The sequence below is a fragment of the Acinetobacter legionensis genome (assembly GCF_048551735.1).
In the GTDB taxonomy this organism is placed as follows: Bacteria; Pseudomonadota; Gammaproteobacteria; order Pseudomonadales; family Moraxellaceae; genus Acinetobacter.
This window is the reverse complement of sequence record NZ_JBIMBV010000014.1, coordinates 1-114,743: the sequence shown is the minus strand read 5'-3', so window position 1 is coordinate 114,743 and position 114,743 is coordinate 1. Positions and strand designations below refer to the sequence as shown.

Below are 114,743 nucleotides of genomic sequence, written 5' to 3'. Positions count from 1 at the left end.
GGATAGGATTTATACTCAATCTCGTGCAAGAAAAAACTACTTTTTTCTTGTTTAACACTGTAGTGGCGATACCAAATATCTTGGCGATTTGGAAAAATTTCATCATCATAATCGCCAGTTAAACCTTTCTTAACAACTTTTACGTATTGTTGTTTAAGGTGTTTAAGCTTATCCATATTTCTCTCATTAGGTAGTTAAAACCTAATAGAGAGTTTTCGGGTAATAATTCATATTTTATGTTCTTTTTGAATTTGCTTAATTTTATCACATGAATTTGCTAAAAATACACTGTGAAATTTGTTTTGCCCAAATTTGATAAATTTCCTGACTTGGGTGAAAACCATCACGTGCCATTTGTAAATTTAAAGTTTTAAAATGGGCTAAGTCAAAACGAATCAATTGATAATTGATTTTATTTTCGATGAATTGGGCTAACTTCTGATTCATTGCACTCGAATACTGCCCAAACAGCCATCCCAGTGGATTTGGTAATGCTGGAAACAGATTCATTGGGGGAACACCCGTGACTAAAATCATCTTTGGTAAAAACTTAGCTTCAATTTCTGTATAAAGCCCCTTTTGTTGCTGAATCCATTTTTGTGGTGAAATAAGTTTTGTGACATCGTTTACTCCAACCGATGTAATCACAACATCAAACTGCTGATTGTCTAATTGCTTGGTTCTTTGCAAAATTTCTAAGGTGCTATCTCCTGTTTTCGCTTCTAATTGATAAGTGACTTCAAAATTAGAGGTTAATTCATCGAGTAAACACCCCAATAAGGCTTCACGTTGATCTTCAACCCCCACACCTGCGGCAGCAGAGTCACCCAAAATTAAAATAGATAGTGCTTTTCCTTGTCCTATAACACCTTTTCGCAATCCTTGAGGTTCAGCTAATCGGGGTGTATTTTTCTTGACGCGATAACCTTGAAGGATTAATGCGGGAACGAGAACAATGGTAGAGATTTTTAAAAGCATATTTGAATACCAATCCAACAAAGCTATCTCAAAATCAGTCAGAGTCAGATATAGTTTGTCGCAATATTAAAATCATAAAGTTCAATGTCGATTTTACTTAATTGTATGGCCAAGTTGCTATTGGGCTAAATCAACAAAATTTAAGGCAAAAGCAAATATGAATGTACCAATAAATTCAAAAACTAAAACCGCATACTTTCTGCTTTTGCTCATCAAATAGGCATTATAGGTCCCGATTAAAATAATACCAAGATACATTAACTTTTGAATATCATCGATTTGCATCAGGCATTGTTGAATTTCACAGTGCTTTTCAAAAAAGAAGAGATACAAGATACGCGCAAGAAAAACTAAAAAGCTGGTTAGGAAAAAACCCACTACGATAAACATGTTAAAATTCTCATTATTTTTTATCCAGTTAGATTTTAAAGCTTTATCTATGCATTGCAATAAAAAAGACCCTTACTGGGTCTTTTAAAACTAAATAAAGCTCAACCGAGTTTATTCACAATTTTTAATGGCAATATTTTCATGGCTAGTCCTATCGGTAACCAAGGCCATTGTGGTACATAAGCTTTAACAGGTTGTTTTTCAATTGCTTTAACCAATAAATAAGAACCTGTTTCAACATCGACCTCAAACGGCAGTTTTTTTGCCCCTTCATTAATTTCAGTACGAATATAACCAGGGAAAATCGTAGAAACTTTAATTTTCGTGTCAATTAACTCAGCACGTATCCCCTCCGCTAAAGCAGCTACACCCGCTTTACTTGCGCCATACGCGGTCAAGTGTTTAGGCATACCACGAAGTGCACTCATAGAAGAAATCACAACCAGATGACCAAACTTTTGTTCACGAAATATTTCAACAGCAGCTTCACACTGTGCCAATGCAGAAATAAAATTGGTTTCTACAGTTGCACGGTTAATCTCAAATTTACCATTGCCAATACGACGACCATCACCAACACCTGCATTGACGATAATACGATCAAGCTTACCAAAGTCCTGCTTAAATGCTCGAAAGACTTGAAAAACTTGCTCATAGTTAGTCACATCTAAAGTTTTGGCAATCACTTTGATACCATATTTAGACTCCAACTCTTGTTTTAAGCTTTCTAAACGCTCTAAACGACGCGCACAGACGGCTAAGTTATAACCTTTTTGCGCAAATTCTCGTGCCATTCCTGCACCGATTCCAGAACTTGCGCCTGTGATTAAAATTGTTTTTGCCATGACAAATTCCTTAAACTGTTTTTATATTTCTAAAAGTGCGACTTTAAATCCACGTCAATAGTTGCGGATCTTCAGCCTTAATAAAATGATGTTCATTCAAGCTCAATAATTGCGGTTCATTTCCCACCAGTCGTAATGTGGTTAAACTGGTATTGGCAATTGCCCAATTCAATGCAAAGGTTTTATTGGCGCTTAACTCCAAGAGTTTTCCTGCAACAACTGAAATAACACCGCCAGAAGTAAATACAATTGCATAGCGAGGGTTGGTTTTTACCAGCTCATCACATAAATTCTGTAAGGCCGTTTCTACACGGTTTTTAAAATCTGGCCAAGATTCGTCATACTCATGGTGATATTCACCACCAGTCCAACGGTCAATTGCCCCTTCAAAAATTTTTGCCAAATAGGCACGTGGACTTTTTTCTTTGGCAACATCCTGTTTAAGTAGATGCGGTTGATTAAAACGCGGATCATATTGAGCAAAAACTTGTTGATGGTTAAATTCATTCCAATGATGGTCCGTCACAATTTGAGCATCAGAAAAACTTTCAGCCAAAGCAAAACTTGCTGTTTGCTGATGGCGTAACATTGAACCTGCAACCACATAAGGCTCTTCTTTCAAAATTTTATCGAGATATTGACCCAGTAGTTTGGCTTGTAACTCGCCATTGGGTGAAAGTTTGTCATAACTCTCTGCACCAAATGACGCTTGTCCATGACGAACGAGGTAGATTGTGGTCATTTTCCTAAAATTTCCTTAAATTTTTCAAGATATTTCTGTGCAACTTCATTGGCTTCAATTTTTTGTATACCGATGAGCTTTAAGGCACGAATATGTAAGGCATGAATCACAATCCAAAAATCTTTAAAAGCAGGATTATCTGTTTGTTTATGATAGTAACGATAATAAATTTGCTGTGCGATTACAGCTAAACGGAAAATACCAAATACTTCGTAGAATGCCCAATTATCTGGTTTTAATCCGGTTTTTTCTAAATAATATTCAACCACTTCTTTACGGGTAAGCATCCCTTTTAAATGTGTAGGCTGGCGACGGGTTGATTTAAAAATTTGATTGTCTGTATCTTCCACCCAATAGGCCAAAGCAGAACCTAAATCCATGAGAGGATCACCAATGGTTGCCATTTCCCAATCCAATACACCAATCACTTGGGTTGGGTTTTTAGGGTCAAGAATGACATTATCAAAACGCCAATCATTGTGAATCAAACACGTGTTTGAGTCAGCAGGAATATTTTCATTAAGCCATTTACGTACAAATTTAAAACTCGGCACATTGATGGTGTGCGCCTTTTCATAACGTGCATCCCAACCTTCAACCTGACGACGGCAATACCCATCACCTTTTCCAAGTTTTTCTAGTTCGGTGCCTTGATATGGAACTTGATGTAATTCAATCAGCTTGTCCAAGACATTAATACACAATTCATGCACTTGCTGTTGAGTAAAATTCAGTTCAGGGGGCAGTTTGGCACGTGGAATAATCCCTTCAATGCGTTTCATCACATAGAAGTCACAACCGATTACGGATTCATCCTGACACAGTGCGACCATTTCAGGAAGAACTGGGTAGTATGGTGCAAGCCATTTTTGTACATGATATTCACGCGCCATATCATGTGCAGATTTCGCCTTTGTCCCTTTGGGTGGACGACGTAAAATTAAATCAGCATTGTCATATTTTAACCGATAGGTCCAGTTTGAAGCTCCACCAGAATATTGAGTCACTTCTACATTGCCTGAAATTTCAGATCCATTTTCAATGAGCCAATTTCCGACAGCACGAATGTCCAACTCCTCTCCTTCACGTATATTTCCACCAATATCAATGACTGACATATTATTTCCCTGAATCTTATGTTTTAAACCATACATCTATAAAGAATGATACTTTTAACTAAAAACTTCATTTGCTCACTACTTTATATATAACACCTCTAACATAAAGCAGTTATTTTTTATCAGCAAATTGTTATTTTTTACGCGAGCCATAACCTCGTTTTTTTAATTCTAATTTTGCAATCATCCCTTTATGCACTTCATCTGGGCCATCCGCTAAACGTAAACTGCGGGCTTGAGCAAAGAATCCTGTTAAAGGTGTATCTCGTGATACGCCCATGCCACCATGAATTTGAATGGCCATATCAACTACTTTTTCAAGAACTGAAGGTGCAACAACTTTAATGGCTGAAATCTCGGTAAGCGCAGCCATAGTCCCTTGAGTATCCATTTTATACGCCGCATACAGGGTTAACAGTCGTGCTTGATCAATCGCAACACGAGCATCTGCCACACGTTCTAAATTTCCACCTAATTTAAGCACTTCTTTACCAAAAGCAGTTCGACTCATTCCTCGATCAATCATTAATTCTAATGCTTTTTCAGCAGCACCAATGCATCGCATACAATGATGAATACGACCCGGACCTAGACGCCCTTGTGCAATTTCAAACCCTTGTCCAGCACCACCAATAAAATTACTTACAGGTACACGAACTTGATTAAAACTAATTTCGCCGTGCCCATGTGGCGCATCATAATCACCAAACACGGGTAACATACGTTCAATGGTCACACCTTGAGTATCTACAGGCACTAAAACCATGGAATGTTGATGATGACGATCTTTGCTTTCATCAGGTGTATGCGCCATAAAGATAATAATTTTCGCATTTGGATCTCCCAAACCTGAAGACCACCATTTACGACCATTCAATACAATTTCATCACCATCTACCACTGCAGTTGCCTGCATATTGGTTGCGTCCGATGAAGCAACTGCTGGTTCAGTCATACAAAATACTGAACGGATTTTTCCTTCTAATAACGGCTTAAGCCATTGTTGTTTTTGTTGATCTGAACCATAACGCCATAGCACTTCCATATTGCCACTATCTGGAGCATTACAATTAAATACTGTGGGTGCGATTAAACTACGGCCTGACAGTTCTGCAATATGGGCATATTCCTGTACAGATAAACCTGCACCCAATACTGGATCTGGTAGAAACATGTTCCAAAGTCCAGCAGCTTTTGCTTTATTTTTCAGGACTTCAAGTTGTGCTGGCCATTGCCATTTTGTCCAATCACCACCTTGATTAAGATGATGGACTTCATTCCAAAAATCAGCTTCTACAGGTTCAATTTCATTTTTAATAAAGGCTTTGGTACGTTCTACAAATTCTTGCGCACGTGCTGAAAGTTCAAACATGCTTATCTTCCTGTAAATATATGGATAAATATTTGAATAGTGACTCTTTACTTTACCTTAGCTGAAAACCTATTATGAACCAAATGATTTAATTCAATACCTCACTATGAATATGATTCATAATAAAACCAATCTTGATATGTCGATTTTCAATCATATTGATATTAATTTATACCCACTTTTTATCACCATTTATGAGCAAAGAAATATTTCAAAAGCGGCAAAGATTTTATGCATTACTCAGTCTGCTGCGAGTCATGCTTTACAAAGACTTAGGCAGCATTTGCAAGATGATTTATTTGTTCGCGCTGGGAGTAAAATGCTGCCGACACCTTTTGCTGAACAGATTTATCCATCTGTACAAAATGCTTTATTTGCTTTTCAAAATATCTCCAAACAAAAACAACAGTTTGATCCCAGTTCAGTACAAACCTTACGCATTGCAATACATGATGAAATTGAACCGATTATTTTTCCCAAATTGATTCACCATTTCCAAAAATTGAATTTAACCATTCAGTTTCTAAGTACCAAGCTTGACCGCAAGAATGTAATTGCTGATTTAGCTGCTCAACAAGTCGATTTTGTCATTGATCTAGAACAAAATTATGGTGATAAAATTAATTATCAAAATTTGGTTCAAGATCATTTTGTGATTTGTTCTCAGCATACAAATATCAATTCTGAACTGTATTTTGCATCACCTCATATCGGTGTTTCTTCACGCCGTACTGGTTTGCTTTTAGAGGACATATATTTAAATCAAGCGCAATTTCGTCGTCAGATTTTTATGCGTTGTCAGCATTATTCAACTGCCCTGCAAGTTTTAGCACAATACCCTGATGCGATGTTAACCATCCCAAAGCAGATACTGGCACATTTACAAGTTGATCAAAGTATCAATATTTTTGAGCATCCTATTGATCTACCTGTATTAAATATGGGAATTTATTGGCACGGTGCGCTAAATGAAAATTCTAGGCATATTTATTTAAGAGAAGAAATTTCTAAAATTTTTGCTTAGGCTATTTTATAAACGATTGGATTTAGCATGCGGTTAAGCCGCACACGTACGATCATCCCTATTTCTAATGATTTTCTTCATTCTAGTAGGTGAAATTAAGCCACTTATCTATTCCATTCGACATTTCATACATTGAATTCAAATTATAAAAATAAGACATAAAATCCACCTTAACCATGATAATATACATTTTATGTCATGTTTTGGATGATGTTGCTATGAGAACTTCGGCGCATAATTTTATGCTTGATGGTGTGGAAGACATGTTGACTCAAATTGGGACGAATATCAAAAAAGCCCGACTTCGACGTAATATGACCATTCATGATTTGGCCAATCGCATTCATGTAGATAACCGAACAATCTCACGTATGGAAAAAGGTGATCCAAGTATCAGCCTAAAAAATGTGATTTCAGTTTTAGTAATCTTTGGCCTTGAACATACCCTAGGCTCACTTGCGAATCCTGAGTTGGATGAAGTTGGCTTAGCACTCGAAAATCGTAATAGTTCAGTACGTGCAAGATTAAAAAAACAGTCTGTGATTAGTGATGATTTCTGATAGGTAAATGAACATGGATGAAGTTAAAGGATGTTATGTTTTCATAGATACAGGCTCCCAGCCAACAATTGCTGCGCACTATTCTTATGAAAAGCCGATTTATCGCTTTCTTTATGGTCAATCATACTTACAACGTGTAGATGCCTTCCCTTTAGATCCACTTAATCTAAGCTTTCAGTCTGATAACAAACCATATGAAACTATTTCTAAAGATGGTTTTGGTGTACTTGCAGATGCAACACCAGACAATTGGGGTAAACGCTTAACCAATGCCTTACACCGTAGAACACCATTAAATCAATTGGAATGGTTACTCGCTTCACAAGGAAATTCAGTCGGCTGTATTGTTGGAAGCTTGTCTAAATCGCATATAAAAAACAATTCAAATATCATCCAATATGCAGAATTAGAAACCTTCATACAAATTACTGAACTTATCGAAAAAAAACGAGATCCGTTTGAGATGAAACTTGAGCAACTCGAATTAAATAAGCTGTTATATAACGGGGCTTCAATGGGCGGAGCCAGACCCAAAACCCTTGTGATGTATAAAAATAAAGAATGGATTGCTAAATTTAATAAAAGTGATGATTTGTTTGATACCTGTAAAGTTGAATATGCTTCGCTGAATATGGCACGAGACATGGGGCTCAATACATGTAATGCCGAACTAACAGAATGTGCGGGCCGCCCTATTCTCTTAGTTGAACGCTTTGATCGAAACTGCCCTGAACGTAAAAAACACTATATAAGTGCCAATAGTTTGCTCAATATTCAGAAAATTCGTATAGGAGATCCTAAAATGTCCTATATGAGTATTGCCAAAGTCTGTAGTCAGATTTGTTTTGATGCTATCAGCAATCAAAAAGAACTCTATAAGCGTATGGTGCTGAATGTCATGATTAGCAATACTGACGATCATTTAAAAAATCATGGTTTTTTAATGTATGACATGAAAAAGCAACATTATGCTTTAAGCCCGCTTTTTGATGTTTTACCTCATGGTATGCCAAGCTCATTTCCAAATGAACATGCTCTGGTTTTAGGCAATGATGGACGGTTTGGAAGCTATGACAATCTTATCAGTCGTAGCAATGCCTTTGGACTAAACCTGGATCAAGCTAGAGATTGTATTAAGGATGTCCGTGATGTTCTCGAAAATAGACAAAAATACCTTTTAGATGCAGGTCTTAAACCCACAGAAATTCGTCAATTAGAACCCTATTTCTATCTAGATATCCTCAAAAACTAAAGTTCAACAATGCCAGCCATTTATACTATGCATCATGAAAATCATTGGCTAGGGTGTGCCGGAGTTTAGTCATCAATCTTTGCCAGAAAATAATCCAAACATGACATAAAATCCAGTTTAAATTAGATAAAGTACTTTTTATGTCATTATAAAAGATAATATCAGATTGCATTCCTATAATTGTGCTTAGGCTATTTTATTATTTTACGATTATTGTCACTGTTGCCTTTACTGCGGTTTATATTTTTATTTCAGTCTATTATCTCAATAGTTAATGAAAAACAAAAAATGAGGAACATAGTTCCTCATTTTTTATTCAGTAAAACCTTAGTAGGCTAATTGAATTAACATTCTAAAAAAACCAGCAATAAGCGCCAATGTTAGAAATCCACCTAGCCATAACACGACAAACCATTGCATTTGAGATAGTTTCATACTTGCTTACCTCATTTAAACCTTTAAATTTTTACCATGTTGCATGTTTAATCTTGCTTAGGCTATTTTTCACTCAAGCCAAAAGACTAAACATGCTACGTTTAACCTTAGTGATACCCTTCATCACCAATTCGAACTTTGTCTCGAAACACCCAATACGAAAGCCCGGTATAAATCAAAATAATTGGAATTAAAATCAATGCACCAATTAAAGCAAACAATTGACTGCTCTGTGGCGCGGCAGCTTCCCAGATAGTCACTGATGGCGGAATCACATAAGGCCACAAACTGATGATAAACCCAGTATAAGCAAGGAAAACCAAAGCCAAGGTATAAAGGAATGGACTCAGTTCATAACGCTTTTTACATGCGCGAAGTACTAGGAAAGTAAACAGCACCACCACTATTGGTACAGGACTAAAATACATCAATTGTGGTTGGCTAAACCAGCGTGCTGCAATTTCAGGATGTGCCATCGGGGTATAAATACTGACTGCGCCAAAGATGACAAACAAAGCAACGATTAATTTAGGCATCAACTGATACATACGATCTTGTAAATCAAGTTCAGTTTTAAAAATTAACCATCCACAACCGAGTGCTGCGTAAAGTACAACAACACCAATACCTGTAAACACAGTAAACGGCGATAACCAGTCTAAACCACCACCTGCATACATATGGTTTTCTACTTTGATCCCTTGGATATATGCGCCAAGAATCATCCCTTGGAAAAAGCTGGCAAGAATTGATCCACCAATAAATGCTTTGTCCCATAAATGCTTGGTTCGATTGGCTTTAAAACGAAACTCAAAAGCCACACCACGGAAAATTAAAGCAATCACCATAAGGATAACTGGCATATATAACGCGGATAATACAGTCGCATAGACCATTGGAAATGCCGCATATAACGCTGCACCACCGAGTACCATCCAGGTTTCATTACCATCCCAAACAGGTGCAACAGTGTTCATCATCACATCACGTTCGTGTTGATCTTTAACAAAGGGAAATAAAATCCCAATACCTAAATCAAAACCATCTAGTACTACATAGATGAATACACCAATGGCGATAATGACAATCCAAATCAGAGATAAATCAATCATTATTTACGCTCCTGTTCATTGGAATCAACGCTATCTTCAACACTCGTCAATGGGCGTTTAGAGGCCAAAATAACCGCTTCTTCACTATGCGCTACACTTTCTGGTGTGGCGTAGATAAATTGTGGACCTTTGTGCATCAATTTCAACATATAGTAAATGCCGATGCCAAATACGATGCAATACACCACAACGAAAATAATTAAAGTGAGGCCGACTTGTTCCGCAGAAACAGGAGATAAAGCATCTTTGGTTCGCATCACTCCATATACCACCCACGGTTGACGACCAACCTCTGTGGTAAACCAACCTGCAAGCAAGGCAATAAATCCTGATGGTCCCATAGCAAAAGCAAAACGATGTAACCATTTATTTTCATAAAGCTTGCCACCTTTGCGTAGAAACAATGCCATCAAGGCGAGGAGAATCATCAACATGCCCATTCCAACCATGATTCTAAAACTCCAGAACACCACGGTAGAATTAGGACGATCTTCAGGGGCAAACTCTTTTAAGCCTTTTACCTCACCATCCAGCGTATGGGTCATGATTAAGCTACCAAGATTTGGAATACCAATAGCATATTTGGTTTCTTCTGCTTGCATATCTGGAATACCAAACAGATATAGCGGCATGCCCTCACCTTTGTTGGTTTCCCAATGCCCTTCAATCGCTGCAAGTTTAGCAGGCTGATGTTTTAAGGTATTTAAACCGTGATTATCGCCGATGAGAACCTGTAATGGTGCAAGGACCAGAATCATCCACAATGCCATTGAGAACGATTTTTTGATTAGCGCGTCACGGCGTCCTTTCAATAAATGCCACGCAGCAGTTGCAGCCACCAGCAAGGCTGAAACAAGGAATGCTGCAGCAGCCATATGGGCTAAACGATAAGGAAATGAGGGGTTAAACACAATTGCAAACCAATCTTGCGGTACGATAATTCCATTTTCGATGCTAAAGCCTTGTGGTGTTTGCATCCAACTGTTTGAAGATAAAATCCAGAACATTGAAATACAAGTACCAATTGCCACCATAGCAGTTGCAAAGAAATGCGCTCGAGGACCTACCCGCCCCCAACCAAACAGCATAATGCCTAGGAAACCAGCTTCTAAGAAAAATGCACTCAATACCTCATAAGCCAATAATGGGCCTGTCACAGAGCCTGCAACACGTGAAAATTCACTCCAGTTTGTTCCAAACTGATAACTCATCACCACACCAGAAACCACGCCCATACCAAAAGCGACAGCAAAAATTTTCACCCAAAATTTAAATAAATCTTGGTAAACAGGGTTTTGAGTTTTTAGCCAGCGCCATTCAAGCACAGCTAAAAAGCTTGCAAGTCCGATAGAAATTGAAGGAAAAATAATATGAAAAGAAACAGTAAAAGCAAACTGAATACGCGCCAATTCTAAAGCAGTTAATCCTAGATCCATGACATCACCTTATTCATTGGTAAAGTTGGTAAAGATTGAATTTTGAATACATTGATAAACATTTTTTGTTTTACAAACTCAGCATACGCCTGAACATTCAGTACAATCTGTTGTTTTCTTTTTGCTGTATTTTTAAACAATGCTAAAAATAGCATGCAAAGGCTGCTTTCCTGTAAATCGAGGAAATTTTGAAAAATCATGATCATTCTCTACACAATAAATTCGAAATACGATCGCATGGCTTTAAAGCCTTTATTTAAAAATGCTAAACCTATGGATCGGTGAATGTGTTATGCAAAGACTACAGGTGGGGCTCGCCCTTGAGGAATCAGAAACAGGCGTTGTAATTGAAAATAGACATGCTGAAAGTTTTCAACATAAGCCATTAAACGTACTTGAATACGCACTAGGATTTCTTTTACGCCAATTTCTGGTGGCATCACTAAATTGCCATATACCACACAATACTGACATTGATGGTTAATATCATGATGATCATGACTTGAACTGCTTGCTTGCTGGGCTTGATCTAAATGCAAATAGTGATGAATAAAACTAGATTCTTGCTCATGATGAAGATGTGCATGTGTTGGTCGCAATAAAGCTTGAGTGATGTCTTCACAGACCGGAGCAATTTGATACTGCTCAGGTAATAACGGCTGTAAAAAAACCGCAAGCTGTAAAAATACTGTCGCAAATGCCAGCAACAGACCACTGCTTCTTAACACAATTGATTGCTCATATTGAGAGAGATAGAAAAAAGTATAAGTTTGCTTTTAACTGTAGATCTTTAACTTGAAATAAAGAATCAACTGCATAAAAACCAAGCATATTACTCAACTTTTCTAGCTTTACTATAGTACATTTAAATTTTAAATCAAAGCCTCTTTAGCACTTTTTTGGAAATCGTTTTCTTTTTTAATGATTTGTTTGTTATATAGCAATGATCAATAAAACTTAAAAAAGCATCCATCGTCGCCTCAGCTTTTAGTGAGTAAATAGCACCAGCTCAACTTTCAAGCTAAATTCAATTGAAAAGCTTATACCCGACGACTGAATCTACAACGATATTCTAAGGGTGTTAAGCCGATTTTCTTTCTAAACAATCTGCGAATTGAAATTGGGTCCAGATAACCGACACTTTGTATAATTAGATCAATAGATTGATTAGCCTTTTCAATACCAAAGCTTCTTGGCTGAGCAAGCCAAGAAGCTAGAGAAAATAAAACAATTATTTAAACACTTTAAAACGCACAGCATCATCGATATAGGCCTTTTCAGCCGCCGCCGCTTCAATTGAACCAAATACCAACTGTGCACGAAGTTTCCAAGTTTTAGGTATATCCCATTCCGCATGAACTTGTTCATCGACAATTGGATTATAGTGCTGTAAGGATGCACCAATACCGTCACTATTTAAGGCTGTCCACGTTGAAAATTGTGCGATTGCTGTAGAGTGTTCAGCCCAAATCGGAAAGTTTTCTGCATAAGCTGGAAATTTTTCTTGTAAGTTTTGGATCACCTCTAAATCTTCAAAGAAAAGAACGGTACCAAAGCCTGCGATAAAGCTGTCCATTTTAGTCTCTGTTTTTAAGGCACTCGCTTCATCTTTGGCATAAGCTTTCAGTTGAACTTTTACAAAGTTCCAGAACTTCTCATGTTCAGCATTAAACAAGATCACTGCACGAGATGATTGCGAATTAAAAGAAGATGGACTTTGCTTGATCGCTTGCTGAATCAAATCAGTAAAATGCTCAGGAGATTGATTAACATTACGTCCAATCGCATAAATTGTACGGCGTTTATGAATTAAATCTAAAAAATTATTCGACATTGCTGAATATCCTTGGATATATCCCCGGGGAAATCCTATACTTTAAAAAAGATTATCAAGATATTTTAAAAAATCATAACAAGTATGAATTGATTAAAATCAAAAGTATTACAACATAAAAAAACTTGCTAGAAATATCTACTTTTGTCATATGTTTCTAAGCAAAAGTGAATTAGGAGAAATATAAGGGGCTGTTGACATTTCATAACTGGCTTGCGTTGTAGGTTAAAATTGAGCATGAGATGTATACATCGTAAAGCATGAAGGATAATAGCGAATCTATTTTCGACTTTCATAACGAAGACTGAGATAATTTTAGCCACAATCAGAAGTTTTATCGTACAAACGCGTAATAAAGAAGATTGAATAAGAAGTACCAACATTTAAAATCAAATCATAAAGACTTGCTAAATGAATGACCTCATTTAAATCATTGTCATCATGCTTAAACAACTGCCGAATAAAATCCAAGCATTAAAAATGTTTCCACTCAAAATTTAGATATCGCAATTGGTTAAAAAATGAAAGTTTTAAATATATTAAGTATCATCAGTTCAATATTTATTCTATTTTTTATGTTTTATACGCTTGGGCCTACAATTTAAAGAACTTAAACAGAGAATAAAAAATAAAAGGCAGTTTTAAACTGCCTTTTATGCATGAATTTGAGCATTTCAATCTATTGCTAATTTTTGACTAGAAATTAGCATTCAGCACTTTGGCGGGTACAGTGTTTTTCCAAATATCTCGCAAAGTAGGTAAATAGAATTTTTCACCTAACTCAACCAATTCAGCGTCAATCAATGCATGTGTTTCATGCATAAATAAGTAGTCCAGTTCAACCGTAGACAATTGTTGCTGCTTTTTTGCAAATTCTTTACGTTTGGCTTGAGCTTGTTTAAGCAATTGATCTGCAAAATTTTTATTTTTATATTGGCTAATCGCTTGTAAACGTAACTCAATCACGCCCCAACCTGTAAGGAGTTTCTTAAAAATCTCAAAATCTTCAGTTGTGGATTCCCAAGTCATTTTATCCAAGTCTTCATCATCAGGAAGTACTGGGAGTAAAATTTCCATTACACTTGGAAAAATCTTTTTGAAATTTAAAATAAATTTAACAGGGTGCTCACCAGGGTAATCTTTAAACTGCACATTTTCCTGAACATCTGTTAAATAAATTGATAACATTAAAAAATCCTTAATTAAAATACTGTTTATTATAACGTTATTGATCATCTTGCAGCCTAAATACAAAATAAAAACAACATGAAAACAGCGAAAGAAATGCATTTTAACAATTATGACAGTTTATTCAATGCCAATTGCAGTATTCACCTGTTGTCGATCAAAGATTCTGGTGGGCGAATAAAGCTGATTCTTGTAAAGAACTAAACCTGGTCAAACTCAGTGACCAAAAACTCGATTAAAGCTTTTACCGATGGTAATAGACCTCTTCTAGAAGTATAGGCCAAATGAATAAGCTCTGGCATCGGTTCCCACTCAGGAATCACTTTAACTAGCCTGCCCGCTTTTAAGTCTTCAGCAATAATTAATTCCGGTAGTTTTGCAATTCCCAAGCCATCTAAGGTCGCTAAATGCAATGCACTTAAATCAGTAGTGGTTAGCCTCGGCTCATCCTTAACCACATATAATTCATTATTAGAATTATAAAGATCCCAATGATATTCAAAGGACAAAGACTCCATCATTAAAATAGGCAATCTTGTTAATTCTCCTGGTGTTTTAATCAAGAAATTTTGATTCAACAAATCAGGGCTTGCGACAATAAATTGTTTTGAAATGGATAGGCTACGTACAATCAAATCACTATCTTTTAAAGGTAAGGGTCTGATTCGAATTGCAACGTCATAACGTTCATTAAACAAGTCTACCTTTCTATTTGTCGCTTCCACATGCAATTTAACTTTCGGATAACGTGCTAAAAATTTATTCAACATTTTACTGACATTAATATGCAATAAATTTGTAGGACAAGAAATTTTTACAATTCCAGTCGGCTCTGCGCTTAACAGTGCGATTGCCTCATCAGCTGATTCAGCTTCCACAAGCATTGCTTTACAGTGTTGTAAATATATGTTCCCGACATCTGTAATCGAAATTCTTTTCGTGGTTCGATTGAGTAGTTTTACTCCTAAACGGTTTTCCAATTCCGCAACTCTTCGACTTAACAATGATTTGGTCACGCCCAACGCATTACTTGCAGCTGAAAAGCCGCCATATTCAATCACTTTGGTAAAATAATACAGGTCATTTAAGTCTTTCATCATATCCCCTTAAATATCGCAACTGTTCTCTACATAAGACAATATGTCATATAAATAGCATAATTCAATGTTTGTCCTACTGTTAGTATTAAAAACAGCAAATGATTGCTTAACTAAGGATATATAAAATGTCTACTCCAGCTAATTTTAATGGCCAAGCCCCAGTGATTGATGTAAATGATTCCGTTATGCTGTTAATTGATCATCAAAGTGGTTTATTTCAAACCGTTGCTGATATGCCAATGACAGAACTACGCCAACGCGCAGCAGCCTTAGCGAAAATAGCATCATTATCAAACATTCCTGTCATTACCACGGCCTCAGTTCCTCAAGGCCCCAATGGCCCACTTATTCCTGAAATACACGCAAATGCGCCCCATGCAAAATATGTCGCACGTAAAGGTGAAATTAATGCTTGGCATAATCAAGAGTTCGTTGAAGCGGTTAAAGCAACAGGTAAAAAGACCCTGATTATTGCGGGTACGATTACCAGTGTGTGTATGGCTTTTCCAGCGATTAGTGCAATTGCTGATGGCTATAAAGTTTTTGTTGTGGTTGATGCATCAGGTACGTATAGCAAAATGGCACAAGAAATTACCTTAGCACGTGTGGTTCAAGCAGGTGCGGTACCGATGGATACAGCGGCGGTTGCTTCAGAAATTCAACAAACTTGGAACCGTGAAGATGCTGCTGAATGGGCTCAAGTGTACACTCAAATCTTCCCTGCTTATCAATTACTGATTGAAAGTTATTCAAAAGCACAAGAAGTTGTGACAAACAAAGAAGTACTTGATTCAGTACGTAAATAATTTTAAATAAATGATGATTTTAGACACCTTTCGAGGTGTCTAAATCTTTGTTATGACGCTGTAATTACTATTTTCATTTTATTGCTACTTCAGGTTTAGAGAATAAATCATGTCTTTAGATTAAAAAAATTAATGTACATGATCCGTCTCCTTTTCCGCTGCCTCAAGTGCGGCAGATTCATTGGCAACGTCATTGACCCATCCATAGCCATTTTTCATCAAAATGGTATAGGTTTTACCATCTGCTGTAATCGTGCCCATGGTAAAATTGTCTTTAATGGTTTGAGTAATATGAAACTTCTCATTATTTTGATCTCCTCCTTCTAGAGAGCCTGACCAACTAACAATATCTTCACCTGGATCTACTTCTATTCGTTCTATAACAGCCCGTCTGTTTAAACCATAGCCTGACACATTAAACACGATTTGATCGCCGACATTCTTCGCCTCTAAGGTATATAGATCATTCCTCAGAAATATTCGCCCATCTTTTTTTTGTGCATCTGTCAAAGGAACGGGATTATGCATAGACACCGTATCGACAGTACTCAAATTGAACATCTGTTGATTGAAAATCCCTGCACGTAATTTGTCCTCATCCAGCGTTACAAGTTTACGGCGAGCATGGCTGTCTTTTATACGTTGCAATACTTGTGTTTCAGTAAGATTTGCATTTAGTTTCGGTGAATTCACTTGATCGATTTGTTCATTTTGTTTAGACGCAATCGCTTTAGCTGTATCAGCTGTCTCCTGTTGACCTGAGATGAACCAAGCCAACAAAGAAACCACCAAAACAGTTAAAACAACGGAAATAATGAGATATATCCGTTTATTCATTATGGATTAACCGCAACTAAAAATTTTGAAATAGCTTCAACATTCTCATTAATTTTTCTTAAGCCATCAAATTTGTCAGTTTCACCTAAACGCACGCCATATTCAGGACTATAGATATCTGGGCTTGAATATAAGCCAATTTGATTTCCACCCATAATGGTACTGCCTAAAGGATGACCAAATCCCCAGTTATAACCTGTGGTTCGATCAAAACTATGTCCTAGCCCCATGTTATGCCCTAACTCATGCCGCATTGCAGTGATACCACAACCATAGTTATGTGATCCGATCATGTTGTACTTGCTAGGTGTGCTATTTACATAGGCGAGACCGCAACCAGAATGATCTGTAATGGTATATATCGCATCAGCACCTGTTCTGGTTCTTTCCGCTTGTACGGTGGCATCTGAACGTCCTAAATTAATCGCATCACCGAGTGTCGTTCCAGGGATTCGATAATCCAAGTATCCGACTTCTTTGTAGTAGGCTTTTGCTTGCGAGTTTTCAAGCGCTTCGTTGGTTAATCTAAGTGCTTCACGGGCTTGAATTTTTGCAGCAGTTGCACCGAGTTTGTCATTGACTACCGGGCTATTCACAAGCAATAGATCAATCTGATAGCTATCGGTGTTCCAAACCCCATTGTTGAATATCAAACGGATTTTATCGCCTTTTTTCAAACTTGCACTAATGTTGCTACCTGAAACTGTAAACGCTGTATCCGCAGAATTAGATACGATGACCTTGTCACCCGACTGAGCCGCTGGCAAATTTACAACAGGTGCCCATTGTGCATTATCAGCGGTTATTTCAACAACAGGGGTTTTAAATGTAAAACCTTGTGCAGCGGTGTTTGCAGTGAATACAGTTTTAGGAGACGAAGCCAACACCCAATACGATTTATCTGCAATATAAATGAACTCATAACGATTGCCCTTGTTGATTTTTAGGGTTGCGGTGGTATTGGTATTTTCATTTTCAATCACTGATTGCCAGCTTGCAGTTGAGCTAACAATGATACGATCTCGGTCGTTTGCTGTTTGCGGTAATTTTAATGAAGACACCCACGCCCCATCAGCAAAACGAATTTCTGTTTTAGGTGCAGTTAAATTTTGCAAAGCGGTATTTAATGCCGCAGTATTACCATTGATCACGTTGATAATACGTGTCGGAACAGACAGTGGAACCCATTTACTCAGTTCTTGATTATATTGAAAGATATATGCATCATTTTTATTGACAACCAATGTACTCGGAAATAAAGCATTTTGTGAATTAATTTTTGAGGATTTAAGCGCATTGGACTTAACCACAAGAATCTGGCCATTCTGACCTGTTTGCGGTAAATGAATTATATCAGTCCAAGCAGCATCACTTACAACATATTGAGCCTGTGATTGTTGAAATACTGGAATAGTATTGCCATTTTTTTCAGGCGTAAAATTGGCAGTTTCAGGCGCATAAAACTCCCATTTTCCATTACTAAATTTAAAACGATAACTGTTTCCAGACTTTAGCGTGAGAACGCCTTTTTTTTCAATATTTACATTACTTAAATCAATATCACTGTCATAACCCGCAGTTGATTGAATTGTAATTAAGGCACCTTCTTTTGCTACATTCGGTAAGGAAATATTCTTCACCCAATTGCCATTAGATACACTAAATATCAGATCATCATAGCCTGTTGGGATGATTCCACTCTGGTTATTCTGGTTTGGTGATAGTGTGGTTGCGGCTATGGCAAAAGTGACCATGCCACTTGTAATGAAGACTGTAATAACTTTTCTTTTATTCATGTTATACCTGAGTCAATATTATAAAGTTGAGCTGACACTATAAATTAATTTTTATTGAAAAATAAAATTAAAAATTGTTAATAAAATCTATAAAACCAATAACAACCCCAAGCGCTATAAAATTGCAAATATTTGATATATATAAAAAAATTAAAAATAACATCCAAAAAATGCAGTGATTTAAAAATAAAATTTAGTAAAATCATCAATATAAATCAATCAATAATTCGTGAACTATCATTCTTTTTATTGAATAATCAATGTGGTTAAATCTCAGTGTTAGAAGATAGACATTTGATATTTTTATAGCTGATTCAACCCATTAAAATTATTTTATATCATTTCATCCACATTAATTATCACATCTTAACTCTCTAGATTTACAAGTTAAAAAATAATAATATCAATGATTTAAAATATAAAATTAAACCCTTAAATTAATATTTCCTACTCAAAAGAATAAAAACCATAAAAAAAGTGTCCCTAAAGGATATGGTCGCTAATTATTCTAAATGGTAAAACTTTTAATCGTTTAACAGTTTCATGTTGGATAACCACAATGATCACGGAAAGTCATCAAATTAAAGCAAGAAAAGTATATTTCGATTTTTCTGAGTCTTCTGTATGTTGGATGCCAGATGATCCATTATGTTCACATATCGCCAATGGTATCAATATGCTTTTGCCTGCCGGTGAATTTTGGTTCTGTAGAGTATTTAATAAAACCCTCCCACATATTACAGATGAAAAATTAAAACAAGAAGTTATTGGCTTTGTCCGTCAAGAAGCTGCACATGCACGCGCACATGAAAAAGTACAAGACTTTTTAAGAGAAAATGGCTATGACATACAAGAACCATTAAATCGTGCCCATCTTGTTTTCAACATTTTATTAGGTGACAAACCATTAGGAATTCCTTTTTTAAAAGGGAAAAAATTTGACGAATATTGGTTAATCTTTCGTGTAGGTGTTATTGCAGCGATCGAGCACTTTACAGGTACAATTGGGCAATGGACGCTTGATAGCAAATCTTGGGATAAAGCAGATCCAGCTATGGCAGATTTATTCCGCTGGCATCTTGCGGAAGAAGTTGAACATCGTTGTGTCGCTTATGATTTGTTTGAGCATTTATTACAACAAAAGCTAGGTTTTTATGTTTCCAGACAAATCATTATGATGGGAATTTTTCCGCTTTTTATTTACTTCCTCGTTGATTTTGCTCGTAGTCTGGGCCAACAAGATACTGAACATCAACAAATCCAAAAATTAATGCGCCGTGGATTCTTTGCTTTTATTCGAGAGTTTGAAAAAACTGCAACCAAAACAGATCACCTACCGACCATTAAATACCTATGGAAAGCCACTCTACGTTGGACCTCTCCAAAGTTTAATCCGCTTCATGAAGGTGATACAGAACAGGCTTTAGCCTATATGTCACGTTCACCTGCTGTTCAGTATTTTGAGAAAACGGCGCTCAATTAGAGGGTCATCACATAATAAAAGTGACCATAAAGCTCGGAAGAAACATGGTTAATGCGAGTCCTATAACTCCTCCAAATTCAAAATAAAAAAGCACCTTAAGGTGCTTTTTTAAACGACTGATGCTTTCTCAATAAATCATCAATAGTATAGTCGCTTACAACTCATTATTTCGCGTTTGGACGTACCATTTTTTCAGGTTGTACCACTTCATCAAACTGTTCAGCGGTGACAAAGCCAAGTTCTATCGCGACTTCTTTTAAAGTCTTATCTTCTTTATAAGCCGTTTTGGCAACTTTAGCGGCATTTTCATAACCAATCACTGGATTCAGTGCTGTTACCAACATCAATGAATTATGTAAGAAGTAATCAATTTTTTCACGATTTGGTTCAATACCTACAGCACAGTGTTCATCGAAGCTGTTACATGCATCGCCAAGCAATTGAATCGACTGAACAAGATTATATGCAATCACAGGCATATAAACATTCAGTTCAAAATTCCCCGCTGCACCTGCAAAGTTAATCGTGGTGTCATTCCCCATCACTTGCGCAACCAACATGGTCATTGCTTCACATTGGGTTGGGTTGACTTTACCAGGCATGATGCTTGAACCAGGTTCATTCTCAGGAATACGCAACTCGCCCAAGCCACAACGTGGTCCACTTGCTAACCAACGTATATCATTGGCAATTTTATTTAAACTTGCAGCTAAGGTTTTCAATGAACCAGAAGCAAATACAGCAGCATCACGACCAGCAAGTGCTTCAAACTTATTGGGATTACTTATAAATGGTAACCCCGTCAGTTTGGCTAATTCTTCCGCTGCTTTGTCTGCATATTCAGGATGCGCATTTAAACCTGTACCAACAGCTGTACCACCAAGTGGTAACTCATAGAGCCACACCAAAGCCTGTTGTAAACGTTTTAGTCCATGATCCAGCTGTGAAACATAGCCACTGAATTCCTGACCTAATGTAAGCGGTGTTGCATCCTGTAAATGAGTCCGACCAATCTTAACAATATCGTCAAACGCTTCAGATTTGCGATGTAAAGTGTCTCGTAAACGTTTTACTGCTGGAATAAGCAACTCATTGATTTGTACCGCAGCAGCCACATGAATCGCTGTTGGAAATGAATCATTGGTAGATTGCGCACGATTGACATGATCATTCGGATGCACCGGCTTTTGCGAACCTAATGGATTACCTAATTTTTGATTGGCAATATTGGCAATGACTTCATTACAGTTCATATTACTTTGCGTACCTGAACCTGTTTGCCAAACCACCAAAGGAAATTGTGAATCCCATTTGCCTGAAATTACTTCATCGGCAGCATCGACAATATACTGTGACAGATCATGCGGAATTTGGTTTAAGCTGGCATTGGTTATTGCCGCTGCTTTTTTAACCAGACCCATCGCTCGAATCATCGGGCGTGGCATATGTTCTGTACCAATTTTAAAATTTTCTACGCTTCGCTGAGTTTGTGCGCCCCACATTGCTTCGCTTGGGACTTCAACATCGCCCATTGTGTCATGTTCAATACGTGTTTGCATTTTCAACCTCTTCTTTATCCATATCTTATTTTCAAGTTAAAGCTTGTTTTGACAACATCTGCGTAAAAACACCAGCTTCAGCGAAGCGATTATGCTAAACAAATCAACCAAACATGTAAATGATAATTATTTACAATAATCATCTATTCTGGATTTTTATCGGTTGTTTAAGGTATTTTGATAAAAACGCCATTCATCTTCAATCATTTGTTTAAGCGAGCGCTGTGCTTTCCATTTTAAAAGCTCAAATGCTTTTTGGCTGGTAGATGCAACCTGATCCAGTTCATCTAATTTATACACCGCATCAATTTGATGGATTTGACTCGCCGTAACCTCTTCGATCAAGTGGATCAGGTTTTGTATCGAACAGACAGGACCTGCAATATCAAAACTTTGATAAACATTACCCTGCTCATGTAGCCAAAGAATAGTTGATTTAATTGCTTCACATACGTCAAGAACATGCACAAAGCTACGCTCAGTCGTTTTATCCTCAGTCTCTGAATTACGTTGTACTTCAATTAGATCACGTTGTTGAGCCGCAACTTGTAAAGCCAAAGGAACAACATTTTTAGGTAGTGGTGCAACAAACTCACCCAAGACACCATGCTCAAATGCACCGACGACATTTGAAACCCTTAAAATGGCAATTTTCCATTCTTCATCAGTTTTGAATGTGTCTTTAATGATTTCTTCAATCATTTGCTGAGATTTTATATAAGGATTAGGGTAACTATAATTAAATGCGGTTTGTTCATTCAGCTCTAAACTTGATTGCGCATAAACCATAAGGCTAGAAAGATGTACCAAATTTCTGACACCGGTACGCTGCATCGCGCGTAATAAACTCATAATACAACTGAGATTGTCATTATAATATTCAAGTGGTTTTAGATTTGACTCTTCAATGGACTTAAATCCCGCACAATGCACAACGGTATCTATTGAATATTGTTCAAATACTTTATTTAAAGCGGGAGTATTACGAATATCAATTTTGACAAAGGGAATATACATTCCTGTAATAAATTCTAAGCGCTCTAAGCATTGCAGATTGGCATTGGCTAGATTATCCACAATGACGACCGCTTGCCCTTGAGCTAGCAAACTTAAAACCACATGCGAGCCTATAAAGCCTAAACCACCAGTCACTAAAATCATTGTATACTACCTATCATTATCAAGTTTGAATGTTGCAAACTGTCCATTCTCCAAGTGAATCGCCATCAAATGAGTACTTTATTACTAATCACCGCAGCACCGACTTCAATTCATGCATGGCATGCATTGGGTTTAGCGCAGGCACTGCAAGCTGAAGATCAAGAATTTCGTGTTTTCTTTTATCAAGATGGTGTACAAGTTGCGAACAACTTGCAATGGGTTCCTGACGATCAACGTAATTTATCTGTAGAATGGCAAAAACTCTCCATTCGACTTCCTGTCTGTGTGAGTGCTGCATTAGCGCGGGGGATAACAGATCAAGAGAATGCCAAACGTCACCAAATTCCAGCCGATAATCTTGCAAAAGGTTTTGAGCTTGTGGGTTTAGGCGAACTTGCAGATGCTGTTCAATCTACAGATCGTATCATTCAATTCTAAGTTGATCATCCCATTAGCGTGTTGCATTTAAAAGGTAATTTGTGTGAATACTGTGCTCGTTGTGATAACTCAAGCAAATTTAAATACATTGCAGATACATGAAAGCTTGTCAGCAACCATGGTGCTTGCAACTTTTGGCTGTAAAATCAAAGTGTTACTTAAAGACGCTGGATTAAGCCTACTTAAATCAGAAATGGCTTTTGACCAATTAAATCACGTATTTAAGCTTGCTTCGAATCTAGTCGATAGCTTTGAATTCTATGATTTAACACCAGTTTTAGTAGAAAATATGAATAAATCCTCGAATTTTGTTACTCAATCACAACAAGAGTTGAAATTTGTAGAACTGAATGCTGAATTTATTCAGTCTTTTGATCATGTGTTGTATTGGTAAGCTGTAGATGGAAAGTTCAAATGTCAGATAAAACACTTTATTTAATTCAATCTTCTTTTATACATACAGACCATATATTGAATCAGTTGGATCAACTGTATGGTTCTCATGATCACATTGTTTTAATGGGTGATGCGGTACTGTTTGCAGCAGATCAGCGCTTAACAAACAAACAGAATCTTTATCTTCTTGAAAATGATGCTGAGATTTTATCTGAATCCATTCCTGAAAATTTTAAATCAATTTCTTACCCACAATTTGCACAGCTAGTTTTAGACTTTAGCCGTTGTATCAGTTTAAAATAGTGGGCTAGGTTGTCAATTATCTTCGATTTTTTAAAAATCAATCTTTTATGTTTTGTCGATCAAAAGTTAGATTGTTTAGATTATTTTTGTTTAGGTTGTTTTATGAGCTTTGAGTTAGACCAAGATGGTCATTTAGTAGATTACACCATTTGGAATGAACAGGTTGCCCAAGAGTTGGCACAAAGTTTAGATCTACAACTGACCTCATGGCATTTTGAAGTGTTGCATGCAGTACGTCAATTTTATACCCAGTTTGGCCACTCTCCTGCGACTCGTCCACTGATTAAATTTTTAATGAAAACGATCAATCCAGCAATTGATAATGCTGTTCTACAAGACAAGTTTAATACAGGACTGGTTGCCCGCCATTTAAGCCGTTTGGCAGGTATCCCTAAACCTGCAAATTGTTTGTGATCACTCCATAAAAATTGATTCGTTTAATTCAATATGAGATCAAACCCATCAATATAGCGAGTAAATATCTAAACTGGCAATAGCATAAATTATTTCACTTTCTTCCTGAGCAAATCCCATTGGTATTTGAAAAAATATTTTAGTGTTTGATTTGGATTGACTGCAGTTTTATTTTTTAAATTTACGCCATCCGAATGATCATAATCTAAAAAATTAGCTGTAGTACCCTGTATAAATTGAAAGCTCGATCCTTTGGCTGTAATTTTCTGTGATTCAAACAAATGATCTAATCCAAAACGATGCCCTAATTCATGTACCACGACTTGATTAAATATATTTTGAGGACAGTTAAATAAAGTAACGCTGTCACCACCAGCACCAACTGCATTCTTTATTTCTACAGTTGTGACGAAAACATAATTTTTAGTCGCTAAGTTTTTATCTTGATATTTTTTATAAAACTTAGTTAAGTCACTTAAAAAATAACCCGTGTCATTTATATTTAATTTATTCAAAGATATATTAACATCATCGTCTTTGCTACGATATTTGTTTAAATCAAATGTTGGGGCATTTTTTATTTCTACATTAATTAAAGCTTGGTTAAATGAGTTATGCTTTAAAAAATTTTCATAATCATGTGAACGGCTTGGTTTTTTTCCATCAGTTATAACGTCTACAAAGATAACTGATATAGTAGGAATCACAGCATTATGATAAAGCATTAGCTTCCCAACTTTCTCTTGGGTCTCTCCTTTTATTGCTGTTACAATGATTTCTTCATGTTTTTGCAAAGCACCTGTGCACTTAATATTCACTATTTCTGAAGCTAAATAATAAATCTCTTCTTCTCTTTTAGTATCTTCGCCTAAATCTCGCGTCATTTTTTTGGCGTAAATAAAATCTTCGACACTGAACTCTGCTGGTTCAATAATAATATTCGGATTTGAAACTTCAAACTTAATCTTTGTTCCATCATTTTTTAATGAAAAATTATTTTCTGAATCTAATAGTCTCAACTCTAAATTAAGCCTAACCCCTTGATTGACAGGGTTAGAACTATTGTTATCCTCCTGTGAGCTTGGGTACATTGCTAACCATCCAGGGATATATTCTGTGCCAAATGGGCTAATTTTGGTAATTTGGTCTTGAGTATATGTCGCTTTTAATGATTGTATCGAACCACTGACTAAAGCAACTTTGTTTCCAAATTTTGTTGCTGCATTCGGTCTATAGTTGGTTAATTTTTTAAAGTATTCAGGTCTGTACCAATCAAAACCATAACTTCCATCATATATGTTATCTTCACATCTTCGAAAATGAATCGTAAACTTCTGTAGGCACGTATCACAAGTACTTCCGACTGTTGGGCTTGAACCAATTCCCATTCGATTACTCCATATTAAATATTTTATAAATTATTAAAATTTTGCATCAGTTAAATAAGTATATAAAAGTGAATGACTTGATCAAAATTATCTGTTTAAAAAATCGCTCTATTCTTTATCAAGCAATAATCCTTATTTTCTAAACTAAGATTACAGTTACTGTTTTTCATACTTTTACTTATTAATTTAAATTATATATTTTTTAAATTGAACAATCACATATTTTATATCTTGTTAACAAAAATCAAAAAACAATATAAGTAATTAAAAGTTCAAATTACTTGCAACGCTTCATCTAAACATTCTCACAAACACTTAAGATAATGAGTGCACCTGCTTTTAGATTTTTATGATATTTACCAACAACTTAATCTAAAATTAATTCATGATAAATATTAAAAATCATCTAAGGAATAGCAATCAAGCTAATTTTTTCTGCGCTAAGTATTGGAAAAACGCAGACGTAACGATTGGCTTCACCTGTCTCGCATTCACAGCCTGCTGACATTCTGAACATACCAATATCGGAGTAAACTCATGTCCACAGACGCTATGTTGATACACCATAGGCGCACCCAGCCCCTCATCCATCCATTTATCCGCCCATGCCACCATGGTTAATAAAATAGGATATAGATCTAAACCCTTATCAGTTAAGCGATATTCATAACGCTCTTGTCGATCTACATAAGCCACTTTAACCAATATTTCATGCTCAACCAAACGTTTTAGGCGTTCAGACAATACATGTCTTGTCACACCTAAATTTTCTTGAAAATCATCAAAACGACGTAAACCCATAAAAGCATTACGTAAAATAAGCATGGTCCATCGATCACCCAATACAGATAATGTACGCGCAATTGAACACGGTTGATTGCCTATTTCTTCCCATTTCATACGAAGTTCCAAATTACATTTGTAAATTTAAAATACCATTAATGAATACTATGAAATAAACAGAAAAAGAAAGATAGTATTTCAGGGATTTTTTTTACATTCATTGAAATTGAGTTACAAGTGCTTATGCTTTAACAAGGATGACTCACAACTAAAAGTAGCGTTAGTCAACATTTAAAATGCTGGGATATTTTTTAATGCTCAAAAACAATAAAAGCCCAATTCTGGGCTTTTATCTTAAAATTAAATTTTATTTATTCAACAATTTGTCCACGACCCCAAATTTTTTGAAAATGTTTGCTCGGCGTTTTGGATAAATACTGGCCTTATTTAAATCACCCTTGTAATGATCAAATACCCGCTTATCCATGATTTTAAACCACCACGACGGGATCATCGCTGGCAACAGCATACTTGCATAACCGCTTGGCAATTCAGGTGCTTCATCAAAGTGACGTAACGCTTGGAATGGGCGTGTCGGAAAGGCATGATGGTCTGAATGACGTTGTAACTGATACAAGAATAAATTCGTTACGATGTTGTTATTGTTCCAACTATGCTCAGGCATTGTGCGTTCATATTTGCCATTTTCATCTTTTTGGCGCAACAAACCATAATGCTCAATATAATTAATGATCTCAAACAACGTAATACTATAAGCTGATTGAGTTACCAAATAAGGCAAAATACCTTTACCGAATAACCCAACCATAGATGAATGGAATGCTGCGGTCATTGTCCAGCCTTGCAATAACTCATTATCTTTAGACCAAAATCCAAGGCCCTTACGTTTAAGACGATTGGTTTCAATTTCAATCGCTGATTTAAATGAACCAATGACGGTACGTGGTAAAAACTCATAAAGCGTTTCACCCATTTGCGATGAAGCTGGATCTTCAGGTGTAGCAGCGCGTTTATGGTGTCCATAAGGATGTTCGATACGGAAATGGTTATAACCTGATGGAACCAATGCTAAATGCGATAAAATATGATCCATACGGTCATGCTTATGGCTTAACTCATGTGCTGTGTTAATAGCAATACCATTAATTGCACCCATTGAGACACCAAGCAAAATCTTATCTAAAAGAGATGTTTGTTTACGTCCAACCAAATAACATGCATAAACATTGGCGACATATTGGATCGGAATAAAGGATTTGACCAAACGTGAATAATACGGATCTTGCTCAAGTAATTTTACATCTTCACTGGTCGGATTGTTTTTATCCTTACCAATCAATGAATCTATGGCTGGAATAATCACATGCAGTACAAGTGGCCCACCCAATGCAAAAACTTTTTTCAGTGGCTTAGGTGCAACATGATATCCCGCTAAAATTCCTAACCCAATCACGGGAAGTGATGGGCTAATCATCCAAAGATAACGCTTTTTATCAAGTGCCAAACCTGACTTTGGTTTTAATTCTTGCAATTGCTGCTCTGTCAGTTGAACTGGTGCATTCATGGCTATATCTTCCCTATCTTTCTACTTAGTTATATATTTATGTAAAATTCAACTTAAAGACAGTTGTAAGCGTCCATAAAACCTATGAAAAAGTCTTTGGCATCTTCAACATAGAGTTTGTCCTTTGCGCACATGTTTTAATAGCATGAAACATTTTTATTATTTGAGAACAGGAAATTTGAACTGAATCTATGGATGCTTTAAGTAAAATTTTTGATGATATTCATCTCAACCATTCAGAATATATTTACCTTCAAGCTCAAGGTGATTGGTCATTTCAGAGCCCAAAACAAGATGCCGTGATCGCGCATATTGTTCTGTATGGAAATGCTTATTTAGAATTTTCACCCAAAATGAATGTTGCACTACAAACCGGTGATATGTTTTTAATTCCAGCAGGTTTAGCACATACTGTAAAAAATCACTTAGACACGCAGTTGGTTAAAAGCCTAAATATAGAATCACTCTTTGATGGATTAAGACAAGACGCAATTGAATTTGGTCAAGGAAGTTCTGAGAAGACATTAATCCTCTCTGTACGTTGCCATATGAATGCAATCATGGCTCGCCCATTGATCAATGCACTCCCACCATATTTGCATATTCAAAATGCCTTGAGTGATGAGGCGCCTGAATGGCTTAAAATTGGATTATATTTTGTTTCTGCTGAAACGCGTAGAACTATAGCGGGAAAAAATAAAATTATGGATCATGTCGTCAGTATTTTGATGATTGAGTGTGTGCGTGACTATATTGAGCAAATGCAAGATCACAATAACTGGTTAAATGCCCTCGTACATCCAGAACTTTCAAATGCACTAGCAGCCATCCACAGTCGCCCAGAACAGAGTTGGACCGTAGAAAGCTTAGCTGAAACTTGTTGTATGTCACGTTCTAAATTTGCCAGCTTATTTAATCAAATTATTGGTGAAACACCTTTAGCTTATTTGCAACAGCATCGCTTACGTCTTGCCAGTCAGTTGATCAAACAAGGACAACTGCCTATTCAACAGATTGCCCACCAAGTGGGATATTCATCTGAAACTGCATTTAGCCAGGCGTTTAAGAAACAATTTGAACTTAGCCCAAGCCAATATCGCAATCAGATCTAAAAAAGATTAAAGACATACGCTAATCAGATCTGACTGATATAGCTCCTGTACTAATTTTATATTTAATTTCACATAAAAAAAGCGCCGAGGCGCTTTTTTTATCCAAGAAGATCAATTATTTAATTTTTGCTTGTGATTTTAAATAACGCGAATAATCATCTAATAATTGTTCACCACGGAACTTCTGATACATTTGCGTAAGTTGTTGAATTTCAGCTGGATCCATCTGAGCAGTGTCTACTTTTTTCACATTCGCTACAGCCACAACAACTAACTCATTTGGTAGCTTGGCAGTGCTGACAGACCACATGCCTGCTTTAGGTACTGGCTGGCTAAAGGCAACACGCTCGATCTCACGCTTAAGGCCTTGTGAACGCGTAAATGTTCCCGCATGGACAAAATTAGATTGGTATTTCGCAGTAACTTCTTGAGCTGGTAATTTTTTGAAATCCGCAATCATGGCATTTAATTTTGCATGGGCAGCATCGAACGCTTTTTGTTCAATCAATTGTGCTTTTACACGTGCAGTTGCTTGCGCTAGAGGTTGTATACCTGCTGGGTGATACTTACGAACTTTAACCCATACCACATCGCCGTTGGCAGTTTGGATGTTACTTGAAGCCGTCGTATTTCCGCTTTTCACATCTTCATTAAATAATTTAGATTTAACAGCAGGATCAGCAAGAACTGGATTGGTTGTCGTTAAATTCACATTATTCGCAGATTGAATTTGAACTGTCTTAACTGCTTGTGAAACTACATCCAATGCATCACTGTTAACCACTTGCTCATTTAAACTATTTACAGTGTCAGAGAAATAGTTAGCAGATTTATTCTTTAAAACCTCAGCAGTCAATTCAGCTTTTTTTGAATCAAACGATGGTACTGAATCTACGGGTGTATTCACTTCAATCAAGTGATAACCGAATTGAGTTTTAACAGGCTTAGAGACTTGACCATTGCTTGTTGAATTCACAGCTTTATCAAAATCATCACCAAAGGCACCTGGCGCATAGGCAGCAAGTGCACCACCTTTCGCCTTAGAATCAGGATCTTCTGAATATTGCGCAGCAGCTTGAGCAAATGACATACCTGCCTGAATTTTTGCATACACTTCATTTGCAAGTGTCGCAGCTTGCTCAGGCGTACGAGAATCAGTTGTAATCAGGATATGTTTAACATCTCGTTTCAAACCTTGCTTATATTTTTCTGTAAACTGTGAATATGCCTGTTGTAATTCAGCATCAGTCACTGCAGCATTTGGCTGTGTCAATGCCGCAGGGCTTAACACCACATAATCCACATCCACTGAAGCAACTTGTTTGAACTTATTTTGATGCTTGTTGTAATAATCAGTAATTTCCTGATTGGTCACATTAACGTTGGTTTTATAGTCATCAAGTTTAACGCTTGATAAAAATAATTCACGTTGTTCAGATTGCAGATTGGCAATTTGTTGGATATCTAATTTACTAATCAATGCATTATCTGAAATTGTAGAACTTAGAATGCTTAAAGCAAAATCTTGGCGAATATTTTGGATAAATGCTTGGCTTGTTAAACCCTGTGAACGTAAATAGTTTGCATACAATGTATTGGAAAACTTACCATTTTCCTGAAAGGCAGGAATTTGCGCAATTTTCTGTTCAATTTGAGCATCGCTCAAAGTCACACCCAATTTATCAGCTTGCTGTCTTAAAAGACTTTGACTAATCAGATAATCAAGTGCTTTATTTGCAATAAATTCTTTATTCAATAATGATTCATCCCCATGAACAGCAGGATTTGCCAATAATTGATCTGTATAGCCTTTTGTAACCGTTTCTAACTCTTTTTTAGAAATATCTTGACCATTAACAGTTTTAGCTACGTCTGCTTTTTGCCCACCGCTGAAATAGCCTTCAATACCAACCACAGCAAATGGCGCTAAAAATAACACAAGGAGAACTTTACCAAACCAGCCCCTTATGAGAGTGCGAAACGATTCCATGAGTATTCCAATATTATATTTCGTAAGGATTCTAACTGAAATTGTGAAATGAATGAACGAGCAATCACTGATAATTTAATATATTTCATAAAAAACGCGCCACGAAGGCGCGCTTTCAATAAGCTCAGATTAAGCTACTGAGTCTTTTAAGCCTTTACCAGCTTTAAAGCTAGGTACTTTGCTTGCTTTAATCTGAAGCTCTTCACCAGTTTTAGGGTTACGGCCAGTACGAGCAGCACGGTCTTTAACACTGAATGTGCCAAAGCCGACTAAAGTCACTGTATCGCCTTTTTTAAGCGCTTCACCAATTGAAGCAATAGTCGCATCTAATGCTTTACCAGCATCGGATTTTGACAATCCCCCTTTTTCTGCAATCGCATCGATTAATTCTGATTTATTCATGAAGATTACGTCCTCTTATATCGTTTGTTTAAGTTCCAAGGCTGTAGATCAAAGGCCATGACGACTTTATAGCAATGCTTTGGGGGGAAACGCAAGACTCCAAACCCGCTTTTCACAAAAATTACGACTAAAATTTACGATTTTTTTGGATTAAAGGTAATTATTTCATTTTTTTTAGCAATTGTTCACGTAAGTTTTGGTTATCTTCTGCTAGCGCATCAACCTTATTGTGGAGTTCCAGTATCAAACTTTCCAAATGCTGAAGATCTTTCGCAGTTACCAAACCGATTCTATTTAATGAATGATTTACACTCTGATCTAAAAGCTTTTCAACCTTATCTTTGGTTTCTGCAACAGATTCTTTGGTTTTTTCAGTTACTTTATTGACTGTTTGATCAGTGACTTCAACTGTCTTGGACTCCAGCTCCTCCCCCACTTTGACTAAGGAATCGAATAGTTTGTTGCCCTCTTCTTCCGCTCTTGAGAACGCTCCCAATCCAGCCAACCAGATTTGTTTTGTATATTTTCTGAAATCTAATGCTGACTTTTTATGATTTCTAGGCTTTATTTGAGATTCATTAAATTCATTTTGATCTTGGTAAAGATCAGGTTGTTCCTTGTTACTCTTTTTCATATCTTGCTCCATTTACCCCAAACTCCAGCGTGTAATGACCCATATGACCAAATTAGGTAGAAAATATTGCTATATTATCAAATAAAACTATTGAACCTTTTGCTAAACTGTTCTACAAAGCAAAGTAATTGTTTTTAATGTTAAGGAACACTTGGCAATTCGACAATGCTTATTAAGATAATTTTTATATCATTGTTGAAATATTGTGTTTCATGTCATGGATGAGATTGTTTTATTTTTTAGAGATCGGACTCTCTGTTTTTGCTATAGGAATTTTTTATGAATGAATCGCAACAAAAGCAAGGTCATTCTCGTTTGTTGCTAAACATTGTCATGATTATATTGGAAACCATTTATTCTTTTGTATTAAAGCATGATCGTGTTGTTCGCTTACAGGCAAAAAAATTCGTCGAACAGCAGATTACAATTAAAATGAATAGCTATATTCCTTATTTTGACTTTTATGTTCAATTTACAGATCGTGGTATTCTTTTTGATTTACAGCCTCCAGAAAAAGCCATTGACCTTTCTGTGAGTAGTACACTTATCGATTTCATCCAAATATTTGTCTTTGCTAATCGTCGTAGCATGAAAAAAATGCGCCTGGATGGCGATAACCTCCTCAAGGAACAGTTTCGTGATCTCGTTGTACACTTAACTGCACCTAAATTGCTTTCAGACTGGAAGCAATGGCTAACCAATCCAGATGATGATAGCCAGACAAAAGCATCAAAAAAACGCATTGCCCCTTTGCTTGAAAAGATTGATCAGCAACGTTCTAAGATCAATACACTTCAAGTTGAAGTAAAACAATATCAAAATCGTGTTAAACGCTTGCAGCGCAACCAACAAAGTTTATATACGGCTTTAGGCGTATTGGGCTTTCTATTTATAGCATTAGTCGTGTATAATCTTTGGCAAATATTTTCATAAAACTTGAACAAAAATTGAAATTTACCCGCATTTTTTGTTCAAGTAATAAATTCTGACTAAATTAGTCAGAATTAAAATTAAAAATACTTGACTATTTTAGTCAGGATTCATAAAATTCATACATCTAGTCTAAAACATGTGTATCGAATCATGCGCCTAACTACTCGCGGTCGCTATGCAGTGACTGCACTACTTGACTTAGCACTGCAGCCACCTGAACAAACGATTACGCTTGCAGAAATTGCAAACCGCCAAACGATATCTGTCGCTTATCTTGAACAATTGTTCGCTAAGCTTAAGCGTCACGGCTTAGTTTCAAGTGTTCGTGGAGCAAATGGCGGTTATCACTTAGCGCGCCATGCTGAAGAAATTACTGTCTTAGAAATTATTGAAGCTGTAAATGAAACTGTCGATGCGACACGTTGTGACCACAAAGGCAATTGCCAAAATGGTGCAATGTGTTTAACTCACGATTTATGGCAAGAACTCTCTCTCCATATTGCCGATTATTTAGCTAAAATCACCCTTGCGGATTTAGTCGCTCGTGACAATGTACAAACCGTTGCGGTCCGTCAAAATTCAGCACCTCTTGATTCAGCCCTTTTATCGGTTACAGGTATTTGACATGAAACGTCCGATTTATCTTGACTATGCAGCAACTACGCCTGTTGATCCTCAAGTAGCAGAACGCATGATGGAGTGTTTAACCTTTGATGGTACATTCGGTAATCCTGCTTCTCGCTCACATGCTTATGGATGGCAAGCTGAAGAAAAAGTTGAATATGCACGTGAACAAGTCGCAAATTTAGTAAAAGCTGATCCACGCGAAATTGTATGGACTTCAGGTGCTACTGAATCTGATAACCTTGCCCTTAAAGGTGTTGCTCAGTTTTATGGTTCTAAACGCAAACACATCATCACAAGTAAAATTGAACATAAAGCAATTTTAGATACTTGTCGTGAATTAGAAGAAGAAGGTTTTGAGATTACTTATCTTGAACCTGAACCTAAAACCGGTTTAATTACACCAGAAATGGTTCAAGCTGAACTTCGTCCAGATACGCTACTTGTTTCATTGATGATGGTGAACAATGAAATTGGTACTGTGACAGATGTTGCTGCAATTGGTGAGTTAACACGTGCCAATAAAACTTATTTCCATGTAGATGCAGCACAAGCTGCGGGTAAAGTTGAAATCGATCTTTCTACCATGAAAGTTGATTTGATGAGCTTCTCAGGTCATAAGGTTTATGGACCTAAAGGCATTGGTGCTTTATTTGTACGCCGTAGCCCACGTGTTCGTATCAAAGCACAAATTCATGGTGGTGGCCATGAACGAGGTATGCGCTCAGGTACACTTGCAACCCATCAAATCGTCGGTATGGGTGAAGCATTTGAACTTGCTGGAAAATCTTTACAAGCTGAACAAACACGTTTACGTGTACTGCGTGACAAACTTTGGAACGGTTTACAGGATTTAGAACAAGTCTTCTTAAATGGCCACCCTGTATACAATGTTGCAAACTACTTAAATGTTAGTTTCAACTTTGTTGAAGGTGAATCATTGATGATGGCGTTAAAAGATGCTGCTGTATCTTCTGGTTCAGCATGTACATCTGCAACACTTGAACCTTCTTACGTACTTCGTGCCCTCGGCCTTTCTGACGAGTTAGCACATAGTTCAATTCGTTTTAGCTTTGGTCACTATACGACTGAAGAAGACATTGATCATGTAATTAAGATTACTAAAGCTGCTGTTGAGAAATTGCGTGAGCTTTCTCCGCTTTGGGATATGTACAAAGAAGGGATCGACTTAAGTTCAGTTGAATGGGCTGAACATTAAGTTCCTTGAAATCAAAACGCGGCATTTTATTGAAAATCAGTAAAATGCCACCAAATTAGATTGTAGAAATACATATTATCAACGCTGACCCCGAGGTTTGGAGAAGCAACATGGCTTATAGCGAAAAAGTAATAGATCATTACGAAAATCCTCGTAATGTAGGTGTTTTGGATAAAAATGCAGAAAATGTTGGTACAGGCATGGTGGGTGCACCTGCATGTGGTGATGTAATGCGTTTACAAATCCAAGTGAATGACAGTGGTGTAATTGAAGAAGCTCGCTTTAAAACTTATGGCTGTGGCTCAGCAATTGCGTCTAGTTCACTCGTAACTGAATGGTTAAAAGGTAAAACGCTTGACGAAGCACAGGCGATTAAGAACATCGATATCGCAACTGAACTTGCACTTCCTCCTGTAAAAGTACACTGTTCTGTGCTTGCAGAAGACGCAATTAAAGCTGCTGTTGAAGATTACCGTAGCAAGAAAACTAAAGCCTAGTATCTGTTCGTCAAATTTAGCAGATGATTTTTTAACGGAGTTTTCATGATCAATCTAACTGAAAATGCTGCAACTCATATCAGCAATTACTTAAAGAATCGCGGTAAGGGTGAAGGTATTCGTCTTGGTGTGAAAACTTCAGGCTGTTCTGGCTTAGCTTATGTACTTGAGTTTGTTGATAATATCGATACGCATGATCAAATGTTCGAACAGTTTGGTGTAAAAGTTTTTGTAGATCCAAAAAGTTTGGTTTATCTCGATGGTATGGAAATGGACTATGTTAAAAATGGTCTAAATGAAGGCTTCGAGTTTAACAACCCAAATAAAAAAGGTGAATGTGGCTGTGGTGAATCTTTCACTGTATAATCCGCCCTGCTTTTTCTCATGTTAAAACAGTGTCTTGCACTGTTTTAATCACATTTAATTACACCGTTTTCCTGTAAAACATCGTGGATGAGTATCCCCAATGAGTCATTTTGAGTTGTTCGATCTCCCAGAAGCACTCGATATTGATTTAGCGATATTAAAAGCTAATTTCCTAAAACTACAACAGCAATATCATCCTGATAAAGCTGAAAATAAAGACAAAGCTTTGATTAAATCAAGTGAAATTAATCAGGCATATAAAACTTTATCCAATGTAGACAGTCGTGCTGCTTATCTACTTTCACTCAAAAAGCAAGATCATCACTTAGATCAATCGATTAGTGATTTTGAGTTCCTTCAGTCTGCTTTAGAAATTCGTGAGCAGCTTGATGAAGCAACTAATACCGAACAGTTGCATTCTTTAAAAAAAGAAGTGCGACAATGGATTGATGGCTTAGTTCGTGAATTCAAAATTGATTTTGAGGATGAAGATTGGGCTGAAGCGCGTGACACTGTGCGAAAGTTACGCTTTTTTCAAAAAGTCATGAATGATATCGATAAAGCTGAAGATCAGCTTTTAGATGATGAAGATTTTAATTTAGATGATGATTTCTAAATTTTAGCTTTGAATATATGTTTTAACCGAATTTGTTTTTAGTATTTATTTTAAGGATGTGACAAATGGCACTCTTGCAAATTGCTGAACCAGGACAATCAAGTGCGCCACACGAACACCGTATTGCAATTGGTATCGACTTAGGGACAACCCATTCTCTAGTTGCTACGGTATTATCAGGCAAAGCCAAAGTGCTGAACGATGAGCAAGGTCGTGTGTTACTTCCTTCTATTGTACATTATTCTAAAAATTCAACCGAATACGGCGATGCAGCAAAACCATTCATCACTGCTGACCCTAAAAATACCATTGTTTCTGTTAAGCGCTTTATGGGCCGTTCCAAAGCGGATGTTAAATTTCAACATCCATACACACTTGTTGGTGCTGAAAATGAAATGCCAGCTTTTGAAACAGCTAAGGGGCGTAAAACACCAGTAGAAATCTCCGCAGAAATTTTAAAACAACTTAAAGACCGCGCTGAACAAAGCTTAAGCAACCCTGTAAATGGGGCTGTTATTACTGTTCCAGCTTACTTTGATGAAGCACAACGTCAAGCTACAAGAGATGCAGCTGAGCTTGCTGGTTTAAATATATTACGCCTACTCAATGAACCAACAGCTGCGGCTGTTGCATATGGCTTGGATCAAGAGAGTAACCTAACAACAGATCGTAACTATGTCATTTATGATTTAGGTGGCGGTACATTTGATGTGTCTATTTTACGCTTTTCTCAAGGTGTGTTTGAAGTTTTAGCCACAGGCGGTCATACAGCACTGGGCGGCGATGACTTAGATCGTCTTATTGTTAAGTGGGCAAAAAAACAACTCAATATTGAAGTTTTAGATGATGCAGAATATGCGCACTTTATTGTTTCTGCGCGCAAAGCCAAAGAAGCATTAAGTGATGCAACATCGGTTGATATTAAAGTTCTGACACATCACCTCACTTTAGATCGCACAACATTTGAAGAAATCATTCAAGTGGCATTAGATAAAACGATCAATGTATGTAAACGTGTCATGCGTGATGCAAAACTTGAACTCGATGATATTCAAAATGTAGTTCTTGTTGGTGGATCAACTCGCTCTTATGCTGTACAGAAAGTCGTGCGTGAAGTATTTAAGCAAGAGCCACTTTGTACTATTAATCCTGATGAAGTTGTAGCGATTGGCGCTGCCATCACTGCAAATCAGCTCATTGGGAACTCTAAAGATGGCTCATTACTTTTAGATGTTACTCCGCTGTCATTAGGTTTAGAAACCATGGGTGGTTTGATTGAACGTTTAATTTCACGTAATACAGCAATTCCTGTTGCACGTCGTCAAGAATTCACCACATATCAAGATGGTCAAACTGCGATGTTAATCCATGTCTTGCAAGGTGAACGTGACTTAGTTGAACATTGCCGAAGCTTAGGCCGTTTTGTATTGCATGGTATTCCACCAATGACTGCGGGTCAGGCACGTATTGAAGTTACTTTTCAAGTCGATGCTGATGGTTTACTTACTGTTTCGGCCAAAGAAACTACATCAGGGGTCAATGCTCAAATCGACATTAAACCTTCTTATGGTTTATCTGAGACAGATACTGAACGTTTACTTTTAGACGGTTATAAATTTGCTGAAGAAGATAAAAATCTTCGCCATCTCAATGAAACCAAAGTCGAAGCTCAACGTGAACTTGAAGCTTTAACACAAGCGTTAAAGGTGGATTCTAAACTTCTCAGCACTGAACAACTGACTGCGCTCACTCAAGCGGCTGAAGCCTTAAAAACTGAGCTTGAAACGAACGATATCAAATTAATTGAACATGCTGTTGAACAGTTAAAAACTTATAGCGATGCCTTTGCAGCAGAACGTATGAATCAACACATTGATCATGCACTCAAAGGCACCAAACTTGATGATTGGTCTAACTCAAACTAATTTAAGGTAACGACTATGCCACGTATTAAAGTACTACCTCATGCAACGATTTGTCCAAACGGTGCTGAGTTTGAAGTTAAACCAAATGCCAATCTATGTCAAAGCCTGCTTGATAATGGTATTAAAATCGAACATGCCTGTGACATGTCTAAAGCATGTACCACTTGCCATGTAATCGTACGCAAAGGCTTTGATGAGCTTGAAGAAATGGATGATATTGAAGCCGATTTACTCGATCGCGCTTGGGGCTTAGAACCCGATTCGCGTCTGTCTTGCCAAGTTAAAATTACTGATGAAGATATGGAAGTTGAAATTCCAAAGTATACGATTAACCATGCTTCTGAAAACCACTAAGTTGCTTTTCATATAGACATAAAAAACCACTCTTTATGAGTGGTTTTTTATGTCTAAGCAATTTTTAATGGCTTAGGCATTTCATTTAATATTTAATAATTTTACAAATAATTTGAGTTCACTTCATCTTCAATATTAAGCTTTGCAACGCCTTGAGAGTTGGTAAGTTTTTGCTGAACCTTAATCCGTTCTACCATTTTTTCTAATACTTCAACCAGCTCAGGATATTCAAAGTTTTGTACTTCTTCTAAATTCAGCACTAGGTGGAAGCCTTTATACTCATAATCAAACCATTGCTGATTTTCATTCTTGGTTGCAGAGTATTTTTCCATCACTTGCCAAGTGCGCACCTTACCTTGAATCCCTTTCAGCTCAATCGGAGTTTTTGGTGCACAAAGATAATCATTTTTAATCAGCTTATAGGTTTCGTCTGAAACCAAAATTTCATCTATATCCGCAGCATATTGCAAACGCGCTGCTAAATTAGCATCTCGACCAACAATGGTATAGGCCATGCGATGTACAGCACCATAGTTTCCGACGTGACAATAACCTGTACTTACCCCCATTCGAATATGTAAAGCTGCATAGCCCATTTTCACCCAACGTTCACGAAGAAATTTCATCTGCTGACGCATTGCAATTGCCATATCAATACAGTTTTTCGCATCCTGCTCTACCCCTTGTGAATCAGGATCGCCAAAGAAAATCAGGATTGCATCCCCCATAAACTTATCAATGGTTGCACCATATTGCTTGGCAATTTCAGTCATATGACTTAAATAATCATTTAATACAAAGGCCAAATCATCTGGAATCAAAGTTTCTGATAGCTCAGTAAATCCTTGAATATCAGAAAAGAAAACTGTAATTTTTTTACGTTTATATTCAATTTTTGCTTCAGTATCGCCGCGCATAATCGCTTGCCAAAGCTGTAATGGCGCATAACGACTGAGTTGATTTGACAACTCAATATAGCGATTCATTTCATTAAAATAGGTGTTTTTCTTTGTTTCTACACTTTTGATACGACGATTTTGATAATAATTTCCAATATTTACAAACAAGATGATACTAATAAAAGAAAGAACGGATAGTTCAGGGCTAGTTTGCTGAAAATAATCATAAAAACCAAAGATAAAAATAATATTGGTATAAAACACAACAAAGGCAATTAAAATTGCCAGAGAGCCCATCATAAAAGAAATTTTATTATTAATCGCAGTATAAATCAGGGCAAATAACAATACAAAAGTCACCACCAGACTTAAATGAACAGCAGCCAATGCTGTAGAAACAACAATGATATCAATTAAAAAATAGACATTTTTTCGAATTTTAGAACCATATGAATATTCCAGCCAGCGTGATAACTTAGGACTGATAATAAAAATAAAGCCAATGAAAAAAGGCACGTAAAATTGATAACTTGCAATTGGGGAAGTGAAATAATAAACCATAACCAACAAAGCAATGATTAAGTACCCCATAAATCGCTGGAATATTTCAAATTGCTTTGGTTCTTTATCTAACATACGTTCAAATGGCAAAATATTTTACCTCGAATGTCATTTTATTAAACACTTCCTTGTGCTGTTTACACTTAATCCATACGCCAATCGAATGGCATATCACCTTGGCCACGTAACGCCAACATTAACGTTTGACGCATATGTGCTAACACTTCATTGCTATAAGGAACTGCTTGCAGACCAAATACAGGCTTAGGCCAAGCTACATCATTCTGATAACGAACTACATGATGAAAATGTAATTGTGGCACCATATTTCCAAGTGCTGCGACATTCATTTTATCTGCACGAAAAACACGAGACAACTGGCTAGATAACCAGCTAGATTCTCGTAAAAACTGCTCTTGGTCAGCTTGACTTAGTTCATATAACTCAGTGATACCAGGAACACGTGGAATAAGAATTAGCCACGGAAATTGCATATCATTCATTAAACGACATGTTGAAAGCGGAAAATCGCCTACAAAAAAAGTATCTTGAGCAAGTTGTGGATGCAAACTAAACATATCTTTATAAATGACGCAAAATTAAAAGGATGGCTAATACTAACACATCGGTTTTCGTGTGAATATTGGTTATCTTGTGTTTTGGTACAAATAAACACAGTTTGTTTTGAACCTGATCACAATTACACTTTAAAGAATCACAGAATTTTTTCAAGTGATTTACCAGAAAAAATTCATAAGCACTTTCAATCTCATACTGAGCATTATTTAAGCTCAAATTCCAGATAAATTAACGCTTTAATTCTGTCAGTAAATTGTTTAACAAATCCTGAATAAACTGAATTCTTTTGTCATTCTCTTCAAGCATCACCATCACTTTTAAGCGTTGCCCACCGTCCATACGAAACCAAGTTGGATGCTTTTGCATGAGTTGAATAATACTGATCGCTTGCACCGGAGTATCAGGTGAAAATTCGATCACTCCACCGTTAGCTCCTATATCAATTTTAGTAATTTCCAACGCCTCAGCCTTAATCCGAATTTGATGGACACTAAACAGCTGTTTTACTGGCAATGGCGGTACACCAAACCGGTCAATCAACTCCATACGTATATTGTCAAGTTTATCTTGAGTATCGGTATTACTAATACGTTTATAGAACATAAGACGCTGATGTACATCTCCCAAATATTCATCTGGGATCAAAGCAGGCATATGTAGTGTAATTTCTGAAGTGAGTGAAAGTGGTGTATCAAAATTAGGGGTCTTACCCTGTTGAATTGCTTTGGTCGCTTTGGCCAACATTTCCATATATAAGCTATAACCAATTGCATTCATTGAACCACTTTGTTGTTCACCGAGTAGCTCACCAGCACCACGAATCTCCAAGTCTTCCGTAGCCAGCATAAAGCCAGCGCCAAGATTTGAAGCTCTCTGAATGGCATCTAAACGTTTTTCTGCATCACCTTTAAGGCCTTTAATCGATGGCACCATCAAATATGCATAGGCTTGATGATGTGAACGTCCAACACGACCACGCAATTGATGTAATTGAGCTAGGCCAAGTTTGTCTGCACGTTCAATAATAATCGTATTGGCATTAGGAACATCAATCCCCGTTTCAATAATCGTTGAACAGACCAGCACGTTAAATTCTTTGTGATAGAACTGTTGCATGATTTGCTCAAGTTCACGTTCACGCATTTGACCATGTGCAACAGCGACACGAGCCTCTGGTACAAGTTGACGAATATTTTCCGCAGCACGCTCTATGGTATCCACTTCATTGTGCAATATATAAACCTGCCCACCACGTAACAATTCCCTTAGAATTGCCTCTTTCATGGTTTCATTGGTTTGTTCATTGACAAAAGTTTTAACGGCTAAACGACGTGCTGGTGGTGTAGCAATAATCGAGAGATCACGCATCCCACCAAAAGCCATATTCAATGTACGAGGAATTGGTGTTGCAGTTAACGTTAACATATCAACATCTGCGCGCATGGCTTTAATACGCTCTTTATCACGTACCCCAAAACGATGTTCTTCATCAACAATCATTAAACCTAAGTTTTTAAACTGCACATTTTCCTGAAGAATTTTATGCGTACCGATAACAATATCGACTTTACCATCGATTAAGTCATCAATGATTTTGGTATGACTTTTATTAGTTCCAAAACGAGAAAGTACCTCTATACGAATTGGCCAATCGGCAAAGCGATCTTTAAATGATTCAAAATGTTGTTGCGCCAATAAGGTGGTAGGTACCAAGACAGCCACTTGCCTATTATTTTGAACAGCAACAAATGCCGCCCGCATCGCCACTTCCGTTTTACCAAAGCCAACATCACCACAAACCAGTCGATCCATTGGTTTGGCTTGTTGCATATCATATAAGGTCGCTTCGATGGCATTGGCCTGATCCAGTGTTTCCTCATAAGCAAAACCACTGGAAAATTGCATATATGCACTTTGATCCAACTCGAAACTAATCCCAGGTTTAGACTGACGACGTGCTTGGATATGCAACAATTCAGCTGCCACATCATGAATCTGTTCAAGTGCTTTACGTTTTGCTTTATTCCATGCATCTGTACCCAATTTATGTAAAGGCGCTAAATCAGGATCACCTCCACTAAAACGGCTAATCAGGTGTAAATTGGTCACAGGAACATACACTTTTGCATCATCTGCATAGTTTAATTGCAGAAACTCATAGTCTTGTTCATCAATATTTAAGGTAACTAAACCTGCATAACGCCCAACACCATGATCAATATGCACCACTGGCGCACCAATATTAAGTTCCGTCAGACTTCGAATAAGAAACTCTTCTGAAACCTCTTGTTGACGTTTTCTACGGCGCTGTACTACACGGTGTTCATATAGTTGGTTTTCAGAAATAACCGATAGATCATTGCTGATGACCAACCCACGATCCAAAGGTGCATTGGTGATCGCCACAGAGAAATTAGATTGTTGAAATACAGCAAAACTTTCGACAACTGGAATTTCACCTAAACTTGCACGTAAAGCATCTTTTAATGTTTCACGACGTCCAGCACTTTCAGCCACCAACAACACTGGATGATTGGCCTCATCCACGTACTGTTTAACGGCTTTAAATGGCTGCTCTTGTTTAGGGTCTACAGGCAATCTTGGCGGTAATTCAACCGACAAATTGATACAACCTGCTTTTAATTCAATGGCTTCTGTTGAGGCAATAATTCTTGAAAATTGATTTAAATATTCGAATAGTTGATTCGGTTGTATAAAAATTTCTTCAGGTGGTAATAACGGCTGATCAGCATTATGGCGTCGGTCTTCGTAACGACGAATTACATCTGTCCAAAAACTCAACAATCCTTCATCAATGTGCTTATCTGTAATGACAATAGAATTACTTGGGAAGTACGAAACCAAACAACTTTGTGTTTGCATGGCTTGCTTTGAGAAGAATAATGGGAAGTAGAAATCTAATCCCGGAGAAGCAATACCTTCTAACACATCTTGATAAATTGGATTTTTTTTAGGATTTGCTGTTGGAAAACTTTCGGCATAGCGATCACGAAATGTTGAACGCGCTTCTTTCAACGGAAATTCTTTTGCAGGAAGTACAGTAAAACGTTCTAACTTTGTCGTTGTTCTTTGCGTTTCAGGATCAAAGAATTTTAAACTGTCTATTTCATCATCAAATAAGTCAATACGAATGGGTGCATTCTGCCCAGAGGCATAAATATCCATAATACTACCACGTACCGCAAACTCACCATGGTCATAAACAGTATCAACCAAATGATAACCCGCTTGAACTAATTTTAATTTTTGTTGTTCTAAAGCAAATTTCTGACCAACACGGATATCAAAATGCTCACCCAATACCCATGATGTAGGCGCAACACGTTGTGCCAAAGTGGTTGCTGATACCAATAAAATACCTTTTTGTGGCATATTGGAAAGTATCGACAGTCTTTCAGAGACAATATCTTGGTGTGGAGATAAACGATCGTATGGCAATATCTCCCAATCTGGAAATATTGTTGGTTTTACCCCATAGAATTCTAATTCACTTTCCAACTGCCCTAAGTGCTGATTATTTTTCGCAACCAAAACAAAGAGCTGATCCGATTTCTCTGCAATCTCCTTAAACAATAAGGCAGCAGATGAACCGAGCATTGTGCCGATCCAGCGTTTTTCGCCTGCTTTCAGTTGTTTTAAATTGAGGTCAGAGATTTCTTGTTTAAACATAATCGCATAGGGTCTAAAAGACATGAGCAATAGTTTAACATGATGACTTTATTCAGTTGAGTGATTTTATTTATTCTATTTGTCTAAGTAATGACTCAACTACAGTATTTTTCCCATCAGAACAAAATCCACGCTTACTATAAGACAAACTAGCAGGATCACGAACCTGTGGAAGCTCTTGCCAAATGAGTTGCGAATAACCATTTAATAACAATTAAAAATCTAAGCAACATCACATATGATTCTTTGATGAAATATTCTGATTCCATCAAATATTATCCATGCCTTAAGTTGATTTATTTTTCTCGTTTAAATTGTTTATAATAATCATTGAGTTTTTGAATAATTTTTTTGAATTGTTTTAAATTTTCTTCTGTATTGCCAAGCCTTTGCACATAGTTGTTTGTTGCGATTTCTAAATCAATCTTTTCATTGATCAAAATTGTTTTATAAAACAAGGCCTTTAAATCATCAAAATTATTGAGTTTTCGGTTAGAAAAGTATTCCAGCCTTTCAGATAACTCACGATTTAAAACAATACCATCTACAATAAAACCGTGCTCAGCATCAATTTGAATATTATTTTCTTGTAGAAAAACTTGCTCAGGACCGTTTTTACTACCCTTAAATAAGGTTGCAATTTTATCAAACATCATTAAAACCCAATTAAATCAATGATTCACCATAACAAACATGACTCAAGTTCGCAGTAAAAGGCCACTTTAAAGCGACCATTTACCTAAACATAAACCATCAGCGTTATTCGTCACCCAAATCATCTAAGAAATCGACAGTAGGCACAAAGAATAAAGTTCCTGTCACTGCTGTACTAAAATCTAATAAACGATCTAAATTACCCTCTTCATCACCTTGAAACATGTGCTCTAACATTTGTCGAGTCACACTAAATTTGCGTGCATAACCAATAAAGAAAGTACCATACTCATTTTTAGATGGATTTGAAAACGGCATATTTGCACGCATGATTTTAATTTCATTACCATCCGCATCATGTGCCTTACTTACTACATTGTGTGCTGTTTTAGGTTTTACATCATCACTCAACTCAAGATCATTAAACTTTTTTCGTCCGATGACTTTTTCTTGTTCTTCATCACTTAGCGCGCGCCACTTGTCCATATCATGCATATATTTTTGAATAAATGCATAACTGCCACCTTTAAAGTCTGGATCTTCATCACCCACTAGTGCATATTCAGCCGCAATTTCAGGCTCTGGGTTTTCGGTCCCATCGACAAAGCCAATAATCGCTCTACCGTCAAAATATCGAAAACCATTCACTTCATCTACTGGGTAACTTACAGCTTTTAATTCAGTATTGATCATATCTGCCATTTCAAAACACAACGCTTGGCGATCAGCGCGAATATGGAAAAACAAATCACCTTCCGTTGAAACAGCCGTATATTTTGGCCCTTTAATTTCTTTAAACTGTTCTAATTCTTGTGGTTTAGCCTGATCAGGAAATAAACGCTCCCACGCATTTGCCCCAAATCCCATGACCGCACTAAATTGTGCATCTGGATAACGGTTGGTTAAACTACGCGTCAATGCAGAAAAATTTGCCGCAAAATCAATTACTGTATCAATTACTTCAGCCCCAAGCCTTAATCCTAAAACAATAAATAAGGCATTTTCCCCTGGACGATTCATAACAGGTTGAATTCGAGTTGAAGTCATAATATATCTCAAAATATTCTATTGGTTACAATCTAACATAGGCTGTTTTAAAGCTTAAGTTTTTATCGTTAACAATCCACTAATTCACAATATTTATATCGATATAAATGTTATGGAAAATAATTAAAGCAATAAGTTTTGACTTATTTTGTTTAGGCACATCGATTGTAAGTATTTTTAAAACTACTTTAGGTGATAAGCATAAATTTTAAAATAACAGTCTTTCTGATCAAACACGATATTCAAATGCTGCAACAAAGTACGAAGTTGATCTGTTTGATCTAAAATCAAATCACTGATCAATCTCCCCCTCGACTTGCTCAGCATAGGCTTTACAATTAAATATTCAATTCCAATAAATACAGGCATAGCATCGTGATAGAAAGGATGCCAATCACCTATATACCACGGAATTTTCTTCACAAATTTATCTTCAGCTTGTTGATCTTTATTTTCAGTCACCAATTTGACAATAAATGCAGGTGGAAAATCCAAGTCTTTCATTGCATGTAGAAGTTTGAGCCATTTTGAATCACTCATACAAGATACCAACTGCCGTTGATGCACGACCTGTTGAATTTTCAAAATATACTTTAAATAGGCTTGTTCAGTCTTTAAAGCATTTATATGATTTCGATATTCAAGATAATTTTCTTGTAAACCCATATTTATCCTTCAATTAAAAGCACCTGTTTAGATGCTTTTAACACATAGAGTTAACCATATTGTTTCTGTAAATAACGTACGATTACTGCTGACTCAAAGAGTTTTTCACCTGTATTTGGATCTTCTAAATAAGGCACTTGAATATCTTGCTTTGCACGCCCCATAACAGGAATAATTTTTTCACGTTTTCCGCCCACCAAAGCAAAATATTTACCAGGTTTTAAACGTAAAACTGCTGGTCCTAGATCTTGCCAACACTCTTTAGCCACATTATGAAAGATAAATGGAATTTCTAATTCAGTTAACTCAGCACGCACAACACGTGTATAGGGACTTGCTTCAAACCCCCATAACTCCAATAATTGCGCTGGGCTTATACGATCAACAATTTTTTTATTTACCCAAACCCCTCGCGCACCATTAATAATAGTTCCCACCATGGCGACCGTTGGATATTTAGGATAATGAGAATATTTCTTTGGCGTTTTGCCGGTTTTACCATAGTGCTTAAATAAGTAATCAACAATCTTTTTTGATTCATACATTGCTGTTCCCGTGTTTTCATCAACGAAATACGGAAAACGCAATTTCCCCCCTTTTTCTTTTACAACCTGACGATATTTAGTCCCACCTTTAGGGCATGGATAGACTTCATAATCCAAATTGAGCAAGGTCATTACTTCTCGTACACGGCGGCAAAATGGTGAACCTTCAAACTCATATAACTTTAAGGCCTTTTCTGGCTGGTTTGGAAATGGTGTTCCAGTTACACCACGGCCTCCCTCAGTCAGTGATGAAGCCAAAGCTTGTACAACTTTAATTTGATGATGTACCATTTTATACCCCCTAGATGATTGTTTTCGCTTAAATAAAGCTTTTTATAAATCCACTAATTTTTCTTTTGAAACCACAATTCCATTGTTATCTACATAGATAAATTCACCAGAATTGAAAGTGACACTACCAAAATACACAGGAATATCGACCTCACCTATGCCTTTACGATTGCTTTTTTGTGGAATTGTAGCCAATGCATGAACGCCTAGATCAAGTTCAACTAGTGCATCTACATCACGTACACAGCCATAAATCACTACACCATTCCAGTGATGCTTAACCGCTGATTCAGCAATCATGTCACCCATCAAGGCACAACGCATGGATGCTCCACCATCGACAACCAAAACCTTGCCTGTTCCATCTGTAGCAAGTAACTCTTTCACTCGTGAGTTATCTTCAAAACACTTGACTGTCACGATTTGACCACCAAAGGTTTTACGAGCTCCATAACTTTTAAAAAATTTGCCATCGAGAGATGGAATCAGGGTTTGGATGTCTTGGTCTGGGTGATCATCTAATAAATCACAAGTTACAAAAGGTACTTTAGTCACGTTATCACTCCATTATTTGCTATTTTGTATACGTAAATTATCATAAATTTCAATTTTTTGAGTTTGTGTTTGAGCAGCCTCGATCATAGTATGAGCCACTTGTTGTGCTGTCACTGGCTTATATTTAAAAGAATTGGGTACCAAATGCGAAAATTTACCATATAACTTTTGCGCTACATCTTCCAAGAATCGCTTTTCATTCCGATCACCAAGGAGTAATGATGGGCGAATAATAGAAAAACGATATAAGTTCAACTTTTGTATATAGTCCTCAAGTTCACCTTTGACTTGATTATAAAAAATTGGCGAGCTGGCTTTTGCCCCCATCGCACTGACTAAAAGTAAATGAGTTTCAGTCATTTCAAATAAATCTGCAAAATGTGCATTGATCTCAAAATCAATATTATAGAAAGCTTCTTTAGAACCTGCCTTTTTAATGGTCGTTCCCAAACAACTGAATGCATGAGTGTAACCGCTGACATCTTGATCATTGAGTAGAAGTAAGTCATCCAATACAAATTGTTCAACTTTTTTAAATTTTGAAAAGTCTGGATTTTCTCGTCGCACAACAACTGTAATTTTTTCACAATTAGCCAATAAATTGAGCTGCTCAATGAGACGCTGTCCCACTAAACCTGTTGCTCCAATCACAATCGCATTTTTTATCGAATTAGTCATTTTTTAAACAATCTCCTAGATTTATTACTAATCTAACGTTTTATTTCAAATTTTTCTTCAACAAAAATGTTGTCAAAGCATGTCAACACTTGACTTTACTGGCCTCTTTAATCACAATATGGCACTTGTTTACGGGCTGGTGATAATCCTCTGATGTGGTTTTCAGATGTGGTTTCAGCCCGCCCAGACCCATCTAATTCAAGGAGTGCACGAGTGGCAAACTCTGCTCAAGCAAAAAAACGTGCTCGTCAAAACGTTAAAGCACGTAAACACAACGCAAGCTTGCGTTCAATGGTACGTACTTATATCAAACGCACAATCGCTGCTATCGCTACTGGTGAATATGCTGCCGCAACTGAAGCTTATAAAGCTGCAGTTCCAGTTATTGACCGTATGGCGGATAAAGGTATCATCCATAAAAACAAAGCTGCTCGTCACAAGAGCCGCTTGAATGCACAAGTTAAAGCGTTAGCTAACTAATTTTTGCATGTAAAAAGAGCCCTTTAAAGGGCTTTTTTTGTATGTAAAATTTGACTATAACGCTTTAAAATTAGAAAACATCAAAACTTATCTACCACTTCATCATTATTTCTCAGCAGATAGATAAGTAAGAGTTCTAAACTGTAAAAATAATTACTTTGCTAAATGTGAAATTAAGACTGTTGCAGTGGATAAAATACCTTCCTGACGACCAGTAAAACCCAATTTCTCTGTGGTTGTTGCTTTAACGCTAATTTGAGTCACATCAACATCTAACACATCTGCAATACTTTGACGCATTTCCAAATTGTGTTTGGCTAATTTAGGCCGTTCACATGCCACAGTAATATCGGCATTATTTAATTTATAACCACGGTCTAAAATTAATTGATAAACATGTTTTAAAAGTTTACGGCTATCCGCACCTTTAAATTCAGCATCTGTGTCTGGGAAATGCTGTCCAATATCCCCTAAAGCCAATGCACCCAATAAAGCATCACATAATGCGTGTAACACAACATCACCATCAGAATGTGCTTTTAAACCATGCGTATGTGGAATTTGAACGCCTGCCAAAGTTACAAAATCACCTTCTTCAAAAGCATGTACATCCATTCCCTGCCCAATACGAATCGGTATGATCATTCTTAGCTCCTTTTGCAGTTTTTAAAATTTAAAAATCTTGTATTCGTACTTTCTCTTTCGCTATAGTACGTATGCAAACATTGTGAAAGTATAAGCGATCATGCTGTTGAATACAGAATTTAATCAAATTAAAACACTCTTGTCTGGTCTCATTTTGAGCTGTATCAGTACATCAGCTGTTTATGCCCTGCCTCTTGACTGTAAGCATCAAGATTCATCACTTTTAAAAAAGTTATGTGGTTCACAGTATAGTGAACTACGCGCTCAATTGAATGAGAGCTATCTCACTGCATATCTGGTCACAGACGCACCAATACGCTTAATCAATGATACGCATCGTTTGTGGCTCAACCGTTTAAGCCAATGTAAAAGCAACGATTGTTTTAAACAACAGTTCGATATTCGCCTAGAAGACTTAAATTTTTACACCTCAATGAATCAAAGTTTAACCCAACATTTCATCAAATATGAACATGGTAAAATTTCGAAGCAACCCGCCCATTTACAAATCCATCAACTGACTAAAGATCGGATTAAAGTTGAAGGCATCGCCTATCGAAATCCCAATAACCGTAAAGATAGTCAAATCGTCTCATTGTTGGCTTACACCACGCCTGAAAAAAAGAATCAAATTTTGGACAATGAACATGACTGTAAATATGTGCTTAATTTCCAAAAAGCAATTTTGTCTGTGACAACAACACAAAAAGGCTGTGAGCGCTTTACTGGAATTTACCGTTTATATGATTAAGATTTATAATTAAATTTGGCAAAACCATGAGTACAAAACTAGCGTTAAGTGAAGAAAGATTAAAAATATTATCTGAATGTATGCAGAATTATGATGTGGGTGCTGATACAGATGAATGGCCTAACAATATTATTTCGCGCTTTACTAGCGTTTATAATGATGGTTCTATCTCAAAGCACAATATCCCATTGCAGCATGAAATTGATCCCGATGAATTAAAAATTTGTCAAAAACTACGCGCTGAAATCGCCAATATCATGACAAATGTTGAAGTTGGTATGGGTTCAAACTCGGGTGATTATTTTCAAGATTTTTATATCATGCATTCACAAAACTCAGCTAGCCAAAAAATTACGCCTCAGCTGATTCAACAATACTTTGCCAATACTATTTTTCCTTTGGCGAACATTACGACTGAACCGCTTACAACAAATACACAGTGGTGGAAAGAAGTTGAACAAGATGGTGAAGAATCTCCAGCAGAATATTTTCAACCTTGGCACAAGATGATAAATTGGTTTGCAGCACAACACGATTTTATCGACTGTGCATTTGTTCGGATTGGAGACTCAGCACTTTTAGAACAAATCGATTCTGATGATTACCCGAAAGGAACAATCATTACAGGTTGTGTCTTGCCTCGACTTGCATTGGGCTTAACCCAGAATAGCAATTTGGTTGGAATCTTTGGATATGTTGTACACAGTTAAGATCTAACTAGCTTAATTAAAATATAAATAAAATAGGGAATAACAATGACTCAACTTTTAATTTTAGACCAAGTCTCACAACACCTTGATCAAACCTCTTTTGGTGGTCTTCCTGTTAAAACAATTGGCTTACAGGTTGAATGGCCTTGCTGCACAAATTGTGATGGTGCAATGCAATACCTTGGCAAAGTAAAAACTGATCTCGGTTTAGAATTGATCTTTATGTGTAGCCAAGATCCGGGGATGTGTGATGACTGGGATGCAGATGGTGGTGGTAATAAAGTGATTGTCATTACAGAGATTCATGCTCTTGAAAAATTCCAACCTTTAGAACCTGAAAATACCTTACGTGAAACGGAATATGGCGCCAAGATTTTCCAAGATTCGCAAGAAGAATATTCACAATCACGTGAACTTTGGCAAGGACCCAAGAGAGAAATTTTAGGTCAGCTTTCTGGCTCAGCTGAGTGGCTGCAAAATGATGAAACACCTGAATGTGATTGCTGCCAAAAGCCTATGCGCTTTGTTGCTCAACTAGAGACCGGACCTGATCATAGAACTGAGATGAATTTTGGTGGAGGAGGTTCCGCCTACCTATTTGATTGCCCTCAGGGTAAAACTGCTAAATTTCTATGGCAATGCTAGCCTCTACCATGGATATATCGAATGGATAAAAAAGTCATTTCCAAACTATTACAAAGCCAGTTTTATCCCATTTTAAAAGCACAGGGCTTTATAAAAAAAGGCGATGTATTTAGACAGGTTGAGGGGGAAGTTATTCGAATCGTCGATATACAACACTCCATTAAAAGACATTGTTTTCAAGTTAATCTCTGTATTCACCTCATCACATTAGGTGAATATGTTATGCGATGTACAGGTAACGCTTTAGATATTGAAAAAATGCGTGATTTCGATTGTGCATGGCGTAGTTCGATCCTGCCTTATTTGATCAATGATCATGACAACGACTGGTCATATACCTCAAATGAACAAGATGCCAACGAAATGGTGCAATTTCTAATATCTGAGTGGAATCGTCAAAGCCAAAATTTCTTTAATCAATTAGCACATTGGCCTGAAGATTTTCTCAAGAAAGCGCATCAGGCCTGTATAAATCCCTTACATCCCGCACACATGTGTACCCTCTGCTATGTGGCTGCTGCAGCTGGTGATTTACAATTGGTCAAGAGGCTCGCTGAGATTGCAATTGATGCTGTTCCTGAACGAGCCACCTCATTAAAAGAACGATTAGCATCATTTATCCAAAATCCAAGTTTAGCGATTCCGCAAATTATCGATTAATGACGAAATGAAGCAGTCAAATGCGCTATTCACCAAATTGAAATATTTGTTATATTTTCTAACAACTTTCACGATCCGATTTAAAGTTTTACGCTTTATTTCCTGACTTAATTAACTTATAAATAACTATATATAAATAGTCTGATGACATATTTGTTGTAAATACCGAACACCAAACAATAGAGGATCAAAGGTGTTGCTATGGATTTGAACATGTATCTCACCAATAAATTTAAGAATTTTAATGAGTTTCTAGAAACGCATTGGCATGACTACCCCAAGAAATACAAAGAAATCCAAACCCTGCTGTTTTTTCAAGCTTATACCACTAAGCCACTTTCTGAGAAATTTGAAATCAATATTGATCAGGCCTTAAAGTATCCAACCTTAAGATATTATTTCCAACAGATTGAAAAATATATCCATATACCGCCCAAGCAACTGTTTCCTAACTCATTTCATCGCCCTTATGAACATATTTTAAATGAGTTTAAATATTTAAGCTTTTACCAAGAAGCTTTTGAATTTCACAAAAATTTAGAAAAAATTAGAAATACTTTTAATAAAATTTCCATTCCAATTGCCAGTCATGCTATTTACACAGAAATTTTACAATATCTCAATTTGAGCTTTGAATACCTTGCTGATCCAAACTTAACAAACGATCTAAAGATTAAATTAATTTACCAATGGCAAGATATTCATAATTTAGAAACTGTTGCCGCATATAAATCATTAGAGAAAATTAAAACCACACTCAATCATTATCGGCAAAATTCCTGTTCAGAGTACTATTTTAATTTAATTCAACTGGGTGAAAATCAACGGATTGAATTTAAAGAACGTACCACAGACCTATTAACCAACCGCAAATCAGATAAATGGGTCAAAGCCTGCTTTGCATTTATGAATACCCGCAATGGCTATGTCTTTATAGGTATTGCTGATGATTTAACCATTGTAGGGATTGAAAATGAACTTGCGGAACACTTTAATAATTCACTCGACTTAATGAAGCGGAGTTTGATTGATAAACTGGCACACGAAAGTAACAAAATTTCAAATATTTATACCACACTAGAAGAAATACAGATTCAAGGAAAAACCATATTGGTCTTTAAATGTAATAAATCGGACCGTCCGTTGTATTACAAAGGCGAATTGTTTATGCGTACCAATGGACAAACAACACGCGTTCCACCTGAACTGATTGAAAGTTTTCGTGTAGAATTTTATTGTTAGCATTCAATACTTAAAAATCTTTACCTAGAAGAATCAAAAATATGGATTATCCTCAGTTTAAATATCATCCCAACGCATACACACTTGATCTGTTTAAAAAAGAAGACGGTATTTGTTCGATTTGCAATCAACAACGTGATTTAAAGTACGTAAGTTCTTTTTATAGTGTAGATGAACCCGAGTATATCTGTCCGTGGTGTATTGCCAATGGTGCAGCAGCGCAAAAATACGATGGAGAATACAATGACTATTGTGGCATTGAAGGTATTTCTTCAAACCCAAATGTTCCATCCGAAAAAATCAACCCTGAATTTTTAGATGAAATCTGCTTCAAAACGCCAAGTTATCATAGTTGGCAACAAGAAGTTTGGCTCGTGCATTGCAATGAACCATGTCAGTTTATCGCTTATGCGGATAGTGAAAGGCTTAAACCAATTTGGGATGAGGTTAAAGCCGATATCGAAGAAAATGGTTATCCAGTAGAGCTTATCCAAGATCACCTCAGTATCGACGGTGATTTAACAGGCTATCTGTTTCAATGCATTCATTGCCAACAACATCGCTTACATATAGATTGTAGTTAAATACATAATTAAACCTTATAAGTTAAAGCTTATAGCTTTGGCTAAGTAACTGGCTTAAATGCTGTTTAATGCCCTGCCATTTATCTTTGATTATGCTGTATATAACAGTATCTCGAACAGTTCCATCTTTTCGTAGCTCATCTTGATGTTGCACATCATCATAATGCGCACCTAGACGCTCAATGGCGCCTTGACTTTTAACATTGCGAATATCCGTCCTTAATACAACCGAGTTGGCTGGTAGTTTTTCAAATGCTTACTAAAGTAATAATAACTTACAACGGGTATTGATATGACTGCACTGTGCTGATTCTGCATACCATATATAGCCAATCTGACCACGGCGCACCTCCCAAATCAAATCGCGAAAACTGGTGGTTCTTACAATACGACCATTCCGCTGATTTAAAACAACAAAAGGTACGTGTATTCCCAAAGATTTTTGTTCAAGTGCCTTGGCAATATAATCCTTGATCTGAGAATAATGTGGAACTAATGTATATTCTAATTCCCACAATCGGCCATCTTTACATACCTCAATTAAAGCATTTTCATGTTCTATTTGTAGTGGTGAAAGCTGCACTTGATGGGTTTGTAATGATGTATGCGTTGAAAAGATATCTTGATTCATAGCAATTACACCATTGTAAAGAATGCTCCTCCATTGTCCGCTATGTTTGAAAGTTTTATGATCAAAATATGAAATCACCATGACGATCTTTCAAATGATTTCAAGGGCATTTGCATGCCCTTGAATCGAATAAAATTCAATAAAATAGTTATTTTTTATAGTGTGCCAACATGTCTTGTAAATGTGCTTTTACATTGTTCCACTCACCTTGAGCAATACTGTACAACACTGTATCTCGAATCGTGCCATCTTTACGCATTTGATCGCCCCGAATAATGCCATCTTTTTTAGCACCTAAACGTTCAATGGCTTTTTGGCTTTTAAAATTAAATTGGTCAGTCCGCAACGCCACGGTATTGGCTTGAAGTTGTTCAAAAGCGAAACCTAATAGTAATAGTTTACAAGTTGTATTGACATGAGTCCTCTGTACAGATTGTGCATACCATGTATAGCCGATTTCAAAACGTTTTACGTTTAATAAAATATCGTGATAACTAGTCGTTCCCAAGACTTTCCCTGAGCTTTGCTCTATGACAACAAAGGGATAACGACTACCTTGTGCTTTTTGTATTAATGCTTTTTCAATATAATTTTTAACTTCTGTGTAATGTGGTGTTGAGGTAATTCGTAGATTCCACAATTCACCATCACGACACGCTTCAGCAAGTCCTTGCTCATGTTCAAGAGATAATGGTACTAAGCGAATATTATTTAGTTGTAAATCTAAATGAATAAATAATTGTTCAAATGCATCCATCTCATATCCACCAATTTAATCAATAAAGTTACCGTTTAATTTTATTGTAAAGTGATCAACATCAATATATATCACACTTTAATTTTACATCTGATAATGGTTTTATATTCTTAATAAAAGCACTCCCAGATGATGAACTGCTTAAATCATTTCTAGAAACGAAAACATCATCAAGAAAAATCTCTGCCTGAGCTTGATAAAAGCATCCATGTTTTAACGGAACACTGGGTAATTTTAATAATTTAACGTATTTTTTTGACTCATCATCAACTAAAAAACGTGTATGACCTAAATATGTTCCTTGAGTATCTTGATCTAAAAATTGAATTTTTAAATTATTCTCACCATAATCTGCATCATATCCATATAAATACTCAACAACTAAAGGAGATATTGCTTTATAGGTATAAGTCGTCATGGAAGGATTATCGCGATCTCCTTTTTCTTGTTCAGTCTTCACCAATGTTAAATTAGCTGCAAAAACATCTATCATGATAAATGTACCCAGTATTATGAATAGTATTCTTATCATTTTAATCTTTCATTCTCTTAAATCATTATATTGCCAAGGCTAAACATACCACTCCAGCCAAACCTAAAACCAGTCCTAGAGCTGTAATCACTTTAAGCTTTTCTTTAAAAATTAACAGCCCTGCAATTACTCCAAATAACACCACAAGGATATTCATCCCTGCAAAAACAATCGCTGGAGAATCTTTTAATAAAATATGCGCTTTGACATATAAAGCAATATTGGCAAAATTTAAAATCCCCAACGCCAAACCAGCAAAAAAGTTCTGAAGCTTCCACTGAGTTTTTCGAATCAGTAAATAACCTACAGATAATAGGAATGAACAGATAAACATCAAGGTTAATGTAACAGGAAACTGTAAACCAAGGCTGGTTGTATATTTTAATAAAACATCAACCAAAGCATAACCCACCCAAACACTGAGTAAAGAAAGGATACCTTTCTGATTGAGTAATGAATTTGATGGACTCGACTGAGAAAGTACAATACATAAAACTGCCACGATACCCAAACCGATACCAAGCATTTTTAATTGGTTAAATTGTTCTTGGAATAAAAAATATGCAGCCAATAATGATAAAACCACAGATAATCGCTGTGCAATTTCAGTTTTTAAAATTCCTGCACTATGTAATGATTTTGCTAAGCATAAAAAAATACTGGGTAATACAACACCTAAACCAAGAATCAACCACCACGGTGTATTTGAGATTGAAATATGAGCCAAATCAGGCTTAAACCAAATATAGCTCAATACACTGGCGATTGCATAATTCCAAGCAATCATTTGCAATGCATCAAAACCTTTTTGTTTGGCCCATTTTAAAAGCATTGAAACCAGCACACTACAAAGTGCTGCTAAAAATATGAGTTCCATAATTTACTTCTTATCTCACCAATCATTGCAAAATTTATGCGAAACCGAGTTCCTATGATTCAAGAAAAAGCCCACTAGCATGAGTGGGCTTTTGGGTGATCAACAACCATCAAAGATTATTTATAACGATCAACCATTTTTTCTAAAGAAATTGGGCGAATCTTGTCTGCATTACCCGCAGTACCAAATGCTGTATAACGATCTACACAGATTTGTTTCATTGCTTCAACCGTTTCACCGAAGAATTTACGTGGGTCGAATTCACTTGGTTTTTCAGCCATCATACGGCGCATTGCACCTGTAGATGCTAAACGTAAATCTGTATCAATATTGATTTTACGTACACCATGCTTAATTGCTTCAACCAACTGTTCAACTGGAACACCATAAGTCTCTTTGATGTCACCACCATATTGGTTAATGATCGCTAACCATTCTTGTGGTACTGAGCTTGAACCATGCATAACAAGGTGAGTATTTGGAAGCGCCGCATGAATTTCTTTAATACGGTCAATTGCCAAAATATCGCCTGTAGGTGGACGAGTAAACTTGTACGCACCATGAGAAGTACCGACTGCAATTGCTAAAGCATCTACATTGGTATCTGCAACGAATTGACGAGCTTCTTCAACAGAAGTGAGAAGTTGAGAATGATCAAGTACACCTTCTGCACCAACACCATCTTCTTCACCAGCCAAACCTGTTTCAAGACTACCCAAACAGCCAATTTCGCCTTCTACAGAAACACCACATGCATGTGCCATTTCAACAGTACGACGTGTTACATCAACGTTATACTCATAAGACGTTGGTGTTTTACCGTCTGCACCTAAAGAACCATCCATCATTACAGATGAAAATCCAAGCTGGATCGAACGTTGACAAACATCTGGGCTTGTACCGTGGTCTTGATGCATTACCACTGGAATATGTGGCCATTCTTCAATTGCAGCTAAAATTAAATGACGTAAAAATGGAGCACCTGCATATTTTCGTGCACCAGCAGAAGCTTGCACAATTACAGGTGAATTTGTTGCGTCAGCGGCTAACATAATTGCGCGCATTTGTTCTAAGTTGTTCACATTAAACGCTGGAACGCCGTAACTATGTTCACCGGCATGATCCAAGAGTTGGCGCAATGAGATAAGAGCCATAATATCCTCCCAAGTAATGCCCCATATTCTACATGTTGCTTTATTTCAATTCAGCAACAATATTGACTATTTCATAAAAAATCCCCGCGTTTGCGGGGACTTTTAACAAATAACAACATTTAGAAAGATTATTGAGCTTTAGGTGCTTCTTCTTCAGTCGCTGGTGTAGCTGCATCTGCTGGAGCATTTGCTTTTTCAGCAGCTACATCTGTATTTTTTTCATCCAAAACAGGCTGATCAAGCGCATCAATCACAGCTTGTTGTTCTGCAGATGTATTTGCTGATTCTGCTGAAGCAGCTTCAGAAGAAGATGTTTGTTCTGAGGCTGGTGCTTTTTCTTGTTTAGAACATGCAGTAAATGCCAAAGGAGCAATAAGAAGTGCTGCAAGTGTAAATTTAAATTTCATCACATTTCCCAGTGTTGGTGATTGGATTTGATCTAGTTTATTGCAGTTATATTTCATTTTTATTACTTTAAAATGAATCTCTCAGATAAAAAAGGCTGACACGAGGTCAGCCTTTCATATAAACGTCATAATTAAAATAATTTTTCAATTAAGCACGTTCAAGCAATACCGCTACAGCTGGAAGTGTCTTGCCCTCAACAAATTCAAGGAATGCACCACCACCAGTTGAAATATAACCAATTTTGTCTGCAACATGGTATTTATCAATTGCAGCCAAAGTATCACCACCACCAGCAATAGAGAATCCTTCAGATTCAGCAATCGCTAAAGAAAGTGTTTTTGTACCTTCGCCAAATTGATCCACTTCAAACACACCAACTGGACCATTCCAAAGAATCGTTTTAGACGTTTTTAAGATTTCAGCAAAAGCTTTCGCCGTTTCAGGACCGACATCCAAAATCATGTCATTGTCTGCAACATCTTCAACTTTTTTTACTGTTGCTTTAGCATTTGCTAATGAACCTAAGAAATCTGCAAAATCGATTGCAGAAGCATCTGCTACAACAACATCTGTTGGAAGTGGAACAGATACTTTTGCTGCAATCGCTTTAGCTGTATCAATCAAATCATTTTCACACAAGGATTTACCGACATTGAAACCAGCTGCGGCTAAGAATGTATTGGCGATACCACCACCAACGATCAATTGATCACAAATATCAGAAAGTGAAGTTAAAACATCAAGCTTAGTAGAAACTTTAGAACCAGCAACAATTGCGACCATTGGTTTTTCTGGTGTTTGCAGCGCACGACCTAAAGCATCTAATTCAGCTGCAAGCAAAGGGCCCGCTGCTGCGACTTTTGCTAAACGTGCTACGCCTTCAGTTGATGCTTCTGCACGATGCGCTGTACCAAATGCATCCATCACAAAAACATCACAAAGTGCTGCATATTTTGCTGAAAGTTCAGCATTATTTTTCTTTTCACCCACATTGAAACGACAGTTTTCAAGTAATACAACTTGGCCTGCTGCAACTTCAACCCCATCTAAATAATCTGTGAATAATTTAACGTCTTGACCAAGTGCCTCAGTTAAATAAGCAGCAACAGGAGCTAATGATTGTTCCGCTTTTGGTTCACCTTCAACGGGACGACCAAGATGAGAATACACCATGACCGCAGCACCCTTCTCAAGTGCCAATTTAATTGTCGGTAATGCAGCACGTAAACGTGCATCACTTGTAATCACACCATTTTTAACAGGTACGTTTAAGTCTTCACGAATAAGTACACGCTTGCCTGCTAAATCGAGGTCAGTCATACGCTGAAAATTCATGTATAGCTCTCTTATAGATATTAAAAATCGCGTTGATTCTAAATGATTACACAAAAAAAGGTTAGATACTTTTGTAGAAAAGCTGTAGAAAAGTTGAGATTTGATTATTATAGGGCGAACTTTTAAATTCTATACGCTTATGTCTTTTCATCCCGATCCTAAAATCAATGGTTTAAATGTCTTAGGTGAACCTTTAGCAAGTTGTTGTTTTTCTCCAATCACAGGTTATTTTCGTAACGGTTTCTGTCATACAGCAACAACCGACCTTGGTCAGCACACTGTATGCGCTGAAATGACTTCAGAATTTTTAAATTTTTCACAAAAAGTAGGAAATGACTTAATTACACCACTGCCAGAACACGGCTTTCCGGGACTACAACCTGGTGATTTTTGGTGTTTATGTGTGACGCGTTGGGTTGAGGCCTATCAAAATGACATGGCACCTCGTGTAAAACTACAAGCCTGTCATCAAGCAGTTTTGGCGTATGTTCCCTTAGATCTCTTGATGGAATATGCAGTATAACTAGGCATGAATTATTCAAAGATGAATCACCATGAAATTATTTTGGCTTCATCGAGCCAAACCCGTAAAGATTTAATGAATCGTTTACGCTTAGACTATCATTGTATTTCACCTGAAATCGATGAATCACCACGGGGTGAATCTCATGCCGATGATTTGGCTAAACGCTTGGCTTTTGAAAAAGCTCAAGTCATTGTACAAGACCATCCAAATGCCATTGTGATTGGGTCAGATCAGGTGGCTTGGCGTGAACATGCACCACAAGATTTTATTGGTAAACCTTTATCTGTAGAAAAAGCCATTCAACAGCTACAAGCCAATTCAGGCAAAAATGTCTTTTTTAGTACTGCCTTAAGTGTGCAACATTTAGCTTCTGGTTTTGAACAAACCTTGGTCGAGCATTATCATGTTAAATTTCGTGACTTAACTTTGGCTGAAATTGAGCGTTATATCGAAATTGATCAACCTCTGCATTGTGCGGGTAGCTTTAAGTGTGAAAGTCTTGGTATTGGTTTATTTGAGCAAATGATTGGGCAAGACCAAACCACTTTGATGGGTATGCCAATGATTCAGTTATGTGGAATTTTAAGGAAGTTGGGAATCCCGCTACCTTAATTTCCACACTGTATAATAAGCTCGATCTTATTATAAATTTCCATAATTACATGGGATTTGTGTTATTTGCTCATGCATTAAAAAGGATGAAGACTTTTTGAGTTAATCCCATAAATCCTGATAATGCGTTGCAAATAACATCAACCCTTCTTTAATCTTAGCCTTAGATTCTGTTTAGCAGTCCCCAATCAAGACCAACTCAAAAGCAAGAATCATCTTGTTTAAATACTCTAACCCAATTTGATTTAATTGCGCCTCACTAAAATCATTCACTTGCGCTTCATTCACCACCCAAGTTGGAATAGAAATATTTTTGCCCTAGATAATCAATTATCGATACGAACGCAATACTAAAAGTGTTTTGTCTGCAATTTCTTTTTTTGGATCAGAATAATACGAAATAGGAAAAAATCTATATTCCTCAACCCAATTGAAAATGCTTTCTTTTAAATTAGGCAAATCTCGGATATATTATAAGATATTTTTTAAAATCATGAATTTACAACTCCTTTAATTTTTCAAAAAGCAGGGCTGTTTTTATATAAATATATTTTGAATAAATTTACAAATACTTGCACCACCTGTCATCTCATAAGACAATAGCCGTATTATAGATTCAAATTTGCTTAGGCTATTTTCATGTCCCTACCTTTAGATATTCTTGGCGGAATTACTGCTGAACAATTCCTCTCAGAATACTGGCAAAAAAAACCATTATTGGTTCGTAACGCTTTACCTGAAATTGCCAATATCCTTGTTCCAGACGATGTCATGGAGCTTGCTCTGGATGAAAACATCACAGCACGCCTAATTAAGCAAAAAGACAAAGATCCAAATCAATGGTCAGTAAAATCATCACCACTCATCAAAGGTGATTTTCAGAAAATGCCAAAGCTTTGGACTTTATTGATTCAAGCTGTAGATCATTATTCATTTGATTTAGCTGAACTTTGGAAGAAATTTCCTTTTATTCCACAGTGGCGTCGTGATGACATTATGGTCTCTTATGCTGCTAAAGGTGGCTCTGTAGGTCAGCATTTTGACTTTTATGATGTATTTCTTGTACAAGGATATGGACATCGTCGTTGGCAACTTGGACAAATGTGTGATGCTGAATCTGAGTTTGTCGAAGGACAGCCGTTAAAGCTACTTCCAGAAATGGAGATCCATTTTGATGAAGTTTTAGCGCCAGGCGATTTACTTTATGTTCCACCAGGATTGTCGCATTACGGAGTAGCAGAAGACGATTGCCTAACCTACTCTTTTGGTTTCCGTATGCCAAATATTGCCGACATGATGGATCGTGTCAGCGATAAATTTATCGAAGATCAACAACTACGCAATCCGCTTCTCGACATATTGCGAAATAAACAAACCCCGATTGGGCAAGTAACACAAGCTGAACTCGATTATTTAAAAGCTGAATTGTTGGCGAAATTAAATAATTCTAAAGTGTTAGAAGATGCCATTATGAGTTTAATGGCTGAAGCAAAGTACCCTGAAAATATTCCAGATGCTGAAGCGATTGGCACTGGCGATATAGCAGAAGTTCTTGAACAAGGCTATTTACTACAAATTGAGCCAGCCTCTCGATTAATTTATCTTGAACAGGATCGTGAATTATTATTCTGGGCAAATGGTGAATCGATCTGTATTTCTGAACAATTTGCACCACATTTAAAGCAGATTGCAGATGGACAAAGTGTCAAACTCAATCATGAATTGTCTGATGATGAAATATTAGAAGACATTGCTGGATTGTTGAATGAATCTATCTTGATGCTTGTTCCCACTGACGAATAAAATTCGCAATCTAACAGAATAACACTCAAATAAAGCCTGAAAATTCAGGCTTTATTTCTATCAATTTATTTTCAGCATAATTTTAAGAAATAATTCCTTCACCCTTGCTCAGGCTGATATTTGAGTGAGCTTGAGGACTTAACCGAAGTATTGAGTTTAAGTCACTTCAGTTCTGCTAAAGTATAAATTTTCATAGGCATTAGAAAAGTAAACACTTCATCCCACTAGAGATGAAGACTTTGCTGTGACTTTATTGTCCTTTTATCAGACTGTTTTATACTCATAGTTTTCGATAAACTCCGAAATCTATTATCAATATTTTTTGTCGTTCAAGTTTTTCAAAAAAGTCTAAAGTACTACTAAAGGGATTAACGAAGTATTTTGTTAAGTGATTGAATTCAACTGTTGTCTTAAGAAAATTATAAAAAAAATATGGATCAAGATTACCAATACTTTCTTTGTTTCCAAGCGAAACTTCAAGAATTTGCCCTGTTATTAAATTCTCAAACATACAATGCTCTCCATGCACAAAAAAAGACCAATCTCCCGATAGCGTTTTTTGTCCATTTAAAAAATCAGCATCTTGTATTTCGTAATAGTGTCCCGCGTTAATTTTTACTTTTTCAGGTTGGTCTGTTTCTGTAATTAATTTATCAATAAGCACTTCAGCAATGGCTTTATAGTTGTCTATTGCTGTTAATAATTCCTGTTCCACATCAGAAGTAAGGTTGATCATATAATTACTGTCAAAATTTCAAAGCTAAATAATTAAAACTTATCCAATAAAGCCTGAAAATTCAGGCTTTATTTCTATCAATTTACTTTCAGCATAATTTTAAGAAATAATTTCTTCACCCTTGCTCAGGCTGATATTTGAGTGAGCTTGAGAACTTAGCTGATGTTTTAACGTCTCATTTTCCTGCTTTAGATTTTTAATTTTAAAAAACTGGAAGAACAGCCCGATATACGCAATGATAACGATCACAGAAACATAAATGGCTAAAAAACTGATACTAGGGTTTAACAATTTTGTCAGAAACTCTTCAAACATTTTCGATTCCTTTTTGTTTTCATCGCATATTGAATAAATATTTCAGTTAAATTAACTCATATTGTTTAGAAAATAAATATTTCAATTATTAATCTAGAACCATTCTCAAGTCTAACAAATCATTACTTGAGCTTTTTCATCAATTTGGGCAATTTAGCGCTATATAAAGAATGAGATATTCACTTCATGGCAAGTCCTGCTCAAGCAATTCGACATCAACTTCTCAATACTTTTTTCTCCCGTTATTCTGTTTGGTTCCTATGTATATTTATATCTTTATATTTGACTTGGATTATTTTCTTTAACGAAGGTCATTATATTTATTACTTTTTTTCAGATACTGTACTGAATTTAGCTTGGATTATTTCATCCATACTGGCCGCAATTGGCTTTGCCGATATCATCCAAACACAACATTCTATTTTAAGAAATTACCCTTTAATGGGACATTTTCGATTTTTCTTTGAAGATATACGTCCTGAAATTCGTCAATATTTCATTGAATCTGATGATGATGCCTTACCTTTTTCACGTGCACAAAGAAGTTTAGTTTACCAACGTGCTAAAAATGAAAATGCAGATAAGCCTTTTGGTTCAATTATTGATGTCTATCAAGATGACTATCGTTTTTTAACCCATTCGATGACACCCAAAACACCTGCTGATTTTAATACATTTAGAATTAGTATTGGTAATGATCAATGCTCACAGCCTTATAGTGCTTCGATTATGAATATCTCAGCGATGAGTTTTGGTAGTTTGAGTGCAAATGCTATTCTTGCTTTAAATACTGGTGCAAAAAAAGGTAACTTTTATCATGATACAGGTGAAGGGAGCTTAAGCCCTTATCATCTGGAACCAGGTGGTGATATTGTTTGGGAAATTGCTAGTGGCTATTTTGGATGCCGTACTCTAGATGGTAAGTTTGATCCTGAAAAATTTAAACAACAAGCAGCTCTGCCACAGATCAAAATGATCGAAATCAAACTGTCACAAGGAGCAAAACCAGGGCACGGTGGTATCCTTCCCAAAGATAAAATCACCAAAGAAATTGCCGAAATACGCGGTGTTTCTATGGACGTGGATTGTATTTCTCCAGCGACACATTCTGCTTTTAGCAATCCTATTGAAATGATGCACTTTATTCAGCAATTACGTGAGCTATCCAACGGCAAACCAGTTGGTTTTAAATTGTGTATTGGGCAGCCTTGGCAATTTATGAGTATTGTAAAAGCTATGCTACTGACTAAAATCATTCCAGATTTTATCGTGGTTGATGGTTCCGAAGGCGGTACAGGTGCTGCCCCTATTGAACTGATAGATCATATGGGTACGCCTTTACGTGAAGGCTTGCTTTTTGTAAACAATACCTTGATTGGCGCAGGTCTACGTTCTCAAATCAAGATTGGTGCAAGTGGTAAGATTATTAGTGCCTTTGATATTGCCAGTACTATGGCTATGGGTGCCGACTGGGTCAATTCCGCACGTGGCTTTATGTTTGCAGTGGGTTGTATCCAAGCACAAAGTTGTCATACCAACCAATGTCCTGTTGGCGTTGCAACGCAGAACAAAGAACGTCAAAAAGCACTTGATGTGCCATCTAAAGCAGACCGAGTGTTTAGTTTCCAAAAAAATACCTTAAAAGCGCTCGCGGAAATGATTGCTGCAGCTGGTTTACAACATCCTGCTGAGATTAAAGCACATCATTTAGCACAACGAGTCAATGACCGTGAAATCAAGAACTATGCTCAATTGCACTTTTGGATGAAAGACGGCGAATTGCTCAGTTGTGAAAATAAAGATGAAGAAAACTTCTATTTTAGAATGTGGAATTTAGCAACTGCTGAACATTTTTAATTATTCGTAAGCGAAGTTTAATTAAGGAGATCAATACGATCTCCTTTTGTTATATCTAGTATTTATGGAATTAAAAGAAGCCTAATCATGTGCTTTTTTATTCTTCAGTATTTTATTTAAGTTTGTATTGTCATTTATTTTTACTCAAACACCATTTTAATCTAAACAATATTTAAGCAAGATACATTAAAACATATTAAGAATATTTGCGGATGAAATTTCTACAACATATAATCACCACCACTATCCTTACAACGTCATTACATTGTTATGCAACTGTCGGTGGTGGACAAACAATAGAAGTATTAGGTTATGAAGTAAAACAACAAAAACTTTATCTGTTACGACATTATGAAGATGGGCGTGGACGCTTGCCGCAGTTATATTATTATCAGCTCAACAGCAAAATACCAGATCATCTGATCGAAGTGCGATCCTTATATATCAATCCCAAAACGCATAAAATTGACTATGATCAAGATGGTATCCAGTTTGAAAAAGATCTAAACAAAATTAAAAAGCGTTTAATACCTTTACTCGCAGGAAATGCCAATAAAGCAAAAATTCAAATGGTGAAAAATCAAACTCATTACATTCCTGCTTGGCATGATCCATCCCAAAAGGTTCCTCAATATAAAACCATATACAAAGTTACAACAGCTTCTTTAAAAAGTAAAAATGAACAAGCTGTGCAATATGCTAAAACAATAAAAATCACTCAGAATTACGTCGTGCCACATCAGAATAAGATGTTAGTTATTGTCAAATACTTCGGAATCCCTGAGGAAACGGGTTATGATATTGAAGATGCTGTTTTGCTCTTACCAATAAAATAATGAGGATAAATCGTGTTAAAAATAATCACATCGACGCTCTTATTCAGTTTTAGCTCTCTCGCTTTTGCAAAAAGTTATAGCAATATTTCACTTGAAGTCCTCGGCTATGATTCAAATAAAAAAGCGGTTTTAATTCTTGAAAATTCAGCAAGCTATGAGATTCCAAGAGTTTATCGCTATTCACTGAGTGAAAAACGCTATGATCTTCTCAAATACGATGAAAATTTTACAGGTATTACAGATCAACAAGCCTTCCAGCAAAAACTTTTAAACATAAAGACTCAGCTTAAACCACTTAAAAATATCGTGCTTCAAGACGTTAATGTTAATCTACTCGAACAAAGATCTTCTGATACTCAAAGCTCTGCCCCATTTAAAACAATTTATGGCTCGATATTTACAATATCCACTCCGCAATATCAAAGTCTTCAACAGAATTTAACCAGTTACAGTCCAGAGATTAAACTTAAACAGGCTTTTGAACTGCCAAAAAACAAAGGGGTGCTGATTACCTTTGAATCACTCAGCTTACCTTTTGATGAAGGATATAGCCGTGAAGAAGCTGTGGTTTTATTTCCTGCGGGTCAGCCTCCCAAGTAAAAAAAGCCTCTTAGGAGGCTTTTTTTACTGCTTTTATCAATCTTGATCAACTTATTACGCCGCAGAACGCTCAGTGATCGGTACAACTTTGCGGAGTTCAGGACCAGTATAATCCGCGCTTGGACGAATAATACGATTGTCAGCACGTTGTTCCATTACATGCGCAGCCCATCCTGTAACACGAGACATCACAAAAATTGGTGTGAATAGTTTTGTTGCAATATCCATGAAATGATATGCAGATGCGTGGAAGAAATCCGCATTACAGAACAACTTCTTCTCACGCCACATCACTTCTTCACAGCGTACTGAAACTGGGTAAAGCACTGTATCACCAACATCATTTGCTAAACGCTCAGCCCAAATTTTGATGATGCCATTACGCGGGTCATTGTCTTTATAAATCGCATGACCAAAGCCCATGATCTTTTCTTTACGCTCAAGTTTACCCAACATTTCACGTTCAGCTTGTTCTGGAGATGTCCAGTTTTCAATCATTTCCATCGCAGCTTCATTTGCACCACCATGCAATGGTCCACGCAATGAACCAATTGCGCCAGTAATACACGAATGCATATCAGACAATGTTGAAGCACAAACACGCGCAGTAAATGTTGAAGCGTTAAACTCATGCTCAGCATAAAGAATTAACGAAACATTCATTACTTGTTCATGTAATTCATTTGGCTTTTCACCACGCAGTAAATGCAAGAATTGTGCACCGATTGAATCGTCATCAGTATTTTCTTCAATACGTACACCATCATGACTAAAACGGTACCAATAACAAATGATCGCTGGCAAAGTTGCCAGAATACGATCTGCCACATCTTGCTGTTGATCAAATGATTTTTCAGTTTCCAGATTACCTAACATTGAAACACCTGTACGCATCACATCCATTGGGTGTGAATCAGCAGGTATACGCTCCAACACTTCTTTTAAAGCTAGTGGTAACTGGCGAAGTGATTTTAATTTGGCTTTATATGTCGCCAACTGTTCTGCTGTAGGCAATTCACCAAAGAAAATAAGATATGCAACTTCTTCAAATTGGCAATTTTCCGCAAGGTCTTGCACATCATAACCACGATAAGTTAAGCCTGCGCCACTCTTACCTACTGTAGAAAGTGCTGTTTTACCTGCAACTTGACCGCGCAATCCTGCGCCTGTAAGTACTTTTCCTTCAGCCATTTTATTATTTCTCCTGGGTGAACAGTTTATCTAGAGTGTTTTCGAAAGTGTGATAATCAAGGAATTCGTAAAGTTCTTTTCGTTGTTGCATGCTATCCAGTACATTGACTTGTGTACCATTTTCACGAATTGAACGGAAGACTTCTAGGGCAGCCTTTTGCATTGCACGTGTTGCAGACAGTGGATACAACACCATGCTAATGCCCTGTTCAGCTAACTCTTGAGTGGTGTAATAAGGTGTATCACCAAACTCTGTAATATTTGCAAGAACAGGAACACCTACTGCATCACAGACTGTTTTATACATGGTAATGTCCGTCATTGCTTCAGCAAAGATCGCATCTGCGCCAGCCTCGACACATGCACAAGCACGATCAATCACGGCTTGCAACCCTTCTTTTTGCAATGCATCTGTACGTGCCATCACGACAAAGTTGGAGTCTGTTTTTGCATCAACTGCTGCTTTAATGCGGTCAACCATTTCTTGTTGAGAAACAATTTCTTTATTTGGACGATGACCACAACGCTTTTGTGCAACTTGGTCCTCAATATGGACAGCTGCCGCACCAGCACTAATCATTTGTTTAATTGTACGTGCAATATTAAATGCCCCCCCCCAACCTGTATCAATATCAACAAGTAAGGGTGTATCTACACGTTCTGTAATACGACGAACATCTTCCAATACATTGTCTAAGCTGGTCATACCTAAATCAGGTAAACCATAAGAATAGTTTGCCACACCAGCACCAGAAAGATAGATGGCTTTATAACCCACCTGTTTCGCCATCATCGCTGCATAAGCGTTGACTGTACCAATAATTTGTAATGGTTTTTCCACTTCTAGAGCTTGTCTAAATCTTAAGCCTGCAGACGTCTGTTGTGTCATATTCCCTTCCACAGTGGTCACTTGTTTATTGAGTTTTGAGTATAGTCATAATTTATATTTCGCATATGACCATTTAGGTATATTACTCTAAAACTTTAGTCAAAGAAAAATGAATTTTGATTCATTTTTTCATTTTTATACACTTTTTTTAATCATTTTTTCCAATAGCATGTTTGCTAAGAAATTTATTGACATCTTTGATATAATAGTTACAACCCATTTTTCATCAGTAATTTATGAACGAAGATTTAGCACAAGTTGAAGCTACAGGATGTGATTTTCCACAAACTAAACGTGGGCATGAACGTCGCTTGGCATTACTGATTAGTGCAAACGATCTTTTTTTAGAGAACGGTTATGATGCAGTATCTTTAGATGACATCGTGAATCATGCAGGCGGATCAAAAGCCTCGATTTACAAATATTTTGGCAGTAAAGAAGGTCTATTTACAGCGATCTGTGACTATCGTCGTGATTTATTTTTTAAGGATATCTGTATTCCATTTAACCCCGCGTTGAATGAGCTCAGAGCATATTTGATCAATACCTTAATTAACTTTTATAAGCATATGATCATTCCTGAAAATATTGCTTTCATACGCTTGGTTTTAGAGCGCTCCCAAAAGGATCCACAATTAGCTGTCTATATTCATGAGAAGGGACCAAAGCAAGTACAACTTTCTATTGCATGCGCCTTAGAGCGTTGTGTAGAAAATCAAATACTCACTTGCCCAAACCCCTTATTTTCAGCACAATTTTATTTTGGAATACTCAGAAATTTAGAATGGCGGATTTTAATGGGGATTGAAATCAAAGATTCTGATCAAGAAATACTCAACTGCGTAAGTTATTGTGTAGATCGCTTCTTAGAGGGACATCAAAAGGTCTAATTTTTTTGCGTTTTCATATTCATATAGTATATTAGCTGATTCTCCTTTTTATTTTCATCAACCACCAACAATGAATTGTTGGTCAATTTCCCTATTGGTTTTGACTAAACAATTATTGTGGAGTAACCATGGCTCTACGACATTTTCTTACTTTACGTGATTTATCCACTGCTGAACTTAACCGTATCATTGAACGTGCTCAAGAGTTAAAGCGAAAACAACACAACAACGAAGTATTTCAACCCTTTGTTGGAAAAGTCATGGGGATGATTTTTGAAAAGTCGAGTACCCGTACTCGTGTATCTTTCGAAGCTGGTATGAGCCAATTTGGAGGCAGTGCAATTTTCCTTTCATCACGCGACACTCAATTGGGTCGTGGTGAGCCAATTGAAGATTCTGCACGAGTAATATCCAGCATGCTTGATATCGTGATAATTCGTACATTTGGTCATGATATTGTTGAACGTTTTGCTGAATACTCAACAGTCCCTGTTATCAATGCGTTAACTGATGACCACCACCCTTGCCAGCTACTTGCAGATGTACAAACATTTGTTGAACATCGTGGTTCGATCAATGGCAAAACGGTAGCATGGATTGGTGATGGCAATAACATGTGTAATTCATATATTGAAGCTGCGCACATGTGGGGCTTCAAGTTAAAAATTGCTTCACCGAAAGGCTATGAACCAAAACCTGAATTTCTTTCTGAATTTGCACATTGCGTTGAACTTTTTGAATCGGCAGAAGACGCAGCAGTGAATGCAGATTTGATCGTGACTGATGTTTGGGCAAGTATGGGCCAAGAAGAAGAACAAAAAATTCGTGAAAAAGCCTTTTCCGCTTACCAAGTCAATGAAAAACTAATGGATTTAGCACATCCAGATTGTCTATTTATGCATTGTCTACCTGCCCATCGTGGTGAAGAAGTTTCAGAAAATATGCTGGATCACAAAAATGCGGTGGTTTGGGATGAAGCAGAAAACCGCTTACATGCACAAAAAGCCTTGGTTGAATTTTTAATCAATGAAAATTTAAACAAAGACTAAACTATATTCTTTCAATAAAAATAAGCACCGACTATGGTGCTTATTTTTTGTTTCAGTATAATAAAATCCATACTTTTAATATGTGTATAATTCAAATGAAATTTAAAATAATTCCTTTATTCGCAATGTCAGTATACTTACTCATTTCTCAGAATAGTTATGCAACTGAATTAGATGATTATTTGATTCAAAAGAAGTTGATTGGGCAGCATTATAAAATTATAGATCAACAAAATTTAGATGATGTTTTAACTGCGTTAAGTGAAGAAGACTCTCGCGTACTTCCTGTACAAATTGATCAAAACACGGTGATTGAGAAAATTCATATGTATCATGATCATGTTGATTTGCAAGGCTTAATTACATCAGCAGATTTTAACCAATTTTCAAACAGCGTGGGTAAAGAAAAGACCCTGCAACTTTTAATGGAAGGTATGCTTGAAAATTGTCATTTACTTTTTGAAAATGAGTTCCAACGCCAAAATCCCTATTATGTAAAAATAAAACTGATGTCTGAACAGAAAACATATGAGCTCAAACTCAAAAATGAGCAATGCAAATTTTAATTTGTAATAATATTGTCTTGGTACATCGTATCAATTGGCATTTTGTCTAAACAGATTTTATTTTTTTCTACATGATTAAACGATTAAAAAATTAATATTTTTTAATCGTTTAAGTTTAAGACAATTTTCAACATTTTAGCTATCTGTAACAAATTTGTCATGTAGAATACTTACTATGCCCTTCAAGGTCGTTAAGACAGTTTCAAATGACGCAGATCATGCCCGCTTCAAAAAGTTTAACCACGCCTGAATTTCAACATAGCTCAAGCAGCTATATTAATCGTGAAATTTCCTTACTAGAATTTCATAAACGTGTGTTAGCCCAAGCAAAAGATGAAGCTCATCCTTTGCTTGAACGGTTGAATTTTCTCATTATTTTTTCACGTAATTTAGATGAGTTTTTTGAAATTCGTGTCGCTGGATTAATGAAACAACTGGATTTCAAAACCCTTACCACGGCACCGGATGGTATTCCAAACGAAGTGATTCTTGAGCAAATTTCGCATAACGCACATCTTGCGATTCAAGAGCAATACGACACTTTAAATCATGTGTTATTGCCTGCATTAGAAAACTATGGCGTCAAATTCATCCAATATAATGACATTTTAGAAAAACACGCGGAATGGATTAAAAATTACTTTTTTAAGCAAGTACAACCTGTTGTAACACCAATTAGCTTAGATCCTGCTCACCCTTTCCCGCGTTTGGTCAATAAAAGTTTAAACTTTATTGTCACCTTAGAAGGAAAAGATGCTTTTGGTCGTCAAATAGAATTGGCCATTGTACCCGCTCCGCGTTCTTTACCGCGTGTAGTGCGCTTACCGAACGAGCTCACAGACGGTGCAGAACATTACATTTTATTGTCAGCCATTATCCAACAACATATCAGTGATTTATTTCCCGGTATGACAGCAACAGGATGCTACCAATTCCGTGTCACCCGTAATGCTGATTTAACCTTGGCAGAAGATGTCGATGATTTGGCAGTGGCATTGAAAGATGAATTATCTTCACGTCGTTTTGGTCGCGCAGTTCGTTTAGAAATCGCAGATAATTGCCCAAACTCAATTAATGATTATTTATTAGAACAATTTGATTTAGATCCACAACATCTTTATCAAGTAAATGGTCCTGTCAATTTAACGCGACTGATTACCGATTTTGATATTCCAGAATTAAGATTTAAGCCTTATCAAGCTGTTATTCCAAAAGCCCTAAGAAATTCAAATAAAATATTTGAAATATTAAGCAAGCAAGATTTACTCTTACACCATCCATTTGATTCTTTCCAGCCCGTTATCAATCTACTCAAAGAAGCGGCAAAAGACCCCAATGTTTTAGCAATTAAACAAACCTTATATCGTAGTGGCCCAGACTCGGAAATTGTACAAGTGCTGGCAGAAGCTGCTCGCAATGGGAAAGAAGTTACAGCGATTATCGAGTTACGTGCGCGTTTTGATGAAGAATCCAATATTATCGTCGCAAATCTTCTGCAAGAAGCTGGCGCAGTTGTGGTGTATGGTATTGTCGGTTATAAAACCCATGCCAAAATGATTTTAATTGTGCGACGAGAAATCGATAAACTTAAACGTTATGTACATCTTGGTACAGGCAACTATCATGCGGGAAATGCACGAATGTATACCGACTATGGTTTACTCACCACAAATGATGAAATTTGTGAAGATGTACATAAGATCTTCCAAGAGCTGACTGGTATGGGTAAATTGTTAAAGTTAAAAAAACTCTTTCATGCTCCCTTCACCTTACACTCTCAGCTGTTACATTTGATTGAGCAAGAAACGGCACATGCAAAAGCAGGTAAAAAAGCCCGTATCATCATTAAAGTCAATGCATTGACTGAACCTAAACTCATTACAGCTTTGTATAAAGCATCTCAAGCTGGGGTTAAAATAGAGCTGATTATCCGTTCAATCTGTTGTTTAAGACCACAAATTGAAGGGCTTTCTGAAAATATTAAAGTTCGTTCGATTGTTGGGCGCTTCCTAGAACATACTCGTGTTTATTATTTTTATAATGATGCGAATGAGGACTTATACTGCGCAAGTGCTGACTGGATGGGTCGCAACTTATTTTCTCGGGTCGAAACTTGCTTCCCGATTGAAGATAAAAAGCTTAAAAAACAGATTATTGAATATGGGCTACTCAGTTATTTAAAGGACAACATTCGTGCTTGGGAACTCAATGCCAATGATCAATGGCATGCAATTCAACCCCAAGATAACGAAAAACCTTATATTGCACAACAGGTGCTGATGCAACAACGGATTATTCCCACTACAGCGTAATTCTTTCATATTGTTATTTTAAATGATTCAGGATAGCCCTCCTTAAAAAAGGAGGGTTTGAATGATTAATGCGGCATTGAAGAACTCCAATTAAGACATAACTTTGATTGATCATATGCCTTGATTTCAATATTTCTTAAAATCAGCCGATTATAAGCCAATACCCTCAATAACCCCTTGTTGCTTTAATTGTAATAATTCATCATCTGAACAAAATTCTTCTAAAATCACTTTGGTATGTTCTCCTAAGCGTGGTGGCGCATTGCGATATTCAACAGGTGTTCCTGTCATTTTAATCGGTGAACCAATCACATTAAAATTAGGATTATCTGAATGTGGAATATTGACTACCATTTTACGATATTGAATTTGAGGTTCATCTAAAGCATCAGCAACTGAATTAATCACGCCAACAGGTACTTTTACCGCATGAATTACATCGACCCAATGCTTTGCGGTATTTGATAAAAAATATTCGGACAACAAACTGACCAATTCTTGACGATACTTCACTCGATCTTGATTACGGAGATAATTGGGTTGATCTAACAATTCAGGTTTTCCAATAGCAATACATAAGTCTTTAAATTGTTTATCATTACCACAAGCTAGAATAAATTCCTTATCTTGCGCTTTAAAAGTCTGATAAGGCACAATATTGGGATGATGATTGCCCATTCTTTGGGGAGCGACACCTGAACTTAAATAGTTCATACCTTGGTTGGCGAGTCCAGCAACCTGTACATCCAGCAAAGACATATCAATATATTGCCCCACACCAGTTTGCTGACGAGAAATCAGTGCTGCCTGAATCGCAATTGTTGCATATAGCCCTGTTTGGATATCGACCACTGCTACACCAACTTTTTGTGCGCTTGCCCCAACCTCACCTTCTTTTTCGCCAGTAATACTCATCAAGCCAGACATACCTTGAATGATAAAGTCATAACCCGGTTCTTCTGCACGCGGTCCATCTTGACCAAAACCAGTGATAGAGCAATAGATCAATTTTGGATTAATGTGCTTGAGGGTTTCATAATCCAATCCATATTTTTTCAAGCAACCTGCTTTAAAGTTTTCAATCACAATATCTGCGGTTTTCACCATTTGTTGTAATAATCGCTGTCCATCTTGCGTTGCCATATCAATTGCCACTGAGGATTTATTGCGATTCGCAGATTGGTAATACCCAGATTCTCGTGTCGCTTTACCCTGTTGATCACGCATCCAAGGCGGACCCCACATACGGGTATCATCACCCACTTTAGGGCGTTCAATCTTAATCACTTCGGCGCCTAGATCTGCAAGAACTTGTCCACACCACGGACCTGCCAGTACTCGACTCAAATCTAAAACTCGAACTCCTTGTAATGCACCCATATGTTCTACCTCTATGTAAGGAGTAAGTGAATACTCCTCAATTTTGCGATTTATTAAATCTGTTTAAACAAGCGTTGACTATTGTTGTTGTGGGTCATATTGACGATCTTTGATAAATAAGCCAGGCAGTACCCCTGCAACAAAGTAAGCTGCGCCCATCACGATAAATGCCGTCATAAATGTTCCGCCCGAAGCAAGGAAACCAATGGTTGCTGGGGCAATAGCTGCACCCACTCGCCCAATGTTATATGCACCACCAATTGCTGTACCTCGCACATCAGTAGAAAATGATTCCGCCATATAGGTCGCATTTACGCCATAAGGAATGCCATATAAGAAACCAAAAGTGATCAATAAGTACAAAATATTGTCTGGTGTATTAAAGATAATAATCACAGGTAAGAAGACAGCGCTGGCTATAGTACCGAACACAAATACTGCACGACGATTAAATTTATCAGCCAGATATCCCGCTAAGATCTTACCTAAAATCATTGCTGTGTATGAACCCACCATATAACTGGTCATATTCTTAAAGTTCATATGCACTTCTGTTTCTAGATAACTTGGCATCCAATTGTTGATTCCGTAGTAACCAAATTGTAAGAAGAATGCCGTAGTCATCCACAATAAAAACATTTTACGATGCTTAAAGTTGGCAAAAATTTGTTTATAAATACTGCCACTTTTCGGTTTCTCTGGTACTGTGGCTTCAACTGGTTTTTTGCCTTGAAGCTGATTGATTTTGTTGAGCTGCCAAGACTTTGGTTCAGGTACAAAGCGTTGCAAGAAAATATTGATAAAAGCTGGAATAACCGTGATAAAAAACAAGACTCGCCAACCATGCTCAGGAATAATTGCACCAGCTAATAATGTGGCAACAATATATCCAACGGTTTGCCCTGTTTGTAATGTACCCAATACCGTAGTTCGATACGTTGTAGGAACGTATTCAGCCATAAGGGTATTGCATGCCATATAAAGGGCCCCAATCCCTAATGCGCCAATAAATCGTAATGCCATAAATTGTTCAAAACTTTGGGTAAAGCCTAACAAACATGTTGCAACTGAAAAAAACGATACAGAATTGGCAATGGTACGTACTCGGCCAAACTTATCACATGCCCATCCACCTAAAATCCCACCAATCCCCATGCCTGCTAGAGATGCACTGCCTAAAGCCCCTGCCTGAAAAGTAGATAATGCAAACTCACCTTTTAAACTGGTTAAGCTATAGGATAACAACATGATATCTACGCCATCGACGACCATAGCGAAATAAGCGAATAAAAGTGCCCATTTCCAAGTATTTGGGCCTATTTTTTCAAAAGTTCCAATATTGGATGGCATGGATAATTTTGTTGAAGTTGTAACTGATCGAACATCATTGTTCATTTTCCTCTACCTCATTTTCCCAAATGAGTCATCGGTCACTTTTTATCTTTCTCTCTACTTATTTCTTTGTTATTTTTATTGCATGAATCTAGAGTTAAGTATGAGAGTTAAAAGAATAATCAGATATTTTTCACGATGAATCCTTTTATCATTGATTTATTTTTACCTTAGTTTTTATAAAATTTAAGGCAAAAAATCCTATAAGGGATGCTAACTTTAAGCATCCCTGTTTTAAAACAGTTGATTTTTAGTTACTAAAGGCAGCAATACCTGTTTGTGCACGCCCGAGAATTAAGGCATGTACATCATGTGTACCTTCATAAGTGTTGACGACTTCAAGATTGACCAGATGGCGAGCAACACCAAATTCATCACTGATGCCATTGCCACCCATCATGTCACGAGCAACACGTGCGATATCTAAGGCTTTACCACAATTGTTTCGCTTAATCAGTGAAGTTCCTTCTACAGAAGCGATGCCTTCATCTTTCATACGTCCAAAGCGTAATGCGATCTGCAGTCCTAAAGCAATTTCAGTTTGCATATCTGCAAGTTTCTTTTGCACCAATTGATTTGCGGCCAGTGGACGTCCAAATTGTTTACGATCCATCGTATATTGATGTGCTGTATGCCAGCAAAACTCTGCCGCCCCCATCGCGCCCCATGCAATACCGTAACGTGCACTATTTAAACAAGTAAATGGTCCACGCAAACCACGAATTTCGGGAAATGCATTTTCTTCAGGAACAAAAACATTGTCCATTACAATTTCACCGGTAATCGATGCACGCAAACCGACCTTGCCGTGAATCGCAGGTGCAGAAAGTCCTTCCCAACCTTTTTCTAGAATAAAACCACGAATCTCACCAACATTGCCTTCAGCAGAAACTTCTTTAGCCCAGACCACAAATACATCAGCGATTGGACTATTGGTGATCCACATTTTTGCACCAGTCAAACGGTAACCACCTTCGACCTTTTTGGCACGGGTAATCATACTGCCTGGATCTGAACCATGATCAGGTTCTGTTAAACCGAAACATCCAATAAACTCGCCAGAAGCTAATTTTGGTAAGTACTTTTGTTTTTGCTCTTCAGTACCAAATTCATTGATAGGCACCATCACTAATGAACTTTGTACACTTGCCATTGAACGATAACCCGAATCTACACGTTCAATTTCACGGGCAATGAGACCGTAGCTGACATAGTTTAAACCTGCGCCCCCATATTCTTCAGGGATTGTCGGTCCCAACAAACCCAATTCACCCATTTCACGAAAAATAGAAGCATCTGTTTTTTCATGGCGGAATTGTTCCAAAACTCTTGGCATCAGTTTGTCTTGAGAATAGGCATAAGCAGCATCACGAATCATGCGTTCTTCAGAAGTAAGTTGCTGTTCCAATAAAAATGGATCTTGCCAGTTAAATTGAACGCGTGCCGTTTTTGTAGAATTAACCATTTGATTCATAGCATCCTTTGCTGAACATATCTTGTTGTCTTAGTACTGATGTTAGGTGTGAAAATTCATACTTTCAAACGATTAATACTCACTCAGATATTCCATTTACGCATATCTTGTGTTTTTATAACATGACTCGCTCAATGACTACTGTTCAATTATGTTGGTATTAAACGAGGCTTTTTAGCGAACTTTTATCACCTTTACGTCCTCTTATAAATTTTTATTTTAGATAAAACCAAGTGGTTTGATGAAAGTTTCATTGCAAACATCTACTTTGGTTTAAGCTCTTTTTGCTAGATATAAATAGATTAAATTTAGCCATTATTTAACTTTGATATTCAAGGAATGAATATGCGTAGAATGATTCCTTCATTACAATCACTGATATGTTTTGAAGCGGCTGCCAAGCACCTAAGTTATACCTTTGCAGCTCAGGAGCTGCATCTTACTCAAAGTGCCATATCTCGCCAAGTACAACAACTCGAAGATTTTTTAGGACTCAATTTATTTAACAGAACACGGCATGGCGTTGAATTAACCCAGGCAGGTGAGCATTATTATAAAAACATCAAAACTCATTTATTGGGTATTGAGCAAAGCACACTCGATTTAATGAGTCATAAGGGTTTAGGTGGTACTCTAAAATTGGGGGTTGTACCGACATTTGCAACACGCTGGCTCCTACCCCGACTGTATAAATTCAATGAAATATACCCTGAAATTACCATTCATTTAGAAACCAGTACCAAACCTTTTTTGTTCAGTGAGCATATTTTTGACGCTGCAATATATACAGGTACGCCTGCACAAATTGAAAATTGGCCAGGTGCAAAAGTCCACTATCTAATGAATGAAGATGTTGTTCCTGTGTGTTCTGCTGAGTTAATTTTTAAGCATTTTCCAGAGCTAAGAGAACCTTCTGGAGATTTACGTCGCAGCTTATCGGCGGAAGAGATTGCCACGCTGCCCTTACTTCAACAAACCACACGCCCCTATATTTGGAAAGAGTGGTTTGAAGTTTCTGGTTATGAGCATCCTTTTACATTAGAAGGACAACGTCATGAATTATTTTCGATGCTTGCGGTGGCAGCAATACATCATATGGGGGTTGCACTTATTCCACAAAAACTCCTGGAAAAAGAACTGCGCTCAGGTGATTTAATTATCGCATCAGAAATAAAACTAAAAGGTTCACGTGCCTATTATTTTGTCTATGCAGAACAACAGCAAACGCCTCTCATTGCTAAATTTGTTGAATGGTTATTGACTGAAGTTGAGCGTTCAAAAAGTGCTTTTTTAAAATAACGCGATTTCGAGTTAAACAATAGCTTATTCAAGATTTATAGAATGTAGCTTAATTTCTATATTGTAATGATAAAACTCAAGTTGTAGGAGATGAAATCAACAGCGCCTACAACAGAAAATATAAGCCTACTCCGCTATTTTTAATTACTATTTGGAATTTTAATAAGAGTAGGCTAAAAGAAACACGATATTCAATTGCGCAGTATTTAAACCGAATAACTACCAATCTTAAAATTTAAGCGCCAAATCCAATATAACGATAAAAATCTTGATCCCCTACAACACCTAAGCTTATTTTATAAATCAGATAATGAGGATAACTACTCTCAGATAATTCATTTAAAATATTCAATCCCTGATCATCATGAGCATGGATTTCATCGACGCTACGCTGCATGGTCGCTTCAAATGCATCTGAAATATATTCAAAGCCCAAATCCATCGCAATAAACAAGGTATGCATACATGGTTGTAGATATTGTTCTTCATTCCAATCAATGACCGCATGTCGGCAATGTGGGCATGTAACATTTTCTTGAGAATTTTCTAAAGTGATCAGTTGAAATGGCATACGCTTTGGAACAGAATAAAATTGTATTTTAAACGAGTTAGAGAAATTTAACACTCGTTTTAGATAAATCTAAAACTGCTTTTAATATTTAATAAATACACGAAACAAAGCTAAGGATATTATGTCAACGATTGAAAAAGCGATTGCTTTAGCAGCTCGTAAACACGCAGGCCAAAAAGATAAAGCACAACAGCCTTATATTTTTCACCCTCTGAGGTTGATGTTCAAAGTTAAAACACCCAATCAACAGATTGTTGCTGTATTACACGACATCTTGGAAGATACCGATACCACTGTGGTCGATTTAATCTCACTTGGCTTTAGTCAAGAAATTGTCGATGCCGTTGTTGCCTTAACCAAAAAAGAAGGCGAATCTAGAATCGAAGCTGCCTACCGTACAGTAAAGAATCCAATTGCACGTGTGGTAAAACTGGCAGATGTTGCTGATAACATGGATATCACCCGTATTCCACACCCGACGACTAAAGACCTTTTGAGATTAGAAGAATATAAGCAAGTTCAGAATATTCTCATGACAGGCAATGCCTAATCTTAGAAAATTTTCACAATTAATAAGTTGACTTGATGCAACAGTTAAGTTTAATAGTGCATCATTGTTGCAATTATGGAATGTATTTATGCTCACTGATTTGGATGACTTTTACTGCTTTGGTTTGGTTGTAGAGCATGGGGGATTCAGTGCGGCTGAACGTGCAACGGATATCCCTAAATCCAAGCTCAGTCGCCGTGTATATAATTTAGAAGAAAAATTAGGAGTTCGTTTAATTCAGCGGAGTTCTCGTCATTTTGCTGTTACTGACATTGGTATGAATATTTACCGCCATGCCCAAGTGATGATGAATGCTGCACAATCAGCGCATGATTTGGTCGATCATCTTAGCGAACAACCTCGTGGTGTTATTAAAGTAAGTGTCCCTGTAACTGTTGCACAAAGTGAATTATCCAAAATTCTTCCCGATTTTTTAAAAGCTTACCCTGAAATCAGAGTACAACTTCTAGTGAGTAATCGCCGAGTAGATATTATCAATGAAGGTTTTGATGTTGCCTTGCGTGTTCGCGCAAATCTAGATGATGACCCGAGCTTAGTGCTGAGAAAATTTGGACAAATTGAACAGCATCTCCTTGCAAGTCAAGCATATTTAAATGAATTTGGTATGCTGAAAAAACCTGAAGACTTGTCTGAACACCGCATTTTAAGTATGGTTGATGAACATTTAGACCAACAAATGGTGTTACATGACAGTGAAAACCAGCAGAAAAAAATTAAAGTTAACCCTATACTCATGGGTTCCGATTTAATGATGTTGGCAAAATTAGCCAGTCAAAATTGTGGTATTGCCTTACTTCCAGACACCATTGCCAATGATTTTGTCGCAACAGGTGAATTGGTCCGTGTCTTACCTAACTGGAAAGCACCGCATGGGATCTTTCATGCTGTTTATCCTTCGCGCCGTGGCTTACTTCCTGCAGTAAGAGTTTTTATTGATTATTTGGTTAAGCACTTAAGCAAGTGTTAAACGGTTGCTCCACATTATCGTTTTGCTAAAGAAAACTTAGGATTATTAAATACACAAGCCATTCTCAATAAATTGACAAAGATGGACTGCAATATTGTGTCCATCTGTTCCTATTTTTGATACCATCGCTACTGCTTAATTCCAATGTTTTTCTGATTTATATGACTTCATCTTATCAACAACAGCTTGATGCCAAAATTGAACGAATCCAAACTCAATTCGCAGAATTTAATCCACCATCATTAGAAGTATTTGCTTCACCTGAACAAAACTTTCGTATGCGTGCAGAATTCAGAATTTGGCATACCGAAGATGATATGTTCTATGCCATGTTTGAACGAGATGAAAATCAACAAAAAACCGTTGCTCGCATTGATGAATTTCCGATTGCAGATCGAAGTATAAATCAGCTCATGCCAGTTTTATTGGCTGAGCTAAAAGCCGATTTAGTCTTATCAAAACGTCTTTTTGAAGTGCATTTTTTAGCAACGCTCAAGGGCGAAATGCTGGTTTCATTGATTTATCGTGCACCACTCAGTGAAGAATGGGAAGTTTTAGCAAAACAATTGGCTGATAAGTTGAATGTTAAAATCATTGGCCGCAGTCGCGGACAAAAAGTTATCTTAACCGATGAATTTGTTGTTGAAGAATTAAAAGTCTTTGAGCGTAAATTTCAATATAAGCAAATTGAAAGTAGCTTTACTCAACCCAATGCACAAGTTTGCCAAAAAATGTTGCAATGGGCTTGTCAGTCAGTAGAGGGCAAAAATAAAGACTTACTCGAGTTATACTGTGGTAATGGTAACTTTACCCTACCCTTATCCTTGAGCTTTAACCATGTTTTGGCAACTGAATTAGCAAAATCTTCGGTCTACGCGGCACAGTGGAATATTCAACAAAATCAGATCGACAATATTCAAGTTGCACGTCTTTCAGCAGAAGAGTTTACTCAGGCCTATAACGGAGAACGTGAATTCCGTCGTTTACAAGAAGCAGAAATAGACATTCAGGGTTATGAGTTTGATACAGTTTTTGTCGATCCACCGCGTGCAGGAATTGATGACGATACGTTAATGCTTTTGCAAGGTTTTCAACGTATTCTTTATATTTCATGCAATCCAGATACATTACACGACAATTTAAAAACCTTGCTTAAAACCCATAAGATTGTGAAATTTGCGATGTTTGATCAATTCCCTTACACCCATCATGTAGAATCTGGAGTTCTTCTCGAAAAAATTTAAACAATTTATTACAAGATTTGGCTGCCATGTAAATTGACATGGCAGCTATTTGTTTAAATTATTTATTGATATATCATTAAGTTATAATTCATTTAAATCATGGTCTTTTAACAAACCGTTTAAAACATCTCAAATCATCGAAAAAATCAGCCTATAACTCGATCATCTATTTCTCTCAGATCTTGTATTTTATTAAAAAACGGCTATATTTCGAACTATGTTAGGTTGTGTATGAAGGCTCTATGAGTTTTTGGCAAAAGCTGTTTACGGCTGAAGATACATTGCAAAATGAACATAAAAATCAAATTGCATGTGTTGAAAATGATTGCTCTTGTAAATCCAATGATCAACTTTTATCAGCTTTGATGAAAGCGACAGATCAGGATGTGATTACTGGGATTAAGAAGGTACTTGTCTCTAGAGGTTTCAGTAAAAAAGAGTTAAACCAATTACAGCATCCACCTATTCAATAGTCATGGATGACCGCTAAGAAAAAAAGCATTCAGTTTACTGGATGCTTTTTTAATTCCAATAGAACAATTTTTGATGTTTCTTCTTGGCTTGTATACAATTATTTCAAAGAATAGATAAACGCAGAATCAACAATGAAAATTAAAATTCTTATTTTTTTATTATCACTCAACGCTTCAATTAGCTATGCAGATATCAACGATGATGAAATTCAAGCCATAGAAGATTTAAGCGATCAAGTATTAGCAACCAAAAATCTGGCCAAAATTGAACCACAGATTAAGGCTCAAATCCAGAAGGCCCAACCCAATGTGCAAAAACTGTTAAAAGCCAAAGACATTGAATACAACGATTCCGTCTATTTACACAACTATGCGATTCTGACTTCTGGATACGCTGAATATTTGCTTGAACAACACTGCACCACGCTCTCTCAGCCTTTTCAAGAACTTACTGAGCAGGCGTATTTTGCGTTAAAAAAACGTGATCCTAAAGATACAATCGCAATCAATAACTTAGGTTTATTCTATGCACAAATGTCGGTGTATTATCGGAAAAACATAGACCCAACGCTACGTCTAAACTATTTGCTAAAGGCTGAACAATTATTTGAGACCTTAATGAAGTTACAACCAGACAATGAGGAGTATGAGAAAAATTATTATGCTGTACTCAGTGACAAACTGATGCTGTTACAGAAATATCATCTTGAGAAGAATGAGCAAAAACGCCTCATTAATATACTTAAAAAGCCTTTATTTCACTATTTATCTGATCCCAATCAAGCTTTCGATGCAGGAAATTTTATTATTTTAGCGCAACAGTATTTTAAATATCTCAATCATGAAGACCCGAAGCTTGCTGAAAAATGGTTGCGTGATAATCAGGTTAAAATTGAAGCTGTGGTGAATAAGAACCGTAAGCAAACTCAACGAGAAAAGGAATTCCTCGCTGAATTCTATGCGCTGCTTAGTCAAACGGATAGAGCACTCTCCTACTTAAAACAATTGGAATTTTCTGATGAGAACAATACAGAACCATCCTCTTTTGAAAATGAACCGAATCTTGCCAATTTAAGGCTGAATCCTGAATATCAGAAATGGTTTAAACAATATAAACAGGATTATGCTGCATATCGTAAAGCAATTCCCAAAGTATGTAAGATCAATCAACTTGAAGCAACACAAGATACTGTAAAATGATGCTGTTGAAGACTTAACGAATCAAACCTTGCGGTTGCAGAATAATCACCAAAGCCCCAATGATTACAATACAGCCACCAAACAAATCCCAGCGAGTTAAACTGACTTGATCGACAAATTTCAGCCACATCAGTGCACTAAAGATATAGATACCACCATATGCGGCATAAATACGCCCTGAAGCAGCAGGATGCAAGGTCAATAGCCAGACAAATACCGCCAAACTTAAAACGGTAGGAATCCATAACCAATGACTTTTATTTTGATTCAGAATCAAATAAGGAAAATAACAACCTAAAATTTCTGCAACAGCTGTGACAAGAAATAATAAAATCGTAGTTAAAATTTTAGTAAATGCAATGTCCATTGATACTCAAAGAATAATCATGAAGTTAGAGTATATGTGATTTTCACGCGAGCTAAGCAATAAAATTTTGAGCATACTAAAACGGCTAAGCTTTTATCTATAAATTGTACTTATTGTTTGCCTCATCCACAAAAGCATACATTTTTAAAATATATTGATGAGTTTGCGCTGTTTAAAACAGGATAAAATATCAGCATCTACAATTTTTGGCTTTTTATGGATGAAAATAAATCATTTCGTGTTTAATTTCTTCATTTTCCTATGGCTTAGCCAAAATGTAGATGCAGCAACACTAAGTCTTCCACTATGGCCCAATAGCGCGACACTGGCAACATCCAATGAACAATTTACGATAAATAAGCATGGTGCTATTGAGCATATCAACTCTCCTCAACTGTGGGTATATTGCCCCAAACAGAGCAATCACATCGCTATTTTAGTCATTAGTGGTGGGGGTTATGCCAGAGAGCAATTGGCCAAAGAAAGCACGCCAACTGCACAGTTTTTACAAGAACAGGGATTTACCGTATTTGAATTAATCTACCGCTTACCTAATCAGGATGGTAATAATCTGCTTGCGCCCTTTGAAGATGGCCAAAGAGCCCTGCGTATCATTCGTTATCATGCAAATCAATTCAACATTGATCCAGACAAAATTGGTGTACTGGGTTTCTCCGCAGGTGGGCATTTAGCTGGAATCATTGCGACACAATGGCAACAACAATTTTCGAGTTTTAATGATCCGATTGATCAAATTTCCGCTCAGCCTAATTTTGTGGCGCTACTCTATCCAATCATTAGTATGCAAGCGCCGCTAGATCATACCCATGCTTATAAAAGCTTATTTGGATCAAAACATGATTTAGCCAAACAAATCTTGTTTTCAGTAGATTTACAAGTCAAACAGAATACACCTCCAACCTTTTTAGCACACGCCATCGATGATCCGATTTCACCTGTTCAGAATAGCCTCAATATGCAAACCGCTTTGCAGCAACACAAGATCGCTTATGAATTACATCTTTTCAAAAATGGTGGACATGGTTGGGGCTTAGGCAAAGCCAATACTGAAACAACACAATGGCCGACATTATTCTTAACTTGGTTAAAGAAAATTGATATTTTATAAGCGCATAATTCAAAAAATAACCCGCAATCAATGCGGGTTATTTTAAAGCTCATTCACAACTATGCTGGTTCAGCAGTCTGATCTTCAAAGACTTCTAATGTCAGCCCTACAGCCTTACCATTTTCTTTCTTCACAGAGACAGCAACGTTACCACCATGATCTGCAAGCTCACCAAATAGAATCATCTCAGCAAGTGGTTTCTTCAAATGTTCTTGAATCAAACGTTGCATTGGGCGAGCACCCATTAAACGATCATAGCCATTCTCAGCCATCCAATCTCGAGCAGATTGATCGACTTCAAGTACCACTTTTTTATCATCTAACTGGGCTTGAAGTTCAGTTAAGAACTTATCAACAACAGACTCAATCACTGTGGTAGGCAATGCTTTAAACTGAATTACGCCATCTAAACGATTACGGAATTCTGGTGCAAATGCACGTTTCATCGCTTCCTGATTGTCATGACTGTTGTCTTGTTCAGTAAAGCCGATACTGTTACGAGAAATACTTTCAGCACCAATATTCGTAGTCAATACAATAATCACATTACGGAAATCAGACTTACGTCCATTATTGTCAGTTAAAGCTCCATGATCCATGACTTGCAATAGCAAGTTAAAAACATCTGGATGTGCTTTTTCAATTTCATCTAATAACAGGACACAGTGTGGATTCTTATGAATGGCGTCAGTCAGTAAACCACCTTGATCATAACCAACATAACCTGGAGGCGCACCAATCAAACGAGAAACCGCATGACGTTCCATATATTCAGACATATCGAAACGAACAAGCTCTACACCCAACTGTTTTGCCAACTGCTTGGTCACTTCTGTTTTACCAACACCTGTAGGACCAGCAAAAACAAAACTACCTACGGGTTTATCTGGTGCTTTCAAACCTGCACGTGACAGTTTAATCGCAGAAGCCAAAGCTGTAATCGCTTCATCTTGACCAAATACCACACGTTTAAGATCACGCTCTAGATATTCAAGTACCGATTTATCATCTTTAGATACTGTTTTTGGCGGGATACGTGCAATCTTCGAAATAATATCTTCGATATTTTCAACTGTAATCAAGGTATCATCTTGTTCAGCTTTTAAACGACGCTGTGCACCAGCTTCATCAATCACATCAATCGCCTTGTCTGGCAAGAAACGATCATTAATAAATTTAGCAGACAACTCAACCGCTGAAACTAGCGCAGTATCTTCATATTTAACATGATGGAAATCTTCAAACTTGCTTTTCAAACCACGCAAAATATCAATTGTCTCCGAAATAGAAGGCTCATTCACATCGATCTTTTGGAAACGGCGTGATAGTGCATGATCTTTTTCAAATACTTGGCGATATTCTTGGAATGTGGTTGAACCAATACAACGTAAACTACCATTTGCCAACGCAGGTTTGATTAAATTCGATGCGTCCATGGTACTGCCCATACTTGAGCCAGCACCAATGATCATATGAATTTCATCAATAAATAAAATTGCTTCTGGTTTCTTTTTCAAAGCATTGAGAAGCTGTTTCAAGCGTTTTTCAAAGTCACCACGGTATTTTGTACCCGCAACCAATGCACCGATGTCTAAACTAAACACTTCAGCAGTCGCAAGTGGCTTAGGCGCTTTACCATTCACAATCAACCATGCCAGACCTTCAGCAATCGATGTTTTACCCACACCAGGATCACCCACAAGCAATGGGTTGTTTTTACGGCGACGGCAAAGAATTTGAGCAGTTCGTTCAATTTCTTTTTCACGCCCAATTAAAGGATCAGTTTTGCCTTTTTGCGCTTCAATATTTAAATTCAAGGTATAAAGTTCAAGAGGTCCAGCATTTGCTGAAGCACTTGATTCACCTTCTAAATCATCAGATTCTTCTTCAACTTGAATTTCTTCTTTACGCGCACCGTGTGACAAATATTGGGTTAAAGTCAAACGATTGATTTGATGTCGTTTTAGTAAATAAACGGCAAAAGAATCTCGTTCAGAGTACATCGCAACCAGTACATCTGCACCCTCTACTGTGCGGTCACCACCACTTGACTGAACGTGGAAAATTGCACGTTGTAAGATACGGTCAAAACTTTCAGTTGGATGAGGGGCTTGGTCGTTGTTTTCTCCTAGTTTAGGCGTATGTTGTTCTACATACTCCTCTAACTCTTTGCGCAAACTGATAATCTCAGCACCACATGCTTTTAGTGCATTTACCGCTGAATCGTTATCAAGTAAAGCCAATAATAAATGTTCAACCGTAAGAAACTCATGTCTCTTTTGACGAGCCATGCTAACAGCCAAACGGAGTGAAACTTCTAATTGACGACTGAGCATGAAACCCCCTTATTCTTTTGGCTCAATCTGACAAAGCAATGGATGACCTTGAGATCGAGCGTAGTTATTAACTTGGTTGGCTTTAGTCTCCGCAATGTCTCTTGGATAAACACCAGCTTCACCTTTTCCTTCATAATGTACTGTTAACATTACTTGAGTGGCTTGGTCAAGATTCAAAGCAAAGTATTGTTGTAAAATTTCAATAACAAAGTCCATCGGAGTGTAATCATCGTTCAATAAAACGACAGAATACATCGGTGGTCGCTTCACTTCAGGTGGTGCAGTTTGTACTGCAACATCCGCTTGATCATGGTCTGGATGGTTTGGATCTTCTGAATTACTTATACGAATACTCAAGTGCCAATCTATAAATCCTGAATCACGGAATGACGATTTCACTTCATTTAAACTCATTTGACGTTTATTAGTTCGCATATTTTTCAAAATACTTATGATTTATTGAGAATTAGCCGCAGCTTGAGGAACCTCTGCAGCGAACGCTGCTGCACTGTCTACAGCTTGCCCACGTGACCAACTAAAACGTTTAACCACTGGTGTGGCACCATTTAGACGGATTTCGATAAATTGTGGATTAAAACCCTTAGGCATAGTCCAACGTCCTGTTAAACGCTCATAATCAGTAAAGTTATAATTCGCATCTGCCATTGGCACTGTTAACACCTCAGTACCACTAATCAAACGAATTTCAACGGAACCGGTCGCACGTCTTGGACTGACTTGAATAAGATCAAGCTGATATTCATAAGCGTTTTCAGGTAATGGCTTAACGGCCAAATTTTGAATTGTTAAACTCAAACCACCACGTTGTTTTAACACTTCACGATAAATTGCACTCATCACATCTACTTGTGATTTTTCAGCATTGGCTTTGTTCAATGACTCTAACAAATCGTTAGAATTCGAAACAGCCACGTCTCGTTCCTGCACAGCAGCATTTAAGCTTTTGTTTAAATTAGCCAGCGTTGTTTTTTGTTGCTTCACAACTTCTACCAACTGTTCTGCATCTGCATCAAAACCGACTACCGTTAGCCCTTGGCGATGTCCAACTGTATAACCTAAAATCACACTGCCAGCACATAATACAACCCCACCGATCACCAAAGGCATATTCCCTTTTAAAAAAGGCTTTTTCGGTGCTTGAGCTGGTTGTGACGCGGTATTTGTTTCTGTGTTCTGCATCATCATCTCTAAGTATTATTGATAGAATCAAAACACACATTTAACCGCAAAGTTATATGTGTGTGAAGCAATAAAGCGTTTTTTATGGTAATAATCCGATACTTTGTAGACCAGCATCTTCAGTAAAACCAAACATTAAGTTCATATTTTGTACAGCCTGTCCTGCCGCACCTTTGACTAAATTGTCTTGAACAGACAAAACAATTAACTTGTTCGGATGCGGTTTATACAGTGCAATTCTCAGTTGGTTTGCACCACGTACAGAACGTGTTTCTGGTGAACTATTTGCAGGCATTACATCTACAAACATTTCATTTGCATAAAATTTTTCATAAAGACTTTGTAAATCTGCTGCTGCGCCTTGCTCTGTCAAATCAACATAGATTGTACTGAACATACCACGAATCATCGGAACCAAATGTGGTACAAAAAGAATCTGATCAAATACATTTTTTTGACCCGAAATATTTTCTAATGCTTCTACAATCTCAGGATGATGACGATGTCCAGCAACGCCATAGGCTTTAAAATTATCTGCATTTTCAGAATAAATCATGCCTAGACTAGCTTTACGCCCTGCACCTGATACACCAGATTTCGCATCAATGATAATACTTTCTGGTTTAACCAATGTTTCAGCTTGCTTAAAAAGTGGCGCTAATCCCAACTGAACAGTGGTTGGGTAACAACCCGGGTTACCGACAACATTGGCATTTTTAATTTGTTCACGATTAAGTTCCGATAAACCATAAACAGAGTCTTTCAGTATCTCTGGGCAGGCATGCTGCATCCCATACCATTTTTCAAAATGTGCTAAATTCTGCAAGCGAAAATCAGCGGCTAAATCGATAACTTTGGTATTTGCTGCCAAAAGTTGTTGTGCATGCTGCATTGCCACACCATGCGGGGTCGCAAAAAACACAACATCACATTTTTTTAATTCATCAATGTTTAAATCTGAATACTTAAGGTCTGTGTGCCCACGTAAGCTTGGAAATATATCATCCACACGGCGACCATCTTCGGTACGTGATGTCAGTACATTCACTTGAACATTTGGATGTCGTAGTAAAAGACGCAACAATTCAACGCCTGTATAACCTGTTCCACCGACAATACCCACTGAAATCACGTTTTTTACCTCGATTTAAAAGTATCCATTTTGTAGTGCTGTAGTATGACAGGAAGTTGATGCTTTCTAAACTATTTTACTGGGTTTTTATAATGTTTTAGCATTATGACAAAGTTAAATTCCCATAAATTTAATTCATGCATCTTGGGCAATACAGTTTCGTCCTCTACGTTTGGCCACATACAAAAGTTTGTCAGCAGCTTCTATACCACTCGCTAAATTACGATGTCTCACTTGTGTTAAGCCAAAGCTGGCTGTCAATAAGATGGATTGAGTTAAAAATTGCTCAGTTTCAATAGCAATCCGCATACGCTCAGCAATTTTATAAGCCTCACTGAGATCTTCAACTTGTAATAAAACAATAAACTCTTCACCACCAAAACGTCCAACTAAGCCCTTTTCACCGACATGCTGACTGACAAGACGACCTACACTTTGCAAAATCTGATCACCGACCAGATGTCCATAGGTATCATTAATTTTTTTAAAATGATCAACATCACACATTAACAAAAAATATTGTCTATCTGATAAATAAATTAAATTTATTTTAGCTGCGTCATAAAATCCACGGCGATTGAGTAGATGCGTTAATGGATCTCTACAACGTTCATCATTTAATTTCAAAATAATGTCTCGAACTAATGTTCCTATAAGTACGATCGCAAACCACATGCTCAGGATAATACTGGCAGCAAGCATCATTAACCACCATACTGAATTTACAAGCATATTGGCTTGAATATTTTTCAAAAAAAAGAAAATAATAATGACGCGAAAAAAAGTATATAAAACAATAAAAAGGTAAGAATAATCGACCAGCTTATTTAACCAATCACTTTGCTTATCATTTTTAAAAATTGAAGCCAAAACCAAGGATTCAACTACGGCAATGCTAAGGTTTAAAATCAGCATCCGCATCCATAGCTGTTCATCAACAAAAGAATAATAGACCAACAAGCATATTGTGATGAAGATCAAGATAAAAGCGGCTAAAGTATGTGAACTGGCGTTCTTTCTTAATGCCATAGTATATGCACTGGCCCACGCGCCAAATAGGTATAAACCACCTAAAAGTGGAGCAGAAAATGTTAATTGTTGGTTAGACATAAAGCTTTGTGCAGCTAAAGAAAATGATGGCACGATATATCCGAGACCCAACCAAAATAAATATGTAGGTGCCTTAAAAAAATAATGGCAGATCAAAAGTAAACTGCCCATTAATATCAGGCAGAACGGTACAATCAAAATAAAGTAATGAGTATCTGCAAAATTCACGTCTGATATCTTTATGATAAGAAATAGGAAATATTGGCAATTCGCCAAGTTTAGAGTATTTTTTTATTCACTCCCAACTTATGCTTAAAATAATCAGACTATTTTGTAATTTAACAGTTTTTATTAAGAAATACTTTTAAGGCATTATACTCTTACTTAAAATTTATGATGATCAATATACACACGCAGACTATTCAATGACATTGTCTATAAATCTATCAATCCAAAAATAGTCAACCCACCTAATTATTAATTCGTTTTTGTGTTTTTAAATCATGGATGGTTATTCTACCACGGGGCGACATGGATGTCGCCGTTGGACGGGGGTACAGGACGTACCCTTCGCCCATGAGCAAAAACAAAGCACTGCTTTGTTTACAGCGCAAGGTTTGGCATCCCCTACGCAAAGGTAATTAAACCTTAAATGTAAGATGTGGCATTGCAAGTATTTTTATAACCATCTCGTTTATTTTTCTATATAATTGATTTAAATAAAAATATTAATTGAGAAAATTATATTCTTATGTCTGAGTTTTTTGACAGATTGGCTATTTCAAAAAAAATAGTAAAAGGACAAACAATTTTAATTCTCATTTTTGGCATAAAAGACTATTCAAAAAAATTCAAAGAAAACGGTCTTGTCTTGCTAAATGATTTATGCATAATAATTTAGAGTAATTACTCTAAATTCAACAAAAGGACCCATTGATCATGATTGGATCACGAGCGTGGATGAATACAAGCAATGGAAAACTTAGCTTTAAAGAAAAAACTCAGTTAATAAAACAAGTTCTAATCCCTGTCACATTGAGCTATGGCAAGACATTTCTCAAAGCACCTCATGATTCAACTTTATTTACACTGGATAATTTTCATATTCCTGACACAGCAATTGCCAAAGAAGCGATGAACGAATTAGAACAAACGGCTTCACAAGCGATCATCAATCATTCTTGGCGGAGCTATTTTTGGGCTGTTGCTATTGCCCACACCAAACAATGGCAATTTGATCAAGAGAGCCTTTTTGTCTCATGTTTGATGCATGATTTAGGTCTAGTTGATCATTTGGATCAATATGCATGTCAATGTTTTAGCTTTGAAAGCGCCTTAAGAGCTGAAGCACTCTGTACCAAACACCATTATCCCAAAGTCAAAATAGATAATATTTCAGATGCGATTTGTTTACATATGAATGGGAATTTAGATGAGAATGATCCAAGCCTTACTAAAGAAGTTCTATTATTACAAAAAGCCACTTCATGTGATGTGATTGGAACTGATCTCAGCTTATTTTCAAACAGTTTTAAAAACAAAATTTTAACCCAATATCCGCGGGTACATTTTAATTCAGAAATGCGTAAACTTATCTCAATTGAAGCAAAAAGAAACCCTCAATCACGGACTGCTTTAATGCACAAACTCGGACTTTCAAGCATGATTCAAATGAATATTTTTAAGGACTAAATCATGAAAAACACCTCTTTTACCCAAAAGAAGATTGATTTTGGGCCATATCCAATTCTAGTCGATATTTATTCAAACACTGAAAATAGCCAGAGTGTTATTTTGCTGGCTGCGCTAGGTATAGCAATCAGTAAATACGAGGTACTCATTACAGCTTTAAGCCAAAGTGGCTTGAATGTTATTGTGGCTGATTATCCTCATTGCGGACGCAATACTCCACCTGTTTCAGCAAAGGTTGATTATGGTTATGCTGATTTACTCAATGAATTTATTCCTCAACTGGAAAAGCTGGCCTTAGAATTGAACCAGCAAGCCCCAATCTTATTTGGACATAGCTTAGGCGGACATTTAGCAACACTTTATGCACAAAATCATGCAAATAAAGTCATTGGTGTTGCCACTGGCAATATCGGTTTAAAAAATTGGGACTTAAAAGGTAAAATAAATATTTTAAAAGCAGTCACAGCGATCAACGCCATGATTTTAAAAGATGGTTATTTTGCAGGCTATAAAATTGCTTTTGGGAATAAAGAGACAAAATCCTTAATGCGTGATTGGTCTAAAGTTATCTTTACAGGAAATTATGCACATATTATTGGGCAAGAAAACGTGGTGAATAACGCTGCCTTATTTGTCTATTTAAATGGCGATGATTTTGCACCAATGTCTTCAATGCTTGGCCTAAGTGGTTATTTTAAAAACCCACAAATAAACACGCTGGATTTAACCCATAAAACCAAAGGCAATCAACATAGTGCATGGATTAAACAGCCTGATGAAGTCGTCGAAATAATTATAGAATGGGTCAATAGTTTTACTGAATAAGTTTTGCTTTTGACATCAATATATATCCACCTTCTTCACTTTCTCCAGTGCTGATTGCTTCCCAGCCATGACCTAAATAAAAAGACAAAGCTTTTTTATTTTCAGATAAACATTTGAGATAGCCTGTACCCGTAAACAGTTGTTCTGCTGCGTGTAGCAATGCTGTCCCTACACCCTGATTTTGAGCATTTGGGGCAATAAATAGATGATGTAAAAAGTTCTCTTGCAGAAAAATAGATGCAAATCCCATATATTCTTGGTCTTTTTCAGCTACTAAAATCATTTCATTTTGGGTGTATTTTTCAAAATCACTCAGCTCCCATTTTGAAGAATTCAACCACGGCCAACTTAATTTTCTGGTATTTAAAAAAAGTTCACTCAATGGTGCTCGGTCATAATACTGAAAAGATCTGATGTGCATCGCTGTACCTCAATTAAAGTCCCTATAACCTGACCTTATTTAAGCCAGCCTTAATTTAATCTAACGTTATCGCCCTTTCTCCAATCACCTCAACAATTCGTAATAAATAACCATCTGGATCTTGAACTAAAAATTGCTTTTGTCCATGCTCTATAGTTTCTGCACGGTACCAACGTTCTTCTAATGCTTCAAACAGCGGCCATTGTGCGACATCCAAACGATTTAAAATACTGTCGAGTTGGTCTACTTCGAACTGAAAGTTAATCCCTCTTCCCAATGGGTAGGCCAATACTCCTGTTAACCATTGCCCTTGTTGTTGTTGCTCCAACATAAACTGAACACCATCAAGTTCCACATAGATAAATTTTTCTTCAGTCCGTTGATACATTACAGAAAAACCCAATATTTCCACCCAAAAATGATAACTTTTATCCAAATCGGTGACGATCAGTTCTGGAACCAATTTATTCCACTGCATTTAAAAATCCTACTTAATTCATTAATTTTTTAATATTCAATATGTTGTAAAATATTTACAACCTTTCCAAATGGATCTTTGACATAGAATCGCCTAACGCCCCAATCCTCGTTAGTTAAGGGATAGAGGATGTCTAAATCTAATTTTTTGGCTTTTTCATAAAGTTCATCCACATTGTCGACCTCGATTGAAAAATCGGGTACATCTGTATTATTTCCCCCTTCGGAAGCAATACTGATTTGTGGATGCATAATTTCCTGACTGGCAAATGTTTTGATCCAGCCATGATCCATCACCAAGTCCATCGCTAAAAAATCACCATAAAAAGCTTGCGCACTGGCTAAATCTAAAGCTTTAATATTACCTATGATTCTTTTTACACTCATACGCTTTTCCTCATTTTTTGTTTTAATTCAATCTAGAAATTTACTTATTTTATTACGCCCACCACCAAGGCATTACGCTACCTTTTAAAACTTTACGATGCTGCTGATAGTGTTGATCATGCTTTTCAACTTCAAACCAAAAAGCAGCGCTATGATCAAAATGTTTGGTATGTGCCAATTCATGTACACAGACATAACGGGTAATTTGTTGATCAAATAAAACCAAGGCACTATTGAGCATAATATCATGACGGGCTGTACAACTTCCCCAACGTGTTTTTGGGTGTCGAACAGCACACTGTCCAAACTTTAAACGAGTTTCATCACTGACTTGCTTTAAATAGATTGGTAAATCATGCTTTGCATAAGCAATTACAAAAGCTTTTAAATAGTTTTCAGGCTGACGGTCGCTGACAAATAATTGAGGCTTTTGCTCATCTAAAATATAGCTATTTTTTTGAGTTTTATAAATAATTTCTATGGGGTGTTTTAAATTAAACAGTTGCAAGCTTGTCGGTAATATCTGATCAACTTGCTGTATTTTTTCCTGCTGTTTATGCCAGGTCTCAATCATCCATTGTTTAGACTCGTGTAAAAAATGCTGAATCTGACGTTGGCTACAATACTTAGGCACAGTTAAGCGAATCTGTGTTGGTTCAACACGTAAACGCAAGCGTGTTGCCCGTGCATGATGAGTGATTTTAATTTCAGGAAGATTTGCAGTCATAATACGCTTATTTTTAGAATCTCCCCCAACCGTTCTTTAAAGGCAAGGAGGAAGCCTCATCTTTACTCGAGCAGAAGTTAGGGGAAATTTTTTATCCTGCGGTACGCTCTTCAATACCGTTATTGGTCGCAACTACAGCAACATCAGCTTTATTGATCGCAAAAATACCGTTACACACCACTCCAGGAATATCGTTAATGGTTTTTTCGACCTCTAATGCATTCAAAATATTTAAGTTATACACATCTAGAATGACATTACCGTTATCCGTTACCACACCTTCACGATAAACTGGGTCACCGCCTAGTGATACAATTTTACGTGCTACTGCTGAACGTGCCATAGGAATCACTTCAATAGGCAAAGGAAATTCACGGCCTAACTGATCGACCCATTTCGAGTCATCAACAATACATACAAACTTTTTCGCAATAGATGCCACGATTTTTTCACGCGTGAGTGCAGCCCCCCCGCCTTTAATCATATGTAAATGACGGTCAATTTCATCAGCACCATCCACATAAGCATCTAAACCACTGACATGGTTCATATCAACCACCTCAATACCTAATTTCTTAAGACGTTGAGCCGTTGCTTCTGAACTGGCAACTGCTGCTTCGAGTTGTAACTGAGGTAATAATTCAATTAAGAAGTTCACTGTACTACCAGTACCAACTCCCAAAATGCCCCCTCTTGGTAAGTGTTTTAAAGCGGCTTGGGCTGCAGCTTGTTTTTTCTCGTCCTGGGTTGCATAAAGGCTCATGACATCTCTCAATAAAATTTCAATTTCCTGCACATTTTGCATAATTTTAAAACGCAAAGGTACAACGGTTTGTTACAATGAGCGCTCATTTTAAACTGTTAGATGGAAAATTAACATGCTGTCTCGTTTGGTTCGACAAATATTACAGGCAACGGTGTATGACGTTGCAATCGAAACCCCACTCGAAGCAGCGCCACGAATTAGTGAAAAACTAAACAATAACATTCGCTTTAAACGCGAAGATTTACAACCTGTCTTTTCCTTCAAACTACGCGGTGCGTATAACCGTATTAGTCAATTACCGAAATCTCAGTTGGAACGTGGCGTTATTACTGCTTCAGCAGGTAACCATGCTCAGGGCGTGGCTTTATCTGGTCAAAAGTTAGGTATTCGCGCCATTATTGTGATGCCAAAAACCACCCCTGACATTAAAGTTCAAGCAGTAAAGCGTTTGGGTGGTGATGTTGTGCTTCACGGCGACTCATTTGATGTTGCTAACAAATATGCGATTCAACGCGCAAACGACGAAGGTTTAACCTTTATTCCGCCTTATGATGATGAACTGGTCATGGCCGGCCAAGGTACAATTGCCAATGAAATATTGCGTCAATGGCGTGATGTTGAATACGTATTTGTTGCTGTGGGCGGTGGTGGTTTAATTGCAGGTGTAGCAGCATATCTTGGTGATGTTGCTCCGCATGTCAAAATTATTCCTGTCGAATATGATGAATCTGCATGTTTAAAAGCAGCATTTGAAGCGAATCAACGTGTGGTACTCCCTTCTGTAGGATTATTTGCAGATGGTACAGCTGTTGCTCAAATTGGTGAAAAGCCATTTGAAGTGATTCAACTACAAAAATCTGATAACTCAGGTCCAATTGTTGAACGTGATGTCGTCTTGGTCAACACAGATGAAATCTGTACAGCAATCAAAGATACCTATGATGAATGTCGTAGTATTGTAGAACCATCAGGTGCGATGGCACTTGCAGGTATCAAAAAGTACGTCGCTGAGCATGGTCTTGAAGGCAAAAATATGGTGTCAATTGTTTGTGGTGCCAATATGAACTTTGACCGTTTACGTTATATTGCTGAACGTACCGAACTCGGTGAACGTAAAGAAGCTATTTTTGCAGTGACCATTCCAGAAGAAAAAGGTTCTTTCCTGAATTTCTGTCGTGCTTTGCAAGGACGTAATATCACTGAGTTTAACTATCGTGCCAGTGATGCATCTGCCGCTCAAGTCTTTGTCGGTATTAGCTTAAAGGCTGGTGAAAAAGAACGTCATGACATCTATGAAGCAATGAAATTACATTATGATGTCGATGATTTATCGGATGATGAAGTTGCAAAATTGCATATCCGTTATTTGATTGGTGGTCATGCTGATATTGCCAATGAACGTTTGTTCCGTGTTGAGTTTCCAGAACGCCCAGGTGCTTTATTAACATTCTTAGAGCGTCTTGGTCCAACCCATAACATTAGCCTATTCCATTATCGTAATCACGGTGCAGCAGAAGGTCGTGTTTTGGTTGGCTTGGATGCAGAAGATGCGGTACAGAATCCAGATGGACTGATTGAGACTTTGGAAAATATCAATTACCCATATCAAGAAATTACCAATAACTTAGGTTATCAACGTTTCTTAAAATAGAAAGAGCTTCAAAATAGAAATAGCCTATAAATTTTTTATGGGCTATTTTTTATAAAATCAGAACAATTCGAAAAAGTTAACTTAATAAATCGCCATATTTAAATCACCATCATCATTAAATGCGTCATTAAAAGCATCCACAATTTGATTTAACTGTTGCTCATCTTGTGTCGGCACAAGCATCCAATATGGATTCTCTCGATAGACCACCAATAAAGAAAGCTGATGTAGATTGGCAGTCACTTTAATTTTATCAAAAATAATTTCTTCGGTTTGTTCCATCGCATCGATTTGATTATCAAATGAGACGTCATCATCTTCCTCATCGTACTGATCAAATACTTCTGCTATTGCAACTTCGATTTCATTTTGCAATTGCTCAGTATCAATATTGTACTGGTTAAAGTAGAAATCATTTTCAATTCCATTGTCATAATATTCTTTTAATTCAATATAATGCAGAAAATCATGCTGTTGATTTATCCATTCACTAAAACTATAAAATTCAGTATTTTGAGGAATTTTTTGTGCATTTAGCTCGGGAATTAAATGTTGAAGTAATGAATATATTTTCTGTGACATGGATATCTCTCTATTTTATTATCAATAAGTTGAATTAATAGCAAAAACTAAGTCGATCTTGAACAGTCAAATAATGCATAGTGTTCTATACTGACATCTTCATCATGAAATTGCTTATTAAAACACTTGCAGAACTTTTCAATTTTATATTCATGATTCGGTACAATCAACCAATAATAGTCTTCAGCATAAATCAGCAACAGTTCATGATCATGTTGTCTGGCCTGTTTTAATATTTCTTCAAAAACAACATCATAAACTTGATCTTGAACATTGTAATAGCGTCCAATAACATCTTTGTGTACTTCATAATGATCAAATAAAGGCTTCGCTCTTTCACGAATTTGAGTTTGAATTCCTAAGCTATCTACTGCATATTCATGAAAAACAGCACAACGCTCAATCTCATTTTCATGAAATTGCATACGATCAATTTTCATTAAATATCCACGAAATCGCCCACCAAACTTTTCAGCTTCGATCCAACTGAGAAACTCGACAAAACGTTTACGATATTTCTTTTTGGGAATATCTCTTTGCTCCAATGCTGGGAACCAATGTTGGAGAATTTTAAAAATTTTCTTATCGTCCATTTTTTTATCATCCATTTTTTATTCTTGGATCAAAAGCCCAATCTTGGCTTTGCATTTTTAAATTTCAAAGCAATGATATCGGATCAATTTTAAGTTTTTATGACATAAATCTGGTTTTATTTACATTTATCGCTTTTTATTCTCAGTTTGTAGATTGGCGTTGCAATACTTTAAAGATAAAATATATAAAAATTGAATATGATCATACCAACACAAAATCAGTGTCGGGATAAGGACTTTGTAGAATGGCGCAATTCGCTGTCATCGGTTTAGGCAGTTTTGGTGAAGCAGTTGCACTAGAACTCACCAACTTAAATCACGATGTAATAGGTATTGATACATTAAAGAAAAATGTAGAAAACATTGCCGATAAAATCAGTCATGCAGTTATTGCAGATGCTACCGATGAACATGTGTTAGATGAACTGAATATCAAAAATTGTGATGCCGTGGTGGTTGCCATTGGTGAAGATATTGAAGCCAGTATTCTATGCGTACTGCATTTAAAAAATTTGGGTATCGAAAAAATCTTTGTAAAAGCCAAATCTAAATCACATCATATGATTTTGTCTCATTTAGGCATTACAAAAATCATTCACCCTGAAGAAGATATGGGGATTCGTGTTGCACAATCACTTAGTTATCCAATGGTGAGACGTTATATGGCGTTAAATAATGATCGCTATATCGTCAAAATTGAAATAGGTGCAAATTTACAAGGCGCGCAATTTCAAACGGTCATGGAAAATACCCCCGAACTTACAACCTTGTTATTACAACGCGGTTCACATGTACTGTATGATATTGCACCGGGGACGATTTTACAGGAAAAGGATATTTTAATCCTTGAAGGGCCTGTAGAAATGTTAAGACAATTTTCGATTCGTTTCTTATAGTTATAACTATGCGTTTATCTAAAAAAGAACTAATCAACAAAAAACACAATAGTATTAATCTCAGCCCACCGAGCTTACTTGCTTTAGGTTTTTTAAGCTTCATTATCATCGGAACACTATTCCTTAAACTTCCCTTTGCTAATCAAGGCAATTTGACATGGCTAGAGGCCCTGTTTACTGCAACCTCTGCTGTAACTATCACTGGGCTATCTGTCGTCAATATTGGCGACTCCTTAACCACTTTTGGTCAAGTTGTGGTGATGATACTGATCCAATGCGGCGGCTTAGGTTTTATGACTTTTGCAATCTTAGCTGCTTTGAGTCTTTCCTCAAAAGTTGGTATTCGGCAGCAAGTCATGGCACAGGAAACTATTGGTCAAACCAGTTTGGCCAAAGCGACCTTTACAGTAAAAGGGGTTTTTCTTTACTCATTGTTCTTTGAAGCGATTGGTACAGGGATTCTAACCATGGCTTGGTCACATCACTATGACCTTGAACATGCATTTTTTTATGCGCTTTTTTATAGTATTTCTGCTTTTAATAATGGTGGGTTTTCTTTATTCCCCAATAGCTTAATGAGCTTCTCTGACCAGTATATGGTGACATTTACCATCAGTATGCTGTATATCATCGGTGGAATTGGTTTTGTTGTCTTGATGGATATAAAAAGAGCCAAGCGTTGGAAAAAGCTTTCTACCAATAGTAAGTTAATTCTGTCTACGATTGCTGGCTTAAACCTCTTTGCTTTTATTGTTATTTGGGCAATCGAAGCTTCTAACCCCTTAACACTTGCCCCCATGTCTATTGGTGATCAAGCTTTAAATGCATGGTTCCATGCCACTGTACCTCGTTCATCAGGTTTTAACAGCTTGGAAGTCAGCAGCATGACCAATGCATCAACCTTAATTACCATGGTATTGATGTTTATTGGTGGCGGCTCATTAAGTACTGCGGGTGGAATTAAAGTCGGCACATTCATTATTATGATTTTAAGTGTCATTACCTTTTTAAAGCGTTCAGATGAAATTACTGTTTTTGGACATTCTGTTTCTCATCAAGCCACGTTTAAAGCTCTTGCAGTCATTTCGATTACATCGTTACTGATCTTGATTGGCTTTTTTACCCTACTGATTCTAGAACCTGATAAAAAGTTTTTAGACTTACTATTTGAAGCCGTTTCTGCGGCTTGTACTGTCGGCCTATCTCGAGGGATCACAGAAAATTTGCATGCAGGAAGCCAAATCGCTTTAATTTGTCTAATGTTTGCTGGACGCTTAGGACCACTAACACTTGCGTATTTGATTGCGACACCGAATAAAAGTCGTGTTCGCCATCCAAATACTGAAATTCAGGTGGGTTAATTGTTTTAATCATCAAGTGAATACAACTGAAACTGCTTTGTAGGATCATTTTAATCTTATCACGTATATCTAAAATAGGCTGAGACTCCTTAAATAGATTGCTCAGACAATCCTTGCAAAATGTATACTGATGACAGTATCCCCCATAAAAAAAGCGATCTTATCAATGATAGGATCGCTTTTTTACATCTTTCTAAGGATGATTATTCTACTTCTAACTCACTATTGCCTTTAATCAAACGATGCTCTGACTGCAAATATTCATCTGATTGCATTTCGAGTAAACGAGAACGTGTACGTTCAATTTCAAAAGCCAGCTTCTCTCCATCATAAATTTCAATAATCGAGTCTTGAGAGGTCAGTAATAGCTTTACTCCACGATCATAAAACTCATCTACCAGATAAATAAAACGACGTGTACCTTCTGACAGCAAATCAGTTAAGTGCGGAACATTACTCACCAAAACGGTATTATAAATATTGGCAATTTCAATAAAATCCGATGGGCTACGCGGTTTCATACAGAGTTCTCTAAACTCACACCACAATACATCTTCGGTATGGCCTAAAGTTTCAACAACACGGTTATTAATCGTAATTGGTTCTTCTGACACTGTTTGCGATGTGGTTAATGCATTAAAACGCTTTGCCATCCAGACTTTATTATCATCTGTCAGTGGTGATTTAAACAATTGCGCTTGTTTTAATACCCGTAAACGATAGTCAACACCCGCATCAACATTCAATACCACACAGTGTTTTTTCACCATTTCAATCGTTGGAATAAAACGATCACGATGGATTCCATTTTTATATAAACCATCTGGGGCAATATTTGATGTGGCAATCAAGGTAATGCCACGGGTAAATAATTTTTGAAATAAATCACTGAGAATCATTGCATCCGTTACATTCGACACAAAGAACTCGTCAAAACAAATTACTACAGCTTCTTTATAAATTTGATCTGCAACGATATCTAACGGATTACGCTGCCCAGAAAGCTTGTTTAACTCCTTATGCACAAACTGCATAAAGTGATGAAAATGCATACGGGTTTTACGGCGAAAAGGAATCGAATCGTAAAATTGATCCATGAGCCATGTTTTTCCACGCCCGACACCGCCCCACATATATACACCTCTCGGTGCAGTTTGACGACGGAAACGACGAAAAGCTTTCTTCGATGCTTTATAACGATTGATCAATTCTTGCCATACCCGCTCCAACTCATGTACTGCTTGAGCCTGAGCATCATCTGGTAAAAACTGTCCAGATGACAATGCTTTTGCATAACGCTCAGCGGGTGATACGGGAGTAAATGCTGTTGAAGTTGTATTCTGATCTAACATATCATTTTGTTACTTTTAAAGGCTAAAGGAAGTATATCGAATATTCATTTTTGATAAATAAAACTTTGGGATAATTCTAACTCTATATCTCATATCAGCACTACCTGTTTATTTACCATATTGACGCGGGCTTTGCCCAAACCAACGTTTAAAAGCATGATTAAATGCAGCGGGTTCTGAGTAGCCAAGTAATTCAGCAATCACCTCAATTGAATATTCCTTATATTCAATTAATCGCAATGCTTTGTGCTTAATCAGCTGTTCTCGAATTTGTTTATAGCTGGTATTTAATTGCTGCAACTGATGGCGTAAGGTTCTTTCAGGCACATTCAACGCCTGAGCTACTTCGGCCATCGAGGGAATAATCCCTTGCTGTAATTCCAAATAATCATTTACCCGTTGAATCAATGGCGCAATTTTCTGTTCTTCAGCATTTAATCGCTCAATTTCAGCAATACACTTGGCTTCGTAAACCCGATGTGTGATCGGATCTGCGGAGGGAATCGGCAGTTGCATCACATCTTCATTGATCCAAAAAGCAGCTTTTTCACAATTAAAATGTAAATCCGAACCGTAATAATCATGATATTGCTTTAATACATTTAAATCCTGAGGCTGCTGAAAAGGTAATTCGATTCTCACGCTGGGCGCTGTAAGTCCCATCATTTTATAAATATCATCCAGAAATTTATAAGTGCCAGAGATTTCGCATTGTGCTCTCAACAAACCCATTTCTGTTTCTAAATCTACTGGTTTGTAAGTTAATGCAATTTGATGATCACCTTTCTCAAGTCCTAAGACACCGTATAAATAGGTTAGACCTTGATAATGAACACCATTTTGAATCGCATCACCAACATTACCACAGGTCACCAAGAGCATAAGCAATGGACCATAGCCCGCCAAAGAATAATGCTGACCAATAAACAACCCCGTTTCTGGCTGCACACCCTGCCCAATCACTTTTTGTATATCCCACTCTAAACTGGGGTGAATGATTGAGCTGGGATCGAGTGCATCTGCTTTGATCCCAATGCTAGAAAGTCGTGAATCTACATCGATTCCAGCATTACGCATACCATGAATTAAATACATTAAACCGAGAATCGAGCGTTTCATTAGATCATCATTTGATTTCTACCCAAACTTTGTACTACAAAGATGATTTTTTGCAAATTGCCGAATATATCAATTTTTGTGTCAGTGCAATCATATTTCAAGCGCTGCATTTCCGATATTCTATGCAAAACTGGAAAAGTCAGAGCGAACAAAAATGAGTACAGCCCCTACGACTGAAACAAAAACCCAATCAACGCAAGTTGCAATTATCGGATAGGGATTTGGTGGTTTAGCCATGGCGATCCGCCTATTGCAAGCCAATATTGATGATTTTATTATTTTAGAAAAAGCAGATGATGTGGGCGGTACATGGCGTGAGAACCAGTATCCGGGTGCGGCGTGTGATGTTCAATCACATATGTACTCGCTTTCTTTTGCACCCAAAACGGATTGGTCAAAACGTTATGCCGAAGCACCTGAGATTTTTGACTATATTCAAGATTTAATTCAGCAATTCAATTTAAAGAAATACATCCAATTTAATCAAGAAGTGGTTTCTACACATTATGATGAGCATAATTTCAATTGGCATTTAACACTAAAAAGTGGACAAAAAATTGAGGCTCAATTTGTTATTTTTGCATCAGGGCCATTGCATGTACCACAGATTCCTAAAATTAAAGGGCTTGAAAAATTCAAAGGCGAAGTTTTCCATTCATCACATTGGAAGCATGACTATAATTTAAATCAAAAAAATGTAGCATCCATTGGTACTGGTGGTAGTGCAATTCAATATATTCCTGAAATTGCTGCAAAGGTGCAAAATCTTTATGTATTTCAAAGAACCCCTGCTTGGGTTATTCCTCGTGATGAACGTGCCTATAATGCACTTGATAAAAAACTATTTAGTCGCTTTGAATGGTTTAGGAAATTACACCGTGCACGCTTGTACTGGTCAAATGAATCACGTGTCGTCCCCATTGTAAAACCACAAATCATGAAATATGGTCAGAAACTTGCTGAAGCTTATATAAAATTCCAAGTTAAAGACAAAGAAATCGCCAGAAAACTGACCCCTGACTATATTATGGGCTGTAAGCGTATTCTGATTTCCAACAAATACTTTCCAACATTCAACCGTAAAAATGTTGAATTAATTACCGATGGAATTCAGGAAATTACTGAAAATAGCATCATCACCAAGGATGGCAAAGAACGTCAAATTGATTGTTTAATTTATGGTACTGGTTTTATTACAGACCCACGCATCTATTTAAAATCATTTGATTGCTATGGTGAACACGGCGTTGAATTAAAAACGGCATGGAAAGATGGTGCAGAAAGTTTTTATGGGATCAGCACCAAAGGCTTTCCAAATCTATTTCAATTGCTTGGTCCAAATACCGTACTGGGGCATAACTCTGTAATTTTCATGATTGAATCTCAAGTGAATTATATTTTGCAGTTGATTCAAATGGTTGCAAAAACACAGACTCAAGCAGTGACGGTAAAAGCTGAAGTACAAGATCAATTTAATGAAAATGTACAGAAACAGCTTGAAGGTACTGTATGGCAATCAGGCTGTGTCAGTTGGTACCAACAAGATGGTGGTAAAAACTTTGCATTATGGCCAACCTATACCTGGAAATTTTGGCTCAGCACTCGCAAAGTAAACCCAGCAGATTTCCGCTTATTAGGCCGTGAGCAAAGCGCAAAGCAAAAATCAAAAGCTGCATAAACTTGGTTAATATTCTTCTATAAATTTTCAACCGCGTTTCTGTGCTTCGACTATAATAGATAGGTATCCATTGCCTATCTATTTTTCATGCAATCACTTTGGCTTATTTTCCAACTTTTATTTTGTTTATGCTTAGGGTTTATTTTAGCCCGCAGAATTCCACAATCCATTGAAAAAATAGCTTTTAAAATACTGCCTTATTTTACCTATATTCTTTTAATTGCGATTGCAATGGAGTTTTCTCAAACAATTCATAATATTGCCAGCCCTGCACAGATTCTCACCAGTTCCATCACAATTGCATTCAGCACATCATTGGGTGCATTTTTTTGTTGTTATCTGGTATTTACAGCAATTGGCTACAAACCATCACAAGGTAAAGTTTCTGCTGAATTATTGATGGGTTCATTACTCAACATCAGCTATGCATTTATTGCACTAGCTGTAGGGTATGGCTTAGCAGAGTTGGCCCACCTTTTCGATGTTCCACTACATGTCAGCACATGGAATTTACTTTTAGTTTACATGTTACTGATCGGCTTGGATCTGGCTTACTCGCCACTGGATCGTTCTTGGTTAAACTGGAAAATTATGCTGGTACCGATTGCCTGCGTGATTGGCTCACTATTGGGTGCTGTTGCGGCATTTTTCTTGATTCAAGACATCAGTATGAAAGATTTAATCATGCTATCGCAAGGTTACGGCTTCTATTCTATGACAGGGATTGTGGTGACTGAATTAAAGAATGCCCATCTGGGAAGTATTGCGTTAATGAACGATTTATTTAGGGAGATTTTTGCCATTTTATTTATGTATATGATTGGATGGCGTTATCCACGTTCAGCAATTTCTTCTGCTGGTGCAACCGCAATGGATGTCACCTTACCTATGGTGAAACAAGCTTGCGGCAATGATTATATTCCACATGCAATGGTCAGTGGTTTTGTTCTGTCGGTATTGGCACCAATTGCGGTAAGTGTTCTAGCTGCACTTTAAAATTAAGTGCTGAATGTAGCATCCATCGTACTTTATCTGACGAGATAGCAATACTGATCAATAGAATCACTGGAATAAAAAGTTTTTTAAACTTCTGAAAAAAGACCTAGTAACGCAGATACACTACAGTGTATACACAGCAATTTTTATTATATAAATCAAAAAATCACCCTCTTAATCCAATGACAAAGAGGGGTTTATTTTTATAGAGTCGCTAAAATATCTTGTAAGGTTTTACTTGGATGTTCAGATTGAGTAATTGGACGACCAATCACTAAATGAGTAGAACCATCAAGCATGGCTTGCTTAGGTGTTACAATACGCTTTTGATCATCTGCATTTGCACCAGCTGGACGAATTCCAGGTGTTACTAAAGCAAATTCGGCACCTAAGTCCTGACGTAACATCTTGGCTTCCTGGGCCGAACATACCACGCCATCCAGACCACTTTGTTGAGTCAATTTAGCCAGACGTTTCACTTGTTCAAATGGCTCAATATCTAAACCAATATCACGCAAGTCTTCACGTTCCATTGAAGTAAGAACAGTAACCGCTATCAATTGTGTTTTATAGTTACCTGCTTTTAACCGTTCTACACAAGTTTCCATCATTTTACGCCCACCAGAGGCATGGACATTGACCATCCATACGCCCAAATCAGCCGCAGCACAAACCGCCTGTGCGGTTGTGTTTGGAATATCATGAAATTTTAAATCGAGGAATACTTCAAAGCCCTTATCATGTAGTGCCTTCACAACAAGAGGGCCTTCATGAGTAAATAGTTCTTTACCGACTTTTAAACGACATAGTGATGGGTCAAGCTGATCAGCAATTGCTAGGGCGTCATATTGGCTTTTTGCATCTAAGGCAACAATAATACTCACGAATCTCAGTTCCATCACATAAATTTTCGCTCATTATAAAGCGATTCACTCAATGTACAAAGTCAGAAAATCGACTTCATCACAAATCAATCAACTTTTCTTAAATATTAAGAATGATTTATCTCTGCTCTGAAATCAAAATTGCACGTGTATCTTGCTCTAGTGCTTCAAAAATATGCGCTTGATCTGCGGGATAAGAAATATAGTCCCCTGCTTGAAGCAACTCAGCACTGTCTAATAAACCGACTTTGGCAGAGCCCTGCATGATAATAATATGTTCAACACTACCAATAGGATGCGGTTTACTGCAACGCGGCTCACCCGGTTGGGTTGTAAGCATATACACGTCTCGTCGTGCATTGGGTGGGCATGTCGCCAACAAAACAGCCTGATAATTTGATATTTCAGAAACAACTGAAGCACCTTCGCCATAACGAATCACTTGTGTAGTTTGGGCTTGTGCTTCCATAAGTTTGGCAAAAGGAATATTTAAAGCCACACAAAGTGCCCATAAAGTTTCTAGACTCGGATTACCCTGCCCAGATTCAAGTTGCGAAAGCGTGGATTTCGCAATGCCTGCACGTCGAGCAACTTCTCCCAAAGATAATGCAGCACTTTTTCTTTCTTTTTGCAGATTATTTGCAATGATTTCAATTGGTATAGACATTATTCTTCCAAAAAATACGATCGTTCTGTTTGACGAACAATAACAATCAAACTATTATAACAAATGATCGTTCATTTTATCGAACGATCTTATTAACCCAAGCAAGGCTCATCTAAATGAAGTATAAAGAAATAAAAAATTTACCCAAGGCCCTGATAAAATCAATCGTGATTCTCTGCATCGCAACCGCACTGATCGGGATTTCATTAGGTACGCTTGCAGTCAATTATCAACTACCGATCTGGATACCTTTACTACTTTCAATCTGTGTCTTGGCTGGTGCTGCCGAGTTTACTTTCATTGGCATGATTGCTACTGGAAGCAGTCCGATTACAGCTGCGATTGTAGGATTGCTGATTAATTTACGACATCTGCCTTTTGGTTTAGCGATTACCCATTTTATAGAAAAAAATAAATTAAAATATTTTGCTACACATATTATGAATGATGAAAGTGTTTTATTTGGTTTAAGCCAATCTTCAAATGAGCTAAAACTGAGTGCTTATTGGCTGTGCGGAGTCGGAATTTTATTTGCTTGGCCCATAGGCGTTTTAAGCGGTTATGTATTGGGAAGTCATTTAGCTTATGCAAAATTACTGGGTATCGATACGATTTTTCCTGTCGTATTGTTTGCTCTTACCTTTAAAGCACTAAAAAGAAAATCTGCTCGAAAATAGGCAATGACTGGTGCAGTCATCAGCCTCGCTACTTTTCCATTTCTACCCTTAGGGATTCCGATACTTATGTCATTATTTGGCTTGCTTGTAGGAAGAAAATAACATGCATCAACAATTTATTATTTTGATCGGGATCATGCTGCTGGCGATGGGTACTTATCTGATTCGATATGCGGGACTTTCCCTCAGCCAATATTTCACAATCACTCAACATCAAGAGCAACTCTTTAATGATGCCGCAACAACTTTACTGTTTTCTATTGCGATTCTCAGTACTTTTTTTGAAGGTGCGGATTGGGCAGACTTAGGCAAAATCATGGGGGTATTGGTGGGTTTATTTCTGATTTGGAAAAATCACTCCCTTATCACGACGATTGTGATCGCAATGCTGACCACCACAATATTTCGCTTTGCAGAGTTTTTCTGGCTAGCCCAATAAAACTATTAAAGCTTAAAAAAGCGTTTTACAACAATCAAAGCGCTTTTTTAACAGCATAATGCAAATGATTACGCATGCTTAATTATTGATTAAATATACTGTTTTAATCTCTATGCTTATTTTTTATGGATACTTATTCAATCAATCTTAAAGCGCTTAAAATTCGTTTTATATTTGATCATTGTGAAGTACCTCACTTACTCCACCAAATAAAAATTTTCAAAACACTGCCTTTTCTAGATTTTAATCCTTACAACAGATAAATTCTTTTTCATATATTTAAAAACCTATACAAACTTAAAATAATATTAAATTAAAATTATATTTTTCTTATTCATTGCATCCATGTTTACACTAAATTTTTTATTTTTAATTTATCTATCTGCGCTATTTCCAAATATATTCTTTATAACTAAACAAACATTACATCATAACTAAACAATTAATCTCTTTGATAAAAAAAAAGTAATCATATTAAGTGAAGCAAAGTCGCATTAAAAAAACCTTCTGTTTTTAAAAGCAATCTAAGATGAACGCGATTTTATGATGATTTAAGCATTTAAAAATAGTTTACAGAGAAGCTAAATAAAATACTAAAAAATCATTTAAATTCAAGTTAATAATTTTTTTAATGAAAATGATCTAGTACAATGCAGCGTATTAAAATAAAATCCAAAATTTAATTAATCATGATAACAAATTATTTTAGAAAATCTTAAAAACTTATTCTCGCTTAATATAAGCAGATCAAAATAATTTGCTATAATATGACGCTATTCACAAAAAGTGACATTTTTTGTCACTTTTTAGTAAACAGAAACAAATTCTTGTTAAAATAAATAAACATATTAATTATAAATATCCTCTTGTATTTAAATAATAAAAAATAAATCCAAAACAAATAACGTTATATTGTATTTGTAACACAAAAATAATGTGATATTTGTCTCTTTTTTTCATTGTTTTTATTTAGGAAAAATTTATAGTAGCCCTTATTGTTTAGCTCCTAAACACTTCCCCTTTATTAGGAAAGTACCAGTAAAGGGCAAATCAACGCAGTATTGAGAGAAATTCTATGAAAAATATTCAATTGGGTTTAGCGATCATTGGCTTAGGTTTAGCATCTTCAACAGTTTTTGCGGCTGCTGATGGTACAGTAACAGTTACAGGAAAAATCGTTGATCAAACCTGTACAGTTGGTGGTACTGCTGGTAACTACACTGTTGTTTTACCGACTGTAGGTAAATCAACTTTAGCGACAGCGGCGACAACAAATGGCGACACTAAATTTACTATTAATTTAACAGCATGCCCTGTAGGTAATGTAGGTGTTTATTATGACAACACCAATGCAAATATTAATACTGCAGGTCGTTTAAACAATACCGTAACCACTGGCGGTGCAACAAACGTAAATATTCAATTATTAAACTCTGCAAAAGCAGTGATTGACCTAACTAAAGATCGTACAGGTCAAAACATTGTGACTTCAAATGTTGCAACTGCAAATGGTTCTGCAAATCTTGATTTTTATGCACGTTACTATGCAACAGGTGCAACAACAGCTGGTGATGTAAGCACAACTGCAACTTACTATGTTGTATATCAATAATTAAACATTTGGGTCTGTAAGTTTTTTAAACAGGTCTGGTTAATTTTTATATCTTAACCAGACTTGCATCTTCCCAAGGGTCTTTCAATGAAAAAACTATTTTTTATTTCTAGCTTGTTAATGCTCAGTACTTTGATTACATCCGCTCATGCTGGTATTGTGATTACAGGTACCCGTGTAATTTACCCAAGTGATAAAGAATTTGTATCTGTGCAATTAACCAATGTAGGTGATCAAATTGCATTAGTACAATCATGGGTGGACAGTAAAGACATTATTGCAGATCCAACCACAACCCAAGCCCCATTTATTGTTACCCCTCCAATAACCACGATTGAAGCTGCTAAAGGTCAATCTTTACGTGTCATTTTCAATCAAAAACAAAAACTTGCTACTGATCGAGAAACATTGTTTTGGCTCAACGTACTTGATATCCCAGCCAAGCCAACAGCTGAAGCAAATTACTTACAATTTGCGATTCGTAACCGCTTAAAACTGTTTTACCGACCAACTGGCATCAAAATGGAACAGCAACAAGCGTTTCAAAAAGTTGAAGTACGGCGTGTAAATAACCAATTACAAATCAATAATCCGACACCTTACTACCTAAATTTTGGTAAATCGAATCTTGTTTTAAAAAATGGTACGCCAGACGAAATTAAAAATCTAAGTTTTATAGAACCATTTTCAAAACAACAAATTGAGGTCGAAAATTTATCAGACGCTAAGTCCGTACAGCTTTATTTAATCAATGACTACGGCAGTTTATCGACAATAGAGAAACAGTTTTAATCTAAATTATTGGGAGAATTGTGCTTGAAACATTTCACACTTAGGTATAGTGTTTTGGCGCTAAGTCTATATCTATGCAATCAAAATGTTATAGCGCAAGCACCACAATTCGATAATAGCTTTTTATACGGCCAAAATTCTAAAACAATTGATCTTGAAAAATTTATTTCAAGCGATAAAGTCGCGCCAAATGATTACATCCTTGATATTTACCTAAATGGTCGTTATATCACTCGCTCTATTGTGCATATTTCAGATGATCCTGAATCACCTGAAAAGCAACGCTATTGTATTCCACGCAGTACTGTTAAGCAGCTTGATTTCAATCATAAACTTATCGATTTAGATAAAGTGAGCGGAGACTGTATCGATACACGCTTAATGAATCATGTCGTATTCTGGAAACTGAATATAGCAGAACAACGTGTGGATGTTTCAAGCCCTCAATCGATGTTAAATGAGCGACCATTTGGCTATATAGATCCATCACTTTGGGAAACTGGTGGAAATAGTGCTTTTCTCAAATATTACTACAATTACTATAATTCAGATTATGGTCAGGACAACAAACAAGATTCTAGTTTTCTCAATATTAATTCTGGTATCAATATTGATGATTGGCAATTCCGTCATTCTGGTAGCACCAGTATGGGAGATAGCAGTCATTCAGGCCAATATACCAGCTATGAAAATAAACTTATGCGAGTACTGCCTAGTTTAAAAACCCAGCTTACTCTTGGTGATTTCTATACCAATACAAAAACCATCAACAGTAATTCGAGTATTGCCATTCGTGGTGTACAGCTTGCTAGTGATGACAGAATGCTTCCGATTTCATTGCAAAGTTACGCACCCACAATTTCAGGTTATGCAAAAAGTAATGCTTTAATACGCGTTCGCCAAAATCAACAAATTATTATGGAACGCACTGTTCCTGCTGGTGCATTTAATATTGCAGATCTCCAAACACCTGGGACGGGTGGTACATTAAATGTAGATATTATTGAAGCAAATGGTGAAATCCGCAGTTTTGATTTACCTTATAATAATTTTATTCAATCTATCCGCGCACAACAGTATCGTTATCAAATTGCAGCAGGTACTTTTCGTCAAAATAGCAAATCCTATGATGAGAAATTAATCAATGCATCTTTTGATTATGGATTAAATGATTTTATCTCAGTAAGCAGTTCAGCACTGGTCAGTGATCATTATCAATCCTATATTCTAGGAACCGCATTCAATACTAAACTCGGTGGTATTGCTTTAGAAAGTAATTATGTTAAAGCAGATATAAACCAGTCCAACCAAAATTTAGACAGTTCTTTGGTTACGCTACGCTATAATCTTGCACTAAACAGTGCGAAAACAAATATCAGTTTAAACAGTACTATTTATGGAAATGATCAGTATTATTCCTTTGATGAAGCCATGCAGAATCGTTATATTCAAAAAAACAGTGCTGCATTGGTACTTAATGGTCGGCCCAAGTCATCAAACTAGGCAGAGTAAAACTTGAAGTGCGACATAAACCACCTAATTAATTTAAAGGGTTTATGGAGTATATAAAATTGTCATACCATCATCTTAACTTTGAAG

Annotated in this window: 120 protein-coding genes and 3 pseudogenes (1 of these 123 running past the window's edge); 55 read left to right on the top strand and 68 right to left on the bottom strand. The window is 36.8% G+C overall.

From position 1 onward, the window contains the following. From ACG9ZL_RS13895 to ACG9ZL_RS13865, 7 genes are all read right to left on the bottom strand, one after another. On the bottom strand, positions 1 to 176 hold the 5' portion of the coding sequence (locus ACG9ZL_RS13895) for a hypothetical protein (RefSeq protein ID WP_419360442.1). It extends 139 nt beyond the left edge of the window; only the first 176 of its 315 coding nucleotides appear in the window; it begins with the start codon at positions 174 to 176; the stop codon falls past the left edge of the window. A gap of 88 nt (positions 177 to 264) precedes the next feature. Beyond that, entirely contained in the window at positions 265 to 978 is a 714-nt protein-coding gene (locus ACG9ZL_RS13890; RefSeq protein ID WP_419360441.1) for an SGNH/GDSL hydrolase family protein, read from the bottom strand. A gap of 117 nt (positions 979 to 1,095) precedes the next feature. Beyond that, entirely contained in the window at positions 1,096 to 1,368 is a 273-nt protein-coding gene (locus ACG9ZL_RS13885) for a hypothetical protein (protein WP_336951264.1), read from the bottom strand. Positions 1,369 to 1,469: 101 nt separating this feature from the next. Continuing rightward, positions 1,470 to 2,213 carry an SDR family oxidoreductase gene (locus tag ACG9ZL_RS13880; protein ID WP_419360439.1) on the bottom strand — a complete coding sequence of 248 codons (744 nt, stop codon included), beginning with the start codon at positions 2,211 to 2,213 and terminating at the stop codon, positions 1,470 to 1,472. Between the two features lie 43 nt (positions 2,214 to 2,256). After that, on the bottom strand, positions 2,257 to 2,955 hold the full coding sequence (locus ACG9ZL_RS13875; RefSeq protein ID WP_419328875.1) for a histidine phosphatase family protein: 699 nt from the start codon (positions 2,953 to 2,955) through the stop codon (positions 2,257 to 2,259). Further along, positions 2,952 to 4,073 (bottom strand): phosphotransferase family protein, encoded by a 1,122-nt coding sequence (locus tag ACG9ZL_RS13870; RefSeq protein WP_262780219.1) that lies wholly within the window; start codon positions 4,071 to 4,073, stop codon positions 2,952 to 2,954. The genes ACG9ZL_RS13875 and ACG9ZL_RS13870 overlap by 4 nt, the downstream gene beginning before the upstream one ends. A gap of 133 nt (positions 4,074 to 4,206) precedes the next feature. Then, a complete protein-coding gene (locus tag ACG9ZL_RS13865) occupies positions 4,207 to 5,445 on the bottom strand; it encodes an acyl-CoA dehydrogenase family protein (RefSeq protein ID WP_004821461.1) in 1,239 nt (412 codons plus the stop codon). 106 nt (positions 5,446 to 5,551) lie between these two features. Between ACG9ZL_RS13865 and ACG9ZL_RS13860 the strand changes: the two genes are divergently transcribed. The 3 genes from ACG9ZL_RS13860 to ACG9ZL_RS13850 all read left to right on the top strand — a co-directional run bounded on the left by ACG9ZL_RS13860 (position 5,552) and on the right by ACG9ZL_RS13850 (position 8,281). Beyond that, complete coding sequence (locus ACG9ZL_RS13860) at positions 5,552 to 6,469, top strand: LysR family transcriptional regulator (RefSeq protein ID WP_105712666.1); 918 nt, start codon at positions 5,552 to 5,554, stop codon at positions 6,467 to 6,469. Positions 6,470 to 6,687: 218 nt separating this feature from the next. Beyond that, positions 6,688 to 7,029: a helix-turn-helix transcriptional regulator gene (locus tag ACG9ZL_RS13855; protein WP_419329127.1), complete on the top strand. Its 342-nt coding sequence runs from the start codon at positions 6,688 to 6,690 to the stop codon at positions 7,027 to 7,029. 13 nt (positions 7,030 to 7,042) lie between these two features. Further along, the gene (locus tag ACG9ZL_RS13850) at positions 7,043 to 8,281 is read left to right on the top strand and encodes a type II toxin-antitoxin system HipA family toxin (RefSeq protein ID WP_419360436.1); all 1,239 of its coding nucleotides are present in this window, start codon (positions 7,043 to 7,045) and stop codon (positions 8,279 to 8,281) included. 327 nt (positions 8,282 to 8,608) lie between these two features. On the opposite strand, the gene ACG9ZL_RS13845 is transcribed toward ACG9ZL_RS13850, so the two are convergent. The 9 genes and pseudogenes from ACG9ZL_RS13845 to ACG9ZL_RS13805 all read right to left on the bottom strand — a co-directional run bounded on the left by ACG9ZL_RS13845 (position 8,609) and on the right by ACG9ZL_RS13805 (position 15,383). Then, positions 8,609 to 8,716, bottom strand: coding sequence for a DUF2474 domain-containing protein (locus ACG9ZL_RS13845; RefSeq protein WP_419360435.1), 108 nt, complete (start codon positions 8,714 to 8,716; stop codon positions 8,609 to 8,611). 107 nt (positions 8,717 to 8,823) lie between these two features. Continuing rightward, the gene (cydB, locus tag ACG9ZL_RS13840) at positions 8,824 to 9,828 is read right to left on the bottom strand and encodes a cytochrome d ubiquinol oxidase subunit II (RefSeq protein WP_419360433.1); all 1,005 of its coding nucleotides are present in this window, start codon (positions 9,826 to 9,828) and stop codon (positions 8,824 to 8,826) included. Continuing rightward, positions 9,828 to 11,264 (bottom strand): cytochrome ubiquinol oxidase subunit I, encoded by a 1,437-nt coding sequence (locus ACG9ZL_RS13835; RefSeq protein WP_419329125.1) that lies wholly within the window; start codon positions 11,262 to 11,264, stop codon positions 9,828 to 9,830. The genes cydB and ACG9ZL_RS13835 overlap by 1 nt, the downstream gene beginning before the upstream one ends. Continuing rightward, on the bottom strand, positions 11,255 to 11,464 hold the full coding sequence (locus ACG9ZL_RS13830) for a hypothetical protein (protein WP_336951280.1): 210 nt from the start codon (positions 11,462 to 11,464) through the stop codon (positions 11,255 to 11,257). Before ACG9ZL_RS13830 ends, ACG9ZL_RS13835 begins: the two co-directional genes overlap by 10 nt. A 90-nt stretch (positions 11,465 to 11,554) precedes the next feature. Further along, positions 11,555 to 11,992, bottom strand: a complete 438-nt coding sequence (locus ACG9ZL_RS13825; RefSeq protein ID WP_004720578.1) for a DUF2946 domain-containing protein — start codon at positions 11,990 to 11,992, stop codon at positions 11,555 to 11,557. Positions 11,993 to 12,304: 312 nt separating this feature from the next. Further along, a pseudogene (locus ACG9ZL_RS13820) lies at positions 12,305 to 12,424 on the bottom strand (GlxA family transcriptional regulator); the annotation flags it as partial. A 71-nt stretch (positions 12,425 to 12,495) separates the two neighbouring features. Then, positions 12,496 to 13,098 carry a nitroreductase family protein gene (locus tag ACG9ZL_RS13815; RefSeq protein ID WP_419329123.1) on the bottom strand — a complete coding sequence of 201 codons (603 nt, stop codon included), beginning with the start codon at positions 13,096 to 13,098 and terminating at the stop codon, positions 12,496 to 12,498. A 696-nt stretch (positions 13,099 to 13,794) separates the two neighbouring features. After that, a complete protein-coding gene (locus tag ACG9ZL_RS13810) occupies positions 13,795 to 14,286 on the bottom strand; it encodes a hypothetical protein (RefSeq protein ID WP_004821426.1) in 492 nt (163 codons plus the stop codon). 200 nt (positions 14,287 to 14,486) lie between these two features. Further along, positions 14,487 to 15,383 (bottom strand): LysR substrate-binding domain-containing protein, encoded by an 897-nt coding sequence (locus ACG9ZL_RS13805; RefSeq protein WP_056511052.1) that lies wholly within the window; start codon positions 15,381 to 15,383, stop codon positions 14,487 to 14,489. A 128-nt stretch (positions 15,384 to 15,511) separates the two neighbouring features. Between ACG9ZL_RS13805 and ACG9ZL_RS13800 the strand changes: the two genes are divergently transcribed. Then, on the top strand, positions 15,512 to 16,192 hold the full coding sequence (locus ACG9ZL_RS13800; RefSeq protein WP_056511050.1) for a hydrolase: 681 nt from the start codon (positions 15,512 to 15,514) through the stop codon (positions 16,190 to 16,192). A 129-nt stretch (positions 16,193 to 16,321) separates the two neighbouring features. On the opposite strand, the gene cpaB is transcribed toward ACG9ZL_RS13800, so the two are convergent. After that, positions 16,322 to 17,029 carry a metalloprotease secretion chaperone CpaB gene (gene cpaB / locus ACG9ZL_RS13795; protein WP_224965454.1) on the bottom strand — a complete coding sequence of 236 codons (708 nt, stop codon included), beginning with the start codon at positions 17,027 to 17,029 and terminating at the stop codon, positions 16,322 to 16,324. Next, positions 17,029 to 18,825: a metalloendopeptidase CpaA gene (cpaA, locus tag ACG9ZL_RS13790; protein WP_419360432.1), complete on the bottom strand. Its 1,797-nt coding sequence runs from the start codon at positions 18,823 to 18,825 to the stop codon at positions 17,029 to 17,031. Before cpaA ends, cpaB begins: the two co-directional genes overlap by 1 nt. Positions 18,826 to 19,384: 559 nt before the next feature. Between cpaA and ACG9ZL_RS13785 the strand changes: the two genes are divergently transcribed. After that, positions 19,385 to 20,308, top strand: a complete 924-nt coding sequence (locus tag ACG9ZL_RS13785) for a metal-dependent hydrolase (protein WP_004720588.1) — start codon at positions 19,385 to 19,387, stop codon at positions 20,306 to 20,308. Positions 20,309 to 20,472: 164 nt separating this feature from the next. Here the strand turns inward: ACG9ZL_RS13785 and fumC are convergent, their stop codons facing one another. Continuing rightward, a complete protein-coding gene (gene fumC / locus ACG9ZL_RS13780; protein WP_419360430.1) occupies positions 20,473 to 21,867 on the bottom strand; it encodes a class II fumarate hydratase in 1,395 nt (464 codons plus the stop codon). A gap of 156 nt (positions 21,868 to 22,023) precedes the next feature. Beyond that, positions 22,024 to 23,028: an SDR family NAD(P)-dependent oxidoreductase gene (locus ACG9ZL_RS13775; RefSeq protein ID WP_056511042.1), complete on the bottom strand. Its 1,005-nt coding sequence runs from the start codon at positions 23,026 to 23,028 to the stop codon at positions 22,024 to 22,026. Between the two features lie 69 nt (positions 23,029 to 23,097). Between ACG9ZL_RS13775 and tusD the strand changes: the two genes are divergently transcribed. From tusD to ACG9ZL_RS13755, 4 genes are all read left to right on the top strand, one after another. Next, positions 23,098 to 23,466, top strand: a complete 369-nt coding sequence (tusD, locus tag ACG9ZL_RS13770; protein ID WP_004720599.1) for a sulfurtransferase complex subunit TusD — start codon at positions 23,098 to 23,100, stop codon at positions 23,464 to 23,466. A 43-nt stretch (positions 23,467 to 23,509) separates the two neighbouring features. After that, positions 23,510 to 23,860 carry a hypothetical protein gene (locus tag ACG9ZL_RS13765; protein WP_419360427.1) on the top strand — a complete coding sequence of 117 codons (351 nt, stop codon included), beginning with the start codon at positions 23,510 to 23,512 and terminating at the stop codon, positions 23,858 to 23,860. Positions 23,861 to 23,880: 20 nt separating this feature from the next. Continuing rightward, positions 23,881 to 24,165: a DsrH/TusB family sulfur metabolism protein gene (locus tag ACG9ZL_RS13760; protein WP_239045683.1), complete on the top strand. Its 285-nt coding sequence runs from the start codon at positions 23,881 to 23,883 to the stop codon at positions 24,163 to 24,165. 102 nt (positions 24,166 to 24,267) lie between these two features. After that, positions 24,268 to 24,579 (top strand): TusE/DsrC/DsvC family sulfur relay protein, encoded by a 312-nt coding sequence (locus tag ACG9ZL_RS13755; RefSeq protein ID WP_004720607.1) that lies wholly within the window; start codon positions 24,268 to 24,270, stop codon positions 24,577 to 24,579. A gap of 89 nt (positions 24,580 to 24,668) precedes the next feature. Here ACG9ZL_RS13755 and ACG9ZL_RS13750 read toward each other — a convergent pair whose 3' ends face one another. The 3 genes from ACG9ZL_RS13750 to ACG9ZL_RS13740 all read right to left on the bottom strand — a co-directional run bounded on the left by ACG9ZL_RS13750 (position 24,669) and on the right by ACG9ZL_RS13740 (position 28,335). Then, positions 24,669 to 25,967, bottom strand: a complete 1,299-nt coding sequence (locus tag ACG9ZL_RS13750) for a reprolysin-like metallopeptidase (protein WP_419360425.1) — start codon at positions 25,965 to 25,967, stop codon at positions 24,669 to 24,671. Positions 25,968 to 26,387: 420 nt separating this feature from the next. After that, a complete protein-coding gene (locus ACG9ZL_RS13745) occupies positions 26,388 to 26,867 on the bottom strand; it encodes a winged helix-turn-helix transcriptional regulator (RefSeq protein WP_336951305.1) in 480 nt (159 codons plus the stop codon). Positions 26,868 to 27,117: 250 nt separating this feature from the next. Next, complete coding sequence (locus ACG9ZL_RS13740) at positions 27,118 to 28,335, bottom strand: alkane 1-monooxygenase (RefSeq protein WP_336951307.1); 1,218 nt, start codon at positions 28,333 to 28,335, stop codon at positions 27,118 to 27,120. 191 nt (positions 28,336 to 28,526) lie between these two features. On the opposite strand from ACG9ZL_RS13740, the gene ACG9ZL_RS13735 reads away from it, so the two are divergent. Then, complete coding sequence (locus ACG9ZL_RS13735; protein ID WP_336951309.1) at positions 28,527 to 29,447, top strand: AraC family transcriptional regulator; 921 nt, start codon at positions 28,527 to 28,529, stop codon at positions 29,445 to 29,447. 115 nt (positions 29,448 to 29,562) lie between these two features. Here the strand turns inward: ACG9ZL_RS13735 and ACG9ZL_RS13730 are convergent, their stop codons facing one another. From ACG9ZL_RS13730 to ACG9ZL_RS13720, 3 genes are all read right to left on the bottom strand, one after another. Further along, positions 29,563 to 31,437 (bottom strand): SurA N-terminal domain-containing protein, encoded by a 1,875-nt coding sequence (locus ACG9ZL_RS13730; RefSeq protein ID WP_419327512.1) that lies wholly within the window; start codon positions 31,435 to 31,437, stop codon positions 29,563 to 29,565. A 129-nt stretch (positions 31,438 to 31,566) separates the two neighbouring features. Continuing rightward, positions 31,567 to 31,839, bottom strand: a complete 273-nt coding sequence (hbs, locus tag ACG9ZL_RS13725) for a non-specific DNA-binding protein Hbs (protein WP_004720620.1) — start codon at positions 31,837 to 31,839, stop codon at positions 31,567 to 31,569. A 160-nt stretch (positions 31,840 to 31,999) separates the two neighbouring features. After that, entirely contained in the window at positions 32,000 to 32,485 is a 486-nt protein-coding gene (locus ACG9ZL_RS13720; RefSeq protein ID WP_419327510.1) for a phasin family protein, read from the bottom strand. 267 nt (positions 32,486 to 32,752) lie between these two features. Between ACG9ZL_RS13720 and ACG9ZL_RS13715 the strand changes: the two genes are divergently transcribed. From ACG9ZL_RS13715 to fdx, 8 genes are all read left to right on the top strand, one after another. Then, complete coding sequence (locus ACG9ZL_RS13715; protein ID WP_419360424.1) at positions 32,753 to 33,406, top strand: hypothetical protein; 654 nt, start codon at positions 32,753 to 32,755, stop codon at positions 33,404 to 33,406. A gap of 150 nt (positions 33,407 to 33,556) precedes the next feature. Then, positions 33,557 to 34,030 carry an Rrf2 family transcriptional regulator gene (locus ACG9ZL_RS13710; protein ID WP_336951317.1) on the top strand — a complete coding sequence of 158 codons (474 nt, stop codon included), beginning with the start codon at positions 33,557 to 33,559 and terminating at the stop codon, positions 34,028 to 34,030. A 1-nt stretch (position 34,031) separates the two neighbouring features. Next, a complete protein-coding gene (locus ACG9ZL_RS13705) occupies positions 34,032 to 35,249 on the top strand; it encodes an IscS subfamily cysteine desulfurase (RefSeq protein WP_336951319.1) in 1,218 nt (405 codons plus the stop codon). A gap of 110 nt (positions 35,250 to 35,359) precedes the next feature. Then, complete coding sequence (gene iscU, locus ACG9ZL_RS13700) at positions 35,360 to 35,746, top strand: Fe-S cluster assembly scaffold IscU (RefSeq protein WP_004720629.1); 387 nt, start codon at positions 35,360 to 35,362, stop codon at positions 35,744 to 35,746. A 45-nt stretch (positions 35,747 to 35,791) separates the two neighbouring features. Continuing rightward, complete coding sequence (gene iscA, locus ACG9ZL_RS13695; protein WP_004720632.1) at positions 35,792 to 36,112, top strand: iron-sulfur cluster assembly protein IscA; 321 nt, start codon at positions 35,792 to 35,794, stop codon at positions 36,110 to 36,112. A 100-nt stretch (positions 36,113 to 36,212) separates the two neighbouring features. Continuing rightward, the gene (gene hscB / locus ACG9ZL_RS13690) at positions 36,213 to 36,728 is read left to right on the top strand and encodes a Fe-S protein assembly co-chaperone HscB (RefSeq protein WP_336951322.1); all 516 of its coding nucleotides are present in this window, start codon (positions 36,213 to 36,215) and stop codon (positions 36,726 to 36,728) included. A 65-nt stretch (positions 36,729 to 36,793) separates the two neighbouring features. Continuing rightward, positions 36,794 to 38,653, top strand: coding sequence for a Fe-S protein assembly chaperone HscA (gene hscA / locus ACG9ZL_RS13685; RefSeq protein WP_419360422.1), 1,860 nt, complete (start codon positions 36,794 to 36,796; stop codon positions 38,651 to 38,653). A 15-nt stretch (positions 38,654 to 38,668) separates the two neighbouring features. Further along, complete coding sequence (fdx, locus tag ACG9ZL_RS13680) at positions 38,669 to 39,007, top strand: ISC system 2Fe-2S type ferredoxin (RefSeq protein ID WP_336951326.1); 339 nt, start codon at positions 38,669 to 38,671, stop codon at positions 39,005 to 39,007. 101 nt (positions 39,008 to 39,108) lie between these two features. Here fdx and ACG9ZL_RS13675 read toward each other — a convergent pair whose 3' ends face one another. From ACG9ZL_RS13675 to ACG9ZL_RS13635, 9 genes are all read right to left on the bottom strand, one after another. Next, positions 39,109 to 40,557 carry an adenylate/guanylate cyclase domain-containing protein gene (locus ACG9ZL_RS13675; protein WP_336951328.1) on the bottom strand — a complete coding sequence of 483 codons (1,449 nt, stop codon included), beginning with the start codon at positions 40,555 to 40,557 and terminating at the stop codon, positions 39,109 to 39,111. A 53-nt stretch (positions 40,558 to 40,610) separates the two neighbouring features. Beyond that, positions 40,611 to 41,045: an HIT domain-containing protein gene (locus ACG9ZL_RS13670; protein ID WP_336951330.1), complete on the bottom strand. Its 435-nt coding sequence runs from the start codon at positions 41,043 to 41,045 to the stop codon at positions 40,611 to 40,613. A gap of 229 nt (positions 41,046 to 41,274) precedes the next feature. Next, entirely contained in the window at positions 41,275 to 44,736 is a 3,462-nt protein-coding gene (mfd, locus tag ACG9ZL_RS13665) for a transcription-repair coupling factor (RefSeq protein WP_336951475.1), read from the bottom strand. Positions 44,737 to 45,032: 296 nt separating this feature from the next. Beyond that, positions 45,033 to 45,389 carry a hypothetical protein gene (locus ACG9ZL_RS13660; RefSeq protein WP_336951332.1) on the bottom strand — a complete coding sequence of 119 codons (357 nt, stop codon included), beginning with the start codon at positions 45,387 to 45,389 and terminating at the stop codon, positions 45,033 to 45,035. A 106-nt stretch (positions 45,390 to 45,495) separates the two neighbouring features. Then, complete coding sequence (locus tag ACG9ZL_RS13655) at positions 45,496 to 46,437, bottom strand: Dyp-type peroxidase (protein ID WP_419360420.1); 942 nt, start codon at positions 46,435 to 46,437, stop codon at positions 45,496 to 45,498. Positions 46,438 to 46,620: 183 nt separating this feature from the next. Continuing rightward, a complete protein-coding gene (locus tag ACG9ZL_RS13650) occupies positions 46,621 to 47,103 on the bottom strand; it encodes a DUF6678 family protein (protein WP_419360418.1) in 483 nt (160 codons plus the stop codon). 50 nt (positions 47,104 to 47,153) lie between these two features. Continuing rightward, on the bottom strand, positions 47,154 to 47,939 hold the full coding sequence (locus tag ACG9ZL_RS13645; RefSeq protein WP_336951336.1) for a glutathione S-transferase N-terminal domain-containing protein: 786 nt from the start codon (positions 47,937 to 47,939) through the stop codon (positions 47,154 to 47,156). Between the two features lie 42 nt (positions 47,940 to 47,981). Next, the gene (gene rraA, locus ACG9ZL_RS13640; protein ID WP_419360416.1) at positions 47,982 to 48,494 is read right to left on the bottom strand and encodes a ribonuclease E activity regulator RraA; all 513 of its coding nucleotides are present in this window, start codon (positions 48,492 to 48,494) and stop codon (positions 47,982 to 47,984) included. Between the two features lie 12 nt (positions 48,495 to 48,506). After that, the gene (locus ACG9ZL_RS13635; protein WP_419360414.1) at positions 48,507 to 49,172 is read right to left on the bottom strand and encodes a Rossmann-fold NAD(P)-binding domain-containing protein; all 666 of its coding nucleotides are present in this window, start codon (positions 49,170 to 49,172) and stop codon (positions 48,507 to 48,509) included. Positions 49,173 to 49,385: 213 nt separating this feature from the next. Between ACG9ZL_RS13635 and rpsT the strand changes: the two genes are divergently transcribed. Then, positions 49,386 to 49,652, top strand: a complete 267-nt coding sequence (gene rpsT, locus ACG9ZL_RS13630) for a 30S ribosomal protein S20 (protein ID WP_004720657.1) — start codon at positions 49,386 to 49,388, stop codon at positions 49,650 to 49,652. A 153-nt stretch (positions 49,653 to 49,805) separates the two neighbouring features. Here rpsT and ispF read toward each other — a convergent pair whose 3' ends face one another. Continuing rightward, complete coding sequence (ispF, locus tag ACG9ZL_RS13625) at positions 49,806 to 50,297, bottom strand: 2-C-methyl-D-erythritol 2,4-cyclodiphosphate synthase (RefSeq protein ID WP_004720660.1); 492 nt, start codon at positions 50,295 to 50,297, stop codon at positions 49,806 to 49,808. 100 nt (positions 50,298 to 50,397) lie between these two features. Here ispF and ACG9ZL_RS13620 point away from each other — a divergent pair, with 100 nt between their 5' ends. The 6 genes from ACG9ZL_RS13620 (at position 50,398) to ACG9ZL_RS13595 (ending at position 54,889) form a co-directional block, all read left to right on the top strand. Continuing rightward, entirely contained in the window at positions 50,398 to 51,048 is a 651-nt protein-coding gene (locus tag ACG9ZL_RS13620; protein WP_004720662.1) for an A1S_1983 family putative colistin resistance protein, read from the top strand. A 26-nt stretch (positions 51,049 to 51,074) separates the two neighbouring features. Then, a complete protein-coding gene (locus tag ACG9ZL_RS13615) occupies positions 51,075 to 51,758 on the top strand; it encodes a hypothetical protein (protein WP_419360413.1) in 684 nt (227 codons plus the stop codon). A gap of 45 nt (positions 51,759 to 51,803) precedes the next feature. After that, positions 51,804 to 52,403, top strand: a complete 600-nt coding sequence (locus ACG9ZL_RS13610) for a hypothetical protein (RefSeq protein WP_224965442.1) — start codon at positions 51,804 to 51,806, stop codon at positions 52,401 to 52,403. Positions 52,404 to 52,424: 21 nt separating this feature from the next. Then, positions 52,425 to 53,063 (top strand): DUF4304 domain-containing protein, encoded by a 639-nt coding sequence (locus tag ACG9ZL_RS13605; protein WP_419360411.1) that lies wholly within the window; start codon positions 52,425 to 52,427, stop codon positions 53,061 to 53,063. A 201-nt stretch (positions 53,064 to 53,264) separates the two neighbouring features. Next, on the top strand, positions 53,265 to 54,305 hold the full coding sequence (locus ACG9ZL_RS13600) for an AlbA family DNA-binding domain-containing protein (protein ID WP_419327494.1): 1,041 nt from the start codon (positions 53,265 to 53,267) through the stop codon (positions 54,303 to 54,305). Between the two features lie 41 nt (positions 54,306 to 54,346). Beyond that, positions 54,347 to 54,889: a CbrC family protein gene (locus ACG9ZL_RS13595; RefSeq protein ID WP_336951351.1), complete on the top strand. Its 543-nt coding sequence runs from the start codon at positions 54,347 to 54,349 to the stop codon at positions 54,887 to 54,889. Between the two features lie 259 nt (positions 54,890 to 55,148). On the opposite strand, the gene ACG9ZL_RS13590 is transcribed toward ACG9ZL_RS13595, so the two are convergent. From ACG9ZL_RS13590 to ACG9ZL_RS13560, 7 genes are all read right to left on the bottom strand, one after another. Continuing rightward, positions 55,149 to 55,520 carry a GNAT family N-acetyltransferase gene (locus tag ACG9ZL_RS13590; protein ID WP_419360409.1) on the bottom strand — a complete coding sequence of 124 codons (372 nt, stop codon included), beginning with the start codon at positions 55,518 to 55,520 and terminating at the stop codon, positions 55,149 to 55,151. A gap of 148 nt (positions 55,521 to 55,668) precedes the next feature. Further along, positions 55,669 to 56,277: a GNAT family N-acetyltransferase gene (locus ACG9ZL_RS13585; protein WP_336951353.1), complete on the bottom strand. Its 609-nt coding sequence runs from the start codon at positions 56,275 to 56,277 to the stop codon at positions 55,669 to 55,671. A 61-nt stretch (positions 56,278 to 56,338) separates the two neighbouring features. Beyond that, positions 56,339 to 56,770, bottom strand: coding sequence for a hypothetical protein (locus ACG9ZL_RS13580; RefSeq protein WP_336951355.1), 432 nt, complete (start codon positions 56,768 to 56,770; stop codon positions 56,339 to 56,341). Positions 56,771 to 56,834: 64 nt separating this feature from the next. Further along, positions 56,835 to 57,686, bottom strand: coding sequence for an EamA family transporter (locus ACG9ZL_RS13575; RefSeq protein ID WP_336951357.1), 852 nt, complete (start codon positions 57,684 to 57,686; stop codon positions 56,835 to 56,837). 116 nt (positions 57,687 to 57,802) lie between these two features. Then, positions 57,803 to 58,840: a class II fructose-bisphosphate aldolase gene (fba, locus tag ACG9ZL_RS13570; protein WP_004720677.1), complete on the bottom strand. Its 1,038-nt coding sequence runs from the start codon at positions 58,838 to 58,840 to the stop codon at positions 57,803 to 57,805. Positions 58,841 to 58,968: 128 nt separating this feature from the next. Next, complete coding sequence (locus ACG9ZL_RS13565) at positions 58,969 to 59,247, bottom strand: hypothetical protein (RefSeq protein ID WP_004821354.1); 279 nt, start codon at positions 59,245 to 59,247, stop codon at positions 58,969 to 58,971. A 148-nt stretch (positions 59,248 to 59,395) separates the two neighbouring features. Next, entirely contained in the window at positions 59,396 to 60,583 is a 1,188-nt protein-coding gene (locus ACG9ZL_RS13560) for a phosphoglycerate kinase (RefSeq protein ID WP_336951360.1), read from the bottom strand. A gap of 139 nt (positions 60,584 to 60,722) precedes the next feature. Here ACG9ZL_RS13560 and ACG9ZL_RS13555 point away from each other — a divergent pair, with 139 nt between their 5' ends. From ACG9ZL_RS13555 to ACG9ZL_RS13545, 3 genes are all read left to right on the top strand, one after another. Continuing rightward, positions 60,723 to 61,106 (top strand): DUF2237 family protein, encoded by a 384-nt coding sequence (locus tag ACG9ZL_RS13555; protein WP_004720680.1) that lies wholly within the window; start codon positions 60,723 to 60,725, stop codon positions 61,104 to 61,106. A gap of 21 nt (positions 61,107 to 61,127) precedes the next feature. Beyond that, positions 61,128 to 61,721 (top strand): Maf family protein, encoded by a 594-nt coding sequence (locus ACG9ZL_RS13550; RefSeq protein WP_419327545.1) that lies wholly within the window; start codon positions 61,128 to 61,130, stop codon positions 61,719 to 61,721. A 639-nt stretch (positions 61,722 to 62,360) separates the two neighbouring features. Beyond that, the gene (locus ACG9ZL_RS13545; protein WP_419360407.1) at positions 62,361 to 63,524 is read left to right on the top strand and encodes a ribosomal protein uL16 3-hydroxylase; all 1,164 of its coding nucleotides are present in this window, start codon (positions 62,361 to 62,363) and stop codon (positions 63,522 to 63,524) included. 280 nt (positions 63,525 to 63,804) lie between these two features. Here ACG9ZL_RS13545 and ACG9ZL_RS13540 read toward each other — a convergent pair whose 3' ends face one another. Beyond that, complete coding sequence (locus ACG9ZL_RS13540; RefSeq protein ID WP_419360405.1) at positions 63,805 to 64,260, bottom strand: DUF6896 domain-containing protein; 456 nt, start codon at positions 64,258 to 64,260, stop codon at positions 63,805 to 63,807. 99 nt (positions 64,261 to 64,359) lie between these two features. Continuing rightward, positions 64,360 to 64,575: a hypothetical protein gene (locus ACG9ZL_RS13535; protein WP_419360403.1), complete on the bottom strand. Its 216-nt coding sequence runs from the start codon at positions 64,573 to 64,575 to the stop codon at positions 64,360 to 64,362. Positions 64,576 to 64,761: 186 nt separating this feature from the next. Here ACG9ZL_RS13535 and ACG9ZL_RS13530 point away from each other — a divergent pair, with 186 nt between their 5' ends. The 3 genes from ACG9ZL_RS13530 (at position 64,762) to ACG9ZL_RS13520 (ending at position 67,868) form a co-directional block, all read left to right on the top strand. Then, positions 64,762 to 66,432 carry an FMN-binding glutamate synthase family protein gene (locus ACG9ZL_RS13530; protein WP_419360402.1) on the top strand — a complete coding sequence of 557 codons (1,671 nt, stop codon included), beginning with the start codon at positions 64,762 to 64,764 and terminating at the stop codon, positions 66,430 to 66,432. 212 nt (positions 66,433 to 66,644) lie between these two features. Further along, positions 66,645 to 67,268 (top strand): hypothetical protein, encoded by a 624-nt coding sequence (locus tag ACG9ZL_RS13525; protein ID WP_419360401.1) that lies wholly within the window; start codon positions 66,645 to 66,647, stop codon positions 67,266 to 67,268. 12 nt (positions 67,269 to 67,280) lie between these two features. After that, positions 67,281 to 67,868, top strand: coding sequence for a hypothetical protein (locus ACG9ZL_RS13520; RefSeq protein ID WP_336951371.1), 588 nt, complete (start codon positions 67,281 to 67,283; stop codon positions 67,866 to 67,868). Between the two features lie 54 nt (positions 67,869 to 67,922). Here ACG9ZL_RS13520 and prpC read toward each other — a convergent pair whose 3' ends face one another. Then, a complete protein-coding gene (gene prpC, locus ACG9ZL_RS13515; protein WP_336951373.1) occupies positions 67,923 to 69,059 on the bottom strand; it encodes a bifunctional 2-methylcitrate synthase/citrate synthase in 1,137 nt (378 codons plus the stop codon). Positions 69,060 to 69,063: 4 nt separating this feature from the next. Then, the gene (gene prpB, locus ACG9ZL_RS13510) at positions 69,064 to 69,948 is read right to left on the bottom strand and encodes a methylisocitrate lyase (protein WP_004720700.1); all 885 of its coding nucleotides are present in this window, start codon (positions 69,946 to 69,948) and stop codon (positions 69,064 to 69,066) included. A gap of 236 nt (positions 69,949 to 70,184) precedes the next feature. Here prpB and ACG9ZL_RS13505 point away from each other — a divergent pair, with 236 nt between their 5' ends. From ACG9ZL_RS13505 to ppk1, 4 genes are all read left to right on the top strand, one after another. Continuing rightward, positions 70,185 to 70,838, top strand: a complete 654-nt coding sequence (locus ACG9ZL_RS13505; protein ID WP_336951375.1) for a TetR/AcrR family transcriptional regulator — start codon at positions 70,185 to 70,187, stop codon at positions 70,836 to 70,838. 128 nt (positions 70,839 to 70,966) lie between these two features. Then, a complete protein-coding gene (gene argF / locus ACG9ZL_RS13500) occupies positions 70,967 to 71,887 on the top strand; it encodes an ornithine carbamoyltransferase (protein WP_419360400.1) in 921 nt (306 codons plus the stop codon). 95 nt (positions 71,888 to 71,982) lie between these two features. After that, complete coding sequence (locus ACG9ZL_RS13495) at positions 71,983 to 72,453, top strand: hypothetical protein (protein ID WP_336951377.1); 471 nt, start codon at positions 71,983 to 71,985, stop codon at positions 72,451 to 72,453. 206 nt (positions 72,454 to 72,659) lie between these two features. Further along, positions 72,660 to 74,765 carry a polyphosphate kinase 1 gene (gene ppk1 / locus ACG9ZL_RS13490; protein ID WP_419360398.1) on the top strand — a complete coding sequence of 702 codons (2,106 nt, stop codon included), beginning with the start codon at positions 72,660 to 72,662 and terminating at the stop codon, positions 74,763 to 74,765. A 150-nt stretch (positions 74,766 to 74,915) separates the two neighbouring features. On the opposite strand, the gene ACG9ZL_RS13485 is transcribed toward ppk1, so the two are convergent. The 3 genes from ACG9ZL_RS13485 to ACG9ZL_RS13475 form a co-directional block, all read right to left on the bottom strand. Continuing rightward, on the bottom strand, positions 74,916 to 76,145 hold the full coding sequence (locus tag ACG9ZL_RS13485; protein ID WP_419360397.1) for a CaiB/BaiF CoA transferase family protein: 1,230 nt from the start codon (positions 76,143 to 76,145) through the stop codon (positions 74,916 to 74,918). 78 nt (positions 76,146 to 76,223) lie between these two features. Further along, positions 76,224 to 77,540, bottom strand: coding sequence for an MFS transporter (locus tag ACG9ZL_RS13480; protein WP_419360395.1), 1,317 nt, complete (start codon positions 77,538 to 77,540; stop codon positions 76,224 to 76,226). 247 nt (positions 77,541 to 77,787) lie between these two features. Further along, positions 77,788 to 79,011, bottom strand: coding sequence for an acyl-CoA dehydrogenase (locus ACG9ZL_RS13475; RefSeq protein ID WP_419327485.1), 1,224 nt, complete (start codon positions 79,009 to 79,011; stop codon positions 77,788 to 77,790). Between the two features lie 345 nt (positions 79,012 to 79,356). Between ACG9ZL_RS13475 and ACG9ZL_RS13470 the strand changes: the two genes are divergently transcribed. Then, a complete protein-coding gene (locus tag ACG9ZL_RS13470) occupies positions 79,357 to 80,310 on the top strand; it encodes a LysR substrate-binding domain-containing protein (RefSeq protein WP_336951383.1) in 954 nt (317 codons plus the stop codon). A gap of 235 nt (positions 80,311 to 80,545) precedes the next feature. Here the strand turns inward: ACG9ZL_RS13470 and ACG9ZL_RS13465 are convergent, their stop codons facing one another. Then, complete coding sequence (locus ACG9ZL_RS13465; protein ID WP_419360394.1) at positions 80,546 to 80,881, bottom strand: hypothetical protein; 336 nt, start codon at positions 80,879 to 80,881, stop codon at positions 80,546 to 80,548. 121 nt (positions 80,882 to 81,002) lie between these two features. Here ACG9ZL_RS13465 and ACG9ZL_RS13460 point away from each other — a divergent pair, with 121 nt between their 5' ends. The 5 genes from ACG9ZL_RS13460 to ACG9ZL_RS13440 all read left to right on the top strand — a co-directional run bounded on the left by ACG9ZL_RS13460 (position 81,003) and on the right by ACG9ZL_RS13440 (position 85,336). Next, positions 81,003 to 81,431, top strand: coding sequence for a guanosine-3',5'-bis(diphosphate) 3'-pyrophosphohydrolase (locus ACG9ZL_RS13460; protein WP_419360392.1), 429 nt, complete (start codon positions 81,003 to 81,005; stop codon positions 81,429 to 81,431). Between the two features lie 88 nt (positions 81,432 to 81,519). Further along, positions 81,520 to 82,419 carry a LysR family transcriptional regulator gene (locus ACG9ZL_RS13455; protein ID WP_336951387.1) on the top strand — a complete coding sequence of 300 codons (900 nt, stop codon included), beginning with the start codon at positions 81,520 to 81,522 and terminating at the stop codon, positions 82,417 to 82,419. 161 nt (positions 82,420 to 82,580) lie between these two features. Next, positions 82,581 to 83,663 carry a tRNA (uridine(54)-C5)-methyltransferase TrmA gene (gene trmA, locus ACG9ZL_RS13450; RefSeq protein WP_419360390.1) on the top strand — a complete coding sequence of 361 codons (1,083 nt, stop codon included), beginning with the start codon at positions 82,581 to 82,583 and terminating at the stop codon, positions 83,661 to 83,663. Between the two features lie 242 nt (positions 83,664 to 83,905). Continuing rightward, entirely contained in the window at positions 83,906 to 84,136 is a 231-nt protein-coding gene (locus ACG9ZL_RS13445) for a hypothetical protein (RefSeq protein WP_336951389.1), read from the top strand. 132 nt (positions 84,137 to 84,268) lie between these two features. Continuing rightward, complete coding sequence (locus tag ACG9ZL_RS13440; protein ID WP_336951390.1) at positions 84,269 to 85,336, top strand: hypothetical protein; 1,068 nt, start codon at positions 84,269 to 84,271, stop codon at positions 85,334 to 85,336. A 13-nt stretch (positions 85,337 to 85,349) separates the two neighbouring features. Here the strand turns inward: ACG9ZL_RS13440 and ACG9ZL_RS13435 are convergent, their stop codons facing one another. Continuing rightward, the gene (locus ACG9ZL_RS13435; protein WP_004720731.1) at positions 85,350 to 85,703 is read right to left on the bottom strand and encodes a YnfA family protein; all 354 of its coding nucleotides are present in this window, start codon (positions 85,701 to 85,703) and stop codon (positions 85,350 to 85,352) included. Positions 85,704 to 85,923: 220 nt separating this feature from the next. Here ACG9ZL_RS13435 and ACG9ZL_RS13430 point away from each other — a divergent pair, with 220 nt between their 5' ends. Further along, positions 85,924 to 86,832 carry an alpha/beta hydrolase gene (locus ACG9ZL_RS13430; protein ID WP_336951391.1) on the top strand — a complete coding sequence of 303 codons (909 nt, stop codon included), beginning with the start codon at positions 85,924 to 85,926 and terminating at the stop codon, positions 86,830 to 86,832. A 59-nt stretch (positions 86,833 to 86,891) separates the two neighbouring features. Here ACG9ZL_RS13430 and clpA read toward each other — a convergent pair whose 3' ends face one another. The 5 genes from clpA to ACG9ZL_RS13405 form a co-directional block, all read right to left on the bottom strand. Further along, complete coding sequence (gene clpA, locus ACG9ZL_RS13425; RefSeq protein WP_336951392.1) at positions 86,892 to 89,168, bottom strand: ATP-dependent Clp protease ATP-binding subunit ClpA; 2,277 nt, start codon at positions 89,166 to 89,168, stop codon at positions 86,892 to 86,894. 9 nt (positions 89,169 to 89,177) lie between these two features. Continuing rightward, positions 89,178 to 89,603: an ATP-dependent Clp protease adapter ClpS gene (gene clpS / locus ACG9ZL_RS13420; protein ID WP_004720737.1), complete on the bottom strand. Its 426-nt coding sequence runs from the start codon at positions 89,601 to 89,603 to the stop codon at positions 89,178 to 89,180. A gap of 21 nt (positions 89,604 to 89,624) precedes the next feature. After that, positions 89,625 to 90,368, bottom strand: a complete 744-nt coding sequence (locus ACG9ZL_RS13415; RefSeq protein ID WP_336951393.1) for a DUF6776 family protein — start codon at positions 90,366 to 90,368, stop codon at positions 89,625 to 89,627. Between the two features lie 82 nt (positions 90,369 to 90,450). Continuing rightward, positions 90,451 to 91,500: an N-acetyl-gamma-glutamyl-phosphate reductase gene (argC, locus tag ACG9ZL_RS13410; RefSeq protein WP_419360388.1), complete on the bottom strand. Its 1,050-nt coding sequence runs from the start codon at positions 91,498 to 91,500 to the stop codon at positions 90,451 to 90,453. A 135-nt stretch (positions 91,501 to 91,635) separates the two neighbouring features. Next, positions 91,636 to 92,721, bottom strand: coding sequence for a GGDEF domain-containing protein (locus ACG9ZL_RS13405; protein WP_419360471.1), 1,086 nt, complete (start codon positions 92,719 to 92,721; stop codon positions 91,636 to 91,638). A gap of 332 nt (positions 92,722 to 93,053) precedes the next feature. Here ACG9ZL_RS13405 and ACG9ZL_RS13400 point away from each other — a divergent pair, with 332 nt between their 5' ends. The 3 genes from ACG9ZL_RS13400 to ACG9ZL_RS13390 all read left to right on the top strand — a co-directional run bounded on the left by ACG9ZL_RS13400 (position 93,054) and on the right by ACG9ZL_RS13390 (position 95,067). Further along, on the top strand, positions 93,054 to 93,191 hold the full coding sequence (locus ACG9ZL_RS13400) for a hypothetical protein (protein WP_419360386.1): 138 nt from the start codon (positions 93,054 to 93,056) through the stop codon (positions 93,189 to 93,191). 298 nt (positions 93,192 to 93,489) lie between these two features. Further along, the gene (locus tag ACG9ZL_RS13395) at positions 93,490 to 94,242 is read left to right on the top strand and encodes an HD domain-containing protein (protein ID WP_336951396.1); all 753 of its coding nucleotides are present in this window, start codon (positions 93,490 to 93,492) and stop codon (positions 94,240 to 94,242) included. Between the two features lie 3 nt (positions 94,243 to 94,245). Continuing rightward, a complete protein-coding gene (locus ACG9ZL_RS13390; protein WP_336951398.1) occupies positions 94,246 to 95,067 on the top strand; it encodes an alpha/beta fold hydrolase in 822 nt (273 codons plus the stop codon). Here the strand turns inward: ACG9ZL_RS13390 and ACG9ZL_RS13385 are convergent. From ACG9ZL_RS13385 to rpiA, 5 genes are all read right to left on the bottom strand, one after another. Then, on the bottom strand, positions 95,057 to 95,488 hold the full coding sequence (locus ACG9ZL_RS13385; protein ID WP_419360384.1) for a GNAT family N-acetyltransferase: 432 nt from the start codon (positions 95,486 to 95,488) through the stop codon (positions 95,057 to 95,059). The two genes, ACG9ZL_RS13390 and ACG9ZL_RS13385, sit on opposite strands and share 11 nt — an antisense overlap. A gap of 55 nt (positions 95,489 to 95,543) precedes the next feature. Next, entirely contained in the window at positions 95,544 to 95,966 is a 423-nt protein-coding gene (locus tag ACG9ZL_RS13380; protein WP_336951401.1) for a bleomycin resistance protein, read from the bottom strand. 29 nt (positions 95,967 to 95,995) lie between these two features. After that, positions 95,996 to 96,352 carry a VOC family protein gene (locus ACG9ZL_RS13375; protein WP_419360382.1) on the bottom strand — a complete coding sequence of 119 codons (357 nt, stop codon included), beginning with the start codon at positions 96,350 to 96,352 and terminating at the stop codon, positions 95,996 to 95,998. A 52-nt stretch (positions 96,353 to 96,404) separates the two neighbouring features. Beyond that, on the bottom strand, positions 96,405 to 97,079 hold the full coding sequence (locus tag ACG9ZL_RS13370; protein ID WP_419360381.1) for a M48 family metallopeptidase: 675 nt from the start codon (positions 97,077 to 97,079) through the stop codon (positions 96,405 to 96,407). A 91-nt stretch (positions 97,080 to 97,170) separates the two neighbouring features. After that, complete coding sequence (gene rpiA, locus ACG9ZL_RS13365; RefSeq protein ID WP_336951404.1) at positions 97,171 to 97,842, bottom strand: ribose-5-phosphate isomerase RpiA; 672 nt, start codon at positions 97,840 to 97,842, stop codon at positions 97,171 to 97,173. Between the two features lie 115 nt (positions 97,843 to 97,957). Between rpiA and ilvA the strand changes: the two genes are divergently transcribed. Continuing rightward, on the top strand, positions 97,958 to 99,496 hold the full coding sequence (ilvA, locus tag ACG9ZL_RS13360; RefSeq protein ID WP_336951405.1) for a threonine ammonia-lyase, biosynthetic: 1,539 nt from the start codon (positions 97,958 to 97,960) through the stop codon (positions 99,494 to 99,496). A gap of 81 nt (positions 99,497 to 99,577) precedes the next feature. On the opposite strand, the gene ACG9ZL_RS13355 is transcribed toward ilvA, so the two are convergent. Both ACG9ZL_RS13355 and ACG9ZL_RS13350 read right to left on the bottom strand, forming a co-directional pair. Beyond that, positions 99,578 to 100,078 carry a hypothetical protein gene (locus ACG9ZL_RS13355; RefSeq protein WP_336951407.1) on the bottom strand — a complete coding sequence of 167 codons (501 nt, stop codon included), beginning with the start codon at positions 100,076 to 100,078 and terminating at the stop codon, positions 99,578 to 99,580. Between the two features lie 47 nt (positions 100,079 to 100,125). Next, positions 100,126 to 100,671 (bottom strand): hypothetical protein, encoded by a 546-nt coding sequence (locus tag ACG9ZL_RS13350; protein WP_336951480.1) that lies wholly within the window; start codon positions 100,669 to 100,671, stop codon positions 100,126 to 100,128. A gap of 245 nt (positions 100,672 to 100,916) precedes the next feature. On the opposite strand from ACG9ZL_RS13350, the gene ACG9ZL_RS13345 reads away from it, so the two are divergent. After that, positions 100,917 to 101,567 (top strand): potassium channel family protein, encoded by a 651-nt coding sequence (locus ACG9ZL_RS13345; RefSeq protein WP_004720766.1) that lies wholly within the window; start codon positions 100,917 to 100,919, stop codon positions 101,565 to 101,567. An 8-nt stretch (positions 101,568 to 101,575) separates the two neighbouring features. After that, positions 101,576 to 102,928, top strand: coding sequence for a TrkH family potassium uptake protein (locus tag ACG9ZL_RS13340; protein ID WP_336951408.1), 1,353 nt, complete (start codon positions 101,576 to 101,578; stop codon positions 102,926 to 102,928). A 203-nt stretch (positions 102,929 to 103,131) separates the two neighbouring features. Here ACG9ZL_RS13340 and zapE read toward each other — a convergent pair whose 3' ends face one another. Further along, a complete protein-coding gene (gene zapE, locus ACG9ZL_RS13335; RefSeq protein ID WP_004720770.1) occupies positions 103,132 to 104,280 on the bottom strand; it encodes a cell division protein ZapE in 1,149 nt (382 codons plus the stop codon). Positions 104,281 to 104,388: 108 nt separating this feature from the next. Continuing rightward, complete coding sequence (locus ACG9ZL_RS13330; protein ID WP_336951409.1) at positions 104,389 to 105,399, bottom strand: AraC family transcriptional regulator; 1,011 nt, start codon at positions 105,397 to 105,399, stop codon at positions 104,389 to 104,391. 154 nt (positions 105,400 to 105,553) lie between these two features. Here ACG9ZL_RS13330 and ACG9ZL_RS13325 point away from each other — a divergent pair. Further along, positions 105,554 to 107,077 (top strand): annotated as a pseudogene (locus tag ACG9ZL_RS13325) (flavin-containing monooxygenase). 87 nt (positions 107,078 to 107,164) lie between these two features. Beyond that, a complete protein-coding gene (locus ACG9ZL_RS13320) occupies positions 107,165 to 108,073 on the top strand; it encodes a LysO family transporter (protein ID WP_419360379.1) in 909 nt (302 codons plus the stop codon). Between the two features lie 203 nt (positions 108,074 to 108,276). Here ACG9ZL_RS13320 and pyrF read toward each other — a convergent pair whose 3' ends face one another. Both pyrF and ACG9ZL_RS13310 read right to left on the bottom strand, forming a co-directional pair. Then, entirely contained in the window at positions 108,277 to 108,972 is a 696-nt protein-coding gene (pyrF, locus tag ACG9ZL_RS13315; RefSeq protein ID WP_419327466.1) for an orotidine-5'-phosphate decarboxylase, read from the bottom strand. Between the two features lie 103 nt (positions 108,973 to 109,075). Next, positions 109,076 to 109,624, bottom strand: a complete 549-nt coding sequence (locus tag ACG9ZL_RS13310) for a helix-turn-helix domain-containing protein (RefSeq protein ID WP_419360377.1) — start codon at positions 109,622 to 109,624, stop codon at positions 109,076 to 109,078. 116 nt (positions 109,625 to 109,740) lie between these two features. Here ACG9ZL_RS13310 and ACG9ZL_RS13305 point away from each other — a divergent pair. The 5 genes and pseudogenes from ACG9ZL_RS13305 to ACG9ZL_RS13285 all read left to right on the top strand — a co-directional run bounded on the left by ACG9ZL_RS13305 (position 109,741) and on the right by ACG9ZL_RS13285 (position 114,647). Beyond that, positions 109,741 to 110,403: pseudogene (locus ACG9ZL_RS13305) on the top strand (AzlC family ABC transporter permease). A 1-nt stretch (position 110,404) separates the two neighbouring features. Further along, positions 110,405 to 110,740 (top strand): branched-chain amino acid transport AzlD family protein, encoded by a 336-nt coding sequence (locus ACG9ZL_RS13300; protein WP_336951416.1) that lies wholly within the window; start codon positions 110,405 to 110,407, stop codon positions 110,738 to 110,740. Between the two features lie 1,075 nt (positions 110,741 to 111,815). Then, positions 111,816 to 112,352, top strand: a complete 537-nt coding sequence (locus ACG9ZL_RS13295; RefSeq protein WP_004821263.1) for a fimbrial protein — start codon at positions 111,816 to 111,818, stop codon at positions 112,350 to 112,352. An 87-nt stretch (positions 112,353 to 112,439) separates the two neighbouring features. Beyond that, the gene (locus ACG9ZL_RS13290; protein ID WP_419360374.1) at positions 112,440 to 113,144 is read left to right on the top strand and encodes a fimbrial biogenesis chaperone; all 705 of its coding nucleotides are present in this window, start codon (positions 112,440 to 112,442) and stop codon (positions 113,142 to 113,144) included. 24 nt (positions 113,145 to 113,168) lie between these two features. Continuing rightward, positions 113,169 to 114,647 carry a fimbria/pilus outer membrane usher protein gene (locus ACG9ZL_RS13285; RefSeq protein WP_419360372.1) on the top strand — a complete coding sequence of 493 codons (1,479 nt, stop codon included), beginning with the start codon at positions 113,169 to 113,171 and terminating at the stop codon, positions 114,645 to 114,647. Positions 114,648 to 114,743: the final 96 nt, after the last annotated feature.

Bases quoted from the DNA above. Each gene is read 5' to 3' on its own strand.
- ACG9ZL_RS13890 (WP_419360441.1), bottom strand. From the start codon at position 978: ATGCTTTTAAAAATCTCTACCATTGTTCTCGTTCCCGCATTAATCCTT.
- ACG9ZL_RS13885 (WP_336951264.1), bottom strand. From the start codon at position 1,368: ATGTTTATCGTAGTGGGTTTTTTCCTAACCAGCTTTTTAGTTTTTCTT.
- ACG9ZL_RS13880 (WP_419360439.1), bottom strand. From the start codon at position 2,213: ATGGCAAAAACAATTTTAATCACAGGCGCAAGTTCTGGAATCGGTGCA.
- ACG9ZL_RS13875 (WP_419328875.1), bottom strand. From the start codon at position 2,955: ATGACCACAATCTACCTCGTTCGTCATGGACAAGCGTCATTTGGTGCA.
- ACG9ZL_RS13870 (WP_262780219.1), bottom strand. From the start codon at position 4,073: ATGTCAGTCATTGATATTGGTGGAAATATACGTGAAGGAGAGGAGTTG.
- ACG9ZL_RS13865 (WP_004821461.1), bottom strand. From the start codon at position 5,445: ATGTTTGAACTTTCAGCACGTGCGCAAGAATTTGTAGAACGTACCAAA.
- ACG9ZL_RS13860 (WP_105712666.1), top strand. From the start codon at position 5,552: ATGAATATGATTCATAATAAAACCAATCTTGATATGTCGATTTTCAAT.
- ACG9ZL_RS13855 (WP_419329127.1), top strand. From the start codon at position 6,688: ATGAGAACTTCGGCGCATAATTTTATGCTTGATGGTGTGGAAGACATG.
- ACG9ZL_RS13850 (WP_419360436.1), top strand. From the start codon at position 7,043: ATGGATGAAGTTAAAGGATGTTATGTTTTCATAGATACAGGCTCCCAG.
- ACG9ZL_RS13845 (WP_419360435.1), bottom strand. From the start codon at position 8,716: ATGAAACTATCTCAAATGCAATGGTTTGTCGTGTTATGGCTAGGTGGA.
- cydB (WP_419360433.1), bottom strand. From the start codon at position 9,828: ATGATTGATTTATCTCTGATTTGGATTGTCATTATCGCCATTGGTGTA.
- ACG9ZL_RS13835 (WP_419329125.1), bottom strand. From the start codon at position 11,264: ATGGATCTAGGATTAACTGCTTTAGAATTGGCGCGTATTCAGTTTGCT.
- ACG9ZL_RS13830 (WP_336951280.1), bottom strand. From the start codon at position 11,464: ATGATTTTTCAAAATTTCCTCGATTTACAGGAAAGCAGCCTTTGCATG.
- ACG9ZL_RS13815 (WP_419329123.1), bottom strand. From the start codon at position 13,098: ATGTCGAATAATTTTTTAGATTTAATTCATAAACGCCGTACAATTTAT.
- ACG9ZL_RS13810 (WP_004821426.1), bottom strand. From the start codon at position 14,286: ATGTTATCAATTTATTTAACAGATGTTCAGGAAAATGTGCAGTTTAAA.
- ACG9ZL_RS13805 (WP_056511052.1), bottom strand. From the start codon at position 15,383: ATGAAAGACTTAAATGACCTGTATTATTTTACCAAAGTGATTGAATAT.
- ACG9ZL_RS13800 (WP_056511050.1), top strand. From the start codon at position 15,512: ATGTCTACTCCAGCTAATTTTAATGGCCAAGCCCCAGTGATTGATGTA.
- cpaB (WP_224965454.1), bottom strand. From the start codon at position 17,029: ATGAATAAACGGATATATCTCATTATTTCCGTTGTTTTAACTGTTTTG.
- cpaA (WP_419360432.1), bottom strand. From the start codon at position 18,825: ATGAATAAAAGAAAAGTTATTACAGTCTTCATTACAAGTGGCATGGTC.
- ACG9ZL_RS13785 (WP_004720588.1), top strand. From the start codon at position 19,385: ATGATCACGGAAAGTCATCAAATTAAAGCAAGAAAAGTATATTTCGAT.
- fumC (WP_419360430.1), bottom strand. From the start codon at position 21,867: ATGCAAACACGTATTGAACATGACACAATGGGCGATGTTGAAGTCCCA.
- ACG9ZL_RS13775 (WP_056511042.1), bottom strand. From the start codon at position 23,028: ATGATTTTAGTGACTGGTGGTTTAGGCTTTATAGGCTCGCATGTGGTT.
- tusD (WP_004720599.1), top strand. From the start codon at position 23,098: ATGAGTACTTTATTACTAATCACCGCAGCACCGACTTCAATTCATGCA.
- ACG9ZL_RS13760 (WP_239045683.1), top strand. From the start codon at position 23,881: ATGTCAGATAAAACACTTTATTTAATTCAATCTTCTTTTATACATACA.
- ACG9ZL_RS13755 (WP_004720607.1), top strand. From the start codon at position 24,268: ATGAGCTTTGAGTTAGACCAAGATGGTCATTTAGTAGATTACACCATT.
- ACG9ZL_RS13750 (WP_419360425.1), bottom strand. From the start codon at position 25,967: ATGGGAATTGGTTCAAGCCCAACAGTCGGAAGTACTTGTGATACGTGC.
- ACG9ZL_RS13745 (WP_336951305.1), bottom strand. From the start codon at position 26,867: ATGAAATGGGAAGAAATAGGCAATCAACCGTGTTCAATTGCGCGTACA.
- ACG9ZL_RS13740 (WP_336951307.1), bottom strand. From the start codon at position 28,335: ATGAATGCACCAGTTCAACTGACAGAGCAGCAATTGCAAGAATTAAAA.
- ACG9ZL_RS13735 (WP_336951309.1), top strand. From the start codon at position 28,527: ATGGATGCTTTAAGTAAAATTTTTGATGATATTCATCTCAACCATTCA.
- ACG9ZL_RS13730 (WP_419327512.1), bottom strand. From the start codon at position 31,437: ATGGAATCGTTTCGCACTCTCATAAGGGGCTGGTTTGGTAAAGTTCTC.
- hbs (WP_004720620.1), bottom strand. From the start codon at position 31,839: ATGAATAAATCAGAATTAATCGATGCGATTGCAGAAAAAGGGGGATTG.
- ACG9ZL_RS13720 (WP_419327510.1), bottom strand. From the start codon at position 32,485: ATGGAGCAAGATATGAAAAAGAGTAACAAGGAACAACCTGATCTTTAC.
- ACG9ZL_RS13715 (WP_419360424.1), top strand. From the start codon at position 32,753: ATGAATGAATCGCAACAAAAGCAAGGTCATTCTCGTTTGTTGCTAAAC.
- ACG9ZL_RS13710 (WP_336951317.1), top strand. From the start codon at position 33,557: ATGCGCCTAACTACTCGCGGTCGCTATGCAGTGACTGCACTACTTGAC.
- ACG9ZL_RS13705 (WP_336951319.1), top strand. From the start codon at position 34,032: ATGAAACGTCCGATTTATCTTGACTATGCAGCAACTACGCCTGTTGAT.
- iscU (WP_004720629.1), top strand. From the start codon at position 35,360: ATGGCTTATAGCGAAAAAGTAATAGATCATTACGAAAATCCTCGTAAT.
- iscA (WP_004720632.1), top strand. From the start codon at position 35,792: ATGATCAATCTAACTGAAAATGCTGCAACTCATATCAGCAATTACTTA.
- hscB (WP_336951322.1), top strand. From the start codon at position 36,213: ATGAGTCATTTTGAGTTGTTCGATCTCCCAGAAGCACTCGATATTGAT.
- hscA (WP_419360422.1), top strand. From the start codon at position 36,794: ATGGCACTCTTGCAAATTGCTGAACCAGGACAATCAAGTGCGCCACAC.
- fdx (WP_336951326.1), top strand. From the start codon at position 38,669: ATGCCACGTATTAAAGTACTACCTCATGCAACGATTTGTCCAAACGGT.
- ACG9ZL_RS13670 (WP_336951330.1), bottom strand. From the start codon at position 41,045: ATGTTTAGTTTGCATCCACAACTTGCTCAAGATACTTTTTTTGTAGGC.
- mfd (WP_336951475.1), bottom strand. From the start codon at position 44,736: ATGTTTAAACAAGAAATCTCTGACCTCAATTTAAAACAACTGAAAGCA.
- ACG9ZL_RS13660 (WP_336951332.1), bottom strand. From the start codon at position 45,389: ATGTTTGATAAAATTGCAACCTTATTTAAGGGTAGTAAAAACGGTCCT.
- ACG9ZL_RS13655 (WP_419360420.1), bottom strand. From the start codon at position 46,437: ATGACTTCAACTCGAATTCAACCTGTTATGAATCGTCCAGGGGAAAAT.
- ACG9ZL_RS13650 (WP_419360418.1), bottom strand. From the start codon at position 47,103: ATGGGTTTACAAGAAAATTATCTTGAATATCGAAATCATATAAATGCT.
- ACG9ZL_RS13645 (WP_336951336.1), bottom strand. From the start codon at position 47,939: ATGGTACATCATCAAATTAAAGTTGTACAAGCTTTGGCTTCATCACTG.
- ACG9ZL_RS13635 (WP_419360414.1), bottom strand. From the start codon at position 49,172: ATGACTAATTCGATAAAAAATGCGATTGTGATTGGAGCAACAGGTTTA.
- ispF (WP_004720660.1), bottom strand. From the start codon at position 50,297: ATGATCATACCGATTCGTATTGGGCAGGGAATGGATGTACATGCTTTT.
- ACG9ZL_RS13620 (WP_004720662.1), top strand. From the start codon at position 50,398: ATGCTGTTGAATACAGAATTTAATCAAATTAAAACACTCTTGTCTGGT.
- ACG9ZL_RS13615 (WP_419360413.1), top strand. From the start codon at position 51,075: ATGAGTACAAAACTAGCGTTAAGTGAAGAAAGATTAAAAATATTATCT.
- ACG9ZL_RS13610 (WP_224965442.1), top strand. From the start codon at position 51,804: ATGACTCAACTTTTAATTTTAGACCAAGTCTCACAACACCTTGATCAA.
- ACG9ZL_RS13605 (WP_419360411.1), top strand. From the start codon at position 52,425: ATGGATAAAAAAGTCATTTCCAAACTATTACAAAGCCAGTTTTATCCC.
- ACG9ZL_RS13600 (WP_419327494.1), top strand. From the start codon at position 53,265: ATGGATTTGAACATGTATCTCACCAATAAATTTAAGAATTTTAATGAG.
- ACG9ZL_RS13595 (WP_336951351.1), top strand. From the start codon at position 54,347: ATGGATTATCCTCAGTTTAAATATCATCCCAACGCATACACACTTGAT.
- ACG9ZL_RS13590 (WP_419360409.1), bottom strand. From the start codon at position 55,520: ATGAATCAAGATATCTTTTCAACGCATACATCATTACAAACCCATCAA.
- ACG9ZL_RS13585 (WP_336951353.1), bottom strand. From the start codon at position 56,277: ATGGATGCATTTGAACAATTATTTATTCATTTAGATTTACAACTAAAT.
- ACG9ZL_RS13580 (WP_336951355.1), bottom strand. From the start codon at position 56,770: ATGATAGATGTTTTTGCAGCTAATTTAACATTGGTGAAGACTGAACAA.
- ACG9ZL_RS13575 (WP_336951357.1), bottom strand. From the start codon at position 57,686: ATGGAACTCATATTTTTAGCAGCACTTTGTAGTGTGCTGGTTTCAATG.
- fba (WP_004720677.1), bottom strand. From the start codon at position 58,840: ATGGCTCTTATCTCATTGCGCCAACTCTTGGATCATGCCGGTGAACAT.
- ACG9ZL_RS13565 (WP_004821354.1), bottom strand. From the start codon at position 59,247: ATGAAATTTAAATTTACACTTGCAGCACTTCTTATTGCTCCTTTGGCA.
- ACG9ZL_RS13560 (WP_336951360.1), bottom strand. From the start codon at position 60,583: ATGAATTTTCAGCGTATGACTGACCTCGATTTAGCAGGCAAGCGTGTA.
- ACG9ZL_RS13555 (WP_004720680.1), top strand. From the start codon at position 60,723: ATGTCTTTTCATCCCGATCCTAAAATCAATGGTTTAAATGTCTTAGGT.
- ACG9ZL_RS13550 (WP_419327545.1), top strand. From the start codon at position 61,128: ATGAATCACCATGAAATTATTTTGGCTTCATCGAGCCAAACCCGTAAA.
- ACG9ZL_RS13545 (WP_419360407.1), top strand. From the start codon at position 62,361: ATGTCCCTACCTTTAGATATTCTTGGCGGAATTACTGCTGAACAATTC.
- ACG9ZL_RS13540 (WP_419360405.1), bottom strand. From the start codon at position 64,260: ATGATCAACCTTACTTCTGATGTGGAACAGGAATTATTAACAGCAATA.
- ACG9ZL_RS13535 (WP_419360403.1), bottom strand. From the start codon at position 64,575: ATGTTTGAAGAGTTTCTGACAAAATTGTTAAACCCTAGTATCAGTTTT.
- ACG9ZL_RS13530 (WP_419360402.1), top strand. From the start codon at position 64,762: ATGGCAAGTCCTGCTCAAGCAATTCGACATCAACTTCTCAATACTTTT.
- ACG9ZL_RS13525 (WP_419360401.1), top strand. From the start codon at position 66,645: ATGAAATTTCTACAACATATAATCACCACCACTATCCTTACAACGTCA.
- prpC (WP_336951373.1), bottom strand. From the start codon at position 69,059: ATGGCTGAAGGAAAAGTACTTACAGGCGCAGGATTGCGCGGTCAAGTT.
- prpB (WP_004720700.1), bottom strand. From the start codon at position 69,948: ATGACACAACAGACGTCTGCAGGCTTAAGATTTAGACAAGCTCTAGAA.
- ACG9ZL_RS13505 (WP_336951375.1), top strand. From the start codon at position 70,185: ATGAACGAAGATTTAGCACAAGTTGAAGCTACAGGATGTGATTTTCCA.
- argF (WP_419360400.1), top strand. From the start codon at position 70,967: ATGGCTCTACGACATTTTCTTACTTTACGTGATTTATCCACTGCTGAA.
- ACG9ZL_RS13495 (WP_336951377.1), top strand. From the start codon at position 71,983: ATGAAATTTAAAATAATTCCTTTATTCGCAATGTCAGTATACTTACTC.
- ppk1 (WP_419360398.1), top strand. From the start codon at position 72,660: ATGACGCAGATCATGCCCGCTTCAAAAAGTTTAACCACGCCTGAATTT.
- ACG9ZL_RS13485 (WP_419360397.1), bottom strand. From the start codon at position 76,145: ATGGGTGCATTACAAGGAGTTCGAGTTTTAGATTTGAGTCGAGTACTG.
- ACG9ZL_RS13480 (WP_419360395.1), bottom strand. From the start codon at position 77,540: ATGAACAATGATGTTCGATCAGTTACAACTTCAACAAAATTATCCATG.
- ACG9ZL_RS13475 (WP_419327485.1), bottom strand. From the start codon at position 79,011: ATGAATCAAATGGTTAATTCTACAAAAACGGCACGCGTTCAATTTAAC.
- ACG9ZL_RS13470 (WP_336951383.1), top strand. From the start codon at position 79,357: ATGCGTAGAATGATTCCTTCATTACAATCACTGATATGTTTTGAAGCG.
- ACG9ZL_RS13465 (WP_419360394.1), bottom strand. From the start codon at position 80,881: ATGCCATTTCAACTGATCACTTTAGAAAATTCTCAAGAAAATGTTACA.
- ACG9ZL_RS13460 (WP_419360392.1), top strand. From the start codon at position 81,003: ATGTCAACGATTGAAAAAGCGATTGCTTTAGCAGCTCGTAAACACGCA.
- ACG9ZL_RS13455 (WP_336951387.1), top strand. From the start codon at position 81,520: ATGCTCACTGATTTGGATGACTTTTACTGCTTTGGTTTGGTTGTAGAG.
- trmA (WP_419360390.1), top strand. From the start codon at position 82,581: ATGACTTCATCTTATCAACAACAGCTTGATGCCAAAATTGAACGAATC.
- ACG9ZL_RS13445 (WP_336951389.1), top strand. From the start codon at position 83,906: ATGAGTTTTTGGCAAAAGCTGTTTACGGCTGAAGATACATTGCAAAAT.
- ACG9ZL_RS13440 (WP_336951390.1), top strand. From the start codon at position 84,269: ATGAAAATTAAAATTCTTATTTTTTTATTATCACTCAACGCTTCAATT.
- ACG9ZL_RS13435 (WP_004720731.1), bottom strand. From the start codon at position 85,703: ATGGACATTGCATTTACTAAAATTTTAACTACGATTTTATTATTTCTT.
- ACG9ZL_RS13430 (WP_336951391.1), top strand. From the start codon at position 85,924: ATGAAAATAAATCATTTCGTGTTTAATTTCTTCATTTTCCTATGGCTT.
- clpA (WP_336951392.1), bottom strand. From the start codon at position 89,168: ATGCTCAGTCGTCAATTAGAAGTTTCACTCCGTTTGGCTGTTAGCATG.
- clpS (WP_004720737.1), bottom strand. From the start codon at position 89,603: ATGCGAACTAATAAACGTCAAATGAGTTTAAATGAAGTGAAATCGTCA.
- ACG9ZL_RS13415 (WP_336951393.1), bottom strand. From the start codon at position 90,368: ATGCAGAACACAGAAACAAATACCGCGTCACAACCAGCTCAAGCACCG.
- ACG9ZL_RS13405 (WP_419360471.1), bottom strand. From the start codon at position 92,721: ATGGGCAGTTTACTTTTGATCTGCCATTATTTTTTTAAGGCACCTACA.
- ACG9ZL_RS13400 (WP_419360386.1), top strand. From the start codon at position 93,054: ATGGATGGTTATTCTACCACGGGGCGACATGGATGTCGCCGTTGGACG.
- ACG9ZL_RS13395 (WP_336951396.1), top strand. From the start codon at position 93,490: ATGATTGGATCACGAGCGTGGATGAATACAAGCAATGGAAAACTTAGC.
- ACG9ZL_RS13390 (WP_336951398.1), top strand. From the start codon at position 94,246: ATGAAAAACACCTCTTTTACCCAAAAGAAGATTGATTTTGGGCCATAT.
- ACG9ZL_RS13385 (WP_419360384.1), bottom strand. From the start codon at position 95,488: ATGCACATCAGATCTTTTCAGTATTATGACCGAGCACCATTGAGTGAA.
- ACG9ZL_RS13380 (WP_336951401.1), bottom strand. From the start codon at position 95,966: ATGCAGTGGAATAAATTGGTTCCAGAACTGATCGTCACCGATTTGGAT.
- ACG9ZL_RS13375 (WP_419360382.1), bottom strand. From the start codon at position 96,352: ATGAGTGTAAAAAGAATCATAGGTAATATTAAAGCTTTAGATTTAGCC.
- ACG9ZL_RS13370 (WP_419360381.1), bottom strand. From the start codon at position 97,079: ATGACTGCAAATCTTCCTGAAATTAAAATCACTCATCATGCACGGGCA.
- rpiA (WP_336951404.1), bottom strand. From the start codon at position 97,842: ATGAGCCTTTATGCAACCCAGGACGAGAAAAAACAAGCTGCAGCCCAA.
- ilvA (WP_336951405.1), top strand. From the start codon at position 97,958: ATGCTGTCTCGTTTGGTTCGACAAATATTACAGGCAACGGTGTATGAC.
- ACG9ZL_RS13355 (WP_336951407.1), bottom strand. From the start codon at position 100,078: ATGTCACAGAAAATATATTCATTACTTCAACATTTAATTCCCGAGCTA.
- ACG9ZL_RS13350 (WP_336951480.1), bottom strand. From the start codon at position 100,671: ATGGACGATAAGAAAATTTTTAAAATTCTCCAACATTGGTTCCCAGCA.
- ACG9ZL_RS13345 (WP_004720766.1), top strand. From the start codon at position 100,917: ATGGCGCAATTCGCTGTCATCGGTTTAGGCAGTTTTGGTGAAGCAGTT.
- ACG9ZL_RS13340 (WP_336951408.1), top strand. From the start codon at position 101,576: ATGCGTTTATCTAAAAAAGAACTAATCAACAAAAAACACAATAGTATT.
- zapE (WP_004720770.1), bottom strand. From the start codon at position 104,280: ATGTTAGATCAGAATACAACTTCAACAGCATTTACTCCCGTATCACCC.
- ACG9ZL_RS13330 (WP_336951409.1), bottom strand. From the start codon at position 105,399: ATGAAACGCTCGATTCTCGGTTTAATGTATTTAATTCATGGTATGCGT.
- ACG9ZL_RS13320 (WP_419360379.1), top strand. From the start codon at position 107,165: ATGCAATCACTTTGGCTTATTTTCCAACTTTTATTTTGTTTATGCTTA.
- pyrF (WP_419327466.1), bottom strand. From the start codon at position 108,972: ATGGAACTGAGATTCGTGAGTATTATTGTTGCCTTAGATGCAAAAAGC.
- ACG9ZL_RS13310 (WP_419360377.1), bottom strand. From the start codon at position 109,624: ATGTCTATACCAATTGAAATCATTGCAAATAATCTGCAAAAAGAAAGA.
- ACG9ZL_RS13300 (WP_336951416.1), top strand. From the start codon at position 110,405: ATGCATCAACAATTTATTATTTTGATCGGGATCATGCTGCTGGCGATG.
- ACG9ZL_RS13295 (WP_004821263.1), top strand. From the start codon at position 111,816: ATGAAAAATATTCAATTGGGTTTAGCGATCATTGGCTTAGGTTTAGCA.
- ACG9ZL_RS13290 (WP_419360374.1), top strand. From the start codon at position 112,440: ATGAAAAAACTATTTTTTATTTCTAGCTTGTTAATGCTCAGTACTTTG.